This window comes from Campylobacter ureolyticus (genome assembly GCF_013372225.1).
GTDB classification, from domain to species: Bacteria; Campylobacterota; Campylobacteria; order Campylobacterales; family Campylobacteraceae; genus Campylobacter_B; species Campylobacter_B ureolyticus.
Genome location: NZ_CP053832.1, coordinates 1,094,992 through 1,207,609 on the forward strand (window position 1 = coordinate 1,094,992; position 112,618 = coordinate 1,207,609).

The 112,618-nt window shown below is 28.7% G+C and carries 142 protein-coding genes, 1 tRNA gene, 2 other RNA genes and 1 pseudogene (2 of these 146 running past the window's edge); 45 read left to right on the forward strand and 101 right to left on the reverse strand.

The features are described from left to right. The 12 genes from CURT_RS05480 to CURT_RS05535 all read right to left on the reverse strand — a co-directional run. On the reverse strand, positions 1–358 hold the 5' end (the start) of the coding sequence (locus tag CURT_RS05480) for a phage tail sheath protein (protein WP_018713737.1). It extends 722 nt beyond the left edge of the window; 358 of the gene's 1,080 nt are visible here — the first part of the coding sequence; the start codon lies at positions 356–358; its stop codon lies off the left edge, out of view. Positions 359–436: 78 nt separating this feature from the next. Next, positions 437–1,036 carry an RloB domain-containing protein gene (locus tag CURT_RS05485; protein WP_018713738.1) on the reverse strand — a complete coding sequence of 200 codons (600 nt, stop codon included), beginning with the start codon at positions 1,034–1,036 and terminating at the stop codon, positions 437–439. Continuing rightward, a complete protein-coding gene (locus CURT_RS05490) occupies positions 1,029–2,144 on the reverse strand; it encodes an AAA family ATPase (protein ID WP_018713739.1) in 1,116 nt (371 codons plus the stop codon). The genes CURT_RS05485 and CURT_RS05490 overlap by 8 nt, the downstream gene beginning before the upstream one ends. Positions 2,145–2,198: 54 nt before the next feature. Beyond that, the gene (locus CURT_RS05495; protein ID WP_018713740.1) at positions 2,199–2,753 is read right to left on the reverse strand and encodes a putative peptidoglycan-binding domain-containing protein; all 555 of its coding nucleotides are present in this window, start codon (positions 2,751–2,753) and stop codon (positions 2,199–2,201) included. Further along, a complete protein-coding gene (locus CURT_RS05500; protein ID WP_026320356.1) occupies positions 2,750–2,917 on the reverse strand; it encodes an anaerobic ribonucleoside-triphosphate reductase in 168 nt (55 codons plus the stop codon). The genes CURT_RS05495 and CURT_RS05500 overlap by 4 nt, the downstream gene beginning before the upstream one ends. Next, on the reverse strand, positions 2,910–3,266 hold the full coding sequence (locus CURT_RS05505) for a hypothetical protein (protein ID WP_018713742.1): 357 nt from the start codon (positions 3,264–3,266) through the stop codon (positions 2,910–2,912). The genes CURT_RS05500 and CURT_RS05505 overlap by 8 nt, the downstream gene beginning before the upstream one ends. Then, complete coding sequence (locus tag CURT_RS05510; RefSeq protein ID WP_018713743.1) at positions 3,259–3,408, reverse strand: hypothetical protein; 150 nt, start codon at positions 3,406–3,408, stop codon at positions 3,259–3,261. Before CURT_RS05510 ends, CURT_RS05505 begins: the two co-directional genes overlap by 8 nt. A 16-nt stretch (positions 3,409–3,424) precedes the next feature. Continuing rightward, the gene (locus CURT_RS05515) at positions 3,425–3,727 is read right to left on the reverse strand and encodes a hypothetical protein (protein WP_154646922.1); all 303 of its coding nucleotides are present in this window, start codon (positions 3,725–3,727) and stop codon (positions 3,425–3,427) included. A gap of 41 nt (positions 3,728–3,768) precedes the next feature. Continuing rightward, the gene (locus CURT_RS05520; RefSeq protein ID WP_018713745.1) at positions 3,769–4,971 is read right to left on the reverse strand and encodes a hypothetical protein; all 1,203 of its coding nucleotides are present in this window, start codon (positions 4,969–4,971) and stop codon (positions 3,769–3,771) included. Between the two features lie 18 nt (positions 4,972–4,989). Further along, on the reverse strand, positions 4,990–6,258 hold the full coding sequence (locus CURT_RS05525; protein ID WP_143297701.1) for a hypothetical protein: 1,269 nt from the start codon (positions 6,256–6,258) through the stop codon (positions 4,990–4,992). Continuing rightward, a complete protein-coding gene (locus CURT_RS05530) occupies positions 6,255–7,145 on the reverse strand; it encodes a hypothetical protein (RefSeq protein ID WP_018713747.1) in 891 nt (296 codons plus the stop codon). Before CURT_RS05530 ends, CURT_RS05525 begins: the two co-directional genes overlap by 4 nt. After that, complete coding sequence (locus tag CURT_RS05535; protein ID WP_018713748.1) at positions 7,142–11,806, reverse strand: hypothetical protein; 4,665 nt, start codon at positions 11,804–11,806, stop codon at positions 7,142–7,144. Before CURT_RS05535 ends, CURT_RS05530 begins: the two co-directional genes overlap by 4 nt. A 59-nt stretch (positions 11,807–11,865) precedes the next feature. On the opposite strand from CURT_RS05535, the gene CURT_RS05540 reads away from it, so the two are divergent. Together CURT_RS05540 and CURT_RS05545 are read left to right on the forward strand one after the other, a co-directional pair. Beyond that, entirely contained in the window at positions 11,866–12,075 is a 210-nt protein-coding gene (locus CURT_RS05540) for a hypothetical protein (protein ID WP_018713749.1), read from the forward strand. A gap of 12 nt (positions 12,076–12,087) precedes the next feature. Beyond that, on the forward strand, positions 12,088–12,273 hold the full coding sequence (locus CURT_RS05545; RefSeq protein WP_018713750.1) for a hypothetical protein: 186 nt from the start codon (positions 12,088–12,090) through the stop codon (positions 12,271–12,273). Positions 12,274–12,299: 26 nt separating this feature from the next. On the opposite strand, the gene CURT_RS09450 is transcribed toward CURT_RS05545, so the two are convergent. The 3 genes from CURT_RS09450 to CURT_RS05555 all read right to left on the reverse strand — a co-directional run bounded on the left by CURT_RS09450 (position 12,300) and on the right by CURT_RS05555 (position 13,415). Then, positions 12,300–12,434, reverse strand: a complete 135-nt coding sequence (locus CURT_RS09450; protein WP_018713751.1) for a hypothetical protein — start codon at positions 12,432–12,434, stop codon at positions 12,300–12,302. Between the two features lie 164 nt (positions 12,435–12,598). Next, complete coding sequence (locus CURT_RS05550) at positions 12,599–12,928, reverse strand: hypothetical protein (protein WP_018713752.1); 330 nt, start codon at positions 12,926–12,928, stop codon at positions 12,599–12,601. 1 nt (position 12,929) lies between these two features. Next, positions 12,930–13,415 carry a hypothetical protein gene (locus tag CURT_RS05555; RefSeq protein WP_018713753.1) on the reverse strand — a complete coding sequence of 162 codons (486 nt, stop codon included), beginning with the start codon at positions 13,413–13,415 and terminating at the stop codon, positions 12,930–12,932. 87 nt (positions 13,416–13,502) lie between these two features. Between CURT_RS05555 and CURT_RS05560 the strand changes: the two genes are divergently transcribed. The 8 genes from CURT_RS05560 to CURT_RS05595 are packed head-to-tail and all read left to right on the forward strand — an operon-like array spanning position 13,503 to position 18,216. After that, positions 13,503–14,693 (forward strand): phage portal protein, encoded by a 1,191-nt coding sequence (locus tag CURT_RS05560; RefSeq protein WP_018713754.1) that lies wholly within the window; start codon positions 13,503–13,505, stop codon positions 14,691–14,693. Next, positions 14,686–15,240, forward strand: a complete 555-nt coding sequence (locus CURT_RS05565) for an HK97 family phage prohead protease (protein ID WP_018713755.1) — start codon at positions 14,686–14,688, stop codon at positions 15,238–15,240. The genes CURT_RS05560 and CURT_RS05565 overlap by 8 nt, the downstream gene beginning before the upstream one ends. Next, on the forward strand, positions 15,237–16,418 hold the full coding sequence (locus tag CURT_RS05570; RefSeq protein ID WP_018713756.1) for a phage major capsid protein: 1,182 nt from the start codon (positions 15,237–15,239) through the stop codon (positions 16,416–16,418). Before CURT_RS05565 ends, CURT_RS05570 begins: the two co-directional genes overlap by 4 nt. A gap of 39 nt (positions 16,419–16,457) precedes the next feature. Then, a complete protein-coding gene (locus CURT_RS05575) occupies positions 16,458–16,706 on the forward strand; it encodes a hypothetical protein (RefSeq protein ID WP_018713757.1) in 249 nt (82 codons plus the stop codon). After that, positions 16,672–17,109: a head-tail connector protein gene (locus CURT_RS05580; protein ID WP_018713758.1), complete on the forward strand. Its 438-nt coding sequence runs from the start codon at positions 16,672–16,674 to the stop codon at positions 17,107–17,109. Before CURT_RS05575 ends, CURT_RS05580 begins: the two co-directional genes overlap by 35 nt. Continuing rightward, positions 17,109–17,438, forward strand: a complete 330-nt coding sequence (locus tag CURT_RS05585) for a phage head closure protein (RefSeq protein ID WP_018713759.1) — start codon at positions 17,109–17,111, stop codon at positions 17,436–17,438. Before CURT_RS05580 ends, CURT_RS05585 begins: the two co-directional genes overlap by 1 nt. Further along, positions 17,435–17,887 (forward strand): HK97-gp10 family putative phage morphogenesis protein, encoded by a 453-nt coding sequence (locus tag CURT_RS05590; protein WP_018713760.1) that lies wholly within the window; start codon positions 17,435–17,437, stop codon positions 17,885–17,887. Before CURT_RS05585 ends, CURT_RS05590 begins: the two co-directional genes overlap by 4 nt. After that, positions 17,884–18,216 carry a hypothetical protein gene (locus tag CURT_RS05595; RefSeq protein ID WP_018713761.1) on the forward strand — a complete coding sequence of 111 codons (333 nt, stop codon included), beginning with the start codon at positions 17,884–17,886 and terminating at the stop codon, positions 18,214–18,216. The genes CURT_RS05590 and CURT_RS05595 overlap by 4 nt, the downstream gene beginning before the upstream one ends. Before the next feature lie 41 nt (positions 18,217–18,257). On the opposite strand, the gene CURT_RS05600 is transcribed toward CURT_RS05595, so the two are convergent. From CURT_RS05600 to CURT_RS05660, 13 genes are all read right to left on the reverse strand, one after another. Next, a complete protein-coding gene (locus CURT_RS05600; RefSeq protein WP_169478850.1) occupies positions 18,258–18,404 on the reverse strand; it encodes a hypothetical protein in 147 nt (48 codons plus the stop codon). Between the two features lie 40 nt (positions 18,405–18,444). Next, positions 18,445–18,708, reverse strand: a complete 264-nt coding sequence (locus tag CURT_RS05605; RefSeq protein ID WP_143297700.1) for a restriction endonuclease subunit S domain-containing protein — start codon at positions 18,706–18,708, stop codon at positions 18,445–18,447. Beyond that, complete coding sequence (locus CURT_RS05610; protein ID WP_018713763.1) at positions 18,656–18,829, reverse strand: hypothetical protein; 174 nt, start codon at positions 18,827–18,829, stop codon at positions 18,656–18,658. The genes CURT_RS05605 and CURT_RS05610 overlap by 53 nt, the downstream gene beginning before the upstream one ends. Positions 18,830–18,933: 104 nt before the next feature. Then, on the reverse strand, positions 18,934–21,609 hold the full coding sequence (locus CURT_RS05615; protein ID WP_143297699.1) for a terminase TerL endonuclease subunit: 2,676 nt from the start codon (positions 21,607–21,609) through the stop codon (positions 18,934–18,936). An 80-nt stretch (positions 21,610–21,689) separates the two neighbouring features. Then, a complete protein-coding gene (locus tag CURT_RS05620; RefSeq protein WP_018713765.1) occupies positions 21,690–22,325 on the reverse strand; it encodes a hypothetical protein in 636 nt (211 codons plus the stop codon). A 123-nt stretch (positions 22,326–22,448) separates the two neighbouring features. Further along, positions 22,449–22,790 (reverse strand): HNH endonuclease, encoded by a 342-nt coding sequence (locus CURT_RS05625; protein ID WP_237721124.1) that lies wholly within the window; start codon positions 22,788–22,790, stop codon positions 22,449–22,451. A gap of 8 nt (positions 22,791–22,798) precedes the next feature. Continuing rightward, complete coding sequence (locus CURT_RS05630; protein ID WP_018713767.1) at positions 22,799–23,074, reverse strand: hypothetical protein; 276 nt, start codon at positions 23,072–23,074, stop codon at positions 22,799–22,801. A gap of 370 nt (positions 23,075–23,444) precedes the next feature. Further along, positions 23,445–24,311 (reverse strand): DNA adenine methylase, encoded by an 867-nt coding sequence (locus CURT_RS05635; RefSeq protein WP_018713768.1) that lies wholly within the window; start codon positions 24,309–24,311, stop codon positions 23,445–23,447. Positions 24,312–24,327: 16 nt separating this feature from the next. After that, entirely contained in the window at positions 24,328–25,980 is a 1,653-nt protein-coding gene (locus CURT_RS05640) for an AAA family ATPase (RefSeq protein ID WP_018713769.1), read from the reverse strand. A 140-nt stretch (positions 25,981–26,120) separates the two neighbouring features. Further along, positions 26,121–26,408 (reverse strand): winged helix-turn-helix transcriptional regulator, encoded by a 288-nt coding sequence (locus CURT_RS05645; RefSeq protein ID WP_018713770.1) that lies wholly within the window; start codon positions 26,406–26,408, stop codon positions 26,121–26,123. 69 nt (positions 26,409–26,477) lie between these two features. Beyond that, a complete protein-coding gene (locus CURT_RS05650; RefSeq protein WP_018713771.1) occupies positions 26,478–26,783 on the reverse strand; it encodes a hypothetical protein in 306 nt (101 codons plus the stop codon). Further along, positions 26,780–27,403, reverse strand: coding sequence for a helix-turn-helix domain-containing protein (locus tag CURT_RS05655; RefSeq protein WP_018713772.1), 624 nt, complete (start codon positions 27,401–27,403; stop codon positions 26,780–26,782). The genes CURT_RS05650 and CURT_RS05655 overlap by 4 nt, the downstream gene beginning before the upstream one ends. Positions 27,404–27,407: 4 nt before the next feature. Next, positions 27,408–27,812, reverse strand: coding sequence for a helix-turn-helix domain-containing protein (locus tag CURT_RS05660; protein ID WP_018713773.1), 405 nt, complete (start codon positions 27,810–27,812; stop codon positions 27,408–27,410). 411 nt (positions 27,813–28,223) lie between these two features. Here CURT_RS05660 and CURT_RS05665 point away from each other — a divergent pair, with 411 nt between their 5' ends. After that, entirely contained in the window at positions 28,224–28,457 is a 234-nt protein-coding gene (locus CURT_RS05665; RefSeq protein ID WP_018713774.1) for a hypothetical protein, read from the forward strand. Then, entirely contained in the window at positions 28,457–28,696 is a 240-nt protein-coding gene (locus CURT_RS05670; RefSeq protein WP_018713775.1) for a hypothetical protein, read from the forward strand. Before CURT_RS05665 ends, CURT_RS05670 begins: the two co-directional genes overlap by 1 nt. On the opposite strand, the gene CURT_RS05675 is transcribed toward CURT_RS05670, so the two are convergent. Next, positions 28,685–28,873, reverse strand: a complete 189-nt coding sequence (locus CURT_RS05675) for a hypothetical protein (protein ID WP_018713776.1) — start codon at positions 28,871–28,873, stop codon at positions 28,685–28,687. The genes CURT_RS05670 and CURT_RS05675 overlap by 12 nt on opposite strands. 115 nt (positions 28,874–28,988) lie before the next feature. On the opposite strand from CURT_RS05675, the gene CURT_RS05680 reads away from it, so the two are divergent. The 9 genes from CURT_RS05680 to CURT_RS05720 are packed head-to-tail and all read left to right on the forward strand — an operon-like array spanning position 28,989 to position 31,949. Continuing rightward, complete coding sequence (locus CURT_RS05680; RefSeq protein ID WP_018713777.1) at positions 28,989–29,171, forward strand: hypothetical protein; 183 nt, start codon at positions 28,989–28,991, stop codon at positions 29,169–29,171. A gap of 18 nt (positions 29,172–29,189) precedes the next feature. Next, positions 29,190–29,471, forward strand: coding sequence for a hypothetical protein (locus CURT_RS05685; protein ID WP_018713778.1), 282 nt, complete (start codon positions 29,190–29,192; stop codon positions 29,469–29,471). Further along, a complete protein-coding gene (locus CURT_RS05690) occupies positions 29,456–29,641 on the forward strand; it encodes a hypothetical protein (RefSeq protein ID WP_018713779.1) in 186 nt (61 codons plus the stop codon). Before CURT_RS05685 ends, CURT_RS05690 begins: the two co-directional genes overlap by 16 nt. Then, a complete protein-coding gene (locus CURT_RS05695; RefSeq protein WP_018713780.1) occupies positions 29,634–30,566 on the forward strand; it encodes a hypothetical protein in 933 nt (310 codons plus the stop codon). Before CURT_RS05690 ends, CURT_RS05695 begins: the two co-directional genes overlap by 8 nt. Continuing rightward, positions 30,567–30,740, forward strand: coding sequence for a hypothetical protein (locus CURT_RS05700; RefSeq protein WP_018713781.1), 174 nt, complete (start codon positions 30,567–30,569; stop codon positions 30,738–30,740). It begins immediately after the preceding gene. Beyond that, entirely contained in the window at positions 30,724–31,056 is a 333-nt protein-coding gene (locus CURT_RS05705) for a hypothetical protein (RefSeq protein WP_018713782.1), read from the forward strand. Before CURT_RS05700 ends, CURT_RS05705 begins: the two co-directional genes overlap by 17 nt. 12 nt (positions 31,057–31,068) lie before the next feature. Then, positions 31,069–31,305 carry a hypothetical protein gene (locus CURT_RS05710; RefSeq protein WP_018713783.1) on the forward strand — a complete coding sequence of 79 codons (237 nt, stop codon included), beginning with the start codon at positions 31,069–31,071 and terminating at the stop codon, positions 31,303–31,305. Then, positions 31,298–31,759, forward strand: a complete 462-nt coding sequence (locus CURT_RS05715; protein WP_018713784.1) for an HNH endonuclease signature motif containing protein — start codon at positions 31,298–31,300, stop codon at positions 31,757–31,759. Before CURT_RS05710 ends, CURT_RS05715 begins: the two co-directional genes overlap by 8 nt. Further along, positions 31,743–31,949 (forward strand): hypothetical protein, encoded by a 207-nt coding sequence (locus CURT_RS05720; RefSeq protein ID WP_018713785.1) that lies wholly within the window; start codon positions 31,743–31,745, stop codon positions 31,947–31,949. The genes CURT_RS05715 and CURT_RS05720 overlap by 17 nt, the downstream gene beginning before the upstream one ends. A 16-nt stretch (positions 31,950–31,965) precedes the next feature. On the opposite strand, the gene CURT_RS05725 is transcribed toward CURT_RS05720, so the two are convergent. From CURT_RS05725 to CURT_RS05745, 5 genes are all read right to left on the reverse strand, one after another. Continuing rightward, a complete protein-coding gene (locus CURT_RS05725; RefSeq protein WP_018713786.1) occupies positions 31,966–32,505 on the reverse strand; it encodes a tyrosine-type recombinase/integrase in 540 nt (179 codons plus the stop codon). Between the two features lie 17 nt (positions 32,506–32,522). Then, complete coding sequence (locus tag CURT_RS05730) at positions 32,523–33,128, reverse strand: integrase arm-type DNA-binding domain-containing protein (RefSeq protein WP_018713787.1); 606 nt, start codon at positions 33,126–33,128, stop codon at positions 32,523–32,525. 187 nt (positions 33,129–33,315) lie between these two features. Further along, positions 33,316–33,390, reverse strand: a tRNA-Asn gene (locus CURT_RS05735). A 138-nt stretch (positions 33,391–33,528) separates the two neighbouring features. Further along, positions 33,529–34,809, reverse strand: a complete 1,281-nt coding sequence (locus tag CURT_RS05740) for a dihydroorotase (protein ID WP_018713788.1) — start codon at positions 34,807–34,809, stop codon at positions 33,529–33,531. Further along, complete coding sequence (locus CURT_RS05745) at positions 34,806–35,735, reverse strand: aspartate carbamoyltransferase catalytic subunit (RefSeq protein WP_018713789.1); 930 nt, start codon at positions 35,733–35,735, stop codon at positions 34,806–34,808. Before CURT_RS05745 ends, CURT_RS05740 begins: the two co-directional genes overlap by 4 nt. Before the next feature lie 104 nt (positions 35,736–35,839). Between CURT_RS05745 and CURT_RS05750 the strand changes: the two genes are divergently transcribed. After that, the gene (locus CURT_RS05750) at positions 35,840–36,334 is read left to right on the forward strand and encodes a CreA family protein (RefSeq protein ID WP_018713790.1); all 495 of its coding nucleotides are present in this window, start codon (positions 35,840–35,842) and stop codon (positions 36,332–36,334) included. 21 nt (positions 36,335–36,355) lie between these two features. On the opposite strand, the gene CURT_RS05755 is transcribed toward CURT_RS05750, so the two are convergent. From CURT_RS05755 to gyrA, 12 genes are all read right to left on the reverse strand, one after another. After that, positions 36,356–38,050: an FMN-binding glutamate synthase family protein gene (locus CURT_RS05755; protein ID WP_018713791.1), complete on the reverse strand. Its 1,695-nt coding sequence runs from the start codon at positions 38,048–38,050 to the stop codon at positions 36,356–36,358. Between the two features lie 10 nt (positions 38,051–38,060). Continuing rightward, positions 38,061–38,699, reverse strand: a complete 639-nt coding sequence (locus CURT_RS05760) for an HAD family hydrolase (RefSeq protein ID WP_018713792.1) — start codon at positions 38,697–38,699, stop codon at positions 38,061–38,063. Positions 38,700–38,707: 8 nt separating this feature from the next. Continuing rightward, positions 38,708–39,490: a patatin-like phospholipase family protein gene (locus CURT_RS05765; protein ID WP_018713793.1), complete on the reverse strand. Its 783-nt coding sequence runs from the start codon at positions 39,488–39,490 to the stop codon at positions 38,708–38,710. An 85-nt stretch (positions 39,491–39,575) separates the two neighbouring features. Continuing rightward, positions 39,576–39,929 carry a c-type cytochrome gene (locus CURT_RS05770; RefSeq protein WP_018713794.1) on the reverse strand — a complete coding sequence of 118 codons (354 nt, stop codon included), beginning with the start codon at positions 39,927–39,929 and terminating at the stop codon, positions 39,576–39,578. After that, positions 39,913–41,547: an FAD-binding oxidoreductase gene (locus CURT_RS05775; protein WP_018713795.1), complete on the reverse strand. Its 1,635-nt coding sequence runs from the start codon at positions 41,545–41,547 to the stop codon at positions 39,913–39,915. The genes CURT_RS05770 and CURT_RS05775 overlap by 17 nt, the downstream gene beginning before the upstream one ends. After that, positions 41,544–41,945 (reverse strand): hypothetical protein, encoded by a 402-nt coding sequence (locus CURT_RS05780; RefSeq protein WP_018713796.1) that lies wholly within the window; start codon positions 41,943–41,945, stop codon positions 41,544–41,546. The genes CURT_RS05775 and CURT_RS05780 overlap by 4 nt, the downstream gene beginning before the upstream one ends. A 157-nt stretch (positions 41,946–42,102) precedes the next feature. Then, entirely contained in the window at positions 42,103–43,398 is a 1,296-nt protein-coding gene (locus CURT_RS05785) for an SH3 domain-containing C40 family peptidase (RefSeq protein ID WP_169478852.1), read from the reverse strand. An 18-nt stretch (positions 43,399–43,416) separates the two neighbouring features. Next, a complete protein-coding gene (hemE, locus tag CURT_RS05790) occupies positions 43,417–44,439 on the reverse strand; it encodes a uroporphyrinogen decarboxylase (RefSeq protein ID WP_018713798.1) in 1,023 nt (340 codons plus the stop codon). Positions 44,440–44,455: 16 nt separating this feature from the next. After that, positions 44,456–44,965: a YqhA family protein gene (locus tag CURT_RS05795; protein WP_026320359.1), complete on the reverse strand. Its 510-nt coding sequence runs from the start codon at positions 44,963–44,965 to the stop codon at positions 44,456–44,458. A gap of 31 nt (positions 44,966–44,996) precedes the next feature. Then, positions 44,997–45,740: a hypothetical protein gene (locus CURT_RS05800; protein WP_018713800.1), complete on the reverse strand. Its 744-nt coding sequence runs from the start codon at positions 45,738–45,740 to the stop codon at positions 44,997–44,999. Next, complete coding sequence (locus CURT_RS05805) at positions 45,719–46,750, reverse strand: aspartate-semialdehyde dehydrogenase (protein ID WP_018713801.1); 1,032 nt, start codon at positions 46,748–46,750, stop codon at positions 45,719–45,721. Before CURT_RS05805 ends, CURT_RS05800 begins: the two co-directional genes overlap by 22 nt. Further along, positions 46,743–49,328, reverse strand: a complete 2,586-nt coding sequence (gyrA, locus tag CURT_RS05810) for a DNA gyrase subunit A (protein ID WP_018713802.1) — start codon at positions 49,326–49,328, stop codon at positions 46,743–46,745. The genes CURT_RS05805 and gyrA overlap by 8 nt, the downstream gene beginning before the upstream one ends. A 218-nt stretch (positions 49,329–49,546) precedes the next feature. Between gyrA and CURT_RS05815 the strand changes: the two genes are divergently transcribed. Further along, the gene (locus tag CURT_RS05815; protein WP_018713803.1) at positions 49,547–50,341 is read left to right on the forward strand and encodes a hypothetical protein; all 795 of its coding nucleotides are present in this window, start codon (positions 49,547–49,549) and stop codon (positions 50,339–50,341) included. A gap of 18 nt (positions 50,342–50,359) precedes the next feature. On the opposite strand, the gene CURT_RS05820 is transcribed toward CURT_RS05815, so the two are convergent. The 7 genes from CURT_RS05820 to ssrA form a co-directional block, all read right to left on the reverse strand. Beyond that, positions 50,360–50,926, reverse strand: a complete 567-nt coding sequence (locus CURT_RS05820; RefSeq protein ID WP_018713804.1) for a hypothetical protein — start codon at positions 50,924–50,926, stop codon at positions 50,360–50,362. Positions 50,927–50,950: 24 nt separating this feature from the next. Beyond that, positions 50,951–51,250: a hypothetical protein gene (locus CURT_RS05825; RefSeq protein ID WP_018713805.1), complete on the reverse strand. Its 300-nt coding sequence runs from the start codon at positions 51,248–51,250 to the stop codon at positions 50,951–50,953. Between the two features lie 64 nt (positions 51,251–51,314). Further along, positions 51,315–51,806 carry a hypothetical protein gene (locus CURT_RS05830; RefSeq protein ID WP_018713806.1) on the reverse strand — a complete coding sequence of 164 codons (492 nt, stop codon included), beginning with the start codon at positions 51,804–51,806 and terminating at the stop codon, positions 51,315–51,317. Then, positions 51,791–52,174 carry a hypothetical protein gene (locus tag CURT_RS05835; RefSeq protein WP_018713807.1) on the reverse strand — a complete coding sequence of 128 codons (384 nt, stop codon included), beginning with the start codon at positions 52,172–52,174 and terminating at the stop codon, positions 51,791–51,793. Before CURT_RS05835 ends, CURT_RS05830 begins: the two co-directional genes overlap by 16 nt. A 147-nt stretch (positions 52,175–52,321) precedes the next feature. Continuing rightward, positions 52,322–52,462: a hypothetical protein gene (locus CURT_RS05840; protein WP_018713215.1), complete on the reverse strand. Its 141-nt coding sequence runs from the start codon at positions 52,460–52,462 to the stop codon at positions 52,322–52,324. 29 nt (positions 52,463–52,491) lie between these two features. Further along, positions 52,492–53,385, reverse strand: coding sequence for a hypothetical protein (locus CURT_RS09455; RefSeq protein ID WP_018713216.1), 894 nt, complete (start codon positions 53,383–53,385; stop codon positions 52,492–52,494). Positions 53,386–53,611: 226 nt separating this feature from the next. Then, positions 53,612–54,004: a transfer-messenger RNA gene (gene ssrA / locus CURT_RS05850) on the reverse strand. Positions 54,005–54,102: 98 nt separating this feature from the next. Between ssrA and CURT_RS05855 the strand changes: the two genes are divergently transcribed. Genes CURT_RS05855 through CURT_RS05865 form a run of 3 tightly spaced genes read left to right on the forward strand, consistent with a single transcriptional unit; the run spans position 54,103 to position 56,823 of the window. Next, the gene (locus CURT_RS05855) at positions 54,103–54,768 is read left to right on the forward strand and encodes a tetratricopeptide repeat protein (RefSeq protein ID WP_018713892.1); all 666 of its coding nucleotides are present in this window, start codon (positions 54,103–54,105) and stop codon (positions 54,766–54,768) included. A 5-nt stretch (positions 54,769–54,773) separates the two neighbouring features. Beyond that, positions 54,774–55,787: a Holliday junction branch migration DNA helicase RuvB gene (gene ruvB / locus CURT_RS05860; protein ID WP_016647192.1), complete on the forward strand. Its 1,014-nt coding sequence runs from the start codon at positions 54,774–54,776 to the stop codon at positions 55,785–55,787. Further along, positions 55,774–56,823, forward strand: a complete 1,050-nt coding sequence (locus CURT_RS05865; RefSeq protein WP_018713891.1) for an AI-2E family transporter — start codon at positions 55,774–55,776, stop codon at positions 56,821–56,823. The genes ruvB and CURT_RS05865 overlap by 14 nt, the downstream gene beginning before the upstream one ends. A 396-nt stretch (positions 56,824–57,219) precedes the next feature. Here CURT_RS05865 and CURT_RS05870 read toward each other — a convergent pair whose 3' ends face one another. The 14 genes from CURT_RS05870 to rnpB form a co-directional block, all read right to left on the reverse strand. Continuing rightward, positions 57,220–57,939, reverse strand: coding sequence for a fumarate reductase iron-sulfur subunit (locus CURT_RS05870; protein ID WP_018713890.1), 720 nt, complete (start codon positions 57,937–57,939; stop codon positions 57,220–57,222). Further along, entirely contained in the window at positions 57,932–59,938 is a 2,007-nt protein-coding gene (locus CURT_RS05875) for a fumarate reductase flavoprotein subunit (protein WP_018713889.1), read from the reverse strand. Before CURT_RS05875 ends, CURT_RS05870 begins: the two co-directional genes overlap by 8 nt. Positions 59,939–59,951: 13 nt before the next feature. After that, positions 59,952–60,635: a fumarate reductase cytochrome b subunit gene (locus CURT_RS05880; RefSeq protein ID WP_018713888.1), complete on the reverse strand. Its 684-nt coding sequence runs from the start codon at positions 60,633–60,635 to the stop codon at positions 59,952–59,954. 77 nt (positions 60,636–60,712) lie between these two features. Next, on the reverse strand, positions 60,713–61,537 hold the full coding sequence (gene lgt, locus CURT_RS05885; RefSeq protein WP_018713887.1) for a prolipoprotein diacylglyceryl transferase: 825 nt from the start codon (positions 61,535–61,537) through the stop codon (positions 60,713–60,715). A 26-nt stretch (positions 61,538–61,563) separates the two neighbouring features. Then, on the reverse strand, positions 61,564–62,103 hold the full coding sequence (locus tag CURT_RS05890; RefSeq protein ID WP_018713886.1) for a hypothetical protein: 540 nt from the start codon (positions 62,101–62,103) through the stop codon (positions 61,564–61,566). A gap of 10 nt (positions 62,104–62,113) precedes the next feature. Further along, positions 62,114–63,292 carry a Y-family DNA polymerase gene (locus CURT_RS05895; RefSeq protein ID WP_018713885.1) on the reverse strand — a complete coding sequence of 393 codons (1,179 nt, stop codon included), beginning with the start codon at positions 63,290–63,292 and terminating at the stop codon, positions 62,114–62,116. Positions 63,293–63,301: 9 nt separating this feature from the next. Beyond that, a complete protein-coding gene (locus CURT_RS05900; RefSeq protein WP_018713884.1) occupies positions 63,302–64,312 on the reverse strand; it encodes a bifunctional 3,4-dihydroxy-2-butanone 4-phosphate synthase/GTP cyclohydrolase II in 1,011 nt (336 codons plus the stop codon). Between the two features lie 349 nt (positions 64,313–64,661). Beyond that, a complete protein-coding gene (locus CURT_RS05905) occupies positions 64,662–65,165 on the reverse strand; it encodes an HIT family protein (protein ID WP_018713883.1) in 504 nt (167 codons plus the stop codon). Positions 65,166–65,191: 26 nt separating this feature from the next. Beyond that, complete coding sequence (gene trpC, locus CURT_RS05910; protein ID WP_018713882.1) at positions 65,192–65,980, reverse strand: indole-3-glycerol phosphate synthase TrpC; 789 nt, start codon at positions 65,978–65,980, stop codon at positions 65,192–65,194. Continuing rightward, complete coding sequence (locus CURT_RS05915; RefSeq protein ID WP_018713881.1) at positions 65,977–67,239, reverse strand: tetratricopeptide repeat protein; 1,263 nt, start codon at positions 67,237–67,239, stop codon at positions 65,977–65,979. The genes trpC and CURT_RS05915 overlap by 4 nt, the downstream gene beginning before the upstream one ends. Next, positions 67,215–67,586 carry a YkgJ family cysteine cluster protein gene (locus CURT_RS05920; protein ID WP_081617959.1) on the reverse strand — a complete coding sequence of 124 codons (372 nt, stop codon included), beginning with the start codon at positions 67,584–67,586 and terminating at the stop codon, positions 67,215–67,217. The genes CURT_RS05915 and CURT_RS05920 overlap by 25 nt, the downstream gene beginning before the upstream one ends. Continuing rightward, entirely contained in the window at positions 67,579–68,289 is a 711-nt protein-coding gene (locus CURT_RS05925; protein ID WP_018713880.1) for a tRNA1(Val) (adenine(37)-N6)-methyltransferase, read from the reverse strand. The genes CURT_RS05920 and CURT_RS05925 overlap by 8 nt, the downstream gene beginning before the upstream one ends. Continuing rightward, positions 68,286–69,239 (reverse strand): NAD(P)-binding domain-containing protein, encoded by a 954-nt coding sequence (locus CURT_RS05930; protein ID WP_018713879.1) that lies wholly within the window; start codon positions 69,237–69,239, stop codon positions 68,286–68,288. Before CURT_RS05930 ends, CURT_RS05925 begins: the two co-directional genes overlap by 4 nt. Before the next feature lie 137 nt (positions 69,240–69,376). Continuing rightward, positions 69,377–69,705: RNase P RNA component class A (gene rnpB / locus CURT_RS05935), an RNA gene on the reverse strand. An 80-nt stretch (positions 69,706–69,785) separates the two neighbouring features. On the opposite strand from rnpB, the gene CURT_RS05940 reads away from it, so the two are divergent. Beyond that, a complete protein-coding gene (locus CURT_RS05940) occupies positions 69,786–71,489 on the forward strand; it encodes a DUF4209 domain-containing protein (protein ID WP_018713878.1) in 1,704 nt (567 codons plus the stop codon). Between the two features lie 31 nt (positions 71,490–71,520). Here the strand turns inward: CURT_RS05940 and hemG are convergent, their stop codons facing one another. The 3 genes from hemG to CURT_RS05955 are packed head-to-tail and all read right to left on the reverse strand — an operon-like array spanning position 71,521 to position 74,825. Next, positions 71,521–72,858, reverse strand: a complete 1,338-nt coding sequence (hemG, locus tag CURT_RS05945; protein ID WP_018713877.1) for a protoporphyrinogen oxidase — start codon at positions 72,856–72,858, stop codon at positions 71,521–71,523. Positions 72,859–72,913: 55 nt separating this feature from the next. Next, positions 72,914–74,032 carry a tRNA pseudouridine(13) synthase TruD gene (gene truD / locus CURT_RS05950; RefSeq protein ID WP_237721151.1) on the reverse strand — a complete coding sequence of 373 codons (1,119 nt, stop codon included), beginning with the start codon at positions 74,030–74,032 and terminating at the stop codon, positions 72,914–72,916. After that, positions 74,001–74,825: a thiamine-phosphate kinase gene (locus CURT_RS05955; protein ID WP_018713875.1), complete on the reverse strand. Its 825-nt coding sequence runs from the start codon at positions 74,823–74,825 to the stop codon at positions 74,001–74,003. The genes truD and CURT_RS05955 overlap by 32 nt, the downstream gene beginning before the upstream one ends. An 85-nt stretch (positions 74,826–74,910) precedes the next feature. Here CURT_RS05955 and CURT_RS05960 point away from each other — a divergent pair, with 85 nt between their 5' ends. After that, the gene (locus tag CURT_RS05960; protein ID WP_018713874.1) at positions 74,911–75,942 is read left to right on the forward strand and encodes an HdrB C-terminal domain-containing protein; all 1,032 of its coding nucleotides are present in this window, start codon (positions 74,911–74,913) and stop codon (positions 75,940–75,942) included. Further along, positions 75,939–76,685 carry an SDR family NAD(P)-dependent oxidoreductase gene (locus tag CURT_RS05965; RefSeq protein WP_018713873.1) on the forward strand — a complete coding sequence of 249 codons (747 nt, stop codon included), beginning with the start codon at positions 75,939–75,941 and terminating at the stop codon, positions 76,683–76,685. Before CURT_RS05960 ends, CURT_RS05965 begins: the two co-directional genes overlap by 4 nt. Before the next feature lie 76 nt (positions 76,686–76,761). On the opposite strand, the gene CURT_RS05970 is transcribed toward CURT_RS05965, so the two are convergent. Further along, positions 76,762–77,622 carry a hypothetical protein gene (locus CURT_RS05970; protein WP_018713872.1) on the reverse strand — a complete coding sequence of 287 codons (861 nt, stop codon included), beginning with the start codon at positions 77,620–77,622 and terminating at the stop codon, positions 76,762–76,764. A 268-nt stretch (positions 77,623–77,890) separates the two neighbouring features. On the opposite strand from CURT_RS05970, the gene CURT_RS05975 reads away from it, so the two are divergent. From CURT_RS05975 to CURT_RS05985, 3 genes are read left to right on the forward strand one after another with little or no spacing between them, the layout of a single operon-like run. Beyond that, entirely contained in the window at positions 77,891–78,913 is a 1,023-nt protein-coding gene (locus tag CURT_RS05975; protein WP_018713961.1) for an IS1595 family transposase, read from the forward strand. Positions 78,914–78,924: 11 nt separating this feature from the next. Then, positions 78,925–79,749: a hypothetical protein gene (locus tag CURT_RS05980; RefSeq protein WP_018713960.1), complete on the forward strand. Its 825-nt coding sequence runs from the start codon at positions 78,925–78,927 to the stop codon at positions 79,747–79,749. Continuing rightward, complete coding sequence (locus CURT_RS05985) at positions 79,749–80,831, forward strand: site-specific DNA-methyltransferase (protein WP_115651837.1); 1,083 nt, start codon at positions 79,749–79,751, stop codon at positions 80,829–80,831. The genes CURT_RS05980 and CURT_RS05985 overlap by 1 nt, the downstream gene beginning before the upstream one ends. 864 nt (positions 80,832–81,695) lie before the next feature. Here CURT_RS05985 and CURT_RS05990 read toward each other — a convergent pair. Together CURT_RS05990 and CURT_RS05995 are read right to left on the reverse strand one after the other, a co-directional pair. Continuing rightward, positions 81,696–82,220, reverse strand: coding sequence for a hypothetical protein (locus tag CURT_RS05990; RefSeq protein ID WP_018713719.1), 525 nt, complete (start codon positions 82,218–82,220; stop codon positions 81,696–81,698). Between the two features lie 208 nt (positions 82,221–82,428). Beyond that, the gene (locus tag CURT_RS05995) at positions 82,429–82,716 is read right to left on the reverse strand and encodes a hypothetical protein (RefSeq protein WP_169478844.1); all 288 of its coding nucleotides are present in this window, start codon (positions 82,714–82,716) and stop codon (positions 82,429–82,431) included. Between the two features lie 949 nt (positions 82,717–83,665). Between CURT_RS05995 and CURT_RS06000 the strand changes: the two genes are divergently transcribed. The 7 genes from CURT_RS06000 to CURT_RS06025 all read left to right on the forward strand — a co-directional run bounded on the left by CURT_RS06000 (position 83,666) and on the right by CURT_RS06025 (position 87,230). Then, complete coding sequence (locus CURT_RS06000; protein ID WP_018713715.1) at positions 83,666–83,845, forward strand: hypothetical protein; 180 nt, start codon at positions 83,666–83,668, stop codon at positions 83,843–83,845. Continuing rightward, positions 83,829–83,999: a hypothetical protein gene (locus CURT_RS06005; protein WP_018713714.1), complete on the forward strand. Its 171-nt coding sequence runs from the start codon at positions 83,829–83,831 to the stop codon at positions 83,997–83,999. The genes CURT_RS06000 and CURT_RS06005 overlap by 17 nt, the downstream gene beginning before the upstream one ends. Positions 84,000–84,578: 579 nt before the next feature. Continuing rightward, positions 84,579–84,704 carry a hypothetical protein gene (locus CURT_RS09460; protein ID WP_018713712.1) on the forward strand — a complete coding sequence of 42 codons (126 nt, stop codon included), beginning with the start codon at positions 84,579–84,581 and terminating at the stop codon, positions 84,702–84,704. 283 nt (positions 84,705–84,987) lie between these two features. After that, positions 84,988–85,347 (forward strand): hypothetical protein, encoded by a 360-nt coding sequence (locus CURT_RS06010; protein WP_018713711.1) that lies wholly within the window; start codon positions 84,988–84,990, stop codon positions 85,345–85,347. A 124-nt stretch (positions 85,348–85,471) separates the two neighbouring features. Beyond that, complete coding sequence (locus CURT_RS06015; RefSeq protein ID WP_018713710.1) at positions 85,472–85,948, forward strand: phage protein GemA/Gp16 family protein; 477 nt, start codon at positions 85,472–85,474, stop codon at positions 85,946–85,948. Between the two features lie 103 nt (positions 85,949–86,051). Continuing rightward, positions 86,052–86,240 (forward strand): NrdR family transcriptional regulator, encoded by a 189-nt coding sequence (locus CURT_RS06020; RefSeq protein ID WP_018713709.1) that lies wholly within the window; start codon positions 86,052–86,054, stop codon positions 86,238–86,240. 48 nt (positions 86,241–86,288) lie between these two features. Then, positions 86,289–87,230 carry an Abi family protein gene (locus CURT_RS06025; RefSeq protein WP_018713708.1) on the forward strand — a complete coding sequence of 314 codons (942 nt, stop codon included), beginning with the start codon at positions 86,289–86,291 and terminating at the stop codon, positions 87,228–87,230. Between the two features lie 92 nt (positions 87,231–87,322). Here CURT_RS06025 and CURT_RS06030 read toward each other — a convergent pair whose 3' ends face one another. The 3 genes from CURT_RS06030 to CURT_RS06040 form a co-directional block, all read right to left on the reverse strand. Beyond that, positions 87,323–87,856: a phage virion morphogenesis protein gene (locus CURT_RS06030; protein WP_018713707.1), complete on the reverse strand. Its 534-nt coding sequence runs from the start codon at positions 87,854–87,856 to the stop codon at positions 87,323–87,325. Between the two features lie 356 nt (positions 87,857–88,212). Then, the gene (locus CURT_RS06035) at positions 88,213–88,380 is read right to left on the reverse strand and encodes a hypothetical protein (RefSeq protein ID WP_018713706.1); all 168 of its coding nucleotides are present in this window, start codon (positions 88,378–88,380) and stop codon (positions 88,213–88,215) included. A 39-nt stretch (positions 88,381–88,419) separates the two neighbouring features. Then, the gene (locus tag CURT_RS06040) at positions 88,420–88,749 is read right to left on the reverse strand and encodes a hypothetical protein (protein WP_018713705.1); all 330 of its coding nucleotides are present in this window, start codon (positions 88,747–88,749) and stop codon (positions 88,420–88,422) included. A gap of 18 nt (positions 88,750–88,767) precedes the next feature. On the opposite strand from CURT_RS06040, the gene CURT_RS06045 reads away from it, so the two are divergent. The 3 genes from CURT_RS06045 to CURT_RS06055 all read left to right on the forward strand — a co-directional run bounded on the left by CURT_RS06045 (position 88,768) and on the right by CURT_RS06055 (position 90,034). Further along, positions 88,768–88,917 carry a hypothetical protein gene (locus CURT_RS06045; RefSeq protein ID WP_018713704.1) on the forward strand — a complete coding sequence of 50 codons (150 nt, stop codon included), beginning with the start codon at positions 88,768–88,770 and terminating at the stop codon, positions 88,915–88,917. Positions 88,918–88,944: 27 nt separating this feature from the next. Further along, complete coding sequence (locus CURT_RS06050; protein ID WP_018713703.1) at positions 88,945–89,148, forward strand: hypothetical protein; 204 nt, start codon at positions 88,945–88,947, stop codon at positions 89,146–89,148. 226 nt (positions 89,149–89,374) lie between these two features. Beyond that, a complete protein-coding gene (locus CURT_RS06055) occupies positions 89,375–90,034 on the forward strand; it encodes a S24 family peptidase (RefSeq protein WP_018713702.1) in 660 nt (219 codons plus the stop codon). A 614-nt stretch (positions 90,035–90,648) separates the two neighbouring features. Here the strand turns inward: CURT_RS06055 and CURT_RS06060 are convergent. The 15 genes and pseudogenes from CURT_RS06060 to pgp3 form a co-directional block, all read right to left on the reverse strand. Beyond that, complete coding sequence (locus tag CURT_RS06060) at positions 90,649–91,542, reverse strand: NAD(P)H-dependent glycerol-3-phosphate dehydrogenase (RefSeq protein ID WP_018713701.1); 894 nt, start codon at positions 91,540–91,542, stop codon at positions 90,649–90,651. 9 nt (positions 91,543–91,551) lie between these two features. Further along, the gene (gene gatB, locus CURT_RS06065; RefSeq protein WP_018713700.1) at positions 91,552–92,976 is read right to left on the reverse strand and encodes an Asp-tRNA(Asn)/Glu-tRNA(Gln) amidotransferase subunit GatB; all 1,425 of its coding nucleotides are present in this window, start codon (positions 92,974–92,976) and stop codon (positions 91,552–91,554) included. A 135-nt stretch (positions 92,977–93,111) separates the two neighbouring features. Continuing rightward, entirely contained in the window at positions 93,112–93,795 is a 684-nt protein-coding gene (locus tag CURT_RS06070; RefSeq protein ID WP_018713699.1) for a F0F1 ATP synthase subunit A, read from the reverse strand. A gap of 73 nt (positions 93,796–93,868) precedes the next feature. Beyond that, entirely contained in the window at positions 93,869–94,627 is a 759-nt protein-coding gene (locus tag CURT_RS06075) for a TSUP family transporter (RefSeq protein ID WP_018713698.1), read from the reverse strand. A 12-nt stretch (positions 94,628–94,639) separates the two neighbouring features. Further along, entirely contained in the window at positions 94,640–95,401 is a 762-nt protein-coding gene (locus CURT_RS06080) for a TIGR02757 family protein (protein WP_018713697.1), read from the reverse strand. Beyond that, a complete protein-coding gene (gene rsmD / locus CURT_RS06085) occupies positions 95,388–96,005 on the reverse strand; it encodes a 16S rRNA (guanine(966)-N(2))-methyltransferase RsmD (RefSeq protein WP_018713696.1) in 618 nt (205 codons plus the stop codon). The genes CURT_RS06080 and rsmD overlap by 14 nt, the downstream gene beginning before the upstream one ends. Further along, complete coding sequence (locus CURT_RS06090) at positions 96,002–96,325, reverse strand: hypothetical protein (RefSeq protein WP_018713695.1); 324 nt, start codon at positions 96,323–96,325, stop codon at positions 96,002–96,004. The genes rsmD and CURT_RS06090 overlap by 4 nt, the downstream gene beginning before the upstream one ends. A 2-nt stretch (positions 96,326–96,327) precedes the next feature. Continuing rightward, positions 96,328–97,296 (reverse strand): SAM-dependent methyltransferase, encoded by a 969-nt coding sequence (locus CURT_RS06095; protein WP_018713694.1) that lies wholly within the window; start codon positions 97,294–97,296, stop codon positions 96,328–96,330. Positions 97,297–97,301: 5 nt separating this feature from the next. Continuing rightward, a complete protein-coding gene (locus CURT_RS06100) occupies positions 97,302–98,462 on the reverse strand; it encodes an aspartate aminotransferase family protein (RefSeq protein ID WP_018713693.1) in 1,161 nt (386 codons plus the stop codon). After that, complete coding sequence (locus tag CURT_RS06105) at positions 98,459–99,079, reverse strand: trimeric intracellular cation channel family protein (RefSeq protein WP_018713692.1); 621 nt, start codon at positions 99,077–99,079, stop codon at positions 98,459–98,461. The genes CURT_RS06100 and CURT_RS06105 overlap by 4 nt, the downstream gene beginning before the upstream one ends. A gap of 64 nt (positions 99,080–99,143) precedes the next feature. Beyond that, positions 99,144–99,440, reverse strand: a complete 297-nt coding sequence (locus CURT_RS09615) for a sensor histidine kinase (protein WP_081617956.1) — start codon at positions 99,438–99,440, stop codon at positions 99,144–99,146. A gap of 1 nt (position 99,441) precedes the next feature. Next, complete coding sequence (locus tag CURT_RS06115; protein ID WP_169478840.1) at positions 99,442–100,209, reverse strand: sensor histidine kinase; 768 nt, start codon at positions 100,207–100,209, stop codon at positions 99,442–99,444. 61 nt (positions 100,210–100,270) lie between these two features. Beyond that, the gene (locus tag CURT_RS06120; protein WP_018713689.1) at positions 100,271–100,930 is read right to left on the reverse strand and encodes a response regulator transcription factor; all 660 of its coding nucleotides are present in this window, start codon (positions 100,928–100,930) and stop codon (positions 100,271–100,273) included. 3 nt (positions 100,931–100,933) lie between these two features. Further along, positions 100,934–101,482 (reverse strand): hypothetical protein, encoded by a 549-nt coding sequence (locus tag CURT_RS06125; protein WP_018713688.1) that lies wholly within the window; start codon positions 101,480–101,482, stop codon positions 100,934–100,936. 73 nt (positions 101,483–101,555) lie between these two features. Further along, positions 101,556–102,370 (reverse strand): annotated as a pseudogene (pgp3, locus tag CURT_RS09650) (peptidoglycan metallopeptidase Pgp3). A gap of 108 nt (positions 102,371–102,478) precedes the next feature. Between pgp3 and CURT_RS06135 the strand changes: the two are divergent. Next, entirely contained in the window at positions 102,479–103,186 is a 708-nt protein-coding gene (locus CURT_RS06135; RefSeq protein ID WP_018713685.1) for a lipid-binding SYLF domain-containing protein, read from the forward strand. Between the two features lie 95 nt (positions 103,187–103,281). Here CURT_RS06135 and glyS read toward each other — a convergent pair whose 3' ends face one another. The 10 genes from glyS to CURT_RS06180 form a co-directional block, all read right to left on the reverse strand. After that, entirely contained in the window at positions 103,282–105,303 is a 2,022-nt protein-coding gene (gene glyS, locus CURT_RS06140; RefSeq protein WP_018713684.1) for a glycine--tRNA ligase subunit beta, read from the reverse strand. After that, positions 105,287–105,409 carry a hypothetical protein gene (locus CURT_RS09475; RefSeq protein ID WP_016647240.1) on the reverse strand — a complete coding sequence of 41 codons (123 nt, stop codon included), beginning with the start codon at positions 105,407–105,409 and terminating at the stop codon, positions 105,287–105,289. Before CURT_RS09475 ends, glyS begins: the two co-directional genes overlap by 17 nt. Then, the gene (locus CURT_RS06145; protein ID WP_018713683.1) at positions 105,406–106,722 is read right to left on the reverse strand and encodes an endonuclease/exonuclease/phosphatase family protein; all 1,317 of its coding nucleotides are present in this window, start codon (positions 106,720–106,722) and stop codon (positions 105,406–105,408) included. Before CURT_RS06145 ends, CURT_RS09475 begins: the two co-directional genes overlap by 4 nt. Beyond that, on the reverse strand, positions 106,719–107,186 hold the full coding sequence (locus CURT_RS06150) for a tRNA (cytidine(34)-2'-O)-methyltransferase (RefSeq protein WP_018713682.1): 468 nt from the start codon (positions 107,184–107,186) through the stop codon (positions 106,719–106,721). The genes CURT_RS06145 and CURT_RS06150 overlap by 4 nt, the downstream gene beginning before the upstream one ends. Continuing rightward, entirely contained in the window at positions 107,186–108,025 is an 840-nt protein-coding gene (gene purU / locus CURT_RS06155; protein ID WP_018713681.1) for a formyltetrahydrofolate deformylase, read from the reverse strand. Before purU ends, CURT_RS06150 begins: the two co-directional genes overlap by 1 nt. A gap of 69 nt (positions 108,026–108,094) precedes the next feature. Beyond that, positions 108,095–109,225 carry a tRNA nucleotidyltransferase/poly(A) polymerase family protein gene (locus tag CURT_RS06160; RefSeq protein WP_018713680.1) on the reverse strand — a complete coding sequence of 377 codons (1,131 nt, stop codon included), beginning with the start codon at positions 109,223–109,225 and terminating at the stop codon, positions 108,095–108,097. After that, positions 109,182–109,574, reverse strand: coding sequence for a CiaD-like domain-containing protein (locus CURT_RS06165; RefSeq protein WP_018713679.1), 393 nt, complete (start codon positions 109,572–109,574; stop codon positions 109,182–109,184). Before CURT_RS06165 ends, CURT_RS06160 begins: the two co-directional genes overlap by 44 nt. Beyond that, positions 109,571–109,798: a hypothetical protein gene (locus tag CURT_RS06170; RefSeq protein WP_018713678.1), complete on the reverse strand. Its 228-nt coding sequence runs from the start codon at positions 109,796–109,798 to the stop codon at positions 109,571–109,573. Before CURT_RS06170 ends, CURT_RS06165 begins: the two co-directional genes overlap by 4 nt. Beyond that, on the reverse strand, positions 109,785–110,861 hold the full coding sequence (leuB, locus tag CURT_RS06175; protein ID WP_018713677.1) for a 3-isopropylmalate dehydrogenase: 1,077 nt from the start codon (positions 110,859–110,861) through the stop codon (positions 109,785–109,787). The genes CURT_RS06170 and leuB overlap by 14 nt, the downstream gene beginning before the upstream one ends. A 3-nt stretch (positions 110,862–110,864) precedes the next feature. Next, positions 110,865–111,350: a 3-isopropylmalate dehydratase small subunit gene (locus CURT_RS06180; protein ID WP_018713676.1), complete on the reverse strand. Its 486-nt coding sequence runs from the start codon at positions 111,348–111,350 to the stop codon at positions 110,865–110,867. Positions 111,351–111,558: 208 nt separating this feature from the next. Here CURT_RS06180 and CURT_RS06185 point away from each other — a divergent pair, with 208 nt between their 5' ends. Both CURT_RS06185 and CURT_RS06190 read left to right on the forward strand, forming a co-directional pair. Then, complete coding sequence (locus CURT_RS06185; RefSeq protein WP_018713674.1) at positions 111,559–112,059, forward strand: hypothetical protein; 501 nt, start codon at positions 111,559–111,561, stop codon at positions 112,057–112,059. 127 nt (positions 112,060–112,186) lie between these two features. Further along, positions 112,187–112,618, forward strand: partial view of a dicarboxylate/amino acid:cation symporter gene (locus CURT_RS06190; RefSeq protein ID WP_018713673.1) — the beginning only. 867 nt of this gene lie beyond the right edge of the window; 432 of the gene's 1,299 nt are visible here — the first part of the coding sequence; it begins with the start codon at positions 112,187–112,189; its stop codon lies off the right edge, out of view.

Below are 112,618 nucleotides of genomic sequence, written 5' to 3' on the forward strand. Positions count from 1 at the left end.
AAACACCTTTATCGTTATACTCTGGTGCAATTATGAATTTTGGTTTTGCTTGAACAAATGCTTCTGCTTTTTTCAAAAGCTCAATTGCTTCAAGGCATTTTGTGTTATCAGCGCCTTTTTTAAAAACTGAAAGAATTACTTGTGTGTGGATGCCTGCAGCTTTTAAATCCTCTAATGCATTTTTCAAAGTTCCTGTTTTGACTTCTTTAAGTGCATTTTCAACATTTGAATAGATATGAAGTCCATCTGTTAGCGAGTCATCATCACCAACAATTGCAATGGGTCTTTTGTTGTCTATTTCATATGGATTTAGTGAGCCGTTATACATTTCGATATTTACACCATACTTGCTTGCCATTTTCTCTCCTTTTTGGTTTTATGGAAAGATTTTAGCACTTATATGGTTTTAGTTATACAGGGTATTTTTATAATAAATTTAATAACTTGATTTGATAAACTCATAATATGATTTTAAGTTTATAAGGCTAGATTGGGTAAGTGTTATTTTTGTTTTATCTAATTTTGGGAAATTTTTATTTGTTTTTTTATAGCAGATATTATTTTGATTTAAATTTTTAATAGTGTTTTCATAGCAACCATTATTTCTTTTTATGCAATTATAGATATCTTTATCATTTTTAATATCATCAGTGCCATTTTTATGTAAAGCATTAACTAAATTTGTTGATTTTGGTAAAAAATGTGCCAATAAGAAAGTTTCAAAATTTCTATAACTTAAAAAAATATTACAAAAATCATTTACATAGGTTAAGGTTTTTATCATTTTTTCAAATGATTGAAACTCTTTTTTATCATCTAGTCTATCCAAATCAGCCACTACAAATATAATTTGTTCAGTTCCTTGATATTTTTTTATTTTTTTATTAATAGCACTATAATTTCCACTTTTTGAGTTTATAAACTCAAATGAAAAATCACTACTTAAATATTCACTACAAAAGCCTCTTAGATAGTTTTCTTCTGTTTGCCCCTCTGTTATAACAACTATCTTTCTTCTAGGCTTTATCTTACTCATAATCACCCCTTAAGTAGTTTAAATATGCTTTTTTCTTATCGTTTCTTAACTCAAAATCATTAAGGCAAGATACCTTAGTGCCTAAGTCCTCTTTTTTGATAATAAAAATTTGATTAGGGTGTAAGATATTTCTATCAAATATCAAAACATTATGAGAAGTAAAAATAAATTGTGCTTTGTTTTCATCTGTATTTATAAAACCATTTATAAAATATATAAGAGATGACACACTTATGGAGCTATCAAGTTCATCAAAGATACAAACACCGCCATTTTTATAGGCATTTATTATGCTTGATAGTAAAAATATTATTTTTATAACTCCTTTGCTCTCATTTTCAAATGCAAAATCAACCTCATTGCTTTTTTTATCTAATTCCTCACGCCTTTTTAAAGTAAGAGTAAAATTATCACTCCCATTATCTTTAAACTCAAAACCGCTTATACTATCATCTACAAAAGACAAAACTTCTAAAACAATATCCTTATTGTTTTCAAAAGTATCTTTATTAAATTTACTAAAAGGGAATAAGAAGTTTTTTTCTCTTGGAACATTGGTTATTAGATCTGCATATTCTGTATAGTAGAATTCATAAATTAGTTTTAAAAAGTTTAAAATTCTTTTTTCTGAGGTATTTTTTAAAATCTCTAAAAATGTTGTAGATGTTGGCTTAACATCTGCTAATTCATTGTTTTTATAGTCTAATTTGTCTTTTTCAAAGCAATATATAGTGGTGTTGTTTTCCTTAAAGCTCTCTTTTAAGATTTTTTCTTCATTAAAAACAATTTCATAAATATAGCTGTCTTTATCACTGCATAATTCTATCATAAATGATATCTCATCGCTTTTGTAGTTTAAATTCTTAGCTACTTCTTTAAAGTCTGTTCCTTTTTGTATGATTCCACATAAATCCATTAAAGCTTCTATGATATTTGTTTTACCTGTTGCATTTTTACCAAAAAATACGGCTATTTTAGATAAAGAGTTATCAAAATAACTAGATTCATATCTGGTATTTTTAATTTTTTGATATTTTTTTGTTTTTAAATCTATAGAAATTTTATCTCTTATGGATCTATACCCACTAACACAAAAAGACTTTAACATTTTAACTCCAAAACATAAACGATTTTTTCGTTTATATTATAGCAATTATTTTCTTTAACTCCTTTTAATCCTGTTTAGCCACCCTTTTAGAAAAACATTGTATTTATTTGGATTTCTTTTTGCCAATCCTTCATAAAACTTTATAAACTCGGTTTTATATCTTTCTTCAAAGTATTTGCTATCAAGGGTATTTAAAGCACTTATTGTATTATTTCCAATTATGCTATCAAGCTTTACATTTACTATCATTTGAGCGTATCTTACAGCTCTTTTTATGCCAACATTAACTGCAAATTTAAAGATTAAATCAGCAATTCTATCACTTTTAATCTCATCAAGCCTTAATCTATCCCAAAAATTAAGCTTATAAAACTCTTTTACTAAATCCGTTAAAAATACATTTTGATAACACTCATAACTAGCTTTTCTAAGGTCTTTATAAAGCTCTAATGTGCGATAAACTATCTCCCAACCACTCCAACTTGGATGAGCCCCCTCATAAATACCCATAAATGTATATCCACCCTCACCCTTGTTTTTATGCAGGGCATTATACGGCGATCCAAACTCAAGACCTAGCATCTCATCAAAGCTTTTTTTAAAACTCATTTACACCCACCACAAGGCTCAATAAATTTAATTCTTTCGTTATGTTCGCCCTTTTTACCGACATTAAAGCTTTCAACTGGTCTATGGTATCCCATACAACGAGTATAAACTATGCATTTAGTTCTTTTGTCTTTATTTTTTTCTAAAATTTCATCTTTATTCATCATTAAATCTCTTACTTACAATTTTTTTTAAATCGCTTAAACCGTTATGGGTTATCTCGTGCATTTTTAAACTTTCGTTTATACCTTTATCAAGGCGATTTAAAGTCTCTAAATTTGTTCTGTTTTGAAGTTCTATGCTTTTGCTTAACTCTGTGTTGCTTTGTGAGTTTTTGTTTATTACATCAATTAGCTTATCTTGGTTTTTTTCAATGTTTTTTGTAAACACTCTTGTATAAAAAAACACAACTATAATTATAATTACAACACATACAAACATTACAGCTTGAGAGTTCCACTCATCTACACTTAAAACAAATTTAGTAGTGCTATCTATCATTTTTTCATTCATCATTTAGCCTTTTTACCATTTTTAGTCTGTTGTTGCACTGCTCTAAGCCAAATTCTAAATCAATTAAAAAGATTGCAACATCAGTGTTCGTTTTTACTTCTCTTTCTTGCACTAATACAGGCGTTAGAAAGATTTCAGGCACTTTAACTCTTTCATATCTAATTTGTGGTTGCCTCGCTCCACAACCTGCGAGAGACAAACTGCACACTATCATAGATGATAGGATTGATTGTTTTATTATCATCTTTTTTCTTATAAATTTCATCTTTTTGCCTTTTTATTTCACTCTCGTTTGCTGTTTTATTTGCCTCATAAACAGTCAAAATTTCAATAGTTTTTTTAAATTCTTTTGAGATATATTTATAATTGGCATTTGCTTTTATCAAATCATCTTTTAAAATCAAATTTTCATTTTGTAAAATTTTTATTTTCCTGTTTTGATTTAAAATATATCCACTCATAAAGAGAATGTAAAAAATTATTATGGCGTTAAATAAAGCTCTCATGAACCCTCGCTTATAGTATAACTAAAGCTTATTTCACATATGCTTGCATCTATCATATGAAGCACAAAAACAATCTCGTTGCTATATTCTTTATGCTCTAATCTTCTAGAGACATCTTCTATAGCAGATACATTGCCAAACATTTTAAATTTACTTACAATAATTCCGTTTTTATCCAATGCCCCAGAGCCTGTATAACTTGAATAGTCCATAGGAAAAAATACAGATTGCACCTCATCAGCGTAATCATATTCTTCTTGGTAAAAACCGTTACTATCTTTATTTGTGCTTACTTTTAGTGTTTTTTGGGCGTAGTCATTGTATTTTTCAAAACTCATAATTTCAAATTCAATACTATTTTTTAAATACTCTGCCATTGTTTTTGTATATATAAATGGATATAAGCATCCTTTTATAAGTCTATATACGCTAAACCTTTCATCATCTTTTATAAAAACTGTGGCATTACCTTCATTAATTTCAAAAGCACCATATTCAGAATATAAAATATCGCCGTATTTTGGGATATATTTTATAGTTTGAGTTGGAAGCTTAACCCACATTTCTCTATATATTTTTGAATTCCAGTCAATGCCTTGGCGATATTCTTTTATATAGAATTCATAATTTTTTAAAAAGTTGCTTATATTTTTTCTAGCTTCATACTCTTGTTTGCTTATCAAAGCACCGCCTACATCATATAGCCCATCTTCGTTTAGTTTGGCCACTACATTATCTTCCAAAAAGCCCTCTTCTTTTATCTTTTGTAAAGGTTTATAGGTATAAGTTTGAGATTTAAAAATATTTGAAAAAGTGTTTAAATTTGAAATTTGAGTTTTGATGTTTTCCTTTTCGCCATTTAAAAAAGCTTCTAAATCCTCTTTTTTTGTCTTAATCAAAGAAATAGCCTCGTTTCTTTTTTCTGCTATATGCTCAACTGCGATATCTTCTTTTGAGTAAATATTTTCTGTTGCTTCATTTAAGGCAGTGTGAATTTTGTTAATATCAGCAAAATCTATCTCACACATCCAAAACTCACTATCACCCAATGGCTTGTTTTTAGAAGTCGCGATATGGTCTTTTAAGCAGCTAAAAATACCTATGTTTTCAACTTTTACCCTATCAAGTGTTTCATACTCTTTGTTTTCTTGCCAAACTGGGTAATTTACAATCCCAACTCTTCCTATGTTAATTGCCATATTTTCTCCTTTTAAAAATTATTTAAAAAAATAACTCACACCATTAACATCACCACTTTTAACAAAAGAATAGGTTTTATTGTTTTCTTTGGTTAAAGCAAGCACTTTTAATTCAGTTACTGTTATTGGCTCAGAGTCTTTCCTTTCTCCGCCTTGAGTGTAACCAACAGTTTTTTCATTTGTATGCGTTAGGTATGAAAAAACACTTGAGGGTGCAAAACTAAGCTTTATATTTGTCATCGTATAAGTAAACCTTCCAAATTTTTTTGTAGTTTGAGCCACTTCGCAACCGATGTTTTTTACAACCACCCCTGCGTTTACAAGAACTACAGCTTTTGCACCAAATGGCAAGATAGTCGAGTTACTTAAAACATACCTAGAATCAGACTCTTTTTTTGAATAAATTTCACTAGCTCTTGCAAACGCTGAGCTATCTAAGCCATCAAGCTTGTCACTATCTTTTGCTTTAGCATTTATGCCCAAAAACCGTTTATCGCTTTCAGCTTTTTTATAAGCATTAACTTCTTTTATTTTTTCATCTATCTGTTTTTTTGTATATAGCTCATTTATACTATATGTTTCAGCTTTTTTATAAGAATCGCCGCTGTTTGCTTTTTTGCTAAGCTTTTCATCTATTTCTTTTTTTGTGTAAATTTCAGCTTTTTTAAATATCTCATCGGCATTTACTTTGGTTTTTAGCATCTCATCGATTTGGCTTTTAAGATAAAAAAGCTCTTTATTTTTCTCCTCTTTGTCTTTTAAAATCGTATCTATTTCAAATTTAGTGTAATGGTTTAAGACATGGACACATTTGCTAAACATATCATCTAAATACTCTTTTGAGTATGTGTAGTTATCTCCTGCTAAAACAGCTGTGTTTTTCTCATAATCATTTCTTAAAAGCTCAATTTTTATAAGCATATCATTTATATACTCTTTAGCTTTTTCCAAATTTGGCTTAAAGTCTAAATTTATAGCACTTAAATTATTGTTTATGATGATGTTGTCTGCGCTTATTTTATTTAACTCATCTATCATTTCATTTAACTCAATCTGTAAATTTGGTAAAGATGCCAAAAATATATCTGCTCTTTCATCAAAATTTGCAGGGTCTTTTGTAGTTGGAGGTGTTGGTATAGGACTTAGTTTTTTAACCCTTTCAAAAAATACTCTTGCTAAATCCCAATCACTTAGCTTTAAATACAAATTTCCCTTTATCACACTTGCTGTTTTTGCCAAAGTGCTTTCTATGGCATAAACTATACTATCAGGCACTAACTTCATCAAACAACTCCTTCTATTGAAATTTGGCAGATTGAGTATTCATTCATCCCACCACTGTCTATTAAAATATTAAAATCTTTATAAAATCCATAAATATTTAAACTATCAAAACCATAGTCTCTTTCATCACCTATAAATAAAGCCAAAGTTCCAGCTACAACGCTTAGCTTTTTTCTAACCTCATCGACATTAATGTTTTTTATAGCCACGCCTAAATCTGCATATTTGGCATTTTTACCCTTAAAAAGCTCTTTATCACCAAAGTCATTAGCCACCACCTTTGAATAGTCCAAAATACCAATTTTAGGGCTATAAATCGTAGCGCCTAAGTGATATTTGCTTCCAACCAAAAGATGACCTAAAGATGCACCAAATTTATTTTTATAAAGCTTGATTTTGATATTTCCATAAAATGGCTGATCTAAGTTTATAACCCCATCAGCTTTGTAATAAAACTTACCAAAGAAATACTCCCACCAACTTCTACTTTTTTTATAAGTTAGGTTTATTTCTTTTATAAATTTGATATTTTCATCATTATCAAGTCCTATTATTTCGCATCTTGCAGCATTTAGGTTAAATAAGGCAATTGTGTCGATACTCTCATCAACTTTTATTAAAATTTCTACTGTTTCATCACTTTTACTTTGGCTGGTGATGTATTTATCCATAAATTTATACTTGTTTGTAGCACCCATTAAAACCCATTCTTTTGGTGACTTTACAGGGTTTAAATTTGTAACGCCATCCTTAACACATTTATAAATATTATTTTCATAAATAACCTCATCACCTGTGTTGTATGTAGCTTTAAGGCTAAATTTAGGCAAATTCTCATCAATAAAGGTGTTTGATATGTGGGTAAATTTAGTAGGCGTGATAATTGTCATTTGTTATCCTTTATGAGAAGTCCCTCACCACTATCAGCACTTCTTAAAATTCTTAATGAGTTATTTGAGTTCATTAAAAGTGCTATAACAAGCTTTTCTACGGCATCAAATTTATTATATAGTCTTTCAAATGCCCCTGATGTGTCTATTTTTAAGCCTTTACCATCTTTTAGAGGAATTACAGCTTCTGGATATCCAGCTTCGCCAATTAGTGCATTTGTTGGAGCTGTTACAATACCACCGTTTGCAAAAGGTGTTAAGCTTAGTTCATCAAGTTTTTGTTTAGCTTCTTTTGGCTTTAGGCTGATAGTTGCGTTGTAAATAGCCCTTAAGCCTTTAAATAAAGCACTATCTTTGCCTAAAAGATTTTTAAGGGCGCTTAGTTGGTTTGATGCTGTTTCATTTACTCTTAAAAGCTCTTTTTTTGCACTTTCAATGTTTTGATTACCTAGATTTAAAAGCTCTTTTATTTGCGAAATTTTAAGCTCAACACTTTCTTTATCACCCCCACCTACACTCTCAAGCTCACCCGCCATTTTAAGCATCTCATAGCTGTATTTTTCAAATGAAGTTGAGCTATCAAGAAGCCTTTTTGCGTAGTTGTTTGAGCTATTTATTAAAGTGTTAAAAATATCACTATCAAAATTTCCTTTTTTATACTCAGCTTTTGCACTTTCTAAATCAAGATTATAAAAATATTTTTGGCTATTGCTTTGTTTAAAAACATCGCTATTTAGTTTATTGCTTTGATTTTCAAGGTTTTTTATGATATTAAGTTGTTTTTCTAAGATGCTTAAATTTAGTTCAAAACTTCTTTTAACGCTTATAAAAAAACTTTTTTGTAGCTCATCAAGTGCCTTTATGGCATTAAGCGTAGTTTGCTTTAAAAACTCATTATATTCTGTCGCTAAGCCTAAAAGAGTACTTCTAAGCTCATAATCTCCATTTTCCAAAAAGGCTCTTAACCCCTTATCATCAAGTTTTGAAAAAAACTCATTTATACTTTCAAAGCTAAAATCTTTTAAAGCTTTTGTTTCATCAGGCTTTAAGTCGTATTTTAAAGCTGTTTTTATAGCACTTAATTGCTCATCTAAAATCTTAGGTGTAAAATCACTTTTTTTACCAACTGAGCCAAAATACGCACCCATTAAAGAGTAAATGTTTTTTGAATATTCAATTATGGTTTTTGTATAAGCTTTGGCTGCATTTGTTGCGTCTTTAAAAGTCTTGGTTAGTTTTTTCCAAACTTCAAGATTATCAGGAGTGAAATCTTTTTTTAAGCTTTCATTATAAATTTTTAAAAACTCTTTAGCACTAAGTTCGCCAATTTCATCAATAGCACCTTTAAATTTATCTAAATTTGTCTTTGATTTAAGTCCAAAGGTTAAGGCTTTATTTAAAGAATCCATTTGATTTTTAGCTTGCATGACTGGGTTATTAAAGCTTAAGTTTTTAATCTCATTTCTATAAGCTCCAGCTTCGCCAACGCCTTGTATCACGCTTTTTAGGTCTTTCCACTTACTAGCAAAGCTATCAACATTTAAGTCTTGCATCATAGCTCTAACAACAGCAGTTTTTACGCCAACATCAGTAAAGCCCTCACCCTTGCTCCATTTCCCAGCTTTAACTTTCAAAAAGTCTAAATTCCCACCATTTTGAGCTACGATGTCATAAACTGATGAAAAAAGTGCGTTTATCTCATCTCTTTGCTTTTTAGTGATGTTTGAATACGTTGTCCATCTTTTTTTCTTAAACCAGCTTTTCTTTTGCTTATCAACAAAGTTTTTAATCTCGTTACCTTCTAAGCCGTTTTGGGTGATTAAAAAATCATTAAAAGCTTGAATTCCACTATCTTTTATCTTAGTTTTTCCACGAAATCCACCAATTATTGCACCTAAAACTGCACCAACTCCAGCCCCGATAGGTCCTGCAAAACTTCCAAATGCACCTAAACTTGCACCAAGTCCACCGACTGCACCACCTGCAAGACCTGCAATGGAACCGTATTTTCCTGCATATGTTTCAGCTCCAAAAAGCTTATCACCAAGACCGCCTATGAGCTTTCCACCACCATATCCTAAAAGCGAAGCTCCTGCAACCGTTCCAAGCCCGGCACTAAAGCCACTTCCAATATGCCCACCAAGTGTTAAGGCTGAGCTAAAGTTAGTACCAAAATTTGCAATTGCCCCACTTAGTGCAGCATTTCCAAAAAGTTTATAACTATATCCTGCAATATCTCCAAAAACACCACTTATGCTTCCAAACAAATTCCCTTGAAAATTTGAAAAAAGATTTTTATAGGTATTAATATCAAAAATCTTCGTAACTCCACCTTGCAAAGATGAGCCAAGATTTTTAAAAGTTTCTATTATGCCAGTATTTCCACTAAAAAGCTTATTGACTGTGTTTAAATTTGATGCAAGACTTAAGATGTTTTTTGCTCCATCAAATGCAGATGAACCTTGCATGATATTTCCTGCACTATCCATTTTTACACTCACACCATTTACTTCACCTGCATAAACGCCATTTGCTAGTGTAAGACCTAAAGAAGTTGCCATTTTTGAGACACTTGCTTTATTTGTGTTTTGTCCAAAAATACTAGCAAAAAATGAGCCAAGCCCACTACTAACCTCTTTTGCATATGGACTTATAAATGCACTTACAAGATCATTTTTAAGCTTTTTAAACATATCTTTAAAGCTTCTTATTTTGCCTGTAAAAAAGTTAAAAAAGTTATCCTCAACAGCTTTTGCCATAGATAAGATAGTCTCGCTCCAACTGTCTTTTATCTCATTAAAACTCATTTTACTTTCTTTTACAAAGCTGTCTAAATACTCTTTTTTTCTAAATTTAACTATCGCATCAGCTGTTTTTTTATCTAAATTTATGCGTTTAAACTCTTTTAAAAGCTCACGTTCTTTTAAAGCCCACGCCTCTTGATATTTGCCTGATTTTTCGTAGTATTCAATAAGGTATTTTAACCTTTGGCTTGAAAAATCTTTAAAGGTTTTAAGTGATTTTTCGGCTATGAATTTGCTGTTTTCATCGACTAAATTGGCAACTTCTTTGTTGGTTTTTTTACGGTTATCAACTTCTTTATTATGAGCATCAATCAAAGCTTTTGTTTGATTTGTGGCAATGGACTTTAAAAGTTCATCGTTTTGTCTTGTGATTTCTTCTCTTTTTTTTCTATAAAACTCAACCTCATTATCAAAAGAGCCTTTGAAACCATCTCTATTTATTTTAAAGCTTTCAACTGGCTTAAGACCAACTAACCCACTGATAAAGTTTGAAAATCTTGTCATCTCAGCCATAAATGAGTTGAATTTGTTTGTGAAATAACTAAGCAAATTATCTGCTTTTGAGGCTACTAAATTACAAACACCAGCAAAAAACTCACCTAAACTCACAAAATAAAGCTTCCAGCCATTAACTGAAAGCTCTAGTGCAGTTTTTACTTTTTGAACTGCCTCTGTTGTATAAAGTTGCCAATTTGATATCTCAATACGGCTATCTTTAGTTGCATTTTTAATCTCTTTCATGGTTGAATAGTATTCAAACAAGCTTGTTATGACTGCAACTGGTAGAAATGTCTTAAACGCCATTTTTAGAGAAGCTACAGCACTGGTTAGGCGTGATGTTGCTACTGTTGCTACACCGTTTTTGATAGTATAATCAGGCAAAGCAATATTATTTATTAAAACAATAGCCTTGTTTAAAGCATAAGCTCCGATTGTCATAGTCTTAAAAGAAGTATAAGCAACTAAACCTGCTTTTGCTACGCTGGCTAGTTCTTTATAATATACTACTATTAAGTCTTTGTTTTTATCTAAAAGCTTGGAAAAACTATTTAGCCCTTTTATGTAGGCTTCAAAAATAGGCTTTCCAAGCTCTTTATTTAACTCATTTATAGAGTTTTTTAAATTTCCCATTGCAATGTCATAGCCTTTGGCCGCTTCATTGCTTAAATCTTTGTATTTTGCAAGTTTTTCTGATATAAGCGTAAATACTTCACCATTTTGATTAGCTTTTTTAAGCTCTTCGTTGGTTAGTCCTACCATTTTCATAAATGAACCCATTTCAGAACTTGCTATAACAGTTCCAGTTGCTAAGCTATCAAACATTGGCACCAAATCACGCATATTTTTGCCAACTGCTTGAGCTGCCAAAGCTATACTATCAAAAGCTTTTAATGCATCATCCCTACTTCCTTGATTACTTGCAGTTGCATAAAACATAGAAAAAGCAGCAGCCACTTCATTAAGGCTAAATTTGGTTTTTAAATTTGTTTCATTTAATTTTGCTAAAACTCTATCTGCTTCTTTTGTGGATAATGCCCACTTTGTAGAGGCATCTAACATCTTACCCATACTATCAATGTTTTTAGTGTTTGTAGCAATTAATCCAGTTAGTTGAACTTGAAGTCTTTCATAGTTTACATTTGCCTCAATTAGTTGTTTTGAGTGGTCTTTTATCCAATTTGCAGTTTTAATTGCCCCACTTAATGCTTGAGTGCTATGAGCCAATAAGTCAATGCTTTTTCTTGTTTGCTCGCTTACTTTACTGAGGCTAAGCAAACCACCTTTAAAAGCATTTATCCCAGCAACTCCTTGTCTTGCATCAACTTCAATTTTTGATTTTACTACACCTATGCCCATACTAAACCTTTTTTATGTTTAAATGTGATATAATTAATAAAACTAAGAAAGGATAAAAAATGTTTGATTTTTCTCCACTTGCCTTTCCTTGTGCTATAATATTTCTCTATTTTCTTGCAAAAAGAGATGAAAAAAGAGCTAAAAAAATAAAAGAGATGCAAGATCTTATTAAACGTCAAGAAAATGGCGAAACGATTTATACCAATGAGGTTAAATATCTTACTAAAAAAGAGCTTGAAAAATATCTTGGGGCTAAATTCTACGACTAAAAAGGATAAAAGATGCTTTTTTATTACCCACATAGCTCTGAATATGCTATTTTGGCGATGATTAAGCCAAATTTTTTCCTTAGCATTATAGCTTTGGCTATAATTAGTGCAATTGTTCTTTTTACAACCAAAAATGTATTTCTTGCTGTTTGCACCTTTATAATTGTATTTTTTACAATAAGAGCTTTTAAAAAATAAAGCAATGAGCATATCACTGATTTTATTTAAATCCCAAAACATTTTAATATCTCATCTTTCATACTGCTTTTTTCTAATTTACTTTTTCTATCGCTTATAAAAAACTCATCTAGCTTTGCCTTGCTTCCCATAAATGAAGCTATTAAAAAAGAAATTTGCACGAGTAAGCTCTCTATCCTATCAGCTAAAAAAGGCTCTTTTTCATAATAATCAACCCAGCCTTTAAAAACACTTGTTGGAAGTAGTTCATCAAGTATAAAAGGGTTGATTACTCCTAAATGAGAGGCAAGTTTGTATCTAAACCTAACCTCATCATCATCTAAATCTAGTTTTTTTTAGACAACCCTTCAATTGCCTCATTTATCTCTTTAATGCCCTCAAACGCACTCTCACTCAAGCTTTCAATATCTTTTGTGCTTAATGATGGTTCAACCAAGCCATAATGAGCAGTTAGAATTTGTGCTTTTGTTAAATTTGATAATTTTAAAGTGCTTCCTTTTTCATCAATTATGCTATCACCTTGCATAACCTCAACTATTTGGGAGCGTTCTTTTGTTGTTAACTCTCTTATTTTTACTTCGCCATTCCAAGCTTTTATTTTTATAACTTTTTCTTTTACTGCAAAGTTTGTTTGTAAATCTTTTAGTTCAAGCATCTTATGCCCCTGTTGCTTTTGTAATAACAGGCTTGCCTATCTTTTCAGCTCTTATTGTGGCTCTTTGCTTGCCATCTTTTTCACCACCGATACTAAACTCACTAACTTTGATGATTTGTGCGATAGTTGTATCTTTACCACTTTCACTTAGTTTATCTTTTAGCTCTATTACAAGACCAATTTCGGTGTTATCTAAAAATGCCTTATGAAGTTTGTTAGCTCCTTCTTCTGAGTTAAAGTCAAACAAAACAGTTGCGTTAAACTCATTGTATTCAATAGCTCCAGTTGATACGATTTGCTCATAATCCCTATCGTTTATCGGACTATATTTTTTAACAGCTCTTGTTCCTCCAATTATCGCTTCAAAGTCATCCATATGTCCTATTGCTACTGCTCCATCATATGGTGAAGCAGGAAGTTTTCCAGCTGCTAAGTCTATGATTTTTACACTTATGCCAGTATGATCTGGTGCTTTTGTAATTGCCATTGTCTCTCCTTAAATTAAAAACTTTTAAAAAACTATACTAAAAACCATATACACAGCAGTGCTTTAAAATAAAGCTAAACTAAGCTTATGAAAAAGAGCAAAAGATCAAAAAGCATAAAAAAAAGACAGAGTATAAACATAAAATTAAGCGATGTTACCACACTAAGCCAAATAATAACAAATTCTAAAATAGTTGGCAAAAAAGCAACTGCTATAAGTGCCGTTTATGCTTCAATTGCTGCTATAAGCGATACGATATCAACACTGCCTTTAAATTTATATAGACTAAATGACAAAAAAAGAGAGATAGCACACGATCACTATTTGCAAAAAATAATAAAATTTAGACCCAATGATTATCTTACAAGCGTAAGTTTTTTAGAAGCTATTATAAAAAATATGCTTACTTATGGCAATGCTTTTATCTACCCTATCAAAAAAAGAGATGAAAGCATAGTAAGGCTTGAAATAATACCACCTGAAAATATAACAATTTTTAGTTATGAAAAAAAGCCCTTTTATAACTATATATGTGATGGTGCAGCTATAAGGCTTGAAATGGACGAGCTTATAAATATACCTTACTTTTCATACGATGGCATAACTGGTTTAAGCCCTATAAGTGCATGTAAAAATAGTCTAGAAACTGCTAACGAAACAGATGAATATAGCAAAAGGTTTTATAAAAATGGGGCTTTTCCAAGTGGTGTATTAGAATTTCCTGTTGAACTTAGTGATGAGGCATATGAAAGGCTTAAAAATAGTTGGCAAAATGCTTATAGTGGGATAAATTCCTATAAAACAGCAATTCTTGAAGCAGGTGCAAAATATACTCCTATAACAATACCAAACAAAGATGCACAGTTTATAGAGCTTAAACAGTTTCAAATAACAGATATCGCAAGGATATTTAATATCCCTGCTCATAAAATTGGCGATTTAACTCATGCAACTTTTTCAAATATAGAACAACAAGAGTTAAACTATGCCATTCAAACAATACGCCCTATTGTCACAAAAATAGAAAGCTCTTTTAATAGATGGCTTTTAAAAGATGATGAAAAAGAGAGATATTATTTTAAATTTAACCTCAACGCGATGCTTAGAGGTGATGTTAAAAGTAGATTTGAAAGCTATATGCTAGGACGTAATATGGGAGTATATAGCGTAAATGAAATAAGAGAGCTTGAAGAGTTAAACCCAATTGAGGGAGGCGACATATACGATAAGCCGTTAAATTCAAATCTAAAACTTGACGGAGGTAAAAAGGATGAGTAAAAACCTATATAGAGTTGCAAATTTAAGAGGATTTGACAACAAAACAGATGAAAAAAGACTTAAATTTTGCATAATCTCACGCAATAATTCGTGTGAGAGATTTGACTGGGAGATTGGCAGATATATAGAAACGCTTGATGTAAATGGCGCTATTTATGATGGGTTAAAAACTATGTTTAAAGACCACATAATAAGCGTAGATAACGCCATAGCAAGGGTTGAAAATATACGCCTTGAAGATGGTGAGCTTTTATGTGAGTGTGTATTTGATGAGAGCTCAACTACAATTTATGAAAGGTTCAAAAATGGAATTTTAAACGATGTAAGCATAGGATATAGAGTAATAGAGAGCAAAATTAGTAAAAAAGATAACAAAAACTATGTTTTAGTAACGAAATTTGAGATTTTAGAACTTAGTGCAGTTTGGAAAGGAGCAGATAAGGGTGCAAATTTAAGAAATAAAAACGATATAGAAAAAATACAAAGAGCCAAAGAGTATATGGATTTACAAAAAGAGATACTTAATTTAAAGGAGAAAACACTATGAAATTAAAAGAATTAAAAGAAAAAGCAGTAAAAACTCTTAGCGATGCAAGAGCTATTTTAGACAAAGCAGATAAAGAGCAAAGAGGATTAAATACAGATGAAAAAGTAAAATACGAAAACCTTAACTCTGAATTTGACACACTACAAGAGCAAATTAGACAAATTGAAGCTAGTAACGCTTTAAAAGACGAACTTAGAGAAAAAGAAGCTTTTATGGATGAGATAGTCTCAAAAGAGTTACCCAAAAGTAAAAATTCCGCCATAAAAGATGATGAATATACAAAAACTTTTTTTGACTATGTAAGGGGTGATAATAGCGCTTTATACAAGTTAAAAAGGGATTTGAATGAAGGAAGTGGAGCAAATGGTGGATATACAGTGCCAAAAACATTTCAAGCAAGAGTATTAGAAAAATTAAACAATGAAATGTTTCTAAGACAGCTTTGCACTGTAACTCAAACAACCTCAACAAATGTTATACCAGTTGGTGGCGTGGTGCCTGAGTTTGACTGGATAGAGGAAAAAGGTGTTTATAACGAAAAAGACCTAACTTTTTCACAAATTGAGATAAATGCCTATAAAATAGGTGGAATTATTAAAATTAGTGAAGAACTATTAGAAGATAGTGCGATAAATATTGAAAGCTACATTTTAAACAAAATGGTTGAAGGGCTAAAACATACTCAAGAACTAGCTTTTGTAAAAGGTGATGGCAACAAAAAGCCAAAAGGCTTAGCAACTTATAATGTAGGGCTAACCACTGCTAGTGCAAATGCTATCACAGATATTGAGCTAATAGACTTTTTTTATAGCTTAGATAAAAACTACAGAGATGGTGCAGTGTGGGTTGTAAGTGATGAGTTTGAAAAGGCTTTAAGAAAATTAAAAGACGCCACAGGCAATTACTTGTGGCAACCAGCCTTAACAGCAGGAGCGCAAGCTACACTACTTGGAAAACCAATTTATGTAAGTGGGTATATGGATGGATTAGAAAGTGGTAAAGTCCCTGCAGTGTTTGGAAACTTAAGATATTACAACATTGCAGACCGTGGGTCTATGAGCTTGCAAAGACTAAATGAGCTTTATGCTGGAAATGGTCAGGTTGGCTTTAGAGCAAGAGCTAGAGTTGATGGAGTTTTAACCATAAATGATGCAATTAAGTGCTTAAAATGTGCATAAGGTGGTAGTTTTACCACCTTTTTAAAAAAAGGAAAGAAAATGAAAGTAAAACTTTTAACTTGTTTAAGTGGAAATAATACATTTCAAGAAATAGGCGATATCTTAGAAGTAGATGAAGAAACAGCCAATTTGATGATAGAAAGAGGTATTGCTTCTGAAGTAAAAACTACGAAAAAGAAAACCGATGAAACTAACAAAAACACCACTAAAAGAGGTATTGCTTCTGAAGTAAAAACTACGAAAAAGAAAACCGATGAAACTAACAAAAACACCACTAAAAAACGATAAATTAATAAGCGTTGATGAGTTTAAGCTTTGGGCTAGGATAGATAATGATGAAGAAGATGAGCTTTTAGATGAGCTTTTAGAAAGTGCTATAAATTTCTTTGAGTTAAAGACAAATAGGGTTTTAAAAAGAGCAAAATTTAAAGCTGTTTTAGAAAATGAAAAAGTCTTTTTTGGTGAGTGCGATGAGATAAAGATATTAAGTGGTGATATTGAGATAAAAACAGAATATGGGGCAACCTGTTTTAGCCGAAGTGGTGAAGTAAGCTTTGTATGTGGATATGAAAAAGTGCCTTTGATGATAAAACTTTGGATTAAAAACTTTGCTTTAAACCTTTATGAAAACAGGGTAAATGACTACAAAAACGATACTGTTATAAGCTACTTTCGTATAAAGGAGTTTTAGTGAGAGTTGGCAAACTAAGACATAGAATTGAAATTTATAAATTTGATGAAATTTTCAATGAGTATGGTGAAGCTGAACTAAAAGAAGTATTTGTCAAAAAAATATGGGCTTTTATGGATGCCATAAAGGGTGATGAAAAATACATAAATGATAAACAGATGAGCGAGGTTGATTATAAATTTGAGATTAGGTTTTTAAAAAATCTTGATGAAAGCTATTTTATCAAATTTAAAGATAAAATTTTTGATATAAAAAGCGTGATTAATCCTTATGAAAAAAATGAAAGACTTTTACTAAACTGCACCCAAAGAAAAAGAGATTATAAATGATAACTTATGAGATGCAAGGACTTAAAGAACTAACTTTTAAGTTTGAAAAGCTTAAAAAAAACATAGACAAAGAAGTTATAAAGCCTGTGATAAAAGAGGTCTTAAAAGATGCAAGAAAAAAAGCAAAGGCAAATGTTCCTATGGAAACAGGGGAGCTAAAAAGACACATTATAACAAGGATGAATAGAACTAGAAATAATGTCTCAAGTGGAATAATTCTAGTTAAAAAGTTTAGAAACCTAACAAAACGAGAGCTAGAAAGAGCTAATCCACTATCGCTAAAATACAATAAAAAAGGCAAAGCTATAAAAGAGGTATATTATGCCCACTTTGTAGAATATGGCACAAAGCATGCCAAGCCAAGACCTTTTTTAAGAAACTCAATAGATAAAGAAAAAGCCAACGCTAGGCTTCAAAAAGCCATTAATAGGGAGTTAAATAATTTATGATGATAATAAATTTAGTAAAATACTTAAAAGATAATTTAGGCATTGAGTTTTATCCAGAAATTGCACCAAAATCAGCAAAAAGTCCGTGTGGAGTTTATAATATAATAAATGAAAGTGAAAGAATTAGTGTGAATTTGGGCTCATTTCAAACAGATTTTTTTATTCAAATTGATATTTATACAACTTCTTATAAAGAGGCTCAAATATTTAAAGAAAAGCTTAAAAATGCTTTATTTGGTTTTGAAAGACCAATAATAGCATTAAACTTTAAAGAAAGCTTTGAATATGATGAGTATAGGCTGATATGTGAGTTTGAAAGCTTTGAGTAAGGGGTTGTATATAAAAATTATTTGTTTAAATTTTACTAATTTTAATTTTTTTTGTTTGATTTTTTTTGCTCTTTTTTGCCACTTATGTGATAAATCGCCAAAAATCCAGCAATTAAAACACTTGTGATAGATACTTCAGTTTGTCTTGTGTATAAAGCATAAATTAAAGCACATACTAAGGAAAACATAAATATAAATGCAAAAATTTGCCCTAATTTTAAATATTTTCTAATATGAGGAATTTCTTCTTCTCTTATGGCTTGTTCTTTTTTTTTCAAGAGCTAAAATTTCATCATCAATCTTGTGCTTATGCGTTTGTTCTTTTTCCAGTATAGAAATATACCTATTTGCAAGTTCAGGATTGTTTATAGCTAATGCTGAAAGATCTGATAAATTTATATTAATTTGAACATTGTTTTGAGCTAGTTCAGCTTTAATATCAGCTTCTTTGTGAGTTTGGAGTTCTGATATTTTCTTGTCTATCTCTTGCAATATTTAACCTTTTTGAAGTTTTCTTTGCTATTTCACCATAGTCTTTAATATAATCAATTTCTACTTTTGGAGAAAATGCATCTCTAAAACCAACTAAAAAATATTTAAGTTTTTTACTCATAGCTTTATCTCCTTTCAAAGTGTAGTCATTATACAAAAAAATAGCTAATAATTTATTTAAATAATACTTCATTTTTTAAATTGCTGTAATTTATGATTTATTTTTTACAAAACCCTTATTCCCCTATTTTCATACGGGTTTATTGGTGTTTGTATGTTTTTTCTAATGCCATAAGCCATAATTAAAGCGATTAACCCATCTATCTTATCTCTGCTTTTTTCTTTATCCAACTTAATGTTTCCTGCAGGGTCTGTTTTAATAACTGCATTTGTAGCCATCCACCTCATCACAGGGTTATTAAAATGCTCTAACTCTCCTTTCATAATCTTAGTATAAAGTTCTTTGCTAGGGGCTGACATAGAGCCAAAGCCTTGACCAAAACTTAGCATATTTAAGCCCTCATCACCTAAATTTGTAACTATACTTGCTGCATTCCACCTATCAAATGCAACAGCTTCAACGCTTAATTTTCTACAAATTTCTAAAATGTCTCTTTGTATATACGCATAATCAATTACATTTCCAGGAGTTAAACGGATAAAGCCATCTTTTATCCACTGCTCGTAGCTCACATAGTCTTTTTTACTTTTTGAGCGTAAATTTTCAGATGGCAACCAAAAATAAGGAATAATCGCTATTTTAGAACTAAGCTTAGTTATTAAAACAAAAGCCGTAAGGTCATTTACACTTGATAAATCAAGTCCTGCGTAAAATTTAAGCGTTTTATCCGCTAAAACCTCATCTATTTTAAGTTCATAAGAGTTTTTCATCCACTCTTCATCACTTAACCAGCTATCGGCATTACTTGAAACCCAAATGTTAAGGTGCTTGGTCTTAAAACTGTGCATTGCTAAAGCATCGTGTGAGGTCTTTATAAACGCTTCTTTTAGTTTATCAAGCTTTATGCCTCTATTCATTGCAGGGTTTGCCTTTAGCCACTCTTTTTCATCTTGCCAATTGTTTGAGTCAGCTTCAAATATCATAGCATAGAAGCTATCATCTTTTATAGTGCCATTTTTTACCTTTTTGGCATATTCGTAGAGTTTGTGCATTTCACCGTTTAGGTTATACCCAGCAGTTGAAATTACAAAACTTAATGAGTTGTTTCTACTTCTAGCACCTTCTTCAAGCACTTTTAAAAGTTCACCACTTTTTGCAGCGTGAAGCTCGTCATAGACAAAGACATAAGGTCTAAGTCCATCTTTGGTGTCGGCATTAGCGGTTAAAACCTTTATAAAGTCTTTAAATTCATTGTTTCGTTCTATTGTTTTAGTTGATTTAAATATTGTGGCAACTTTTTCTAGGCTTGAGTTTTGACGCAACATAGTAGAGGTTGCATTATAGACTATTTTTGCCTGCTCGGTTTCGTTTGCAGCACAATAGATCTCTTTACCTTTTTCACTATCAACAAAAAGGAAGTAAAGAAGTATTGAAGCTAAAAGCTCGGTGTTGTGGGTTGGTGTAAAAGCTTCTCCTGATAGATAAAGCGATGAAGGGTGTGCTACTTGTATGCACTTCACAGGAACGCTTTTTGTTTTTGCGATAGATATTATGGCTTTTGAAAACGCTCTTTTTGATAGTTTTGATTTAAGTCTATTTTGCTTAAATCCAATATAAGATATTTTTAAACTTTTAGGAGCATAAAAACACACTCTAAACTTATCGCTACAAATCTTACCTTTTAGCATGGCTTTTGTTTTTTTTAAAGCAGCTTTTAATCCAAGTGATCTAACTAAAAGAAGCATATTATTTGCTAGTTTTTCATTTGTAGAACAAAACTCACACTGACCAGCCTTTGAAACAAAGCCATCGCTATCCATAATACCTCTTAAAAGCTCAAGCCTTGTTTCTTCATCATTAAATAAATATTCATTTGGAATATGCTTGTTTTTATATAAATTTAGCTTTCTTAGAGTTGAGCCAAAGCCATTATGAGAGTGTTTTTTGTCTGTGTAGGTATAATATACATTTTTGTTATCACTTGGAACTAAGTTTAGCTTTACGCCTATTTTAGATAATTTTACCATTATCTCATCTTTGTGGCTATCAATTGTTATCCTTGCATCATAGCTGCTTCCATTGCCTAACCAAAGTCCCAAAAGATAAGGATGTATAGTGGTTTTTTGCTTTTTAAAATGAACTGCTTTTGGGATTTGAACTTTAAAAGCATGTTCGGTTTTCTCATCTTTTCTTTTATAAATCACACCCAAATCTAACATTTCTTTGGTGGTTAGATTTAAGTCTTTACGAGAGCTGCCCTTATAGTGGTATGCACTATTTACATGCCAAATATGGTCTTTGTCTGCTGTGATACTACTGCCATCGCTAAATTTTACATCATAACAGTCGTGGTTATGCATAATATCGCTTATTAATGTTATTTTTGTAGGCTTTCCATCAAGACTAAAAACTTCATCACCCACCTTTAAATCAGCCATTTTTATAAAGCCTTTTGGAGTTGGTATAAGAGTGTTTATGCTTAGAGCTTTACCGTTTTTTCTAGGGATAAATAAAAGTGCTGATGAGTAACGGCGTGAGTTGGTATCTTTTTTAAAAGTAGCTATGGTATCGATAATGAACTTAATTTGAAAATCCAAAAGCTGAAAATTAACCCCTGCAAACTCTCCTGCGGTGTGTTTTAAAAGACTTATAAACTTAATAGCCCTAAAAGCTGTTTTTTCATCTATAAAATAAGGTGTATTTTTTAGATTTTCATTTTGAGTTTTGATATACTCATCGGCATTATTTAAAATCTCTTTTCTTAAGATTATTTTATTCATTTTTTCATCCATTTTTTAAAATTTAAAACCTTATTCATCTATTCAAGTATTCATCTTATCTGTTTTGAAATTTAAAAACCTTATTCATCTATCAATCCATCCATTTCATCTGCTTCAATAGGTGGCGTGGCATCTATACCCTTTCTATTTCCTGCGCCTATACCAAGAGCTTTTTCTCTTTTTAATTGTAATTCACTAAGTTTTAAATACCCATCAAATTTAGCACTCAGCCACTCTTTACCCTTTTCATCTTCAGTTGTTATGCCATCACTATCAAAACTTTGTCTTATGCGATCTAAAAAATAAGCATCTTTTATATATGCCTTTAAAACAGGCGTGTCAATATCAAGATAAAGCCCTAATGTCTTAAATATAGTTATGAGCTCTTTAAGTTGCGTGTTTATAGAACCAGACAAAGTGCTAGACGCAAATTTTAGCTTATTATCTTTTATCTCTAAAGACAACACATTTTCATTTTTTAATTTATTATGGGCTATTTCTTTTTCCAAAGCTTGTTTTGAGCTTGATTTTTTATGTGGATTAGTTTCTCTATATTTTTTAAGTTTTATCACCTCATCCTTGTAGTAAAAAACTTCTCTCCATTTTTTTACGCGATTTAAATTCTCTTTTTTAGCGAGCTTGCTCATAGCACTTTTTGTTTGTATAGATAAAAGCCTCATAGCCTCTTCATTTGATATCATCTTTTTATCCTGCATAAAAAACTTCCTTTGTCATTGTCATTTGTCCTATAACTTTTCCAAAAAAAATGGTGCACATAAAATCAAAACTCCCCCACTCGGTGTTTAGGCAACATTAATTAGAGATTAAACCACCCCCCCCTATTTATATAAAATTTCGTCGTTTAAAGTCTTTTGATTATGGCATTTATGGCAAAGTGATTGTAGGTTTTTTCTAGCTAATTTACTTCCACCTGATTTTATAGGAATTATATGATCTATCACATCGGCTTTTTTGCCACACACTCTACAAAACGGCTCTTCTATAATTACTCTTGCTCTTGCCTTTTTCCAAGCAACTGAGCTATAAAATTTAGCACTTAGCTTATCTCTTGAAAAATTATCATAAGTTTTATTGTAAAATTTAGCACTTAGCTTTTTACACTTATTGCACTGATATTTATGTAGGGGGATTTTTTCACCACACTTACAAAGCTTATACATACTGGCCATTATTTCCAAAACCCTATCTTTGTTTTTTTAGAAATTTGATAAATTTTGTTTATACTAAGCTCTTTTAAGTCATCTTTATCTCTTATAACAAAGCCTTGATACCCATCTTCTAAAAGTTCCCTTACCCAATCAGGTAGCTTTACAAAAATCACGCCTGAAACTTTTACAAGCTCGAGATTATAACGTTCTTTGTTTCCAAGTCTTAAGAATCTGTTGTCTAGATTTAGTGCAAAACACAAATCTTTTGCACTGCAATATTCACCTATAAAATTCAATTTTAACTCTTTGAAAAATAAAAAAAGGGTTTCATAAATTTAGATAACTAAATTTAAGGATAAACTAAAAAGACATTTTGATTATATCATAAAGTTTAAAGATTTCTATTTTAAATTTAATTTACTTTTTAAAAAGCAATTATAAAAAGCTAAAGATAAAAGAACCTAAAAAGCAAAAATACAAAGAGCCAAATTGCACACAATTAAGAGATTAAAAATTCAAATTGCATTAAGCTTTATTTTGCTATGATTTGCAAATATAAAAGCCATAGGCGTTTGCAATAGTTTTGTTATGGCACTTGGTATCTGCTACTTTAAGCGGCTATTAAGTTTTGTATCTGGCGTTTATGTCGGAAAATATTAAAAATCTTTACACTTTTTCAAAAGCTACTTTATCAAAAGAATTAACTAATGTTTTATGGCTTTTAAAAAAAAGTTCGAAAGCCTTTATTTTATTTTTGGCCGAATACCTAAGTGAATATTTTTTAGGGCTATAATCTTTATAAATTTGATATATTTCATCTTCATTGTCATATGTCATAATCCAATGAAAGTCATCTAAAAGCTTGATAGACTCAAATAATTTTTTATGATCATCATGAATAAAAAAATTAGTGTATAAATTTTTACCTTGTTTGTAATATGGTGGATCAAAAAATATAAAAGTTTGACTTTTATCCATACGTATTAAAAAGTCTTTTATAAATTTATTAGCCTCTAAGTTAAAGAGCTCTATTTTAGAGCTATATTTGGCTATTGTTGTTATCTTTTCTATTATATTTTCTTTATTAAATCTAGCATCTATTTTATATTGGCCACTTTGTTTTTGCCCACCTATAACACCACCCTTTATTATCCCAGATACACTTGTCCTATTTAAAAATAGTGTTGCAAAAGCTAAATCTATATCGTAATTTCTTATATCTTTTTTTAATTTATATATCTCTTTTTGTTTTTCTCTTTCTGCCATTGTTATTTCTGTATTCAATATTTTTTTAATCAATTTACTTGTATCATCTATAACAGCTTTCCAAAAAGAATAAATAGCTACATCATAATCATTTAGCACAATTTTATCAACTCTGCTAGATAGTAATAAATTCATAGCAACACCAGCTCCACCACAAAATGGCTCACAATATATAGGATTTTTTATATTATTTATTTCTATTGTGTATGATACAAATTCAGTTAGTTTTGATTTACCTCCAGGATAACGAAGAGGAGATGTAAACATGTAAAATCCTTAATAATTAAATCTTATCAATGCCAAATGTCTTAGCGATTTTATTATATTCAAATTTAAAATTATCAACAAATTCATCAACCACTTCTTTATTCTCTTTTATCCAGTAATCCAAAAGAGCTTCTCCAAAAATTTCTTTATACTCATTAAACCACTCTTTATATATTTCTAATTCATTTTTTTCTTTGTGGCCAGATTTTAAATTTTCATAGTTTACATGAACACTCCTATAAACTATATTATCATCTACATTGTCTGAATAAAACTTATGATCCTCTTCTAAAGATAACACATACTTACCCAAGATTTTTTCTACAGGTTCACTTCCTGGTAAAGTTAATATTGTTCTTTTATATTTTTGTTTTTTATCAAATGTAAAAAAGCTATCTTTTTTTAAAATATTATGAAGCTGGTGTTTGCTCTCATCTCTTTTTACATCTGGGTCTAATATTACTAGCGCATCTTTAAATATATTACTTGAAACTGCTAATTTTACAATATCAACAAAGCCAAATTCCCCATCTAAAAAATTTAAATCAGATTTTATTTTTGTATTTTTTAGTATACCTTTTAAAAACCACCTTGAAACATCATCCTCCATAAAAACATTTATTTCCTTATTAATAATTCTGTTTTTGTATTTAACCATTAAATCAGCATATATACCTGACATAGTAGGATTTTTTATTATCTCAATTTTTCCTATTGCATTTCTTAAGTACTGTATAATGCAGTAATTATTTTGTTCATTTAATTCTTTTTTGCATATGTGCTCCATCAAGCTAAGACTATGTGTAGTAAAAACTATTTGTAAATCAAGTTCTTTAGATTTTTTATATAAAAATTCAAAAAGTCTGTTTTGAGCAGCTGGATGAAGAGTTGCATCTATCTCATCTATTAAAAGTATTCCACCATGATAACAATCTTTTTGATTGTCTTTTAGTCTCTGAAATGAAAACACTGCAGCCAAAATTTGACCCAAATTATCCTGTCCAGAAGAGTTGGCCAAAGAGCCATATTGCTCAGTTATAATTCCTACACCCTTTTTTCGTTTTATTGAGTTAGGCTGAATAAATTCAGCCTTACCACTTACACCATCTAAAGTAAAAATATAATTATACTCTTGAATTATCATGTTTTTATAGCTATTTTCTTTTATTGTTTTTTGCTCTACAGCATCAGCCTCTCCAAATGGAAAAAGCCTAGAAAGTCCTAAATAATATACTGGCCAAGATATTTTCTTTTCATCTTTTTTATTTTCATCTTTTATTGGAATTAACCTATATCTAAAATTTGCTTCATCTAGTTTTTGAGTTGTGGCTCTAAAACTCAACTCACTAAGATACCCATCTAATATATTTCCTTTTTCATCTCTTGGCAAATCATCAAAAAATATAGTGCACTTACGCCCTGAGCTATCTGCAATCTTATCATATTTTATAATATCTGAATAATCTCCTCTAAAAGCATCTCCATTAAGCAATTCTCCATCTTTTTTCTTAATTTCAGCACAATTACTAAGCATAGCTAGTATAGTTGATTTGCCTATACCATTGTGCCCAGATATACAAGTTAAATTTGTTCCAAGCTCTATTTCATATACCTCATCTTTTTTAGAAAAAGCTCTAAAATTTTTAATTTTAATCTTTTTTATATACATAACAAACCTTATCAATGCTTTTATTTGTCTTTAACACACTATTTAAAAGTATATTGTCTATAATTCGACCCTTTTACACCATACTTTTATAACTTTTTATTTTTTAAGCTTTTTAACCTCATCCATATAGCTTCTTTGCTTTAATTCTTTAAACTTCTCATATTCGATATCTGCTTTTTTAAATTTTCCCTTTTACCCTCGTTTTGAACTATTAGGAAATTCCTAATAGTTGAATTATCAAGTTCATTGTCATTTAGGATATTTTTTATATGCTCGTTTATAGTCGACACACTCACGCCAAAAATTTCAGCTATTTGCTTTTGACTTAGCCATAAGGTTTCATTGGCTTCATCTAATAAAACTTGGATGTTTGTGTTGTTATTACCATCATTCCAGATAATAAAGTTTTTTTTGGTTGTATCTATCATCTAAACCTCACACTATACTCTTTACAACTTTTCCAACTATGCGAAAAAACTCATTGCTCTCATTAAGCTTTATCTCATAACCGAATTGTTTTTACCTGATATTATTATGTTTTGAGAACCATCTACATTTATATTTATTTGTATCACAGCTCCATCTCTTAAAGACTGCAAGAAATTTTCATTTGAAAATACAGCGAGCATCCCATCTGCTACGCCCTCACTTATTCTACTTATTTCCTCGTTTCTTACCGCCTCATAAATTCTTTGATTTTCTTTTTTAGTTCGCGCTATGCCTATTAGCAATATGACACCAAGCAAAACGACAAACAAAATTAAAGTACTAAATTTATCAAAAAACTCTATAAGCTCACTCATCGTTTATCCTTTAAATGCTCTAATATTGATAAAAATATTTTTAAAGCTTGATTTGCCTCTTCCATACCCATATCCTTTAAGGTTTCTATAATTTGATGAAATTTTTCTCTATTATCATTTTTGATTGTATTATTATCACCTGAAAAGGCGATATTATTATTGCCTTTTACGCTTACATTGCCACTATTCATATTTTCAATTGCTACATATTGTTCTATTTCGCTTTCTTGATTATCTCTTGGATCAAACTCCCCATATGCATAAGGGGATAATATATAATTTTGCTTAATCGGCTTTTTAATATATGGAAATTTTATGATGTCTTTATAATCTTCTAATTCAGCATCTCTCAAAATATCATCAGGCTCAAAGAAAAAGCCAAGTTCTATAAAATCAAAACTGCCATCAAATTTATCTGCTACATTATATATATGCTTAAACGGAACTTTGTTAGTAAGTATCCAATTATCGATAGTTTTTAACTTTATACCCAATTTTTTTGCAAGTCCTTTTTTGTCTTTGACTTTAGCCACAACACACATTCTACAAACGATATTTTTTGCGTCTTGTCTATCTTTTAAATTTCTTAATGACGATGGTTTTCTTCGTGGATTTATCATAGCCTTACTCTTTTGAAATTTTTTCTATTTGTTTGAGTTTTTCGATGATTGGATCAAGCAACTTATCTAAGTTTTTATTGCCATATTTCTTATAAAGTGCTAAAAATTCATTCACTTTTGGGGAATATACATTTGTTATATCAGCATTTTTACCAAATACGGTGTTACCATCCCCGCTAAATGCCAAGTTATTATCACCAGTTACTTTTACAGAACCGTTTAACAATGTATCCATACTCACTCCCAATTTTTCTGAAAATTCATATAATCTACCTTTTGGAATTTCTCCTCTTGTTTGCCAGGTATTAAAAGTTCTATATGGAACTTCCAAAATTTCAGCTAATTCTTTTATAGTATTAGCATTTGTTAAATTCTTTAGAAATGCTATATTCTCGTCAAAACTCGTCATATTTTTACCTTTATTGTAAATTTACTTCAAAATACCCTTGACAAATTACTTCATTTGAAGTATAATACCACCACTTACACCATAGAAAGAATTATAACTATTTATAGCTTAATTTTGTATTGATGGTGCGTTCTTTAAATTTAGTAAAAAATGAGCCCTTAAAGGCTTTATGTTTTTTTAAAATGTCATATAAAACATCTAACACTTAAATGGTGGCAACGCGTTCTTTATTTATAAGCCTTTTATTAGCAAAACACAACTTACATTCGTTGCCACTATCTAAGGGTTAAATTTAATAAAAAGGAAAAGGTATGAGCATAGGGGTTTTTATGTTTTTAGTGTGGTTTGTGGCTGGTGTGTGTATAGCTAGTCTTTATCTTTGGATGATGAGGTAATTAAAGGAGTTTAAAAATGAGTGAAAAAAACAAAATTATAGAGCTTGATTTTGACAAGATAAGAAAGAATTTTGGAAGTGTTGCAAATTTTACAAAATTTCATGACTATGATCAAAATGTTATTTACAAAATACAGTTTAACAAAAGCTTTGTTGTTGGGTCAAAAAATGAAAAGATGTTTGGGTGGTTAAGAGATAACGGATATGTAAAAAACATAAGCTCTTTACCAGCTAGTTTAAGGGGAATATGATGAATAAAAAATTTAAGCAGTTAGAAAAAAGAGTAAAAAAACTAGAAGAAAAAATAGGCAGTAATATTTGGGTTAATTTTGATGAAGTTAGCATAGGCAAAGAGTTATATAGGCTTAATAAAAGGTGTGATGAGCTAGATAAAGACGTAAATGGTTGGCGTGATGGACTAAATGATACTGATAAGGCGGTTATTAAAAAAGCTTTTGCCGCCTTTTTGGATAAGTTTTTAAAAATGTAAAAACATGTTTAGTTCATTTAAAAAAAAGTCAAGTGGTTTATCTTTGTTTTTTAAGATTAAATCTATTGCCTCTTTTGATTTTTCTTTATCTTTTGTGGAAAGATAAAGATTGGTTAAAGCTATTAAATTTGAGAGCTTTAACTCGTTAATTAGTTCTTGTAAAAGTTTAGTTTCCATTTTGATGGCTCCTTTATGTGTATAAATTTTGTTGCAAAGATATTATACCAAAAGGGGCTTTTGGAGTGGAAAGGATAAGTTAAAAGTCCTAACCAAAATAAATAAAGGATAAACAATGATATTAAATGCTTTTGAAGTAGCAAAAACAAAAAATGGTTATGTTGGCAAGAAGTCTTTTTATAAGGGTGTTAGTGGAACACTTTTTAACAAAAACAACTATGTTTTAGTATATAGCGGTGGTGATATTTATATCGCTGAAATTTTAACAAAACGTATAGTTGATACTTTAAAAAAGTAAGCTTTAAAAGGATAAAAGATGAGTGGGTTTTTGGTGTATTTTGAAGATGAAGTAAGCTTTTTAAAAAGGCGTGGGTTAGAGATAGCAGATATTTCAGCTTATAGTTTTTTTAAAGAAGTAAATATAAATTTTGAAGTTTATATCAAGAAAAACGGTGCTGATGATGTTAAAAAAGATATTGAGTTTGTGAAGTGCTTAAATGACTTTGCTTTAAAGTATGAAAACGAAATTGAGTATTTTGCACTCTTAACTGGTGTTGTTAAAACAGCTGGAAGAATAGCACTATGCAAAAAGATATAGACTACTTAAGAGCTTGTTTTTGGGGTTTTGAATATAAGTTTAAAACTGAAAAAGAGGCGATTTTATTTTTTGTAGATGAGAGTATAAAGGATCTAGAAAATAAAAGATATGAAAAAGTTAAAGAGTATTTATACTTAATAAAGTTTGGTGGATATAAGTTAGATGAGTGAGCTTTTAAAAGACAAAATTTCAAGCAATATAAGTGAAGAAGAGCTTTTTTATAAAATAGCTGATAAAGGCATAGATGCCGTGTTTCATGTCATAGAAAAAAGAAGCTTTTTAAACACTATAAAAAAGCTAATGTTAAGCCAAAAACTAAGGCTAACAAACAGAAATCAGTCTATTAAAAAGTGGTGTGAAAAAAAGTTTGGATCTGAAATGGGTATAAGCAACTTTAGTGGAAATGTAAAAAACCCATTTAGGGTTAGATATATAAACTTTGAAAGAGGTAATAAAAGCCTAAGTAACACAATGATAGTCATAGAAAATAGTGTTGAGCTAAACAATCTTTGCAAAGAGAGAAAGAAAAGATATGGAACTTATGTAAAGGTTGTTTTTGCAGGGCTTTATCAACCAACTAGAGCCATAAAGCCCTTAACGATGAAAGTTTTAAAGACTTTTTTATCGAAATATAACATTTGGGATATGGATTTTGCTGTTGATATTTTAAGCAAAGATAAAAGCAGTGATAAAAGCAAATTTAAAAACGCAGTTAAAGGCATAAGCAACAATGATAGCAAGATATACACACACTACTCTACAACTTATGCAAACTCATGCGTTAAAGGGGTAGAAAAAGTCCTTATTTATGATAAATACATAAAAGAAAGCATTTATCATAAACAAAGACTTTGCAAAGCTTTGGAAGATTGGAAACGAATAGAGTTAAGGGTGAGATTTAGAAAAAGGTTTTCAAAAATAACCAATAAAGAGATACTTCACTATAAAGATATGCTTGATGATATAGCAAGGAATTATAGTGATTTTGTCTTATTTGGAGTATATGAAAAAACCTTAAATGCACAAATTGCATATCTCAAGGATGGAAGACGCAAAATTAAAAGCGAGGTTAAATTTAAGGAGTGGATAGCATAAATGAGTAAAAATAGTGAGATATTTAAGTTTAAAATGTTAAAAGCTGCAAATTGTTTTACATTAAAGGAATTAAGCCAGCTAATAAATGAGTTTCCAAATTTAAAGCACTTAAAACGAGCTTTTGAGCTTAGAGAAGAAAAACTAAAAGGGGTTAAAAATGCTTCCAAAAAGTAAAAAGCTAGAGTATATAAACAGTAGCAAAGAGTTTTTAAGGCAAATTAAAGAGCTTGATAACAAAGATAGAACTAAAAAAGATGATAACACTAGCTGTGATGAAAGTTTTTTTAAAAATAGTGAGGAAAAAATTAAGCTTTTTTCAAACTCAGATAGTGTTTTAAAAATGTGGGACATAGGCGAAAGGATAAGAAAGTTTTATGGAGCTTTTAGAGATAAAAAAGCCTTATCATCAAGCCAAATAAATGATCTAAACTATAAAAAAGAGCTGTTTTGCGAGATGATAAATAAAATAGAGTTTTACAAATTTGATTAAAAAGGATAAACAATGGCTAGAACAAAACTAACAGATCTTAATAATATGCTTTTTGAACAGATGGAGCGTTTAAGAGATGATGATATAAAAGGTGATGCACTAAAAGAAGAGTTAGAGCGAAGCAAGGCAGTTGATAGTATAGCTGGCAAGATACTAGATCTAGCAAATTTAAGCCTAAATGCGGCTAAATTTGATGCGCAATATGGCATACAAAAGCCAAATTTCTTTATAGAGAATAAAAATGCATAGAGATAAGCTTGGAAGATTTAAAAAAGGAAACAAGCCGTGGAATAAAGGTGTTAAGGGAGCGATGAAAAACAATAAAACAAGCTTTAAAAAAGGTAATATGCCAGCTACTACAAAACCAGTTGGAACTATAGTTTTAAGAACAAACATAAGAAGAAAAAACGAAAATTATTACTATATTAAAGTGGCTAACCCTAATAAATGGGAGTTGTTGCACCGACACATTTGGGAAAAAGAAAAAGGAGAAATTCCAAAAGGATATCTTGTGATGTTTAAAGACAATGATAGCTTAAATGTGGATATTTCAAACCTATGTTTAATAAAAAGAAGTGAGTTAGTAAAACTCAATAGTAAATTTAGCAATGTTGATAGAAAGCTTATCGACACAACCTTAAATGTAATCAAACTTAAAAATGAAATAAGAAAAAGGGAGATAAAAAATGAAGCTACTAAATGAAAAAGAGGCGCAAGAGTATTTAGGATACTCAGTAAAAGGCAATATCTTAGCTAAAATGAGAATGAAAACAAATCAAGGCAAATGGGAGTTTACACCTAGATTTATCAAATTTAACGACTCTATAAGATATCCAAAAGAGTGGTTAGATGAAGATATCAATGCCTACATTCAAAGACAAGCCCAGCTTTAGGGCTTGTCAAAATATCTCAAAACCCTAAAAACTCACACCACCACTCTAACAATCTTTTATGCTCATCAGAGTTAAAATCTCTAAAATAGGCTTTATCCACTTCACTACCACGAGTATGCAGTAATACCTCATCGATTATTCTTTTTTCAAATTTACCTCTTTTTATGCCATTAATTGTTTCAGTTTCTCTTATAGCAAATGTAGCAAGTGTGCCACGAAAGCCATGAGCGTGTAAGTCAGTAATACCTAGTTTTTTCATATTTGTCATTAAAGTCATATCGCTAACAGCATAACCACTTTTTAAAGAGCGTGTTTTTGACTTAAAAACTATACCCTCATTGCCAGTTAGTTTTTTTTGATATTCTAAAATTTCTTTAGCTTTTTTTGGTAGTGGCAATCTTGCGTTTATCTTTGTTTTGTTATCACTCTCACCAAAATATACAAAATTCTCATCTACCCTATCCCATGTAAGTTCTCTTATTTGGTGTGGTCTTTGAGCCATTATTAAATTAAATAAAAAGATATTTTTAATGGTTTCATCAATGTTTGAGTTCATAACTGTTTTAATTATTTCTAAAAGTCTTTTTTTTTGCTTGTTATGATTTTTCTATGACCGGTTTTAGGCTTTGGAAAAAGTAAGGTTACATCTTCTAATATTTCATAAATAAAACTAATATCATTAATTGCCCCTTTATTTTTGGCAATTTTTAGCATATCTCTATAAATTGCTAATGCTCTTTGAGAAATCTCTAAATTTGCACCATTTAATGCATTTAATAACTCATCTTTATTTACTTCACTTATAAGCTTATTTCCTATTTTATCTAGTATCCACTTACTTACCCTATTTTTATATTTTCTTCTTTTGTTTTGATTTTCTTTTGTATTTGGATACCTTAGATCTAAAAGCTCACTAAATAAATCATTTATTTTCATTTGCCTTGATAGACTGCTTTGTTTTTCATAGTTTGTTGCTAATTCTCTAGCCTCAGCTAAGCTCAGCTCATTGAAGTTTCCTAAGGTTGCATACCCTGTTTTTATTCTCTTTTTGTATAACCTGGTTCCAGTGCTAAAACAGACTAGATATAAACTGCAATTACTATCTATACTAAAAGCTTTGAATTTCTTATCATTAGGGCATTTAAGCTTTTTAACTTGAGTGAATGTTAGAGTTGCCATTTTCTTTACCTTTTTACATTTTTGTAGTTTTAGTTATACACTTAGTTATACAATTTTATCGTAAATAAAAAGCAATTTAAAAGAATGTAAAGCAATGTGTAATTTATGTAAATAGGCTTAAAATACCGATTTTAAGGGCTTAAAAGAATAAAAAACAATGTAAAGCAATTGATTAAAAAATGTATAATGGCTCCGGATGCTGGATTCGAACCAGCGACCAAGCGGTTAACAGCCGCCTACTCTACCGCTGAGCTAATCCGGAATAAAGTAGAAGTTTTAAACTAAAACTCTGTAAAAAAGAAATGTAATTATAATACAAAAAAATTCCTTTGTCAAGTAAATTTGCAAAATTTTATAAAAAATCTGCAAATTTACATAAATTTAGAAAAAATATCTAAATTTAAGCTATGAAATCTGGATATTCCCACACTATTTTTCCACTTTTTATGGTCGTAAAAGCTATGCCTTTTAGTTTTTTTCCAAGAAGTGGGGAATTTAAAGACTTTGATTTATTTAAAAACTCATCATACATATACTCTAAGTTTGGATCTATTATTGCAATATCAGCTAAAAATCCTTCTTTAATCTCGCCTTTATTTTTTAAATTTAAAATCTTAGCAGGATTGAAAGAAGTTAGCCTTACCATATCGTTTAAGTTTATAACATCTTCTTCAACAAGTTTTAAAGTAAGCGGTATGAGTGTTTGAAGTCCTAAAATTCCAAAACTAGCTTTGTCAAATTCTGTAAATTTATCATCTACATTATGCGGTGCATGATCTGTTGCAATTACATCTATAAGCCCATCTTTTAAAGCATTTCTAATAGCAAGTTTATCGCTTTCTTCTCTTAAAGGTGGAGACATTTTATAATTTGTATTATAGTCCATTAAGCACTCATCTGTAAAGCTAAAATGATGTGGTGTGGCCTCACAAGTTACATTTATACCATCTTCTTTTGCTCTTTTTATAAGTTTTAGTGAATACTCTGAGCTAACATGTGCAATATGAATATGCCCACCTGTTAATTTTGCTAAAAGCATATCGCGACTTGCCATAATTTCTTCTTTTTCTCTTGCCATACCTTTTAAGCCTAGAATTGCTGAAACTTTTCCCTCATGCATCACACCACTTCTGCACATTGAACAGTCTTCACAATGACTTATAACAAACGATCCAAAATGCTTTGAATACTCAAGTGCTGCACGCATGACATCACTAGAGCTTACTGGGAGCCCATCATCACTAAACGCCACAGCCCCAGCACTTATCATATCGCCCATCTCAGTTATGCCCTCACCTTTTAGGCTTTTTGAAATAGCGCCAATTGGCAAAAGATCTATAAGTCCTCTTTTTTTAGCTTTTTGTATCATATCTCTTGTGATGGCAGCATTATCATTTACTGGATTTGTATTTGCCATAGGAAGCACGGTTGTCACACCACCCGCAACTGCACACTCGCTTCCTGAATTAATATCATCTTTATACTCATATCCTGGATCACGAAAGTGTACATGCATGTCAATTAAACCTGGCATTACAAGCATATTTTTAGCATCTATTATTTTATCAGCCTCTAAAATTTCATCAGTTATTTTTACGATTTTATCATTTTCTATTAAAATATTTGCTTTTTTTGAACTATCATGATTTATTATAAGACCACTTTTTATTAGAGTTTTCACGCTTTTCTCCTATTCGAGTTTAAAATATCTAAAATAGCCATTCTTACAGCAACTCCATTTTCAACTTGGTTAAATACCATATTAAAATCCCCTTCAAGTACATCTGAATTTACTTCAACGCCTCTATTTATAGGACCTGGATGCATTATTAAAGGGTCATTTGCTAAAAGAACTCTTGCCTTTGTAAGTCCAAAAAATTTACTATATTCACGGTTGCTTGGAAAAGGTGTTGAAGCGTTTTGTCTCTCAAGCTGAACTCTAAGCATTATGATAACATCGGCTCCATCAACTGCTTCTTCCATATCTCTTGCTACTTTGCAGCCAAAAGCCTCTACGCCAAGTGGCATCATCATAGGTGGTCCAAAAAGTGTTAATTTAGCACCAAATTTACTCATTGCCCAAATATCACTTCTTGCAACCCTGCTATGCTCGATATCGCCTATAATAGAAATTTTAAGATTTTTTAAATCACCTTTATGTTCCATTATGGTAAAAATATCTAAAAGTCCTTGCGAAGGATGTTCATTTAACCCATCGCCTGCATTTACAACCGATGAGGTTGTGTGTTTTGCGACAAATGATGCAGCTCCTGAGGAAAAATGTCTAAGGACAAAAATATCAGTTTTCATGGCTTCTAAATTATTAATGGTATCCATTAAAGTTTCACCTTTTTTTGTACTACTGCTTGCGGCTGAAAAATTTATAGCATCAGCACCAAGTCTTTTAGCAGCAGTTTCAAAAGAAATTCTAGTTCTAGTTGAGTTTTCAAAAAAAGCGTTTATCACAGTTTTGCCACGCAAAGCATCACTTTTTTTCATATCACTATTGTTTAGAGCTTTGTATTTTTTAGCTAAGTTTAAAAAACAGCTCATCTCATCGACGCTTAAATCCCTAAGTCCAAGTAAGTCTTTTCGTGTATAATTCATTGTGTTTCTCCATTTTCGGGAATTTATGATAGCAAATTTTTCCTTAAAATTTGAAAATTTAACTTTTTAAGATAAAATTTTAATACTTTTTAAAAAGGAAAAAAATGAAAAACATATTTTTAATACTTTCTATTTTAGCATTAAATCTGTTTGCAAATGATGATGCTATAAACAAAATAGGTTCGGTAAATACGGCTTGGAAACTGCTTGGTAAAAATGACAGAATAGAGATAATATCTGTAAAAGATCCAAAAATAGATGGAATAACTTGTTTTTTATCTTACGCTAAAAAAGGTGGAGCAAGCGAAATAGTAGGACTTGAAGAAGATACTAGCAACGCCTCAGTTTCATGTGTGCAAACTGCAAAAAAGATTATCATAAAAGAAGATATCTCAAAAGACAAAGAAAATATTTTTAAAAAACGAAGCTCAGTTTTATTTAAAAAAACGCAAGTTGTAAGAATGTATGATGAAAAAGATAATGCAATAATTTATCTAGCCTACTCTGATAAGCTAGTTGATGGATCTCCTAATAACTCAATTTCAGTAGTTCCATGCAACCAAGCAGTTGGAAATGTGTGCGAGTTTATAAATGAGTAAGGCTCTAAAAAGCCTTACTCATTATAAGTGAAGCTTTTCCTCAAAATATTTATCTATATCAAAATAACAATTTCCACTTTTTGTTTTAAAACTTATCATTTTACTATTAAATTTATCAACGCTGTCTATGCCTGAAATTGCCATTATGGTTTTTAAACTTTTTAGTAAATTTTTGTGATAATTTGCAATTGTTATAGCTTTTTCGTTAATTAAATATGAAAGGCGTTTTTTCTTATCTTGTGTTGCCATTCCAACTGGACATTGATGCTTTAAAGCACCCGAACAAACTCTTGCTCTAATACAGCCCCCACTCATCATAAATCCTCTTGCAATTCCAACTAAATCAGCTCCTAAGCATAGTGTAATAGCCACATCATCAGGCGTTAAAACTTTGCTACTTCCAATTATTTTAAAATGCTCTCTAATGCCATATTTCTTCAGAGTAAAATCAACAATATATAAAGCATATGGGAGTCTTAATCCAACTGATTCCATTAACTCAAGCGGTGCAGCACCAGTTCCACCATCTCCACCATCAATACTTATAAAATCAGGTAGAGTTTTTTTAGTATCAAATCTATCTTTTAAAATTTTTACCATATTTTCAACTTCATTTATATCTGAGACAATAATCTTAAAGCCAACTGGCTTTTCTGAAAGTTCTTTTAATCTAGAAATAAAATTAAAAAGCTCATTATAGTCGTTTGCATAAGGAAATCGATTTGGACTTATAATATCAACGCCCTCTTTTACACCTCTGTAATAAGCAATTTCAGGTGTAACCTTCTCGCCTAAAAGTCTACCACCAGTTTGTTTTGCACCTTGAGCTATTTTTATCTCAGTAGCCCTACAAAAACGCATAACTTTTTGATATTTTAGCTCGTCAAATTTAGCATTTTCATCTCTTACGCCATAAAGCCCTGAGCCAATTTGAAAAATTAAATCAGCTACATCACTAGGAATTTCATTAGGGAAATTTTCCAAAGGTGCATTCCAGTTGATTCTATAAAAGCTTAAATTTTTCTTATCAACAGCAAAACTATCCTTTGCTTCAATACCTTTTAAAACTAAATTTCTGTATTTTCTAATGGCAACGGTGTGATTAAAAAGCCTTTTATAAATATTGTAAATTTGCTTTTGCGATGGTGTTCCTTCTATAATTTCAAGATATTTTTTATTCTCACTAGCTATTTTGTGTCTAAAAAAATAATTTGTTGTAAGCCCACCCTCTCCAATATTTATAGGAAACCTAGCCTCTATTCCGGCACTTGAAAAAGCACTTGTTGCCTCAGGGCTTAAAGCCCCATCGCTCATAGCCGATCTGACAATTACAGATTTTGTTATAAATGGATTTTTACAGGTAGAATTACCTATTTTTACGCTAAAATTACCATTTATTTCATCTGCATTGAAAACATGACTTGCATGTTTTAGTAAAAATCTACTTCCATCATAACTTTGAGAAACACTAAATGAAATATATAAATTTTTATCTTTTGAGGCCTTATAAACCCAGTCAATTTTATCTCTTGATTCATAAAAATCTTCCTTTGCAAAATACTGTCTAAATGGCTCTCTAAGTAGCTCAAAAAGATATCTAAATCTAGCAATTACTGGATAATTTATAAGAAGTGATGACTTTCTTTGAACATATCTATCATATACAAATAGCGCAAATAAAAACGCTACTAATAAAAAAATAATAAAACTTAGCATAATTTTTTCCTTATTTTGGATTAATTATATTCCAGCCTTTTTCAAGTGCTATTTTTTTTAATTTATCATCAGGGTTTATACAGTTTGTAGAGTGTACGAACTCACACATCGCAAGATCATTTATCGAATCTGTATAAAAAACTATTTTTTGTGGGTTTAAATTTTTGTTTTTTAAATAAATTTTTAAAGCCTCAACTTTACCCTCTTGAAAACTTAAAGGAGGTATAAACTCATCTGTATAATGAGAGTTTTTAACCACTAGATTTACGCCAATTGCTTCTTTTACACCAAGATATTTTGAAACTGGATTTACTATATAAGATGGTGTTGCTGAAATTATCAAATTTGGAGTTAGAGTTTTTATCCAAATTTTAGCTTTATTGTAAATAATAGGCTTAATTTTAGTTTTTAAAAACTCAGGTATTAAGTTTGAAATTTCATTCAAACTAAGGCTTTTTAGTGAAGTTATTGAAAATTTCAAATACTCATTCATATTAAGTTTTCCTTCATCATAAAGCTCTATCATTTTTTGATTATCTTTTATAAAATCATCTTTTAAAATACCTTTTTCAAGTAAAAATTCATGCCATAAATCATAACTATCACCATTAATTAGTGTTTTATCAAGATCAAAAACTGTTAAAGTCATAATTTTCCTTATCTAAATTTTTCTTCATTAACACTATTATAACCAAGTTCAAAAAGCTCATCAAAGTTTTTAAAACTAAAAAGTGAATATTTCTTAATCAAATTTGATGAGATATAAATTGTATCTTTTGATATTTTTGGCTTTTGGGGACTAAGCATAACTCTTAAGGCCCTATTTACGCCAGTTATTAGATTAAAATCATCTTTAAATTTTGGCTTTTTAAAAGGAAGTGAGATATCATATTTATTTATCAAATTTGAAATTGGCTGCAAATCAACAGCTACGGTTTTTTCTTTAAATTTTTCAAAAGGCTTTGTTGGGAGATTGTCTTTAAATCCACCATCTGCTAAAAAATAGTTATCATATTTTACCGCTTCAAAGATAGGTATTAATGCACAACTTCCTAAAACTATTTTTAAAGTATCACCTTTATTAAAGTAAATTATCTCACCACTTTTTAAATCAAGTGCCGATAAATAAACAGGAATTTTAAGCTCTTCTAAGCGCTTAAATTTAAGTAAATCTTGAATAATCTTGTTGTTAAACTCAATTTTTGCAAAGCTTTTAAAGTCCAAATTTAAACTAAATGCGCTTTTAAACTCATCAGTTTTAATAATTTCTAAAATTTCAAGCGGTTTAAATCCACTTGCATACGCCACAGCTACAAATGATCCTATACTTGCCCCACTAATGCGTTTTATATAAACGCCAATTTCATCAAGTTTTTGAAGAACACCTAAATGATATGCCCCTCTTGCAGCTCCACCTGAAAGTGATAAGTTTATATCCAAAAATTAAACCTTTCTTTAAAATGTTTAAATTTTACAAACTATTTTTAAATAAATACCCAAAAAATTGGGTATTTAAATTATTTATTTATTTAGATAGATATTCTCCTAAAGCTTTTAGCTCCTCATCATTTATCTCGACTTTTCTAAAAAAAGGCATACTATGTTTTCCTTCCCTTACAAAATATTCAATTAACTCAGGATTTAAATCATCTCTTTTTGTTAATTCAGCAGGAATTGAGCCTTGATATAAGGCTTGCAAAGCATTTGTTCCTGGCATATTTGCCCCATGACATGGAAGACACCAATAATTATAAATTTCTTCTCCTGTTTTTGGCATTTTTGCCTCAACCCCGCCACTTAAAATATCTTTTTCTTTAGCATTTAAATTTATAAAACAAACAACTCCTATAAAAATCATAATCTTAACTAAGTTTTTCATCTTTTTTTCCTCTTAAATGTTTAGGCCAAATTCCGCCTCTTCCTGGTGCGATTATGCCATTTGGATCTATTGCATCTTTTAACTCTTGTGTAAATCTTTTTAAAATATGGTTATTAAAAGAATACACATTATAAACATCATCTTGAAAAGTTGGAGCAGCTCTATAATCTCCCCAGCCATTTTCCGCAGCAACTTCAATCATTTTTCTATAAGCTTTTCTTAAATTTTTATTATGTTCAATATCTGTTCTTGAGTTTCCAAAATTTAGCATAAAACAAAACGCTCTATACATCCAGCTTCTAGGATGTGAAAATGGTGTAATTGGCGAAGGCATCCCAAGCTCGTGAAAAACATCTATATAAACCTCTTGACATTTTAAAAGCTCTTTTCCATCTCTTGGAATAATTGGCGAAAACCAAACATGCCCATCTTGAGGCTCTAAACTCTCACCTCTTGTGCTAAGCCAAAAAATCTCCATATTTGGAATTCCAAGGGAAATTTTATGTTTCATTTTAGCAATATCATCTTTGCTTAAAGGAAGTGAAAACTCTTGAACGAGCTTGAAATTTGAGCCCTCAACTTCATCAAATCTGCTTTTTATATAGTTCGCATTTGCTTTAACTGATTCTTTGTTTCCATAAATAGGAATGTCAATTTGCCAGTAAGGAATTTTATTTTTTAATGCATAGTTTTGAATTTTTTCAAGGTCTGGTTTGCCATCTTTTGAGGTTAGATATGATTTTAACTCAGGGTTCATTTCTTTTCCATGAGGTGGATTTAAAGGACTTCTATAAAGTGGCCAACCGATAATAAAAGAATCTTCTAAATAATTTAATATTTCAACTATTTTTATTAAATCATCTCTTTTTTTAGCTTCCAATGAATAAAGTGCGTAATATTCAGGTTTAGGCATAAGCCAAAATCCCATTTTTGTTACAATGCCAAAATTTGATTGCGCAAAAAGACCATCTAAGTAAGCACCATATCCGTATTTATTTTCAGCAAAAGTCTTAGCTCCAGGTAAAGCTCCCATGCCGGTTCGCATTATCTCACCATTTGCTAAAACAACTTCCATTCCACAATGTGCTCCAAAATGATCCCTATACATTCCATAAGTATATCCCCAACCATGATCAAGTGCATTTCCAACAGGACTTCCCCAACCAGGATCTGGTATATCCATAAAAACATTTAAGTTATTATCTTCACAATATTTATAAAAGTCAAAATAACTAACACCTGGTTCTAAAATACAGAAATTTCTCTTATCATCAACTTCTATGATTTTATTCATTCTTTTTAAATCAATTACTATATCACCGCGATTATTTGGAGCTGAAGAGCCATAACCTAAATTTTTGCCTGTTGAAATAGGAAAAAGCGGTATTTTAAATTCATTTGCTACTTTAACTATTTTACTTACTTCTTCGGCGGTTTTAGGAGTTATTGCTAATGATGGGATTGGCTCAGTTTCTTCATCCCATTCAGGAGAATAAGCATCCCTATACAAATATATATCTTTTTGATTATCTATAACATTATCTTCGCCCACTATTTCTTTAAATTTTTTTATAGCTTTTTTAAAATTTTCAATACTTACACCATTTGGTAAAATCATGTCAAACTCCTTTTTATATTTAGATTACTACTTGGAAATAAAATCCAAGATACTAAACCATCATCTAAAACTTTTTCTTTACTTTGATAGTAAAAATCTTTTGCTATATTTTTAATAACAAAAAAAGTTTCTTTTGATGTTATGCCAGATGAGATAAAGTCATCTCTAAATTTATCTTTTAAATCAAAATAAATCTCACTTACATCTTTATTTATCCTTAGTTTTTCTTTATTTGCAAAAGTAAATGCATAGTTTTTGCTTATTTTCAAATTTTCATCATAGATTAAAAAATTCTTATCTTCAAATTTAAAAGAATTAGCAAAAGAGTAATTAGAAAGAAAAAAGGTGGATAAAACGCCTGTTTTTAAAAAATTTCTCCTTGAAATTTCGCTCATCATTTAACTCCTTTCGAATTATAATGTAACTTAAAAGTTATTTTATCACATTAAGCAAAATTTTAAGATAGAAATTAAAATTAGATATTTTTTTTAAAGATAGTTTAATATTTTAAAACACATTTATAAAAAAATTATAATTATCTTAAATTTAAAATCTCTAATCAAGTAAAATAAGTTTTGTGATTTTATTTAAAAGCAAGTTATTTTGCATGATGTTTGGATTATTTTGACCTATTTTTAAAGATGTGATTGCAGTTTGGGCTATTAAAGCACGTCCATTATCTACTGTTTTTAGCCCCCAAACATTATGGATAACACTAACTTCACCATTTATAATACCACCATAAAGCATAATGTGCCCTGGCATATAAATAAGAGCTAGATATGGCGTAGCATTTTGCCTTATTGTTTCAAGCTTTTCATCACTGCTTAAAAAACTTAAATCTATACTTTTATGCCCAACAGTTTGAGCTTTTGAGTTTCTTCCAAGCCATACGCCAAAAGATGTCATAACATCTTTTGTAAAAAGCGAACAATCTCTATAATATCCAAACCCACCCCAACCATAAGGCTCACCCAAAATACTATTTATTACTTTTTTAATATTTTCATCATTTAAAACAGCTGGAAATACAGTGGCACTTTTTTTAGAAATTTTATAATTTTCTAGGCCATTTTTTGTGAAAATTTCACCATAATAATATTTATCATCATATCTATGAACCATTAAAAGTGTCCCAACTCTTGCATTTAATAAAAACTTATTATTTAAATTAAAAAGTGGTAATTTATCCTCTAAAATAGTTATAAATTTGGAGTTTTTTATCAAGTTTATTTCATCTTGTGATAAAATTTTTATATCTCTTGCATCTATCCAACCCCAAGCAGAATCAGTTTGCACAAAAACAAAATCTCTGTTTTTGCTAAAATGAGAAATTAAAACTGGATAATTAACTCCTAAAGTAGAATTTGCAAAATAATCAAAAGGATAGCCCTCACCCGCATCTTTAAAGCTTATAAATATTGGCTCATTTGTTGGAGCATTTCTTAAAAAAGTATTTTTTAAAGTAATTGCAGGAAAAAATAACTCACCAAATTTATTAGTGTTTGCATTTTCGTAAATTTTATCAAAGAATTTATCATCATAAACTCTTCTACTTGGTGAATAATATTTTTTATTTTTTGTGTTTTTATATGCATTTAATGCCCAAAAAGCCTCTTTTTTAGAAATTTTGGGTCTATTTTCTTGACTAAAATCCCACACTCTAAAAAAGCGCTCTAAAAACAAGTCTCTATCAAAAAGTTTAGGATTTTTAACTTTTGGTAATATTTTAGAGTTTTGAGGAAATTCAAGCTTTAAAATTTCATATTTTTGATTTTGGTTTATTGTTTCATTTTTAGTGGCACAACCAGCAAAAAATAAAACTAAAACTAAGCTTAAAAACCACCTCAAAACCATCGTAAAATATCTCTATTTAGCTGATAGCTCGTGAACTAAATTTATAAAATATTTAGTATTTTCAACTGGTATATCAGGTAAAATTCCATGTCCTAAGTTGAAAATATGAGACTTTCCTTTCATTGTTTTTACTATCTTTTCAACGCTTTCTTTAATAGCATTTTTGCTATAAAGACGGCAAGGCTCCATATTTCCTTGAAGTGTATATTTATGGCTTAAAACATCTCTTGCAAGAGCTAAAGGAGTACTCCAATCAACTCCAAAAACATCGAAATTTCCATCAATTTTATCTAAATATGCACTAATACCTTTTGGGAAAACAATAATTGGAATTTCAGGATATTTTGCCTTTAAGTAATCAACAATTTCTAAAATATATTTCCAACTAAAATCAAAATAAACATCTTTTTCTAACGCACTTGCCCAGCTATCAAAAATTTGAACGGCATTAACGCCAGCTTTTATTTGATTTTCAAGATAAATTTTAGTTGCTTGTGTAACTTTGCTTAAAATTTTATGTAAAAATTCAGGATTTTGATATAGAAGTTTTTTACATTTTGCATAGTTTTTTGTGCTTCCACCTTCTATCATATATGTTGCAACGGTCCAAGGTGCCCCACAAAAACCAATTAATGCTTTGTCTTTTGCAAGTTTTTCTCTAGTGATTTTAATGGTTTCATAAACATAATCTAGATTTTTAACGGCCTTTTGAGCATCTAATCTTTTTAAATCCTCTTCGCAAGTAATTGGATCATGAAAAACTGGGCCACGACCAACTATAAATTCTAAATCTATTCCCATTTCCATAGGAACAACCAAAATATCACTAAATAAAATAGCCGCATCAACACCAACTATATCAACTGGTTGAAGTGTAACCTCACTTGCTTTTTTTGGATTTTTACATAAACTTATAAAACCACCTGCATCTTTTCTAACTGCTCTATATTCAGGTAGATATCTCCCCGCTTGCCTCATCATCCAAACTGGAGTATAAGGAACTTCTTTTTTTAAACACGCATCTACAAATATCATTTTTTCTCCTTTAAATTTAGTGTTCGCTTCCTTTGTGAAGGAAATAAAGTCCTATACAAAGTGCTAATATGGAAAGTGCCAAATAGCCCATTTCAAGCGGTGTTTCAAACTTTGCGTGAAGCACCCTTTGAAAGAAATTTACGATTAAAACCATTACGATAACTTTGCCAATTTTATCTTTTAGTTGGTCTAAGCTTTTTATTTCTAAAACTTTTGAGTGTTTTGAGTTTTTCATCGGCTCAATTTCAGAGATAAAAAGTTCATAAATTCCAAAACTAAAAATAAACAAAACTAACGCCATCAAATACAAATCAATCGCCCCAACTATCACACCAACAGCGTCTGAGTGAAGATCTATCTCCTTAACGCCATTTACCAAATATCCCCACGCACCAAACATAACATTTAAAATATCATAACTTGCTATCACAAAGCAAATCACAGCTCCGATTAAGCCAAAAATCACAGGTAAAATCGTAACAAATCTCGAACTCCAAAGAACTCTTTCAAAAATTTTTTCAATCATTTTTTCTCTTTTTATTAATTTTATTTTAAATTTAACATTTTTTAATCTCTCCACTTATTTTAAAGCTTTTAAATTTATCACTATCTTTATAAATTTCAACAAAAAGTGGTTTATTGCTTGGCTGAATAAGCTCAAAAGAAGTTTTATTATTAATTAAATTTAAAATAACTGAAGCTGCCAAACTCCCACTTGCACAAGCACTTTCATAAAATAAAGTATTAATATCTCTTACAAAAACAACAGGTTTTAAAACCTCATCTTTTACATTTATAAAGCCACTTGCTTTAAGATTAGTCAAATTTAAGCTTTTTATCTTTTCAAAGCCAAATTTTTTATACTCATCATCACTTTTAAACTCTAAATTTTCTAAATTTACAATATGAGTAATGCCATCTAAATTTACTAAATATTCGAAATCATTTAGCTTTTTTATATCAAATTTATCACTAAAATTTGAAACTGTAAAAACCCCAAACTCATCTTTGCCACATTTAAAAACTTCACCTAAATTTTTAACCTTAACCTCATCTTGGCTAAATTTATCCATATAAAAAAGCCCTGCACATCTTATAGCATTTATGCAGCGCTCACCACCTGCCATAAAAAGGTTAAAATCATCATCAACAAAACCCACTTGTTCAACAAATGGGTGTTTTTGCATAATTAAATCATTTAAGCTTTTATCAAGTTTTTGACTAGATTTAATATAAATTAAAGCCGTGGGATTTCCACTAGGCTTATAAATTTCATAATTTATCTTTGATAATCTATCCATTTAAGTGCAATTCTCACAGCATTTGTAGCAGCGCCAACTCTTACTTGATCAGCTACGCAAAAAAGATGAAGTATTTTTTCATCAAAATTATCTTTTCTAATCCTACCAACATAGGTATAATCGGTATTTGTAGAAATAGTTGGCATTGGATAAGAGTTATTTTTAACATCGTCAATAAGCTTTATGCTTGGAGCATTTCTTAAAATTTCTCTAACTTCTTCAACTTCAAAATTTCTTTCAAATTTAATAGTAATTGCTTCACTATGACTTCTTAAAACTGGCACTCTAACGCAAGTTGCTGAAAGTGGAATATTTTTATGAAGTATTTTACTAGTTTCATTTACCATTTTCATCTCTTCTTTTGTGTAGTCATTTTCCAAAAATACATCAATATGAGGAATTACATTTAAAGCAAGTTGGTGTGGAAAAACTTTATTTTCAAACTCATCAAGCTTAAAGGCAAAAAACGCTTGCATTTCATTAACAAGCTCTTCCATTCCTTCTTTTCCTGCTCCACTTGCTGCTTGATAGGTGCTTACATCAACTCTTAAAATATTAAAAATATCATCAAGTGGTTTTAAAACCTGCACCATTTGTATGGTTGAGCAGTTTGGATTTGCAATAATTCCTGTATTTTGCCATAAATTTATATCTTTTGGATTGCACTCAGGCACAACTAAAGGAACATTTGGCTCCATTCTAAAATGACTTGTGTTATCTATCACCAATGCTCCACTTTGGGTTGCAAATTTAGCAAAATGAGCTGATACCGAACCGCCTGCACAAAAAAATGCAATATCAACATCATGCTCATCAAAAATAGTTTCAGTAAGTTCTTTTACAACATACTCTTTACCGCAAAACTCTAGCCTTTCTCCAGCACTTCTTGAGCTTGCGAGCAAAAGTAATTCATTAATAGGAAAATTCATCTCCTCAAGTATTAGTAAAATTTCTTCTCCAACCGCACCTGTAGCTCCTACAACTGCAACATTAAAACGCTCTTTATTCATCGGATTCTCCTAAATTTAACTGATCTGACTCTTCGCTGGTTTCTTCATCTTCTATTTTTGGACAAATTGCAATATTTACAACCTCTTCTCCATCAACATTTACAACTTTTACGCCACTTGTATTTCGACCTGCTTTTCTAATGCTTTGCATATCTACTCTAATCATCTTACCACTAGTTGTTAAAGCCATTAAATCCATCTCATCATCAACTATTACAATACCAACTAAATCGCCTGTTTTATTTGTAAGTCTCATACAAATAACACCTTTTCCAGCTCTTTTTTGAAGTCTGTACTCTTCAGCTGTGGTTCGCTTACCAATGCCTTTACTTGCAACACTTAATATTTCTTGATCATTTGTTTGTAAAACTGCTGCACCTATTACGCTATCATCTTTTTCTTTAAATTTAATTGCAGTAACGCCTCTTGTAACTCTTCCAGTTTCTCTAACATCAGTTACGTTAAATTTAATACACATTCCCTTTTTAGTAGCAACCAAAAGCATTTGACCATGTGGTGCAACTTCGCTTTCATCTTCAATCTCATCTACTACTTCATCATCTATATTTTCATCATCAATGATTTCATCATCATCTGTATCAAGATCACCTTTTTCTATAATTAAAGATGTTACTACTGTATCATTATCATCTAAATTTATAGCTTTTATTCCAACACTTCTTATGTTTGCATACTCGCTTAGTTTTGTTCTTTTTACAATTCCGTTTTTAGTAAATATTGTTAAAAATTTATTATCAGCAAAATCAGTTGTTGGGATGATAGCCATAATCTGCTCATCAGGTGCAAGATCTATTAAATTTACAACTGCTTTTCCTTTTGCAGTTCTGCTTCCTTCTGGGATTTTATAAACTTTTAACCAATAAAGCTGTCCTTTATCTGTTATAAACATAAGCGTATCGTGAGTATCGCAGACAAAGAAATTCTCTATAAAATCATCATCATAAGTAGTTAATGCAACTCTTCCTTTTCCACCTCGTTTTTGTTTTTCATATGTTTTACTTGGAACTCTTTTTATGTATCCGCGGTGAGTTATGGTTACAACCATATTTTCATTTGGTATTAAGTCTTCTATGTCAATATCATCATAATCATCAACTATTTCAGTAATTCTTGGGCATTTAAATTTATCTTTTATTTCTAATAGCTCATCTTTTATAATGCCTTCAATAAGTTCTTCACTTTTTAATATTTTTTCTAAATTTTCAATAAGTTCTAAAATTTCTTTTAGCTCAGCTTCTAGTTTTTCTCTCTCTAATCCAGTAAGCTTACTAAGTCTCATATCCAAAATGGCATTTGATTGAAGCTCACTTAGTCCAAATTTACTCATTAATCCATCTCTTGCTGAGCTGGTATCTGCACTATTTTTAATAAGTTCAATTACATCATCTATGTTATCAAGGGCTATTTTTAAACCTTCTAAAATATGAGCTCTAGCTCTTGCTTTTTGAAGATCAAATATAGTTCTTCTTATAACAACAGTTTTTCTATGATTTAAGAAAAGTTGTAAAAGCTCTTTTAGTGTGAAAACTTTTGGCTCTTTGTTATCAATGGCAAGCATTATAACACCAAAAGTTGTCTCCATCATAGTTGATTTAAAAAGATGATTTAAGACAATATCACTCATGGCATCGCGTTTTAGCTCAATGACCATACGCATACCTTCTCTATCGCTTTCATCTCTTACTTCGCTAATTCCATCAATTTCTTTATCTTTTACTAAATTTGCTATTTTTTCTATTAAATTTGCTTTATTTACTTGATAAGGAAGTTCATCAACAACGATAATGTCTTTATTATTTTTCTTTTCAATATGAGTTTTTGCTCTTATTTTAATTCGTCCGCGACCTGTCTCATAAGCCTCAATAATACCTTTTTTACCAAATATAACACCACCTGTTGGAAAATCTGGTCCTTTGATGTGATGCATTAACTCTTTTAAAGTTGCATCTTTATTATCAAGTAAAACCAAAAGTCCATCAACAAGCTCATCAAGACTGTGTGGAGGGATGTTTGTAGCCATTCCAACTGCGATTCCACTTGAGCCATTTAATAACAAATTTGGAACGCGTGCTGGTAAAACATCTGGCTCACTCATGCTTCCATCATAATTTGGTGTAAAATCAACAGTTTCTTTATCTAAGTCTTTTAAAAGCTCTTCTGCTAAATTTGTCATTCTAGCTTCTGTATAACGCATAGCAGCAGCAGGATCGCCATCAACAGAACCAAAGTTTCCTTGTCCATCGACAGTTGTTATTCTCATACTAAAAGGCTGAGCCATTCTAACTAATGCATCATAAACTGCAGTATCACCATGTGGGTGGTACTTACCAATAACATCTCCTACGATACGGGCTGATTTTTTATATGGACTTCTACTTCCAACACCCAAGTCATTCATAGCATAAAGTATCCTTCTATGAACAGGTTTAAGCCCATCTCTTGCATCAGGTAAAGCTCTACCTATGATAACACTCATAGAATAATCAAGATAGCTAGTCTTTATCGAATCCTCAACATCTATTATCTCGACATTTTCATCAAAAAGATTATTTTCCATAAAATTCCTTATATTTACACATTTATTTTTCAAAAATACTAAACATTATATCCAAAAATTAGTCATTTTCAAAACTAAGTTATTAATAATTTTATTTAAAAATCCATTAGTATAAAAGTTTTTTAAACATAAAAAATATAGCTTTTTATTAAAGATAAATATAGTTAATTAATGATAAAATCATTAATTTAAATTTTTTTAAAAATGAGGTTTGTAAAATGCTAAAACCAAATCAACAAAAAGATAATAAGTCTTATAAATATAATATTATTGATACATTCTATAGGGCAGACAATTTTACAAAAGGAAGAGCTTTTAAAAAATTTTTTAGCAATTTTTGTCAAAAGGTTTTTGATATAAACTATAAAATGTTAAAAAATAAAGATTTACAATATTTTCCATTAGGATATAGTGAAAATAACGCCTATTCAAGCATTTCTCACGCATTACATTTACTAACACCTTATGTGTGGAGTGAAATGTTCATTAATTATAAAAATAGAAAAAATATTAAAATTTTAAACAGTGCAGATATAAATAGTAAAGATTGTGATGATAAATGGAGGTTTGTGGATTTTTGGTTTATGAGCAAAGACAAAGAATTTGAAGTATGGCTAGAAGTAAAACGATTAAGTTTTAATGTCGGTAAAAATGCTAACTTAGATTTTGATCAAAAAACTATTAAGAGAATAGAAGATGCCTTATATCAAATTTATAATATTAAAAACTCCAATAAAGATAATCCATGTCAAGATTCCAAACAAGCAAATTTAAAAGTTGCTTTTTTTATAACGCCTTTATGGTGTAAAAAAAGTCAAAAACCAACAAATAAAAGCATAAAATATATTCCAAATAAAATAGCAAATCTACTTAATGATTTTATAGATTATAGGCGAAATATGGGGGTATTATGTGCGGTTTTTGAACTAGATTCACAATTTGAAAAAGAAAATTTAATATATGAAGGCGAATATACGCCTTATTTTATGCTTAATGCCATTATACTAGAGTAAGTGTAATTACAAAAACAATTATACGAATTTTCCATCGGTATCTAATTCGTAAGTTTTACCAGAAAAATGAAGCGTATAACTAGTTATATTGACAGTAATGTTACCATATATAGATAATATTTTTTGATTTTTATAATGATCTTTTACTATTTTTGATATAAAATTTAGTTGATAGGTTAAACTTTTAAAAAATAACTCACCCCAATAAGGTTCTAATCCTATATATCTTTGCCTGCTTAAACTCAATGCTGCATATTTTAACTGAGTCATATCTCTTGGCTTAAAATCTGTATTTACATAAACATACGAACCTTTAAATTTTAACCTTTCTTCATAGTATCTTTCAGTTTTTTCAAACTCATCTTTAATGTCTTTTTTAAAATATTTACTTAGTGCTAAAATAAGCGTTCTAGAATTATGAGTCCAATCAAAATGTCCATTTGATAAAAACTCAAAAAGGCTATTTGATTTTTTTAAATTTATAAGTGCTTGTTTAAAATTTTGCTCTTTTGGGTACCCAAGCTCTTTTGAAATAACTTTCATATCGCTTTTCAATGTTAATTCCTTAATTTCATTAAAAATCATTTTTTATCCTTTTTTTTGATAATTTTAAATTCCAACAGCTAACAACCACATTTTAAATTTATTTTTATAAAATTCATTTAATTCATAGTCCCAAATAATTTTTACTTCTTCATTGCAGTTTTTTTCCACTTTATTTATTATTTCACACAAATCAAGCAAAAACATATTTGGATTTACAACAAAATAAATGTAAATATATTTTGCTTGTTTTATTTTTAATTTTTTTATTTTATGCAAAGCTTTACTTTTATTAAGAATTTGATTAAAGCCGATAATTTTACCTTGAAAACAAAATGTATTTTTTAAATCCTCAAAATCCACCATAAAATCTCATTTTATGGTATATACAAATATTTTTAAAAAAATTTTAGTCAATTATTAATTAGTTTTAAGATACTATAAAATTACATTGTGCTTTTTCTATATCTATATTAATTTTATCAAAGAAATATCTTTTTATTTCCATATTATCACTTTCTTTTGGCAAAAAATTTATGATGTTTTTCTCTGTTTTTATTAAATAACTAGTGTAAATTTTAAAACCAATTTTTTTATTTAAAAGAATAAAAACTACAAATTTACCAACTAAAAATACCGCAATAATCCATCCATAAACAAATAAAAATATACTGAAATCAAAAATTATCATTGTAATACCAACTAAAAGTATAGCCACAATTAAAAATTTTTTAGAGACAAGTTTTTGAGTTTGAAAATTTTCATTACAAATAGCAGTTTTATAAACTCCAATTATGTCGCTCAAATTTATTTCAAGTGCTGTATCGCTTCCTTTTCTATAGACAATTTTTGAATCATAAAAAATAATAGTTTTATATGGGTGTTTAAGTAACTCTAAAAAAATTTCTAAAGTAATAAACATAAAAATAATATTTTTTGGTATAAAAAAACACTTATGCCGTTAGAAATAAAATTAACAAACAACAAAACTGGAATTGTTACTGCGAAAAAGGCTGTTTCGTGCATATTGTAATCTCTTATAATTAACGGTTCTTTATCATAATCTCTTTTTTTAGGTTTTGCTTTATTGGATAAATTTTGAGAATTGTCTAAATTTGAGTCATTGTTTAAATTTGAATTATTCAAATTTGAATTATTCAAATTTAAATCATCTTCTAAATTTTTATTAGAATTTTCTTTATTATCAGAGTTATTGCCTAAATTCACTCTATTTTTAGGTCTATTGTTTCTTAAATATTCTCTAAGTTTTTCTCTTTTATCATCACTCAAATTTTAGCCTTTGCTGTTTTTATAAAAACGATGTATTCTAGTCTTTTAAAACTTAAAATATTATTTGAATTTTTTATTAATATAAATTTAGCATAGTGGCTAATTTAGGATTATCTACTATAACTTATTGTAATTAAAAACTTTTATTTATGGTAAAGATTTAATATAAAAAAGAGTGTTTAGTTTATCATTATAAGAGTTTAAAGATGATTTTAAATTTAATTTTATATATTTTTCTGCCTTATCAAGCTTCTCTTTAGCTTTTATTTGCCTATCTAATAAATTCATAATTATCCCCTTTAAATAAAATTTTATTATTAAAATATGTTATAACTTTTTGGTAAATTGTCTATATCAATATTTTTTTGCAAAAAATATTGTTTTACCTCTTTATAAATTTCATAATTATAAAGATAAATTATATAATACCGTTTAGCAAAAGAATTGTTATAGCTTAGCAAAAAAGTTGGTTTATAAATTTGTATAAATGGAAATATTTTAAAGCCATTTACTCTTTTGTTTATAAATAGATAGATAAAAAATTTGATAAATAAATTTGAAAAATAAAAAGATATCACAATAAAAAATACAAAACCTTTACTAATAATTATAAGTACAACTAACGAAGAATATATTATAATATCAGCAATATCAAAATTTGAATTTTTTGAATAATTTGTAGAAAATGGTAAAATCAACTCGCTAGCCACAATCTTGCTTTGCTTTTTTAATTTGCCATAATCATAAAATTCAATATATTTATTGCAAAATTTGATTTTATGATTTGAAAAATATTGTTTTTGACAAATAGTTACGACAAAAATATATCCAACTAACAAAAACAATGCAGCTATATACCCATCAAAATCTATAACCGACCCTTTATATAAATCTTTGCAAAAACAAGAGATAATTAAAGATAAAATCAAAGACGCCATAAACATAATAAGAACAAAAAACTCTTCATAGCTTTGTATTATCAGCGGTTCTTTATCATAATCTCTTTTATTTAAGTTTGTTTTATTATCTGAAATTTGAGAATTGTCCAAATCTGAGTTATTATTTAAATTCAAATTATCTGAGTTTAAATCATCTTCTAAATTTTTATTAGATTTTTCTTTATTATCAGAGTTATTGCCTAAATTTATTCTATTCTTAGGTCGATTATTTCTTAAATATTCTCTAAGTTTTTCTCTTTTATCATCACTCAAATTTTAGCCTTTTTGCAAGTAAAACCTAAATCTTAAATTTTGGGATATTGTATCAAATTTGGATTTAAAATATTGTTTAGATTAAAACATTTTAATTTTTAAATTTAGAATTTTTTTTATAGTTTAAAAACATATTGATAACTTATGTTTTTGTACAATGCTATGCGTGATATGAGGTGCATTTTATAAATTTGACTTAAAAATAGCAAAGCCTTAATATTACACTTGGTGGAGGTGTGCGGTGTCGAACCGCAGTCCAAAAGCAAAAGACCAAAGTCTCTATACATGTTTAGCGAAAGTGAAATTTCGTTTAAGAAGGCCCACTTTCATTTTGCTAGCAGTTAGAACAACTACTAAGCAAAAAACCAAACTCTTAAACTAAGACAAGAATTTCATCTAAATGTTTGTCAAACATCTAAACTACACTATTTAAATGACTTGCTACTTTGCCTAAATAGTATCAACAAATGCAAGGCTCAACTGAACTTACGCTACTTTTGCGTAAGCAGGAGCAAATTTAACGTTATTTGCGTTTAATTTTAATTTGAGCTTTTAACACTTTGCTCAAAGCGACATGCAACCGTGACCGTTTAACTCCTGTCGAAGCCAAGTCACCCCCATTTAAATGTGTGTAATTTTACATAAAATACTACTTTTTGTCAAATTTTTATATTATTTTGGTAGAATATATATTTAATTTTAATAAAAAGGGCAAAAATGAAAAAAACTATTATTTTATCTATTTTATTATCACTTAGTCTAAATGCAAGTGAAAAGGCAAGAGATTATTTTAGTGAAAATTTAAATATTGATGATGGACATCAAGCATTTGTTGAAAATAAATATGAAAAATCAAAAGAAATTTGGACTAAACTTTGTAATGAAAACGATGGCAAAAGCTGTACAAATTTAGCATGGCTTTTAGATAATGGTTTAGGTGTAGAAGTTGATAAGCAAGAAGCTATAAAGTTTTACGAAAAAGGCTGTGAGCTAAATAGTCCAGAAGGTTGCTCAAACATAGCAATGATGTATTTTAGAGGTGAAGTTGTAGAAATGGACTTTGAAAAAGCTTTTAAATACTATGAAAAAGCTTGTGAGTTAAACCACCCTTTATCATGCGCGCAAGTTGGATATATGTATGAATTTGGTGATGGTGTAGAGACAAATATCCATAAAACTTTTGAATACTATGATAAATCATGCCAACTTGGATATGGTGAAGGATGTACAAATTTAGGAGCTCTTTATGCAAATGGAAATGGTATAAAAATAGATATTGAAAAAGCTAGTGAATACTTTGCAAAAGGTTGCGACTTAGGACATGAGCAAGGTTGCAAATATGAAACACAACTAAAAGAGTTAAAGTTAAAGGGTGAAATTTAAAAGTAATGGACAGAATCGTCGAAATAGAAAAAGTAAATTTTGAAAAAGAATATGAAGTAAGCCTAAGACCGCTAAATTTTGATGAATATATAGGCCAGGAAAAAATAAAACAAAATTTAAAAGTTTTTATAGGCGCTGCAAAAAAAAGAGCTGAGGTTTTGGATCATACTCTTTTTTATGGACCTCCAGGGCTTGGAAAAACAACATTGGCTCATATAATTTCAAATGAAATGAATGCAAATATAAAAATAACTGCCGCACCAATGATAGAAAAAGCTGGCGATTTGGCGGCTATTTTAACAAATTTAGAAGAAGGTGATGTTTTATTTATAGATGAAATTCACCGCTTAAGCTCGTCTATTGAAGAGATTTTATATCCTGCCATGGAAGATTTTAGACTTGATATTATAATTGGTTCAGGTCCTGCTGCACAAACTATCAAAATAGATATCCCAAAATTTACACTAATTGGTGCAACTACTAAAGCTGGTATGATTTCAGCTCCACTTAGAGATAGGTTTGGAATTTCTTTTAGGCTTGAGTTTTACTCACCAGATGAACTAGCTAGTATAACTCAAAAAGCTTCTTTAAAATTAAATAAAAGCATTGATAAAGATGCCTCACTTGAAATAGCAAAAAGAAGTCGTGGAACTCCTAGAATAGCATTAAGATTATTAAAAAGAATAAGAGACTTTGCCGATATAAATGATGAAGAAAACATATCATTAAATAGAGCAAAAACATCACTAGATGAACTTGGAGTAAATGAACTTGGTTTCGATGAACTTGATTTAAAATATTTGGGAATTTTATTTGAAGCAAATAAAAAACCACTTGGATTAAATACTATTTCAGCTGCATTAAGCGAAGATGAAGGAACTATTGAAGATGTAATAGAACCATATTTGCTTGCAAATAGCTATATACAAAGAACAGCAAAAGGCAGAATTGCAACTTACAAAAGCTATGAAATGCTTAAAATTCCATACCAAAAAGGACTTTTTGATGAAGACGAGTAAATACTTTTTTGTGGGTTTTATACTTTTTTTATTTTGTTTTGTGATTTATCTTTTTAACGGTTTTTTGCTTACAATTGCCATTGGGATACTTCTAGCTGTTTCAACTGCAAATATTAATAGATTTTTCCTTAAACTAACAAATGATAAAAATCTACTTTCAGCAACTTCTACAACTCTTGTTTTGGCATTATTTTTTTTAGTGCCATTTATGTATGCAGTTATTGAGCTTGCAAAATACGCATCAAGTTTTGATATGAAAAATACATCTATTGTATTAAATTATATACAAAATTTTAATTTTCACTTACCTGAAAAATTTGCATCTTTTGAGCCAAAAATAAAAGAATTTATAGCCTCAATAAACATAAATTCCTTAGTAAAACAAGGTGCAACTTATCTTTCTACTATAGGCAAATCAAGTGCAAAATTTATTGTAGATATGGGTCTTATAATAGCATTTTACTTTTTTGCAAATTTATATGGAAAATCTCTTATGAGTTTTTTAAAAGAAACTTTGCCAGTTGAAGCCTCACATATAGATTCAATCTCTCATGAAGTAGCAAATACAATGAGTGTTGTTTTATACTCAACCATAGCAACTGCTGTTTTACAAGGGTTTTTATTTGGTGTTTTTCTATCATTTTATGGATATGATGGCTTTTTAATGGGAATATTATATGCTTTTGCATCGCTTGTGCCAATAGTTGGTGGGGCTTTGATATTTGTACCAATTAGTATTTATGAATTAGCCAATGGCAATACCTTAAACGCAATTATAATATTTTTATATTCAATAATCATGATAGCAACTATTGCTGATAACTTTATAAAACCATTAATAATTAGATTTATAAACTCAAAACTTGTAAGTAGCCCTGCTAATATAAATGAGCTTTTAATATTTTTTGCCATGCTTGCTGGACTGTCAACATTTGGCTTTTGGGGGATTATTCTAGGGCCTGCAATTGTAACATTATTTATTGCTTCATTAAATTCATATAGAATAATTACAAAGGAATTTGATAATTTAGACTAACTTTAAACTTGTAAAAATTTAATTATCGAAATAGTTAAATTTTTACAGTTGTTAAATTTATTATAAATTCTTTTATTTAATATATCTATAAAAATATAGTTTTAGTCACCAAACAATCTCGATAAAAATTAATCTGTTTTTACAATTTTTTTAATTTAAATATCTAAAAATACTTAAATTTTACATAAATTTTATGATATTAATTGAAATTATTATTTTACATTCAAGAATTTATTTTGATAAATCGTTTTGAGTAATTTAAAATATTATACAAAATTACTGACCAATTTAAAAGTTCTTATTTTTGAAAAATTGATTTAAAAAATTTGAGAGTATATAATAAAAAAGTAAAATTTAGCAAGGAAAAACCTTGCTAAATTTTTGTGTAGTAAATTTCTACTTCGCACTTGCCATTTTGCGGCGTATAAATGCTATTTGATTTTGTAATGGTAAGTGTTTAGGACAAACATCCTCGCATCCTAGAAGCGACATACAGCCAAACACACCACTATCATCTCCAATTAACTCATAAAAGTCCTCGTCGGTTCTTTCATCAAGTGGATCTTGATGGAATCTTGCTATTCTATTTAGTCCTACAGCTCCTAAAAAGTCACTTCTCATGATGGCTGTTCCACAAGCTGCAACACAAAGTCCGCACTCAACACATCTATCAAGTTCAAATGTTTTTTGAGCAAGTTCTGGATCAACTTTTTCTTCAAGTTTTGAGATATCAGTTTGTTTTGTAGTGTGTATCCAGCTCTCAACTCTTTTATCCATATTTGCCATCCATTTTCCAGTATTTACACTTAAATCTTTGATTAAACTAAATACAGGAAGAGGCATAAGCTCGATTACTCCACTCTCATAATCTTTTGTCAAAGTTCTGCAAGCAAGTTTTGGTTTACCATTTACAAGCATGCCACAACTTCCACAAATTCCAGCTCTACAAACAAAGTCAAAGCTTAAATCTGGGTCAAATTTCTCTCTTATTTGAGTTAGTGCCACAAATAAAGTCATACCTGAAGTTTCTTCAAGCTCATATGAAGCAAAATGTGGCTTTGAAATTTTACTTAAAGGATTATATTTTAATGCTTTTATAGTTATTTTTCTACTCATTTTCAACTCCTACTCTTTCATTTGGTGCTTTAAATTTAGGCTGCAACTCATAATGCATTAACGCATCTTGAATTTCATATCTACTTTTTCCTTCTTCTTTCATTTTAGCAACTATTTCATCAACTTCTTTTTGTCTTTTTGCACTATCAGGATGCTCGATGATATTTCCTTTTGCACCATAACCTCTAAATTTAGGAGGAATTTCCATCTTCATTATATCAAGTGGCTCATAAGTGATAGTTGGCATTGTATCGCCATCTTTCCATGAGGCAAGGGTTCTTTTTAGCCAGTTAGCGTCATCTCTTTTTGGATAATCTTCTCTATAGTGAGCTCCTCTACTTTCAGTTCTATCAAGCGCACCTTTTGCAACACAAAGTGAAAGTTTAAGCATCATAGGTGTTCTGTATGCATCTTCAAGTTCAGGATTTCCAAATAAAGCCTTATTTTCAACTTTTAAATCAAGTGATTTTTTATAAAGTTCTTCAAGTTCTTTAACAGCTTTTTCAAGTCCTTCGCCTGTTCTAAAGATAGCAACATTTTCCCACATTACATCTTTCATTCTGTTTTTTATCTCATAAACATTATATTTGCCATCTTTTTCAACAAGACTCTTTAAATAATCTTCTTCTTTTTTTACAAATTTTTCAACATCTTTTGTGTTTATATCAATATCATGCTCTTTACAATAATCAGCAAAATAATCACCAACTATCATACCAGCTACAACTGTCTCAGCAACTGAGTTTCCACCAAGTCTATTAAATCCGTGCATATCCCAACAAGCTGCTTCTCCAGCACTAAATAATCCCTTTAGTGTAGGGCTTTCTCCAGTTGGTTTTGTTTTAATACCGCCCATTGAATAGTGTTGCATTGGTAAAATTGGAGCCCAACCTTTTCCAATACCATTTTCATCTTTTTCTGTATCTGCTGGGTCAATACCATTGAAAGTTTCACAAATTTCTTGAACGTCTCTTAGGTTCTTCTCTATATGCTCTCTTCCTAATATAGAAATATCTAGCCAAACATGATCACCATAAGGACTTTTTACACCTTTTCCTTTTCTAATGTGCTCCATAATTCTTCTTGAAACAACATCACGACTAGCAAGTTCTTTTTTCTCAGGCTCATAATCAGGCATAAAACGGTGTCCATCAACATCTCTTAAAATTCCACCATCACCTCTACAACCTTCAGTTAATAAAATTCCACTTGGAACAATTGGTGTTGGGTGAAATTGAACAGCTTCCATATTTCCAAGTTGTGCAACGCCTGTTTCAAGTGCTATTGCTACACCTATTCCCTCACAAATGGTAGCATTTGTAGTTTGTTTATAAATTCTTCCATAACCACCTGTTGCTATTAAAGTTCCTCTAGCAACATAGGCTTCTATTCTACCATCTATTAAATCTCTTACTATAGCACCATAGCATCTATTATCTTTATGGATAAGTGCAATAGCTTCTTTTCTATCTCTTATATCAACGCCGTGTTTTGTACATTCATTTGCAACGCCAAAAAGCATTGTGTGTCCTGTAGCATCAGCTGTAAAACAGGTTCTCCATTTTTTAGTACCGCCAAAATCTCTTGAGTGAATTAAGCCATGAACTTCATCTTTTTCAGTGATAGTTGTTTTTTGTGCGTTAATAATCGCATCTCTATCGCCTTTTGTTATTCTTGTCCAAGGAACACCCCAACTAGCTAGCTCTCTAATGGCTTTTGGTGCTGTTTGAGTAAACATTCTAGCAACTTGTTGATCACATCCCCAGTCGCTTCCTTTAACTGTATCTTCAAAGTGCACATCTTCGTTATCGCCTTCGCTCATTTTTGAATTTGCTAAGCTTGCTTGCATACCACCTTGTGCAGCAGCTGAGTGAGATCTTTTAACCGGACAAAGACTTAAAACTATTGTGCTATTTCCTTTTGCAGCAGTTGCCGCAGCAGCCCTAAGACCTGCTAAACCACCACCAATTACTAAAGAATCGCAATATATTATTTTCATAAATTTCCCTTTCTTACTTTGCTAACCAAACAAAATCAGCTATTACTGAAAGCACAAATAAACAGCCCCAAACTATAAAAATAATTTTTTTGATTTTTTGTCTATGGGCTATCATTTCCTCTTTTTTAGCACCATCAATACTTATCCATTTTACATAAAGTCTATAAACTCCAATGCCAGCATGAACTACAGTAAATAATAAAAGTGCAAAATAAAATAAATGAAGCTCGTGAAATCTTCCTGCTGATACTTCAGCTGTTATTTGTTCACCAAAAATGATAGTTATAAGATGCGCACTCGCAAAGAAAAATAATAAAAATCCTGTAATGAATTGAAACCACCATAAGGTAGTATCACAGTGATTAAATCTAATTTTGTGAGCTTTAAATGCTCTAAAAGCCGCATAATTTTGCGGAAATTTTCTCATTGCTAAAAATGCATGCAAAACAAAAACACAAAAAATAAAAAAAGCAATTAAATTTGTAATTTGCCAAATTCCAAAAGGCTCAGCAAAACTTACAATGCCTTCAAAAACACCTTTACCGATGATGATAGAACCCGTAAAAAGCATATGACAGATCATAAAAGCTGCCAAAATAAGCCCAGTAATACTTTGTAACTTATCTTGAAGTGCCGGAATACGACTCTTTTTACCATCAACGGATTTACCTAAAAATCCCTCAATCTTATTTACCATAAGAACTCCTTTACTAGTAAAATTTTAACTATGTTTCACTATTGTTTAATTATATCTTAAATTTTCTTTTTAATTGCTTAAATTTTTTTGATTATTTGTTTATATTTTTTTAAATGATAATAATATACAATTACACCAAAAATAAGCATTAAAAAAGATAAAATTTGCCCCATACTAAAACCTAAAAACACACCAAGCTGGATATCTGGCTCTCTAAATATTTCACTTATAAATCTCATTAATGAATACAATATAACATAAATAGATATTAGCTCTCCATCAAATTTCTTATATTTTTTATAAAAAATTAAAATTATAAAAATTAAAATACCTTCTAAAAAAGCTTCATAAAGTTGGCTTGGGTGACGCAAAGCTCCATCTACATAAATTCCCCATGGAACTTCTGTGATTTTGCCAAAAAGCTCTTTGTTTAAAAAATTTCCAATTCTTCCAAAAACATAAGCTAGCGGAACACTTAAAGCCACCAAATCAAGCAAAAGCCATAAATTTTCTTTATATTTTTTACAAAAAATATAAGTGGAAATCACAAAACCAATTAAAGCACCATGGTAACTCATGCCACTAATTCCCACAAATTTACCATTATAAAATGGGTTAAAAATTTCCCAAGGATGAGTTAAATAAAAAATTTGCTCATTTGAATAAATAAAAATATATCCAAGCCTTGCACCCAAAATAACACCTATTTCAACAAAAATGAAATATTTATCAAGCATTTCATCGCTAAAAGGAAAATTACTTCTTTTTGCAAAATATTTGGCTAAAAAAAGCGCTAGTAATAGCGCTATAACATACATAAGCCCATACCAATGCACTTTTAAGCCAAAAATTTCAAATGCTACTGGATCAAAATGGCTATAAATTTCATTCCACCAATTCATATTTTTCCAATTTGTTTTTTAAAAATTTAAATTTTAAGCCCTAAAGTAGTTTTTAACATATTTAAGTAATCTTCCAAAAACCAGCCAAGTGCTTTATAATAATCACTTTTTGATTTTGTTTTTAAAATTTCACTTAAAGCTCTAAAGCTTTCCATAAAATATTTTGTTAAATAAAGACCTAAAAAATTATGTGTTTTTTCACCATCATCGCTTTTTAAAATTACTGCTAAAAATGCAAGCATATTTGCAGCATGACTTTCATCTAGCTCTTTAAAAGGTTTTTGATATCTTAATTTTTCAAAAAACAAACTCATATCTGTTTTACTTATAAGACAGTAATAATCCATTTTAAAAAACTTTTTTAAATTCTCATAATCTTTACAAATTTCACTGTAATCTTCTTTTAAAGCTTTTTGCCAAATTTCATGAGCTGTTTTATTGGATAATGTTTCATTTTGTAAAATCCACTTAGGAGCCATTTTTTTAAAATTGTCTTCACTGATAACACCTTTGAAATTTGTAGCAAATATCACACAAATCATCGCATAAAGATCTCTTACTTTCATATTTTTCCTTTTAATTTTTAGCTTTTATCTCTTTTGCAAAAAGCAGTGAATTTACACCATATTTTTCTCGTATAACTTGCACTGCCTTATCTATCTCAATATCACTTTGTTTTATTTGATTAAAAAGAGTTTTTTCTATATTTTTCTCTTCAACAAAGCCACCAACCCCAACACTTATATAAATAATTGGCTTATTTATAAACTCATCACATCTTTGAAAAAGTTCATTCATAATTTTATGCAAAACATTTTCATAAAATTTAAACTTATAAGTTAGAGATCTAGTGATAGTAATTTTATCTAAATATTTTATCTTGAGTTCAAATTTAGTTGGATTTTGACCAAATTTATAGATATCAAAACACAAATATCTACAAAGAATTAAGATTCGCCTTTTAATTTCATCTCTATTACTTATAGCTTTAAAAGTCCTGCCATGCGAAAAACTCTTTCTTTTTGAGTTTGTTTCGACTATGTTTTTACCACTTCCTGTGATGTTTTCATATAATTTTATACCATTTTTACCAAGTTTTTCAAAAATAAATTTAGATCCTTTTACATCTCCTAGAGTAAAAATACCATATTTATTAAGGCGCTTTAAAGCACTTTTTCCAACACCAGGAAATTTAGAAATATCAATATTTTTTAAAACTGTGTCAAAATCATCTTTTTTAATAATCTTAATACCGAAAGGTTTTGCTAAATCAGTTGCAAGCTTAGCTATAAATTTTGCATCACTTATGCCAATGCTTGATGGAAGTTCAAATTTATTTAAAATTTCATTTTGTAAAAATTTGGCAAATTTCAATGGATCTTTCATAGCATTTGTTCCACTTAGATCCAAAAAAAACTCATCAATACTGAATTGCTCAATATCTGGAGTAAATGTATATAAAAATTTATAAAGCTTTTTTGAAAGTTCTTTGTAAAAATGGTGATCTGATTTTACAACTATTAAATTTTTGCACAATACTTTAGCTTGCTTTAATACCATAGCAGACTTTACTCCATACTTTCTAGCCTCATAGCTAGCACTTAAAACAACTGAATTGTTTATATCACTATTAGTTTCACCAAAGTCTTCATTTAGTCCACCTCCAATAACAGCTAAATTTTTACCAATCAATCTTTTATCTTTTATCCTTGCAGCTGCTACAAAAAAGCAATCTAAATCAATGTGTAAAATCAATACCCAAGCCTATTTATAACCTATAATATCAAGTCCAAAACCACTAAGTCCAGCAAAATCTCTATTGTGACTTTTACTAATAATATTTATTTTTTCTATTTTTAAATGAGCTAATATCTGAGCTCCTATACCGTAATCTTTCATAGAGCCATTTTGAAGTGCGTCAAACATTATTAAAACCCCACCCTCGTTCTCTAAAATATCTAAGCTTCTTTTAAATTCACTAAATTTATCAGTTGTTAAAAACTCATAATCACTTGAAATTTTATGAAATTTAACATTTGAAGTTTTTGAAATATCTCCAAAAATATAAACTCTTTGAATATTATTTTTGTGATCAACTACCTCATAAAATTTAGCCTTAATGCCAGCTAATTCTCCATATTTTAACTCACTAAATTTTATCAAAGTCTCATTTTTTAGACGGTATTTTACTAAATCAGCCACGCTTACCATGTTTAAATCAAATTTTTTACAAAATTTATCTAAATCATCTCTTCTTGCCATAGTTCCATCTTCATTTACTATTTCGCAAATTACACTTACTGGGGCAAGTCCGGCAAGCTTGCAAAGATCAATGCTTGCTTCTGTGTGGCCAATTCTTTCAAGCACTCCGCCATCTTTTGCAATTAATGGAAAAATATGCCCTGGAAAGACAAAATCATCTTTTGTTGAAGTTGAAAAATTTGTAATTAACTTTATAGTCATATCACGCTCAACTGCACTTACTCCAGTTGTTGCTTTTTTGGCATCAACTGTTATAGTAAAAGCGGTTTCGTGATTTGAAGTATTATCTTTTACCATAAGATCAAAACCAAGTTTTTTAGCAATTTCTTTATTAACTGGTGTGCATAAAACTCCTTTTGCGTGAGTTATGGCAAAATTTACCTTCTCAACATCACTAAAAGCTCCAGCAAAAACCAAGTCCCCTTCATTTTCCCTATCCTCATCATCAACAACTACTATCATTTTCCCATTTTTTATATCTTTTATAGCTTCTTCTATACTCACAAAACCCATAATTACCTTTCTAAAACTTCTAAATCTTGGTCATCTTTGTTTAAATCCTAGCAAATTTACTCACTAACATACAAAAAGCATACTCGGTTCGTAAATTCACTACGATCTAAACAAATACCCCTATTTTATCCTAAATTATTTTAAATTTAAAAACCTTATTCATAACTTCGTATTTTTGAAAATTTAGGATTTTAGTGATTTAAATTTTTAAACACATAAAATTTAAATCACGGCAACAAAATAGATTTTCAAAAATAGGCGGTATTATAAAAAACTTTTTAAACTTTCAAGGGAGTTACCTTGTTGGTAACGACCGCAGGAGGTTTTGAAAAGTTTTTTAATAAGATCGTCAATCTTTTAAATCTTCCTTAAACCCTAATTTAATTTTTTCATAAATATCTCCAAAGGGCACACCATTTACCCTAACACAACCTATTGTAGTTATAAAATTTGTATCCCCGCTCCATCTTGGAACTAAATGATAATGCACATGCTGGGCGATACCTGCTCCTGCTGCACTTCCTAAATTCATGCCTATATTTACGCCACTTGCGCCAATATATTTCTTTAAGACCTCAACACCCTTTTTAACAAATTTGCTCATTTCAGTCCAAATTTCATCATCTAAGTTTTCAATGTTGTCAATATGTTTATAAGGAATTACCATAAAAGCTCCAGGACTGTATGGGTATAAATTCATCACACCAAAACAGTGTTTTGCTCTAAAAATAACACCATTTTTTTTATCATTTTCTCTACTATTTACAATATCACAAAATACACATTCACTTTTTTTATGGCTAAAATATTCACTTCTCCAAGGTGCACAAAGATATTCTAACTTATTACCCATTTTACTTCCTTTTTATTTTTAAAATTTTATTCTAAACCTTTCATTTTTAAAATAGCTTTTCTAACATCCTTTTCTCGCATAAAAGTTTCACCAATTAAAAATGCATCAACACCGATTTTATGCAATTGTTTTAATTGTTCACTATCTTTTAGTCCACTTTCAGCAACGATTATTTTATTTTTTGGAATAAGTGGAATTAAATCAGAGCTTAAACCCATGTTCATCTCAAAAGTTTGCAAATCTCTGTGATTTATACCAAATATCTTTGCTCCAGCAAAAATAGCATTTTTAACATCTTCTTTATCATGTGTTTCAACCAAAGCCTCAAGACCTAATCTATGGGCAAATTGAAGTAAATTTTTAAGCTCATTTTTGCTTAATGCCTTAGCAATTAATAAAATAAAATCAGCTCCATAAACTAAACTTTCTAAAATTTGATATTCATCAACAATAAAATCTTTTCTTAAAATTGGTATTTTTGTATATCGTCTAATTTGTGGAATGAACTCTAAATTTCCTTTAAAATAGTGTGGTTCTGTTAAAATTGAAAAGGCGTTTGCTCCACCTTTTTCATACTCTACTGCAATATTTACTGGTTCAAAATCATTTCTTATAACGCCTTTACTAGGACTTGCTTTTTTAACCTCAGCTATTATTTTAAATTTATCTTTTTCATCTGTTTTTAAGGCAGTTATTACATCTCTTGGAATAAAAGGATTAGCCGAAAGACTTCTACCAAGAACATCAAAAGGAATATCTTTTTTTCTTTTTTCTAAGTCAGATTTTGTTTTTTTTAAAATTTCATCAAGTATCATTTTATATCTCCGCTATTTAAACACTTATTTATAGCTTCAAAATGCTCTTTTGCCTCGCTGCTGTTTAAAAAATCACTAAATTTATAGCTGATTTGTTTCATAATTTCATCAGCTTTTTTACACTCTTTTAATTTATAATATCCCCAAGCAAGCGAATCTAAATAATAAGGAGAATCTGGTTCTTTTAAGAGTGCCTTTTTAACAAACTCAATGCCTTTTTTATAGTCAATATCATGATCAATCAATAAATATCCATAATAATTTTCATAAGTTGCATTATTTAAATCTTTAATAGACTTATCAAATTTATCTAAAATCTCTTTTAGTAATTTTTGATTTACATTAGGAGCATTTTTTTCATATAAATTCATCGCTTCTAGCGCTAAAAACTCTGTATCATTTGTCTTTTTAAAAAACTCTTTTGATAGTTTTATGGCCTTATCATTTTGTTTTAAAAAACCATATAATTCAACCAACATTTTATTTTTATAGTCATATTTTTTCAACAAATCTACAGCCTTATCATACTCTTCAAAGGTTATGTAAAAACTAAGAATATAGTCTAAAAATTTGCTATTTTTTGTATCTTCATAAAGCTCTTCGCAAATTTTTACAACCATGTCAAAGTCATTTTGTTGTCTATAAATATCAACTAGCATACTACAAACTGCCAAAGAACAGCCATTTTCTTTCTTATAGCTTTCTAGCTCTTTTAATGCCTCATCTGTTTGTTTCATACTTAATAAAACTTTTACATATCTTAAAAAATTTATCTCGTTTTCATCTAATTCATAGGCTTTTTTATAGCTTTTAAAAGTTTCATTTTGTAAATTTAAAACTTCTTCTATTTTTCCTAAAATAATAAAACTTCTTGCGCTATTATCTATTTTAGTAAGATTTCTTGCTAAATTTAAAGCCTCATAAAGACTATTTTTAGATAAAAGATAAGCTATTTTTATCCTTAAAAACTCATCATCATCTTTTAATAAAACACTTCCTTTTTCAAGATAAAAACCTAAATTTGTAAAATCTTCATAATTATAAAGTATCTTTATGACCTCTTTTAAATACTCAGGTTTTTTTGTCTTATCATATAAATATGTAAAAATTGAAACTGAATCTTTTGGGTCTTTTTCTTCTAGTAAAAGCGCTTTAAATACATTTAAGCTTTCATCGTAAGATTTCGTATCAAAGGCATTTAAATTTAGACAAAAAAGTGATATAAAAAGGCATTTTATAATTGTTTTACACCTATGCATTCTTTCTCCAATTCATTATAATTTTTCTTAAAATATTCCCAAAACGGAAAAGTTCTGCACTGCTTTGGGCGATATTCATAAATAGAACAATTTAGATTTTTTTCATCAAAAAAAGCACATTTATAACCATTTTTATAAACGCTTTCTTTTATACTATACCTGACTCCAAATTTTTCTAAATATTTAAATTTAAACTCATCAAAACTTAAATTTAAATATTTTGCCAAATCTTTAATTTCATTTTCATTTATCCAAATATAACCACTTTCTCCTGTGCAGCACTTTCCTTTGCAAATTTCACATTTTTTTTCATCAAAACAATAATTAAACCCATCTTTTTTAATCATAATTTTTACCTAAAACAATATCTTTACTTTCTAAATTAGCTTTTTTAAAAAGTTTTAAAGCTTCTTTTGTATAGCCATTTTCATCACTTAAATAAAATCCCTCATCAACTAAACATAAAGATTTTGAACTTTTTTTTGCTTCTATTAAAGCAATTTTTGCTTTTTTACCAATTTTTGGATAAATAAATTTTAGTTTTGTCATGCAAAATTTATTTTTTAAAAGCAAATAAGCTACATTCATAAGCTGTTTTGCATCATAACAAAATATAAGAGATCCGTGCGATTTAAGATGAGTGCTTGAGTTTTGGATTAAATCACTTAGACTTAAATTTGATGAATATCTGCTTATATTTAGATGTAAATTTTCACTTTTTATAACTCCATCGTGATAATATGGCGGATTTGAGATAATTGTGTCATATCTTTTATCGCTTTTAAACTCTTTAAAATCAGCAAGAATAGTATTTACATCAAGTCTATTTTCGTTTGAGTTTATTTTACATAATTTTATATTTTCTTTTTGTATGTCCATTAAAGTTAAATTTGCATTTTTTAAATCTCTTTTTAATAAAAGTCCTAAAACTCCACACCCAGCCCCAACTTCTAAAATATCACCTTTTGGACTAATATCAAAAATAAAATTATAAAGCATGATGGTATCACTATTGTAGCGATAGCCATCTTTTAGTTGATAAATTATCATAAAGAGTTTATATGATTTACAATTTTACTTGAGTGATTTAGGGCAAATACTATTGATCCGCCATTTTTTGTTATTAAATCACCACCGATATAAAGACCCTCAATATGTGTTTGGCAATTTTCATCAACTATTGGAATGCCGTTTTCATCTATCTTAACATCTGAGTTTTTTAAAAAATCAACTGGAGTTGTGCCGCCTATTGCATAAATAACTCTATCATAGACAAACTCTTTGCCATCTTTAAATTTAACAACAACTTTTCCCTCTTCATTTTCAAGATTTTCAATATCTGAGCTTAACCTTAAAATAATATTTCCATATCTTTCTTCATGGGCGATATCTTTTAAATTTATCGCATTTAATCTTGTAAAATTACTTTTTCTATAAGCAAGCGTTACGATATTATTACTAGAAAGACTTATAGCGTATTCAACAGCTGAGTTTCCACCACCTACAACCAAAATCTTTTCATGGCTTCCACACTTATCAAGATTAAAATTTACAACGGGATTTAGCGATCTTGGAATTTTATAATCAGGTTTATTAGGTTTTCCCATTCTTCCTATTGCAATTATTACTTTTTTAGCGTAATAATGAGTTTTTGGAGCATAAATTTCAAATAATCCATCTTCATTTTTTTTAACTTTTTCAACTTCTGTATTAAAAAATGCATCAATATCTTCACTATCCAAAAGTGTATCAAAATAGTTTAAAACATCTTCTTTTGTGCCAGTTTCAAACTTTACCATACCTTTTGTTTCACTATCTAAACCCTTATATTCTTTATCAACTCTTTTATTTTCTTTATAAAAAGTTCTGATTGTTTGAGAGTGGTTTGAGCCTTTTTCAAGAAGTAAGACTTTATTAATTCCACTTATTTTGGCCTCCACAACCGAGGCTAACCCACACGGTCCGCCACCTATAATGGCAAGGTCATAAATTGTTTGCATAATATTACCTTTTTGTAAATCATTCTAAAGCTATATTATATTACCATTTTGATAAACAAATGCAAATATCCAAAGTCATTTTTACCAAATTAAATAAAATGTAAAAAATAGTAATAATAGCTTTAATATTTTATTTAAATTTCGGTGCAACTATAAGCCGAGTTCTGTTTTTCAAACGATCATTTATCTAGACTAAATTTTACAATTTAGTTCAAGCGAAGGGTTTTATTCTAAGATTAAACCATCCCTTCTTGCTGCAAGTTGGGTTTGCAAAGCCGTTGATGTTGCCAAAAACGCTGGTAGGCTCTTACCCCACCATTTCACCTTTTCCACATTATTAAAATAAAGTGGTAGTTTACTTTCTGTTGCACTATCCCTTGGGTTACCCCAGCCATTCGTTAAATGGAACTACATCTTAGAGCAGCTCGGACTTTCCTCGTATTAACGCGATCGTTCATTGCACCGAAAAAGGTATTTTAACAAAAAATCAATAAAAATTTTATGAATTTAAGAAGATTAGCTATAATGTAGTAAAAAAGGGAAAGAATGGATGTTTTAACGCTTGAAAATTTTACAAAATTAGACTACATGGGAATTTTACAAAATTTAAAAAATAAAACTTGTTTAAATTATAGTACAATTTTTAATAAATTAACTAAGTCTAACAAATATTCAAAAAATGCAAAAGAAATTTTAAATTTATTATCAAATATTTGTTCTATTGATCTAAAAGCAGATAGCTATAATGAACCATTTATTCCGATGTTTCAAAACTATCAAAAACAAACTTTTCTACCTGATGATTTAACAAAAGATGAATTATATTTTTTAAATCAAATTTTAAATGAATGTAAAGACTTTAGAATTAAAGCTAGAATAGCCGATATTTTATGGATTTACTATAAGCCAAAAAATATAAAATATTTAAAAATAGCTATTCAAGAATATTCTAAATTTCCTATAGATAATTTTGATAATACCCTTGAATTTAGTGAAGCTATCAACTCATATAAAAGAGCTATATTTCTTGCAAATTCCACAAAAAATAAAGAGTTATTAAGCGAAATAGTAAACAGGACTACTAATGCATTTTTAAATTTACAAAACAATAAGTATATACTCAAACTTAATGATATTTTAAAAAAATTACAATTAAAAGATAAATTAAAATATGAAATAATAGAAAATCTCAAAATTAAAACTAACAACGCACAAAAAATAGGCTATCTAGAAGAAATTAGAAACTGGTATATAATTCTTGGCAATACAGACGAAAAAAATAATACAACTATTGAAATAATCAACACTTATATAGAACTTGGAAATAATAAAAACTGTTCATGCTACTACAAAATGGCATTAAAAGAGTATTGTTCCCTTCCCAATAAAATAAAAGAAAATTTAGATATAGAAAAAGATTTTCTTTATGGAAAAATTGAGCGAACTAATAAAATACAACTAAGAAGCATTAAAGGTCCGGAAACTTCACCTATTAATATAAGTAATTTAACAGATAGTAGTATAAATATGGTAAAAAATAAAGATATTTCTACTGCATTGCGATTTTTTACAAATGGCAGACAAAGAGCTGATTTTGCTAATTTAAAAAAACAATCTGAAAATATCTCTCAAAACTCAATAGCATCAATATTTAAATACATACAATTATCACAAGATGGTAAAAAAATATCAGAGGAGCCATATGAAAATATAGTTTTATCTATAAATTACAATATACACTTTAATCTTGCAGTATATAGCTTTATTATTCCAGCATTAAACCAAATTTTAATGGAGCACAGAATTTCCAAAGAGTATATTTATAATATATGTAATAATTCTTTACTTATAGATAAAAACAGGGTTAATCTTTGGACAAAAGGATTACATCTTGGTTTTAAGCATGAATTTTTACTATCAGCACATATACTAATACCCCAAATAGAGTACCTAATTAGATTTATTTTAAAAGCAGATAATGTTACAACTACCATAATTGATAACTGTGGAATAGAAACAGAAAAAAGCCTTAATAAGCTCCTAAAAGAAGAAAAATTACAAGAGATACTAGAAATAGACCTAATAAAAGAATTACAATATTTATTAATACAACCAACACTATATAATTTAAGAAACGAAATAATTCATGCTCTTGTAGATGACAATATTGATAAAGTGGGAATTATATACTTATGGTGGCTATGCTTTAGGTTAGTTTATAAAAGTATTTGCCATATAAATAAAACTTAACAAACCAAAGGAAAACACTTTGGTTTGTATTTTAACCTTGTAAAACATCCCTTGCACATTCGCGTGAATTTTTAATACAATCATTCATAGCAACACCCTTATAGGCGTTTGAATTTAAATAAAGTCCTTTTACTTGCCTTATATCTTTAAAAATTTCAGCCACATTTGATAGGTGACCTAAATTATAATTTGGTATGCCTTTTTCGTGTCTTTTTACATATGTCATTACCGGCTCATCAGAAATTCCCATAGTATTTCTTATGCCAAGTCTTGCAAGCTCAACTAAAGTTTTTTCATCTTTTAAGGCTAAATCTTTATCTCTTTGACCGCCTATCATAACGCGAAGTAGTACCTTACCATCAGGCGCTCTATCAAAAAATATCGAGCTATCCCATAAAATTCCCAGCACTGGTTGCTTTGATGAACTTGTTGTTAAAAGTCCAAAGCCTCTTAAGGCGTGATCAAGGTTTTCATATCCAAGCCCAACTACAGAAATAGGAGTGTATTCAATAGCTTTTAACCTTTTTGATGTATCTGGAAGAAGCTTGTTTAAAAGTTCGCAAGCTCTATAAGCAGGAGTTGAAATAATAACTTTATCAAACTCTAAATTTTTATCGCCATTTAGTATAAATTTATCATCTTTTTTTTCTATTTTTGAAATTTCAAAATTTGCAACAATCTTAGCATTTGATTTTTTGCCAACTTCTTTTATTAAGGTCTCACATCCACCTTTAAAACTCATCAAAACACCACTTGGGGCAGCACTTTTAGCTCTCATAGCAAGCATTGCTTTTATAAGTCCGCCATATTTTTTTTCCATAGCTGTTATTTTCTCAAAACTTGCATTAACTGAAATTTTATCAGGACTTGAGCCATAAACTCCTGCAACCATTGGATCTAAAAAAGTTTCGGTAAGCTCTTTTCCAACTCTTCTATAACCAAACTCTTGCAGTGTTTCTTCCATGTCATCTTTTTTTTGCGGTATAAAATACTCACATGCAACTCTTATTTTTCCAAGTGGCGACATAATCCCACTTAAAAAGAAATCTTTTGCACTCTCTGGCATTTTATAGAGCTTATCTTTATAAATAAATCTAACTCTCGCATTGTCATTACTCTTTAAAAGTAAATTTTCTATGCCTGCATATTTTAAAAGCTCTAAGGTATCAGGTCTATTTGATAAAAAACCATTAGTTCCCTCTTCAATTAAAAATCCTTTTATATTTTTAGTTCTCATTTTTCCACCAAGCTCTTTTTCTTTTTCAAAAACTGTTATATCGTATTTATCACCATCGCTATTACCAAAAAAATTTAGATAAAAAGCTGTTGTTAAGCCACTTATCCCTCCGCCGATGACTGCTATTTTCATACTCTCTCCTTGTAAATTTAAACCTTATATTACAATAAATTTATAAAAACTTGACTTAATCAAAAATTTCTTTATGTAAAATCTCTCTTAAAACCACAGTTGCATAACTTCCTTTTGTAAGTTCAAAACTCATGCTAAATTGAGCTAATTCAGGCGTGTATTTATAATTAACATTTTTTAAAAAACACCATGCAAAACGCCTACTCCCATTCATTTTTTCAATAAATTTAAATGAAGGATGATAAATTTCATCTTCTATATCTTTTGCCAAATCTTCGCTTTCAAAAGCTTTATTTCCAGGAAGCAGACCAAAAGGAGTAATATCACGATTTAAAAATCTTTTAACCTCACTTGCTAAATCTTTGCATAAAAATAGTTTTCCATGTGGATAATGCCCCAAAACATCTCCATTAAAAAGTTTGAAAAAATTAGGTTGAAATTTTAAATCTTTTATAGTTTCTTTATCAAATCCATAAATTTTATTTATTTCATTTTCATTAAAATCTCTTATAAATTTTGAAATTTCAACTCTTTTACTAAGCCATTTATTAAAAAGCTCACTTTGATAAGCTGAAATTAAGAAATTTTTAATTTTTGGATTTTTCATCTTTAAATTTCCACTTAAAATTTCCTCACCCTCTTTTGCGTTATCTTCAAATTTACCAAATCTTTGAAAGCCAAAATAGTTTGCATAGCCATTTTTATCCAAATTTAAAAGAGCATTTTTAAGCTTTAAGGCATCAACCTCGCTAACTTTTTTAAGTCTTATAAAAAAACTATTTCCGCTTAAATGACCAATTCTAAGTTTATTTTTATGTGTAAAAGTATCAGTTATTTTCAAACTCTCGTGAGTAAAATTTGCTAAGTTTTTTTCAAATTTTTTAGGAAGTGAGATAAACTGAGTTGTAAAACCCTCTTTGTCTTTAAGTCCTGCATATCCAAAATCCCTCATTTTAATACCTGAGTAATCACTTAAAATATGAAGTGCCTCAAAAGTTGTAAGTCCTTTTTTAGCGATATTTAGTATCAAGTGCTCACCCTCACCGCTAAATTCATAAAGTGGAATTTCTCTAACTACAAAATCATCTGAATTTTTACTAAAATGTACATTTATGGGCGAATGATCAAGAGTGAAAAGTGGTTTAAAAATGCCAATTTCTTGCTCGTTTTTTATATTTTCCATCTATTGTTTCTCCAAAAATAGTAAGTTTTATCCTAGCTTTTTTAGCCTCGTTTATGATTCTAAATTTGTTTTTTTTACTAAAACTAAAAAGCACCTCATACTCTTCACCGCTTAAAAACTCATATTTTTTAAGCTTTTTTATAAATTTAATATTTTTATTTTTTATAAATTTAGGCAAATCACACGCAAGTCCATCACTTATATCCATAGCTGAGTTTATGAATTTTGATGAGTTGTAAAAAAAATTATCCCTTAAAACAATATTTCTAAATCGTGAGTTTTTGCCAAGAATTTTATAGTTTTTCGCACATCTTTGAAGCGTTTTAAGTCCTTTTAGACTTCCTCCTAAATTCCCTGTAAAAGCTAATAACTCACCATTTTTAAGTTTTTTTCTAAAAATTGGTTTTTTTGCATAAGATATAATGCTTACACTAATTCCCAAAATATCGGATTTTACTGTATCGCCGCCAATTATTTTAACTCCGTATTGTTTTGAAATATCTAAAATTCCATTTTTAAGCTCATCGATCTCTTTAAAAGTTATGTTTTTAGGAAGCATTAAACCAATTAATGTAAATTTAGGCTTTGCATTCATCACAATAGCATCGCTTAAATTTACACTCATTGCCTTTTTTCCTATTTCATAAAAGCTTAACCAGCCCATTTTGAAGTGGGAATTTTCCAAAAACAGATCCTTGCTTAAAACCAATTTTCCAAGCACTGCGCCGTCATCTCCGATAAATTTATTACTGAATTTTGATATTACAAAACTTTCTTTGTCCATAACTTATTATTTTATATTAATTTTGATAAAAAACTCTTTATAAGATTAAATTTGATACAATTTAACGAAATTTTAAAGGAAAAATATGGTTGAAATATCACTTTTTCGTTTTGATAAAAAAATAGATTTGGAAAGTTATTATAAGCCTTATATTTATGAGCATTTTGAGTTTTTAACTTTAAGAGAGCTTTTACTAGATATTAAAAGAAACGATCCATACTTTAAATTTGGAAAAACTGAATTTGTAAAAATAAATGAAAAAATTGTAAATTTGGATGAGAATTTAGATGAAATTTTTAAAAAAACTGGCAATTTTATAAAAATCTCTGCACTTTGCCAAACTCGCTCTACAAAAGATTTGATAATTAACAATGATGATTTTATAAAAACCTATGATAGATTTAGTGAAATTTTAGGTCAAAACAATGAAAAAGAGTTTTTTTTAAAATTAGAGCCTTTGTTTTATTCAAGTAAAATAAGGGAATTTAAAGAGGATTTTTTAGGAAATTCGGCATTTGTTTTTGCAAACTATCTAATAGAAAAATTTCCTTGTAAAAAGGATGAAATTTTAAATTTAATTAAAGATGAAATAATCTATTATATAAAACCACAATTTTTACTAAAGGATCCTTTTAAAACCGATGAAATAGTAAAAAATCTAGCTAAAATGTTAAATTTAAATTTTTCAAAAAAAGAGAATATAATAAGCGATGAAGAGATAAAAAATGCAACAAAAAAAGTTGATTTTTCAAAATTTAATATCGCAGTTTATAGTGATAAAAACTTACAAAATTTGGTTAAAGTTGTAGCAAATTTAGTTAATTTTGAGCTTGAAAATGAAAATATCGGATATGATATTTTAAAATTTGATGAAAAAGTTGCTTTAAATTTGGCAGGTGAAATTTTATTTAACGCCTATGATAGCGGAGCTGATTTTTTGCTAGTAAATGATAAAAGAGCTTTTTATATGTTTGATGCACTTAGTAAAGAACTTCAAAAAGCACAAAATAGAAGTTTAAATAACTTCTATATACTGATGGCAGATGAGTTTTTATCACTTTTAAAAGGTGAAAAGATAGAGTTTAAAAATCATAAATTAGAGGTAAAAATACTATGAAATTAAAAAATAAAGTTGCTATTATAACAGGTGCAACAAGTGGAATTGGTGCAAAAATATCTGAAACCTTTATAGAAAATGGAGCTAAAGTTTTAATCATAGCAAGACATAAAAACGAAGAGTTTATTAAAACTCTTGGGAAAAATGCAAAATTTTTTAGCGCTAATATAACAGATGAAAACAGCGTAAAAGAAATTTATAAATTTGCTATAAAAAGCTTTGGAAAAATTGATATTTTGGTAAACAATGCAGGAATCACAGGTCCAACAAAACCATCATTTGAGCTTAGTTTTGATGAATGGAAAGAGGTAATAAACTTAAATGTAAATGGCACTTTTTTAATGAGCAAATACGCACTTTTAGAAATGATCAAACAAAAAAGTGGCAATATAGTAAATATCGCCTCCGTTCTTGGAATGGTTGCAAGTGAGGCTTTTAGTGTATATAGCACAAGTAAAGGTGCGATAATAGCGATGACAAAACAAGATGCTTTAAGTGTAGCAAAGTTTAATGTAAGAGTTAATTCAATATCTCCTGGAACGATAAAAACTAATGCTGTGGCAAATTTAGAAAAACAAATTGGCAAAGAGGCGTTTGATGAGATGTTTAACAAACCTCATCCACTTGGCGGTGTTGGAAACGTAGAAGATGTGGCAAATATAGCTCTATTTTTGACAAGTGATGAAGCAAAGTGGATAACAGGAGCAAATTTAGTCGTTGATGGTGGATTTACAATAAAATAAATTTATAATTACTATAAAAAAAATTTGTTGTTTTTATAATTAAATTTCAAGCTGTTTTTTGCAACGATTTCTCTACTCATGGTTTACTCTTTAAATTAAGTTTTTTATCCAAGTCAATAAGAATAATGTCTAAAAAATATTTTCTTATTGCTAAATATTCATCAAGACTCATAACCAATATACTAGTTTTGTTTTCTCCATCGTCTACAACAATATTGTCAAAAATCAAATCAGGTATGTCTTTATCTCTTTTTAAATGCATCAATATACTAGGTAGAAAAAATAAAGAGATTATACCAATAAAAATTAAGATAAATAAATATAAATTTTCTATAAAAATTTGGATAAAAATCAAAGAAAAGCAAAACAAAACTATAAAAAAAGGTATATTTTGCTTAAAGTTTCCTAAATTATCGTTGTAAAATCCATAGAACATTTGTACCGTTTTTTTAATTTTAAGTTTGCTTGATATTTTTATCTCTTTTTGAAATGATTCTTTATAACATACTATTTTATCATTTTTAAATTCTGTTATTTTGCCTTTATTTGGGTCTGTTGCAAGTCTACTAGCAAGAATAATGACAGCAAAAAAATTAAATATTTTTCTATCCGTAGGAATATCAACAATAAATAAACTAATAAAAACTAATACTAAAAAACAAAACCCACGAAAACTAGAAACATCTGGATTGTGATTTTTTATAAAAAGCGGTTCTTTATCATAATCTCTTTTATTTGAATTTGTTTTATTGTTTGAAATTTGAAAATTGTCCAAATCTGAGTTATTATTTAAATTCAAATTATCTGAGTTTAAATCATTTTCTAAATTCTTATTAGAATTTTCTTTATTATTAGAGTTATTACCTAAATTTATTTTACTTTTAGGTTTATTATTTCTAAGATACTCTCTAAGTTTTTCTCTTTTATCATCATCCAAATTTCTGCCTTTTTTGTTTTTATAAAAACTATTTTATTTTAATATTTTAAATCTTAAAAATTATTCAAATTTTATTTTAGTTTAAATGTTTTAAAAAATTTGTTGTTTTTTTATTTTTATTTACACTTTAAGTTTGGATTTTTTTAATTTTAGCTTTATCCACTTTTATGTAAATTAAAATTTGGCTCTGTTAAAATATTTTATTGATTTTTAAGCTAATTTATATTATAATTTCCTATATAAAATAGCGATAGTAAGGAGGTTTGCGATGAAAAATAAGACAACAGAGTTAGATATAATTTTACAGCTTTTTAACTCTCTTTCAAATGATGATAAAAAATCATTCATAAAAGAGATAAAAAATAAAGAAACTTCTAACAAAGTATCTATCAAAAAAGAGATTAAATATTGTCCTCATTGTAAATCTACTAAATTTGTTAAAAATGGAAAAAGTAGCAATACTCAAAGATTTTTATGTAGAGATTGTAATAAAACATTTACTACTACAAATAATACGATATTTTTTAGTGTTAAAAAAGATATAAAAACCTGGAAATTATATATTCATTGTATGATAGAAAAATATTCACTTAGAAAAACAGCTAAGATTTGTAATATTTCACTACCTACTGCATTTGCTTGGAGACATAAAATTTTAGATGCTTTGCAAATTATGATGAGTGAAGTTGAATTAAATGGAATAGTTGAAGCTGATGAAACTTTTATACCGCTATCTTTTAAAGGTAATCATAAAAATTTTAAATTGCCACGCTTAGCAAAGAAAAGAGGAACACCTGCTACTAAGCGTGGATTAAGTAGAGAGCAGGTCTGTGTAAGTTGTGGAATAAATTTAAATTGTTTATCTATTGCAAAAGTATCAAATCTTGGCAAACCTAAATTAAAAGATTTAGAAAAGGTTTTAAATGGTAAAATTATAAAAGATAGTATGTTTGTAACTGATAGTTTTAGAGCTTATTTAAAACTTGCAAAAGATATGGAGTTAAGTCATATTAGAATACCAAGAAACAAATATAAAGCTGGAACATTTAATATTCAAACTATAAATAGTTATCATAGTAGATTGAAAGCAATGATAACTTATAATTTTAAAGGTGTTTCAACTAAATATCTTAATAACTATCTTGTTTATCATAATTTTGTAAATTTTGCAAAAGACAATAAAAATGACAAAGAGATAATTCTATTTGATTTTATACAAGAGAATGATTGTATAAGTAAATCTATTAACATCGCTAATAGACCAAATATACCATTGCCAGATGTGGCTTAGAAAGGGAAACAATGACACTATGGACACAAAACAGCTTAGAGCTTGCAAATAATTATGATTATTTAGACAGATTATATTCTGTTTATCCTGTAATATCTAATATAAGAAGAAATTTAGATCAAGAAACTATTAATGAATTATCATCCATGCTTACAAGTCCGCCAAATTTTGAACGAGGTAATTTATTAAGATTATTATTAAATTTAGATATTTTTCCTATTAAAGATTCTTATGTTGCATATCTTAGACGAGATAGAAGTGCAATTGATCGCAATCCAAATACTGTATGTAGAATTGAAAATATAATTGTAAATATGGGGCTTACAAATGTTTTGAATGAGATTACTAGACCTATTGAAGCAAATAGACAAATGGGTCAACATTTTAAAAATTGGGTAAATTCTACTAATTTTAATTTTGATAAAACAGATAATATAGATGTCTTTTTAAATACAGATACGCTAATGGTTTTTATTGGCAATGATAATATTATGTTAAATTTAGCAAAAGATATTTTTGGATACACAGGGAATAAAGGAATTGATTTTATTGCAAAAAGAGGTGAAAATGTAGCAATAGGAGAAGCTAAATTTCTTACAGATTTTGGTGGTCATCAAAATGCACAACTAAACGATGCTAAAAATATTTTACTAGATGGTTCTTTTACGCCTTGCGATTATCAAATTTTTCCTATTGCAATATTAGATGGTGTATTATATATTCAAAATACAGCCACTAGAATGACTAAAAATCATATGTCTGAGTTTGTTAATAATTCAACTAATGAACTTATAATGTCTGCATTATTGCTAAGTAGTTTTGTGGTTACGTTATAATGTCTATATCTTTAAATTATGATATAAAAAAGACTGAAATTGAAATTTTAGAAAAAATAAATAGATGTTCATCAGATAAATTAAATGTTATATATTCAGATCAAAAAACTAAACTTATATATCAAGATAATTTTCAAGCAATGTCTATTTTATTAAAAACATATAATAATAAAATAGATTTAGTTTATATAGATCCCCCTTTTAATACAGGTCAGGATTTTTTTTATTCAAATTCTAGAACATCTTCAATATCTAATTCAGAAACAGATAAATTAGCATATAGTGATATTTTTGAATTAGATGATTATCTAGAATTTATTAGAGAAAGACTTTTTTTGATTCATAAATTATTAAGCGATAAAGGAACTTTATATTTACATATTGATATAAAAATGGGACATTATATTAAAATTATATTAGATGAAATATTTGGAAAAGATAATTTTTTGAATGAAATTACTCGTATAAAATCAAATCCTAAAAACTTTAAAAGAAAAGCATATGGAAATATAAAAGATACAATTTATGTCTATGCTAAAAAAAAATGTATGCAAATTTTTAATGACATATCTATAAAACTTAGCGATGAAGAGCTTTTAAAAAAATTTCCTAAAATAGACAAAAATGGCGAAAGATATACTACTGTTCCTTGCCATGCACCAGGTGAAACACTAAATGGAAACACTGGAAAAAAATGGCGTGGCTTATTACCGCCAAAAGGAAGACACTGGAGAAGCTCTCCTGATGAATTAGAAATGTTAGATAAAACAGGTTTAATAGAATGGTCAAAAACAAACAACCCTCGCATTAAAAAATATGCAAAAGATCACAAAGGAAAAAAAATACAAGATATTTGGGGTAATTTTAAAGATCCACAATATCCAAAATACCCAACTGAAAAAAATTTAGAAATGTTAGAGCTTATTGTAAAGCAATCGTCTAATGAGAATTCTATTATAATGGATTGTTTTTGTGGTAGTGGCTCCTTTTTAATTGCAGGTTTAAAAAATAATCGTAATGTTATCGGAATAGATATAAGTGAGCAAAGTATGAAAATTTCAAAGCAAAATATTATAAAATAAAAATTTAATTTTTTAATAAAATCAATAAAATATTTTAACAGAGCCTAAAATTTTATTATAAATAAAAATAGAATTAAAACATAAAAAATATATTACCAAATATAAAAAAATCATATTCAAAACATATAAAATTTGCATAAAAATAAAAGACCCAAGGTATTATGAATAAAAAATAATTTATACTAGAAATTTTTAAAAATAAAAATATGAAAAAAGCCATCATAGCAACGATGAAAAGCAAAACATTTATATATGAAAAATCAATAAATTTAAGCTTAATAAATACAATAAAACAACCAAATAGCATATAAAATAAATGGTGATTAATTTTTATATTACTTGATAACATTGATATATCAAGTTCGATTTTACTTTTATCAACGAAGGTCCAAAAAATCAAAATTGGGAAAAAAGCATAATAAGTAATAAAATCCAAAGACCAAATAGTAAAAAAGCCTCATTGCTACTAAAAACATAAGGAAATTTAAAAATATCTATATTAAAAAATAAAATAAAATAGGCCAATAATAAAATATAAGTAAATATATTATGCTTTAAAATTTGTGAAAATTTTAAACAAGTAAATTATTTCTTATTAGAATATATTTCGGTAAAAAAGGCATTAAATACTGTTCTTAGCAAAACAAAATCCTTATTTTATACTTTATAAATATCAAAAAGTTGTAAAATTTGGAGCTTTTTATCTCTTTCATTTCTTTTTCAAAAACATTATCAAAAAAAACCCACTTATTTACCTTTTATAAATTTAGCCTTTTTAATAAACTAAAACTAAATATTTATATTAAAAGTATTTTTATCACATAACTTCTTTTATCGTTATTTAATTTTTTACAACCTCAGCCATTACATAACTGCATTATATCCAGTAAATAAATACGCAGTTGTAGTATTGTCATCACAATGAATGACAATATTATATCTTTTGCCATAAATATAATTTTTATAAATATAACTTTTATTATGTTTTTTGAAATTTTCTTTTTCTAAAATATCTAAATTAAGGTTATTTTTCTTTAGATAATCTAAAAAATCCTTTGTAATGTTATTGTCTGTTTTATTTGCATTGCTATATATCAAATAACTTATAAATTTGCTTGGTCTTTTGTAGTAGATATGATAGACACTATAAGAAAAATAAATGAGCAAAAATAAAATTGTAACTGTTAATCCAAAATATGATATTTTATATGATTTTGTTTTTACAGACAGCAATAAATATAAAAATAAAAAAAGTAGTGTATATAAAAAATAATTTAAAAAAGAGTAATCTATAAAAGTGTCAAAAATAGCTAAAAAACCAAATATTATAAATAGAAAGAAAGATATGTTTTTTACAAATTTTTGTAAATTAAATTTCAAAACAACCAATATTCATACTCCTTAAAGTTTTGCAGCTTTTAGCTATTATATTAAATTTTGCCACTGTCTCTCATAAAAATATTCTCTTTAAATTTATTTCTCATCATTTTAACAAATCCAGCTTTAAAATATCATACAATAGTGGTCTAATTCTTGTTATGCCTTAGATAGCTCTTTAAAGCAGTATTAATTCTTTTGTATTTAACCTTGTTTTTTCTTATTTATCATTTAAAACAATATATTTTTTAGTTTTATTTAAATTTATCCCTGTTTTATCTAAAAGGTATGTTTTTAACTCGTTAAACTCATCATTGCTACCTATTGTTACTGAAATTTGAGTATTTTTTGTATATATTATAATGCTATCATACAATATAAATCTAAATTTAAATTTGAAAAATAAAAAAACTATAAATTTGCATATCGGAATAATAAAAATCGCCAATGCTGTTAATAAAAGTTGTTTTATATATTCCTCGTTTGCTATACAGTATAAAAAAAGCATAATCAATAAAACTAAACCGCAAAACAGATAAAATAGCTTGCTATCTAAAAGTTTTTTAGACCAACCTTGATTAATCATAGCTTTATAATCTCTTAAATAAATAGCTCTTTTTATCTCTATAATATCGTCAGTTTTTATGAGTTTTGTTGTTTTTCCATTCTCTTTTATTTCAATTGTGTTTGATTTAAACCATATATATTTTTTGTTGTAAATACATTGCTTGATATAAAATAATAAATATGACGACCCAAGAATTGGAAAAATTAAAAAAAGCTTTTAAAATTATCTTCACTTGGATAAAAAATGCAAATTAATATGAGATAAAAAAATAAAGCTATAAACATAATGAGAAAATACATATCTTTTTTATTTTTTATAATAAGTGGATGGACATTATAGTTTGTATTAGATGGTACTAAATTTAGCATTATATATTTCTTTGATAAATTTTATTGTAATTTAAATTTAGCTTATTATTAGACATAAAAATTATATTTTTAAATATTTCTAAAAAATCTTTTTTATCACTCAAATTCTAGCCTTTGCCGTTTTTATAAAAACTAATATTCATCTTGCTCTTTGAACTCTTTTAGAGCTTGGATGAAAAAATCTTGCGTATCATCTTTAATCATAAAATCTCTTTCAAATTCTATCTGGGTATATGAGTTGTATTTGGCGTGTTTTTTAAAAAGTTTGCCAAGTTCATTTATGATTTTTAGTGCTAATCTTGGGAGTTTGCTAGCATAATAAACTTCTTTACAGTTGGCACAAATAAATTCATCTTGCTTAACCGAAATTATAAGAACTTCGGTTATTTTTTTACATTTTGGGCATACAAAAACAACTTTGGCGTTATTTATAAGAATCCTTAGTTATAAAGTTTGATAAAAATTATAGCTAAGAATTTTATATTTCCAACTTAACAATGAAATTTAAGAAAGGGAACTTGATGAAAAACACTACACTCGCAAGAGCTGTTAAGCGAAAGACAAAGTATGATTTAAGAGCGTGTTGCCAGATAAACAAACTTAGTCTTAGTAGCTTGTATAAGGGTTATGTAAGCAAAAGAGCTATGAAAATACTACAAAGAGATGGGATAAAAGTAGATAATTATGTGGCTAAGCAGTAAAGAAGCAGTTGAAATTTTGGGCGTAAATTTAAGAAAACTACAAAGAGTAATTTCAAAAGCACAAAAACAAAACCAAAAAATTTTGACCATTTATACGAAAATAATTTCGTATAAAATGACTGACGGCGTAGGTCGTGGTGGTAAAACTCTCTGAATTTGGATTGACGATGTTCAATTAGATGGTCGTGATGGATTCTCAAGCGACTATGCATCAAATAACGGTATTGGCGAAAACGATGGTAAGCTGGATAATGTGCATGATAGTGGCTATGGTGTGGTAGATACCAGAAGTTATGAGTTAGTAAATCGTGGCGAACCAGCCCCCTAGTCATTGTGGTCGTGGTAGCGTGAGCGGTAACGAGAACCTAGGTGATGCGGTGCATGATAGCATGATTAGTGATAGCACTCAGCTAAATTTAGAGCCTTTAGACACAAATAAAAAGGCTTTAAATTTAGATGATAAATGCAGTGTGTGGTGGAAGTTATAGCGTAGGCGGTAGTGAGTGCGGTTGCGTGGGTGTCATGGCAAGCGGCGTAAGATCTAACAAAAAACCTTAAATGAAAATCAAAAATTAATAACGAAGTTAAAAACATAACCGCCGAAGAGGTTAAAAAAGCTAAAAAAGAGTATCAAAAAACTCATATAACTCCTACAAAGAACTATATCAAGTCTTTAAGAGATGAAAAAGATGCTTACTATAAAGAAGTTGCTAAACAAAACTTAGATGAGAAAATGAAAGCTAAAAATAGTGTGATTAAGAAAGAAAGTGCGGCGAAAAAAGTAGAGGTTGAAGATAACAGTGGCGGGGAGATTTATCTGCCTGATATAAATGAAGTTTTAAAAGAATTTGTGGGATAAAACCACTTCTTAAAGGTTTTTTAAAAGGCTTTTAAAAAGTGTTTAAATATTTGGGTCACAAATACCAACTCAAAGTTACAACAACAGCCCTCACGAGCAACTTTTCGCTCGTATTTGCTTATGGGGGGGATAATGATGAGTTTGTAAATCCCTTGTTCGCATAAAAATAACAGCCCTCACGATTAATTTATGTGAAAAAGAACAGCCCAAAGGATTACTTTTTGCTGGTATTTGCTTAAGGAACAAAAAATATGAGGATTTATAAAAAATTTAGGAGTTTAAAATGATAGATGAAGCAACCAAACAAGCTTACGCGGAGTATGAAAAAAATGGTGGAAGTTTTAGAAAGTTAGGAGCACTTCTTAAAATGAACCAAGCTTATGTTTCAATGGCGTTTAATGGCTGGGGGGATTATGATTTAAGTAGTGAGAGTAAGGCTGTAGCTGAGAAAAAAATAATAGATTTCTTTAACTCAAAAAGGCTTGATATATCAAACCAGTATGATGAAATTTGTAAAAATGATAAGATTTTACCATTTACAAATACGATCATAATAATGGCAAGTATTATAAAGGCTATAAAACAAAGAGCTTTATTAAAAATCATAGAGGAAAAAGTGGCACTGGTAAAACAACAGCTATAAAGGCTTTTAAAGAGTATTTAAAGGATTTAGATATTAATGCTTGCTCAAATTGCCAAAATAACAGCCCTTGCGAGTGTTTTTTAGTGCGTGATTTGTTATGCAAGTTAAATATTAAGGATCTAAAATGACTGAGAAACAGCGTATTTTAAGAAAAAATTTACTAGCTAGAATCCACACAAATAGCAAATATAAAGAACTTGTTAGAGTTGATGCGTGGGAAAGTTGGCTAGACGTTAGATTTGGTGTAAGTAGTTCGGCTCTTTTATCTATAGATGAGCTTAATAAAACCTTGGATATGTTAATAAATGATAAGTTTAAGGAGTGTGAGCCTGATATTTTAGGTAGAAATTTAGTAAAAAACTCTAAAATTATAAATAATTTGACTAAGAACAAAACTAAAAAAATAACTCAAAAACAATATATCTACATAAAGCACCTTGCAAATAGGCTTAATTTTAGTGATGAAAAATTAATGGTCTTTGTGGCAAGACAGATCAAAGTTTTAATAAGACTTGATAGCCAACTTAAAAGAATAAGCTTAAATGATGCAAGGCGTATCATCACAGGCTTAGAAAAAATGTGCAAATTTTATAAGAAATAAAAATGAAGCCATGTGATAAAAACTTACCAAATAAAGCGTATTGCAAAGACTATAGTGAATGCTTTTTAGAGATAACTTGCTGGCCCAATAAAAGGAGATAAAGATGATCTGTCCATATTGTGCTAATGAAAAAACAAATGTCATCGCTACTGTTAAAGGGCTAGTTAATGAAAGGTTTAGAAAATGCCCAAAATGCGGTAGGACTTTTAGCACAATCGAAAAAATAAAAGTAAAAGATGATGAATTAATCGAGTATGAAAAGGTGGTTAAAGGGAGTTTAAAGGGTAGCTAATCCCTAGTTAAACGCTTTTTAAAAGTTAAGTTTATATAATAGAAAAATATGAGTAAGCTAAAATTAAATATAGACGAACAAATAACTAATATGAAAAGCAAAGGTATTAAATTTAATATAATAACTGAAAATGAAGCCAAACATCTTTTAGAGTATTCAAGTTATTATTTTAAAATAAAGTCTTATTGTAGAAACTATCAAAAAATAAATGATAAATATATAAATTTAGAATTTGCTTATTTGTATGAATTATCAAAAATAGATATGTATCTTAGAAGAATTATTATAGACATATCATTAAATATTGAACACACACTAAAAACAGCTATACTTAGAGACTTTAATATGCTTCCTAGCAATGGAGAAGATATAGTAAATGGGTTTTTAAACTCAAGATATGGGCGAAGTACAAGAGATTATATAAATCGACAAAGGGGCGATGAAAGTGTATCAAACAGGTTAATAACTAATAATACACCACCAAATATGCCTTTTTGGGTTTTAGTAGAAGTTATACAATTTGGTGATTTAAGAAAATTATATAAATATTTTTATCAAAGATTTGCTAGGTTTAAAAGTGTAAGAGATAGGAGAGAACTAGATAAAATGATATTTTCTACAAAAAGTTTAAGAAATTTAGCAGCACATAATAATTGTATAATCACAAATATATTTGATAATAGTGCTAGACTTCCAATTTGTAAAGATGAATTAACACCTTTTAAAATGCAAATAGAAAAAAACTTAAATGATTCAATAGATGAAACTTTAAAAAATAGATATATAGGTGACTTTTTGATGATGATGTGGTTAGCTATGAGAATAATCAAAAGTGATGGTTTAAAAAATCATATAAAAATGAAAATAAGTGAATTTTTCAAAAAAACATGTATGAGTAAAAAACGAAAAAGATATTTTTTTAAAAATCGTAGATTTAGAGATAGGGTTTGTTTAATTTATAGAAGTTATAAAACATTAAGCAATATTTAATGCTTTTATGTATATAATTATACTGATGTTTGTTGGCTAATGATACGTTCAAGGCTAACTATTGGTGCGAGGTATATCTTCGCACCTGAATTTTAATCCCCTTTTAATAAATCATCTTCAATATGCTCTAAAATATCATTTTTTAAATTTCTTTCTAAATTTCCGTTTTTATCAACTGATAAAAAAGGTCTTGCAGGAATGCCCTTTTTAGCTGAGCCAAACTGATGTGTTAAGCCATATGGAAAACCGCGTGATTTTGCATAGCTCTCAACCACAACGCTTTTATTATCAACTCTAACACCCCAGCTATCTTTTAAATTTGAGCTTTCTATTAAAATTCTTTTATCGCCATAAACCCCATAACGCTTTAAAAAGCCACTTTTTAAAGACTTGCCACCTTTTTTAAAAGCTTTAGTTTTTCCACCTGCATAGCTAAATGCGGTATTTGATGATATTGGCTTCCACTTCTGATTAAATGGGCTAATTTCATTTTCAAAACTTTCATCAATGCAAGAGCGCACCATCTCACCGATTGCCCTTAAAGTAGGCTTTAAATTCTTGGTTTTTTTCTCTAAGCTTAAAAGGCTTTTTTGAATATCTTCAATGCCTGTTATTTTAACTCCCATATTTATCCTTTTTTGGTATAATCGTTCGAAATAGCGTGAAGGTGTGAAGCTTAAAAGCAGGTAACCACAGAATGAAAAGTTCGATGTTGTGGGTTCAAATCCCACCCACGCTATTTAGTTTAACTATTAATTCTTTTTTTATTGCCAGTAAATGTCTTCTTTATCCACCTTATCAAGCGTAATTATATAATTATCAGTTTTATTATGGCATAATAATGATTGTAAATCTGCTGATTGATGATCGCAATGAAGTAGCCGATAGGTGCCTTGAAAAAGGATCGGACCTGTATTGTAGGTGCAACTCTCCTACCGTCAGCGGATTTTAATAAAATTAGCGTCATCTTTACTTGTTTTATCTACTTTCTGGCTGTTACCATATAGTTTGTAACTCCAAATTTCTTTAAATTATAATTTAAATCAACTACTATTTTATTTATCTTTTTAGCATCTTTTTCATCATCAAACCAAAATATTATATTTTTCTTATCTATATCAATGCTTACAGGAGTATTTTCATCATCCAAAATTTTAACAATTTTTCTTATTTCATCAATTCTTAAATCTTAATTATAAATACCTTTTCGCTCTGGTCCAATGTGTAAAATGCCCTTTTTATCACCCATTATGTATTTAGTTTTAGTATCTATTTTTAAAATCTTAGCTATTTTATTTATTAAAAAATTGGATAAAACACCTAGCTGAAAACTATCAATAGGCAATTTTAAATTCTTTTTAATCAAAAGCTCATATATGGCATTATCAAGTCCTTTTTGCCAAATATAAAGATCTCTTTTTTTATCAAATTCTTTTATGGCAGTTTCTAAATTAGAGTTTTTAATTAAATTTAAAACTTTTTTAGCTTTTTGTTTAAAAGCACTGTCTAACGCACTCATATCATAACTAAAATCATCATGGCTGACATTTGGCAAAGGCCACTAAATGGCTTTAAACCTTTTTCTAAAAGCATTAAAATAGGACTTGAAAGAAGTATAAATATAGATGATTTCCCGCTTATAAGAGTGGTGCCAAATGATAATGAACTTGACACATTTGATGGGTGAGCTGAGGATATTTATTTTAGCATTTATTTGGGTGATAGTAATGATGAGAATTTAGAACTTTGTCTTAAAAAACTTTATGAGTTAGAAGCAAGTATTAAGTTTAGACTGCATAATTATCAATTTAGTGATGGTGGATTGCTCCGATTTATAAAAACTTCTGGGAGTGATGAATTAAAGCACTATACTTTATTAAGGATTGATTTTAAGCGTGAGAGTATGAGGCTATTTTAGGGGGATTACCCCCTTGTAAAAACCTATGTAAGTGGCATTTTACCACTATTTTAAAACTTATGCTTGAAAAATTACATTTTATCTCCTTGTTTTATAAAAAGAGTATAACTCTACTATACTGTGCTTTGGCTGTTGTTTATAAAAATAAATTATAAAAAATAATATTTTATTGATTTAACACAAAAATATGCTAAATTTATCTTATATTTTATAATAAGGTGTAAAAATGACAATGGAACAAATCAATGAAAGATTAAAAGATATCTTATCAAATAAATTTAAAGATAAACTCATAAAAGATAAAGACGTGGCTGATGCTTTAGGAATAGATCCAAACAACTACGCCCAGCTCAAATTTAGAAACTCAGTACCATATAAACAGATACTAGATTTTTTGTTTAAAGAAGGGATTTCAATTAATCTCTTTTTTTATGGCAAAGACGCTAGTAATAGCGATAATTTAAAAACATTAAGGATGTTTGATGTGGGGGCTTCTTTAGGCGGTGGGGCAAATAATGATGATGAAAGCTTTGAAAATGTGGTTATAAGTGAGCAAATTTTAGAAAAAAGTAATGTTAAGTTTTTAGGAAAGATTGATATAATCAAAGCTATTGGAGAAAGCATGGAGCCTTATATAATGGATGGGGATAGTTGTTTTATAGCAGTAGGAGCTGAGTTTAAAGATGGTGAAATTTATGCTATAAACACACCTGATGGGCTTATGATAAAAGAGTGCTACAAGCAAGGTGATGAGTTTATGCTAATATCTTATAATCCTATCTACTTGCCAGTAAGATACAGTATTTATGAGTGTAAGATAGTGGGAATGTTTATAGGCATTATAAGAGGTAGAGGAAAGCTTAAGATAAATCTAAAAGAAGTTTAGAGCGTTTTTAATACTTAAATATTTAGTTTTCGCATTAAAATGAGAAAAATGTAGCTCTTAATTTTCTCATTTAAGTAAAAACTTTTTTCTCATTTTTTTGGGGATTTAAAGTTTTTCTAAACTATGAAAAATAATAGAAAATTTATCTTAAAACACTCTTTTTATCATAAATTTTATATTTATAGTTTTCTCGCTTATAAAAATATTAAAATATAATGTCTAAAATTTAGCAATTATCTCTAATTTTAGATTTCACAAAATTATTTAATAGCTAGTTTTATATATTTTAATAAATTTCATACACGCTTTATCTAGTAATAAAATAAAACTAATTTTAAAAAGTTAAATTGTAAATAAAAAATATACTCTGATTTTATAAACAGTGTAAAAATCAAAGCCTAGAATTAAGATGAAAGTAGATATTACTATACTGCTTTTATCAAAAATGAACTTAATAAATTTAAAAAAATGAATCTTTCATATACAAAAGTAAATTTACCACTACTAGAAAAAGAATATCTTTTTCCAAAAGCAATATGGAATGATGAGAATATAGAAATAATCTATGAAAATTAGACCTTTAAAAAAATATAGAAATATTTTATAAACTAGATTTATTTATGTCTTAAAAGATCAGCTAGACTTTTTTTAGGATCTTTTCCATCTATTGTTAGTGAAACTTCTCTTGCTATTGGCGTATATATATTATGCAAATTTGCCAGTTTTAAAATAGCTTTTGAGGTTAAAATTCCCTCAGCAACCTCGCCCAATTCTTCCAAAATTTCATCTATTTTTTTACCTTGTGCCAAACCAAAGCCTACTCTATAATTTCTTGATAAATTGCTTGATGCAGTTAAAAATAAATCCCCTGCACCACTAAGCCCTAAAAAAGTTTCATCTTTTGCACCAAAAAATTTACCAAATCTTGCTATTTCTACAAGACCACGAGAAATTAGACTAGCTCTTGCGTTGTTGCCTAAATTTAACCCATCGCATATTCCACTTGCTATTGCAATGACATTTTTATATGCACCGCAAACTTCAGCTCCTATAACATCATCTGATGAATAAGCCTTAATATAGTGTGGAAAAAATGAGCAAAACTCTTTTGCTAGACTATCATTTTTAGAACTAACAACAATAGCGCAAGGTAACTTTTTTAAAACCTCGCTTGAAAATGATGGCCCAGAAAGAGTTGCTAAATTGCCTTCACTAACAAATTTAGCAAAAATTTCATGTAAAAACTCTCCACTTTTGGCATTTATCCCTTTTGAGGCAACTAAAAGTTTTTGGTTATTATAAACAAAATTTTTCTCAAGCCAAGACTTAGTTATTTGAGATGAAAGACTAAATACTAAATACTCACATTTTAAAGCTTCCTCTAGGCTAACAAAGTTAGATATATCTTTTTTAGTTCTTGAAGTTATAATGCATTCATTTTGAAAGCTAAAAGCATCGTAAAGTGCACTTCCCCATTTTCCAGCTCCAATAACTGCTATCTTAGCCATAAACAAACTTTAAAGTTTAGCTTTTAAAAGTTCGTTTACTTTTGCAGGATTAAACGCACCTTTTCCAGCCTTCATAACTTGTCCTACAAAAAACCCAAAAAGTTTATCTTTTCCACTTTTGTATTCAGCAACCTTATCACTATTTTTAGATAATACTTCATCTATAACTGCTAAAATTGAAGCATCATCGCTAATTTGTTTTAAGCCAAGCTTATCGATAATATCATCAACTTTTGCATTGTTCTCCATCATATTATCAAGCACATCTTTTGCTGCTTTTTGAGATATAGTATTATCTTCAATCCTTTTTAAAAGCTCACTCATTCTTAAACTATTAACTGGGCTTGTTTCTATAGTTAAACCATTTTTAAGTCTTCCTAAAAGCTCAACTGTAAGCCAAGTAACACAAAGTTTTGGATCGTGTCCTTTAGAGATTAAATCTTCAAAATAAACAGCCATAGCATAATCATCAATAATAACTTTTGCATCACTTTCTTTTATCTCGAGCTTTTCAACATACCTTTTAAGCTTTGCGCTAGGAAGCTCAGGTATATTAGTAGCTTCTTTCATCATTTCATCACTTATATGGATAGGAAGCAAATCAGGATCTGGGAAATATCGGTATTCTGCACTATCTTCTTTGCTTCTCATTGATTTAGTTGTTAAATTAACTGTATCAAAAAGCCTTGTTTCTTGAACAACTTCAGTTTCATATTTGCCATCTTCATAAGCTGAAATTTGACGATATACCTCATACTCAATTGCTTTTTGTATAAATTTAAATGAGTTTAAATTTTTTATCTCAACTCTTGTGCCGTATTTACTCTCACCTTTTGGACGAATACTAACATTAACATCGCATCTAAAGCTTCCTTCTTGCATATTTGCATCACTTATATTAATAAACCTTAAAATTGAGTGAAGTTTTTTAAGATAAGCAACTGCTTCATCACTACTTCTTAAATCTGGCTCGCTGACAATTTCTAAAAGTGGAGTTCCGGCTCTATTTAAATCAACCAAGCTTCTATCGCTTTCATGATTGTTTTTACCAGCGTCTTCTTCAAGATGAGCTCTTGTAATTCCTATTCTCTTATTGCTTACTTCGTCTGTGTCTATATATAACTCTCCATGCTCAACAATAGGGATAGTAAATTGAGAAATTTGATAAGCTTTTGGAAGATCTGGATAAAAATAGTTTTTTCTATCAAAAACAGAGTTTTGATTAATCTTTGCATTTACAGCCGTTCCAAAGCTAATTGCCTTTTTAACAGCTTCTTTGTTTAAAACCGGCAAAGCTCCAGGAAGTGCTAAGCAAACAGGGCAAACATGAGTATTTTGTTTATCTCCAAAACTTGTAGAGCAAGAACAAAAAATCTTGCTTTTTGTATTTAACTGACAATGAACTTCTAAACCAATAACTGTTTCAAATACCATATGATAATCCTTATAAAATTTCTAATTCATTATTTTACTATAAAAAGTTTTTAAATTTGATAAAGTTTTGTAATAAAAAGAATAAAAAACAAATTTAGCTCAAAATTGAGCTAAATTTTTAATAATTCAAAAATTTTAATGCTCGTCGATTACAACAGCACCTGCTAAATAAACATAACTTAAAACAACAAAAATAAATGTTTGAAGTATAGCCATAAAAGTCAAAAGTGCATAAGGAATCATCGGAACAAACCAAGGTGCGAGTGTTAGCATAACAAGTAAGAACAAATCATCACCTTTTATATTTCCAAACAAACGAAATGATAAAGAAACAATCCTTGAAAGATGTGATACCATCTCAATCACAAACATAAACGGAGCCATAACTTTTATTGGACCACAAAAGCTTTTCATATATTTAAAAAAGCCATTTATCTTAATGCCTTGATAGTGATAATAGATAAAAACACAAGTTGTAAGTGCAAGAGTTAAATTCAAACTAGCCGTTGGCGACTCAAAGCCAGGAACCATACCAACGATATTTGCTGTAAAAATAACAAGACCCAAAGTCCCAACAAGTGGTAAATATCTCCTTGCTAACTCATAGCTTCCCATCGCATCCTTTCCAATGGAAATAATGCCATTTATATAAGCTTCAAAGATATTTTGAGCACCATAAGGCACGAGTTGAAGCGAGTTTGTCGCCATTCTAGCAAGCATGACCACAATAGCAACGATAAGTAAAAAGTGAAATACATAAATAAAAGTGTGATTATAAGTAATCAAACTACCAGCAAATAAAAATATATCTTTTAGCATTCTAACCCCATAAATAAAAATTAATAAGTTATTTTACACTATTTTTGGTTAAACAATATTTAAATTTTACTTTTTATTTTACAATATCATATAAAATTTTTAAAATTGTCGCACAAACCATGATTAAAAACAGAGTTTTTATAAATTTTACATCTTTTTTAATCACCATGTTTGAACCCAAATATCCGCCTATCATCTGACCAATGCCCATCAAAAGCCCAATAAGCCATAAAATATGCCCGCCAAATATAAATACTATTAAAGCTACAATATTTGAAGTAAAGTTTAAAATTTTTGTGTTTGCAACAGCTTGTTTCATCGATAGCCCTAAAACACCAAGAAATGCAAAAGTCCAAAAACTACCAGTTCCAGGTCCTAAAAACCCATCATAAAACCCTATTAAAAGCCCAAAAATAATAAAAAACGCATTTTTACTCATCTTTGCTTTTTTTTGTGTTTCACCTAAATTTGGTGAAAAAATAGTATAAACTACAACAAAGATAAGCAAAATAGGAATTATATAATTTAAAAATTTTGGATCTATAAAAAGCACACTTATAGTTCCTGTGCAAGCACCAATAAGCGTAAAAATAATACCTATAAAAATCTCTTTAAAATTTATGAAACCTTTTCTAGTAAAATTTACAGTTGCTGAAAGTGTCCCAAAACATCCTTGAAGTTTATTCGTAGCAAGTGCTGCGTGAGGTGGTACACCAACTGCCATAAGTGCAGGCAAGCATATCAATCCTCCACCACCAGCAATTGCATCAATAAAACCACCAATAAAAGCAACCCCCACTAAAAGTATGATTTGCCAAATTTCAAACTCCATCTTTTTCTCCCGTTAAATATCTTCTAAAATTTCATCTATTTCGCCACTTTGACCAAGCCTATAAAGTCCAAAATCATACTTTATGGGATCATTTTTATCAAATTCTCTAAGTCTATTAGTTAACTCCAAAACTGCTTCAAAATCATAAGTTTTTCTACTCATTAAACCTAATTTTAAAGAAACTCTGTGTGTATGAACATCAAGTGGCATTAATAAATCTTTTTTATCAATACTTCTAAAAAGCCCCAAATCAATGTCTTTATCTCTTACCATCCATCTTAAAAACATATTGTATCTCTTATAAGGGGATTTTGGTTTTTTATCAAAGTTTTTACCAAAGAAAAACTCATAACCATCGCTTCTATAATCATTTAGTGAATAAATTGTAGAAATTAAATTATTAATACCATAAGCTAAATTTTCGCCTTTTTCAAAGCCTTTTTTTATCAAATTTTCTATATTTTCATCATTTTTAAGGCGTTTTATAGTTATAAATATCTCAGCAACATCGCGTGAGTTTTGAAACCTATATTTTTTATTTTTATAGAAATTTCTTATTTCATTGTCATTTTCATTTAAAAGTTCAAAATTTAAAGAATTTAAAAATTTAACTATCAACCTAGCATTTCCATAAGCAAACAAAGCACTAATTAATGCGATATTTGGCTCTTTAAACTTAGCAGCAACCCAAAGTGGGTCTGGATTTGCATACAAATTTTCTTTGCAATTTTTAATATCAGCGTGATAATCAAGTAAGGTTTTAAGGTTTTGCATTAAATTTCTTTTTTTTAAAATAAGTCATGCTTGTTTTTCCAAATTTTTTTGATTTAAAAAGTTTAAATTTGCCTATTGTTTCATCAAATTTAACATCGCTATTGTGTTCAATCGCTACTAAAAAAGCATTGTAATTAGATAAATTTTTTATTGCCTCACACACTTTTTTATAAATATCATCATAGCCATCTCTTATGTCAAATGGCGGATCAAAATAGATTATAAACTCATCATTATTTTCTTTTAAAAGAGCTTGCAAGCCATTAAAACAATCATTGTTAATTGCGATTAAATCACTGCTTATACCTTTAAAATTTGATTTTAAAATTTCAAATGCAGCCTTATCTTTTTCAAAACCGTAGCATTTTTTCGCACCATTACTTAGTGCTTCAGCCGCCATTACGCCACTTCCAGAAAACATCTCTATAAATATTTTATTTGCAAATTCAAATCTAAAAGTATCAAAAAAAGAGCCTTTTACTAAGCTTTTTGTACTTCTTGTTGTGCTCTTTGGTGGAATTAAAAGCTTTTTGCCTTTTAATTTTCCGCTGTTAATTTGTGTAAAAATTTTATTTAAATTAATAGGTTTATTTACAAAATTCATTGATACTCCCTAATAGTTTTTATCAATTTTAGTTTAAATTCATCACAAAGCAAAGCGATTTTATCTTCTAAATTTTCTTTTAAATTGCTGTCTTTAACAATAAAATCAAACTCTTCAAGCGCATAAAGAAGATCTTTTTTACTAAAAGGAAGCGCAAGATATGGTGAATCATCTCCTATGTAAAAAACTCTTTTATTGCTTTTTTTGTTTATATCACTTACGATAAAATCAGCTTCTTCTTCATCTGCCAAATAGTCTTTTAAAAAAATTTCTAAAGTCTTTTGCATAATCAAACATTCACAATTAATCGCAATTTTCACTTTTAATATCCTTTGCTAAACTCTATCATTTTAAATTTTTCACCCATTTCAATTATTAGTCTTTTAAGCTGCAAAACACCATTTTTATAGGCATTTTCACCAGCATTTTTAAGTAAAGTTTCTAAAATTTCATCTGCTTTAAAATTTATTAATGCCTTGCTTTGAGAGCAAAAATTCTCAAATTGTACATCTTTAAATTTCAAAAACTTATCTTTAATATTTTTAAAAACAACGTTATAAGTAATATCACTTTTTTGATAAAATTCTTTTAAATTTTTAATATCAAAAAAATTATAAACTTGATGTTTTGAAAAAACCCTTAAAGTAAAATCATCTCTTGGTGCAAAATCACCATAATCAAAACTTAAAAATCTAAATTTTTTTGAACTTTGATAAATTTCTAATAAAAATTTATCCAATTCCAAAACAACTTCACCTTTTTTTATACCCTGTTTTTTAGCTAAATCTACAATTTCTTTTGAAGCAGTTTTAAATATAGGTTTAAAATTTTCAATAAACAGCATCTTTTCATTATCCACAACTTCACATTTAAAAGTATCAAAAAGCTCATTTGATATAAAAAAAGCATTTTTAAATTTAGCCTCTTTTAGACTTGGCAAATGATTTAGTTTTACTTCTTTGCCTATTTTATTTTCAAAATTTGTTTTTTGAATTGTTCTTAAATTTTTAAATGGTTCAACTATAAAAAATTCAAAATTTTTAAGTTTTGTTTTATCAAAAGTATAAATTCCTTGGATTATATCACAAATCAAATGCCCTTCGTTTGCGCCTATTTCAACTATTTCAAAGTTTTCATTAAAACTCATTATATATTTTGCAATACAAATTCCAAAAAAAGAACCCACGCTTACTGAGGTATAAAAATCGCCTTCCTTGCCAATTTTTATACCTTTTTGATAATATCCATCTTCGCCAAAAAGCCAGCTGTCGATAAATTCACTAAATTTCATCTAGCCTATAAGCATTTTAAAGATGTTTTAAATCTTTTAAAGCCCTCTTTGATTTCATCTTTATCTATATTTAAAGGTGGTAAAAACCTAAGTATATTTGTGCCTGATTTTAGTATCAAAAGTCCATTTTCAAGGCATTTTTTATAAATAATATCTAAATTTTTACTATCTTTTAAAACAAGTCCTTGCATAAGACCAAGCCCAGTTCTTTTTTCAAATATTAATGGATAGTCTTCAATTATGTCATCTAAATGTTTTTTAAAATTTTTAATATTCTTATCAAGATCGCCACTTTTTTTAAGTTTTACAAGTTCATCAAGCGTTGTAAGTGCGACATTTGTTACTAAATTATTTCCACCAAAAGTACTTCCATGATCTCCAAATGTAAAAATATCTTCTTTGCTTACGCAAGCTCCTATTGGAACACCACCACCAAGTCCTTTGGCAAAGGTTATGATATCTGGTTTGATACCATACTCTTTAGAGGCTACAAACTCACTAGTTCTATATACACCGCACTGAACCTCATCTGTTATTAAAAGTAAATTTCTTTGTTTTAAAACTTCACTTAGCTTTGCAACACTATCTTTATCAAGAGCTCTTACACCACCCTCACCTTGGACAAGCTCTATAATAACAGCCACAGTTTTTTCACTAATGTTTTCTATAATCTCATCAATTGAGTCAAAAAACTTAAACCCATCAGGATATGGTGCAAAATTTTCAGAATGAAATTTATCTTGTCCAGTTAGCTTTAAAGTTGCAATTGTTCGGCCGTGAAATGAGTTTTTTAAAGATAAAATTTCATACTTTTTTTCTTTAAAATTTTTGGTGCCGTATTTTCTAGCAAGTTTTATTGCACACTCATTTGCCTCAGCTCCTGAGTTGCAAAAAAACGCGTATGTTTTATAACCTAGTAATTTTGATATTTTTTTAGCAAGTTTTTCTTGCGTTTCATTTTTATATAAATTTGAAGTATGAAGTATTTTTTTACTTTGCTTATTTATAGTTTTTAAAATTTTATCATTTGCATGACCTAAAGAACAAACTCCAATTCCAGCTGCAAAATCAATATAATCTTTACCATTTTTATCTATTAAAACAGAATTTTTACCTTCTATAAAAACTATATCTTCTTTTTTATAATTACTCATTAAATAGCTCATTTTTCCTCCTCAATTTTTGGTAATCTCCAATTTTTCTTATGTGCAATCATCCTAAAAACCACACCAAAAGCAAAAAGTATCATTATAAAAAACATATTGTTTAATCCAACTAAATCCATAAAATAATAAATTAGCCCCGTTACGATGCAAACTGTTCCATAAAACCCTGTTTTCATAAACCATGGAACTTCATTATACAACATATCTCTAAAAATTCCTCCGCCAACGCCATTTGCAAGAGCTATTAACAAAACTCCAAATATATTGTATCCATACTCTAACGCAACCATTGAACCGACAATTGAAAAGCTAACTATATCTATAGCATCGCTCATAACAAAAAGTGTGCTTTTATCAAGACTTTCTCTTTTTGTATGAATTTTAAAAGCCATGGCAAATAAAATCACCGCCAAAACAATACTTATAGGCATATAGTGAGTAAAAGAATAAACATCTCTACCAACTAAAACATCTCTTAAAATTCCACCACTTAAAGCAGTTAAAAACGCAGCCATAAAAATGCCAAGTAAATCACACTCTTTTTTAACTCCATATAAATAACCACTAAGCGCAGCTGATGCAATGCCAATATATTCAGTTAGAAGTAAAGCGGTCAATGTTTTCCTAGTTTTAAAATTTAAAAGATATTTTACACTAAGCTTATAAAACTTAGTTTAAATTTTAAAATTCAAGTATAAATTTAGTTTTATTGTCATCTGCTTTGCATGAAATTTTATAATTAAGCTCATCGCTGTATTTTTTAACCAAGCTTAGTCCTATTCCAAAACCAGCTTGAGCTTTGCTAAATCTTGCATATTTTTTAAAAATATCATTTAAATTTTTAGCTTCTATTTTTTCTCCAAAATTTAAAATTTCAAATTTATTTTTATCTAAAAAAAGAGAAATTTTACTATTTTCATCGCTATATTTTATAGCATTTGAGATTAAATTATCAAAAATTACATCAAGTTTTTTTATATCAGTTTTTTAAAGCCACGTTATTTAAATTTGAATCAAAACTTAAATTTTTTTCACTCATCATAGGGCTAAAATAACTTATCTTTTCTTTTAAAAAGTCCTTTAAATTTATAAATTCTAAATTGTTTGGTAAATTTTTTAAGGTTAGATTTATTAGCTTATCGTTTAAGCTAGATAAATTATTGGAGGCTTTTTTTATATTTAAAAGATATTTTTTTGGATTTTTGTCAAACATTTCAATACTCATCAAAATCACACTTAATGGTGTATTTATATCATGAGTTGCATTTTCTATAAAAGAATTTAAAGATGAAATTTTATCAAATAAAGGTCTAAGTGAAAGGCGAATTATAAAATATCCAACAAAAGATAAAAATATAAAAGAAAATATAAAAATAATTGAAATTTTAATAAAAAGAAGATTTATTTCTTTTTTATAGGTTTTATCTTTTAAAATTACATTATAGTTTAAAACTCTTTTTTTAGCATGTATATTATCTGATAAATAAAACTCTTTATTTGATATAAAAATATGCTTACTAATTTGTTTTAAGTCTTTTTTATCATTTAAAACAAAGTCTTTTTTTAAAATTTCTCCAGAATTTAAATCTTTTATAAAAAATAAAATATCTCCATTTTGAGTAAAATCATAGTTTAAAATACTATTTTGTGTCTTTACTAAAAAATTTAACTCTTTTAAAATACTTGAAAGCTCAAAACTGTTTTTTTGAATAATTAATTTTAAATTTGAATCGTATAAAGTTTTCATGAAAAAAATCAAACACAAAAAACTACTAACAAAATAAAGCAAAAAAATAGGAAATATAAATTTACGCATAAATATACCCTACTTTTGGTCTTGAGACTATTTTTTTCCCTAAGTATTTACGAAGATTTCTTATATAAACTCTTAGACTTAATTCGCTTGGAATTTCATCATAATCCCAAATTGAACTATAAATTTCTTCTCTAGTTAAAACACAGTTTTTGTTTTGTAAAAAAAGAGCTAAAAGGCGACTTTCTTTATTTGATAAATTAACAGCTTTGCCATTTTTATAAAGTGTTTTTTTATAAATATCAAAACTAAGATTATCTCCAAGATCTTCTATTTGATTAGTTTTGTGTGCATAATTTCGCTTTATTAAGTTATTTACTCTAAGAAGAAGTTCTGCTAGTTCAAATGGCTTTTTTAAATAATCATCACAGCCACTTAAAAAGCCTTTATTTAAATCTTTTATATCATTTAATGAAGTTGTAAATATACAAGGCGTTAGCTTGTTTGCATTTCTAAGCTCTTCTAGTAGCTCAAATCCATTTCCACCAATTACCTTAACATCAAAAATCCAAAGATCAAAGTCATTTTCATAAGCTAAATTTAAAGCTTTTTCATAACTTTTTACTGAAGTTGTTTCGTGATGATTTGCGTTTAAGTATTCGCAAATCATCTCATTTAGCATACTTTCATCTTCTAAAACTAATATTTTAGACAATTTTTAGCACCCACATTTTCTTTGCTTTTTAGGGCAGTTATCAAAGTCTTTTGTGCAGTCATTATGTTTTTTGCAGCTGTAGTTTTGATCCATTTTTTGACATTTTTTGCCTGTTTTTGGGCACTCAAAACCTTTATTGCAACCTTTTAAATTATTTTGACAACCTTCAAAATTTCCCGCTATGTTTTGGCTATGCGCACAAGAGTTTCTTTTAGCATGAAAGTCATTTTTTAGATATTTTGAGCAAATTTTCATATCAAATTTAGCTCTATCATCTTTGCTTAACTTGGCTAATTCATCATAAGTTTTTATATAAATTTCATTTTTAAAAACTCTTGCTTCTTCTTTTGACTTTCCTTTTAAATTTTCTTTCATTTTATTATGAAAACTTAAGCATTCTTTGCTCATATCAAGCCCATCAACACTTGCTTTTTTCTTTATTTCAAACCCTGCTTTTGATAATGAATCTACATCTCCAACTTTAATTTCATCGACGCTGTTTGCAAAGCAAAATCCTAATGTAATAAATAATGTTAAAATTAACTTTTTCATTTTTTTCTCCTTAATTTTTAATTTGAATTATTTTATATAAATTTTGTGAAGTAAATGTTAATTTAAACTTACTCTACTCATCAAATAGTGCATAATTTATAGCCTCTATGAATTTTAAAGGCTCAACGCTATTTGCATTTACCATTATTCCAAAATGAAGATGAGGCCCACTTACTCTTCCTGTTGCGCCACTAAGTCCGATAACTTCACCTTTTTTAACTAAATTTCCAACCTCTACATTAATTTTACTTAAATGATAATATTGTGAGTAAATTCCGCCACCGTGATTAATCACAACTGAATTTCCAGCATAAAATCTCTCTTTTGCTATCATTACAACCCCGTCATTAGCAGCCTTTATAGGAGTTCCAACGCTAGCTCTAAAATCAGTCCCTGAGTGATAACTTTTTAAATTTCCATTAAAAACCCTTGCATTGCCAAAATTTGATGTAATAACTGAATTCATAGGAAGTTCGAATTTGGAATTAAATAAAAGTTTATCTGTTTTTGTTCTATAAATAGAATAAGCCTCTTTGCTTTCTTTTTTAATGCGTTTTAAATTTTCTTTATTTGGATTTGCTTTGCTGCTTGAAACAGTTATATTTTCTTTTTTATAACCACCCTCAATAAGTTTAAATTTTATAATTTGTTCGTCGTTATTAAATATATGCCTAACAATAATATCATTTTTATTTCTATAATTTGAACTAACAAAAGCTATTTTTTCACCTTTTTTAACAGGATTATCAAGCCAAATGCTTTTTTATCATTTATAAAAAGTTCTCCTGCAAACTCTCTATTAACTTTTAGAATTTCAGTCTCTCCATTTATAATCTCGTTTGCATTTAAACTTAGCAAAATAGCTAGTAAAATGATGATTTTCCTCATTTTTGCTCCATTTTTATTAAATTTATGTTAAATTCTCATCTATTTAAAGACAAAATAAAATTTTATTGTTATAATAACATAAAACTTTATTTCAAAAGGATGTAGGATATGAAAAAATTATTAGTTTTTGCTTTTGCATTTTGCTTAAGCCTTAGTGCAGATGTTTTTCAAAACGAGCAAGTTTATGCTGCTGCAAATGTTGTAAAATCTTTTGGTTGTGATAACAACAACACAGTTTCTGAAAAATATCTAGAAAACGTCAAAGCTGTTGCAATTATCCCTGATGTAACTAGAACAGGTGCTATTGCTTCAACTCAAAGAGGAAAAGGTGTATTTTCTATGAGAGATTTAAATGGAAACTGGACACCACCAATCATGATAACATACTCAAGTTTTGGAGCAGGTCCACAAGTAGGAATAGAATCAGCTGATATGATACTACTTTTCCAAACAAGCAAATCTTTTAGAGATATTTTTAAAGGACAAGACTTACTTGGCTTAAATGCAGGTGGAACTATCGGAGAGGGAAGTATGGCAGGAAGAACTACTGATTTACCTGAAGTTTCAGCTTATATAGTAAAAACCGGTAAAACAAGTGGTGTTTATTTTGGAGCAAGTTTAGATTTTGGAAGAATTATTATAGATGATCAAGCTACAAATGATTATTATGAAAGAATCTATGACTACCAAGATATTTTAAATGGCTCTCCAAGAGATTCAAAATATACAAAGATGCTTAAACATGCTCTTAATGTATATTTAGCAAATGATAGAGAAAAATTTAGATGCGATATTGATAAATTTATCGTTAAATAAAACTTAAAAAGGTAGGATTAATTTCTTACTTAATTTTTACAAAACACTTTAGACAAAGAGCCAAGCATGTTTTAAACTGCTTGGCAAAATATATTTTAAAAACTTATCTCTTTTATGTCAGCTACTTTTAAAAATGAATTATAAATTTGGCCTATTATTGCAATTCGATTTGCTTTTAAACTTTCATCATCAACATTTATCATAATTTCATCAAAAAACTTATCTATTTTTTCTTTTAATCCAAAAAGTTCATTTAAGTAACTTTCGCTATCTTTTAAATCAAGTTTTAAAGAGTTAAATGCATTGTTTAATTCCCTTTCGGCGTTTTGTGAAATCAAGCTATCATCAACTTTTTTAATTTTTTCATCTTTTATGATATTTGCAAGTCTTTTAAAAGTAGAAAAATTTTCTTTAAAGCTTTCTTTTTTACTTATTTCATCAAGAGCTAAAATTGAATTATTTAAATTTTTTATATCGCTTTCACCACTTTTTAAACAAGCATTTATGATTGAAATATTTGCATCATAAACAGTATTTAATCTATCAAAAATAAAATCTTGTAAAATTTGAAGGTCAAATTTAGTGTAGTTTGGAGAAATTTCTTCTAAAATTTTATTTAAATTAAAATTTAAATTTTTATTTAGAACTATCTTTATTATACCATTTGCAGCCCTTCTTAAAGCATATGGGTCTTTTGTTCCACTTGGAATTTTTCCCACTGAAAAAAGCCCCATTAATGAATCAAGCTTAAAGCTAAGTGCAACAATACTACTAAAAATAGAGCTTGGCAACTCACTTTTTTCACCATCAGGTAAATATTGCTCTTTTATGGCTTTTACAATATTTTCATTTTCTCCCATTGTTTTTGCATAATAACTTCCCATAATTCCTTGAAGCTCGCCAAACTCATCAACCATCAAAGTTGTAAGATCAGCCTTGCTTAAAATAATTGCTCTTTCTAAAAGTTTTTCATACTCTTTTCCGACCTCTTTTTCAAGCTCGTTTTTATAAAGTTTTGCCAAATTTAGAGCAATTTTTATCTCTCTTAACTCCTTATCATAAATCGATCCTAGTTCTTTTATATATAAAACATTTTTTAAGCTATCTGGATTTAGACCGTTTTTGAGATCGCTTTGCCAAAAAAACATCGCATCACTTAATCTTGCTTTTAAAACTCTTTCATTTCCATTAACAATAAGAGAGTCATCATCACAAACTGCATTACTTACAAACACAAAATTGTTAGTTAGTTTGCCATTATTAAAAACTGGGAAATATCTTTGATTTTCTTTCATTGATGTTATTATAACTTCATCTGGAACATTTAAAAATTCCTTATCAAACTCCCCTTTTAAAGCAGTTGGGTGTTCGGTTATGGCTATTACTTCATTTAATAAATCTTTATCTTTTTCTATCTCAAATGAATTATTTTTTTCTAAATTTTTAAACTCATTTAGTATTTTTTCTTCTCTTTTTTTGGAATTTAAAATAATGCCATTTTTTGCAAGTTTTTCGTAATATTCATCAGCTGATTTAAACTCAACTAAATCATAACCAAAGCTTCTATGTGGATAAAAAGCAAGTTTTGATCTCACACCATAAATTTGCATTTCAACATTTTCATTATCCAGGCAAACTGCTAATGATCTAATAGGTCTTATGAACTCAAATTCTCCATTACCCCATCTCATCTCTTTTCCAAAATGAAGCTCTTTTAAAAAGTCATTTATCATATCAGATAAAATTTCTTTTACATCTTTTCCTTTTTGAGTATACTCATAGTATAAAAACTCATCATTGCCTATTTTTTTAAATCCAAGTTTATCTTCATCTATACCACATTTTTTAGCAAAACTAACTGCGGCCTTACTCCAAATGCCGTCTTTTATAGCTATTCTTTTTGGAGCACCAATTTGTTCTACAACTTTATCATCTTGCTTATTTGGAAAATTACTACTATCTAAAACCATTCTTCTAGGAGTAAAATCAAAACTAAAATCAGCTTTTATTTCAAATTTTTCTAATACTTTTTGCCATTTTGGTAAAATGTTTTTATACTCCTTTAAAAAAGGAATTGCTGGGAGTTCTTCAACTCCAATTTCAATCAATAATCTCATCTTTTTTCCTATCTTTATTATTTTTATCTAAAATTTGTTTATTCATACCAACTATTAAATATACCACAAAAAGTATAAATAATGTAGTTATAATAAAATTTATCATTTTACAATAAGCTCCTTACTGCCTTTAAAATTTGTTACAAAAACATTCTCAAAGGTCTGATTTTTACCATTATTTATTTTTTTATTAAAACTATGAATTTTAAATTTGCCAAATTTTGTGTTTATATAGCCATTGAAAACATCACCGTTTATGCTTTTTAAAACATCCCCATGTCTTGAAATTATTGGATTATCAAGCATAAAATCAGTCAAATTTCTAACTTTTCCTAATTTTTTTATCTCAAATTTATCAACCTGAAAATTACCATTATGATAATTGGTACTGTAAATTTTAACTTCTACTAAATCAGATAGCTCTATAATATTGTTTCTACTAAAAAAATAAACACCTCTTTTATTTTCATCAGCCAAACTAAAGCCAAATTTATCTTTATAAACAACAGCTAAGTTTTTTAGCGTCAAAGGAAATAAAACATCATCTTTTTCATAAAAATCATCAATTTTTTTTACATCACTTATAAAATTTGGAGTTTTGTATTTAGAGTTTGCAACGATAGTAAAAAACAAAGGATAATGGTCTGAAACATTTAAATTTCTATTAAAATATTTTGAATTATTAAAAACATTAAAGCTATTTTTTTTATAAATTAAATTTGAATCTTTAAAAAAACTTTTACTAAGTAAAATATGATCAATCGCTCGCCCACTAATATGCGAGCTCTTTTTAGAAAAAAATGTGCTCCATAAATTTACTAAATCATTATTTTTAGATATTTCTGCAACCAATGAATTTGGTTTAAATTCGGTATTAAAATCTCCTAAAACAATAGCATTTTTAGTATTTTTAGTGAAATTCTCCAAGGCTTTTGCATTTATCTTTCTCTTATAATCACCATTTTTAAATGTTAACAAGTGAGTTGTAAAAACACTAAATTTCTGACCTTCAAATAAAAAATCAGCCTTTAAAATATCCCTTGTTTTAACTTCTGTTATTTTTTTTATAGCTGTACTATAAAAAGGAATTTTTGACATTATTCCGACTCCAACTGGGGCTTTTAAATCTTTTGAAAATAAAATATACTTATAGCCAGATTCTTTAGCAAGTTCGTTTAAAACACCTTTATTTTCAATCTCTTGAAGAGCTATAATATCAGCATTTAAATCCTTTATAATGTTTGAAATATTTTTAAGTTTTGCTCTGAATTTAGCATTATTCCAATTTGTTCTAAAATCATTATATTCAGTTCCTTGAATAGTTGCATCAAATAAATTTTCAACATTAAAAGTAGCGATTTTAAGCTCACCAGCAACCAAAAAATAAAAACTAAAAATTAAAGTCAAAAATAACTTCATAAGTTAATCTCGCTAAAATTTTGTCTAATTGCCTCGTAAGCAATTATTCCAACACTCATTGCTAAATTTAAACTTCTTCCATTTTTTCCCATTGGAATTGTTATTGCATTTTGCCAATTTCTTTCCATAAGCCACATCGGAAGACCTGTACTTTCAGCTCCAAAAAGTATAAAATCCCCATCTTCAAATTTAACGTCAAAATATTTTTTTTTGGCTTTTGTAGTAGCAAAATAAAATTTATTAAATTTATCCTCATAAAATTTTAAAAACTCATCTAAACTATCCCAAATAATTGGATCAAGCTTCTTCCAATAGTCCAACCCAGCTCTTCTTACAGCTTTTTCTTCAAGACTAAAAACTGTTGGTTTTATAATATGTAAATTTAAATTAGCATTTATACAAAGTCTTCCAATTGCGCCTGTATTTTGCGGTATTTGAGGATTGACTAAAACAATATTAAACATTAAAAAATCACTGTTTTATTATTATAAACAAAAACTCTATCATCAAATACAAGCTCTAACGCGCTTGCAAGAACATTTTTTTCTACATTTCTACCAGCAACTCTCATCTCTTTCCAATTCATTTCATGATTTACTCTAATTATATCTTGAGTAATAATTGGCCCTTCATCAAGATCATTATTTACAAAATGAGCTGTTGCTCCAACTATTTTAACTCCTCTTTCAAATGCCTGTTTATAAGGATTTGCACCTATAAATGCAGGTAAAAATGAGTGGTGAATGTTTATGATTTTCTTTTTGTATGCATTTACAAAATTTGGTGATAAAATTCTCATATATTTTGCTAAAACTATATAGTCAATATCATACTCTTTTAGTACCTCTAATATCTTTTTTTCATGCTCTAATCGGTCTAAATCTCCGGCCTCAACACAGTGAAATTTTATACCAAATTTTTCAACCAAATCTCTTAAATCATCATAGTTTGCAATAACAGATAAGATATTTGCATTAATTTCTTTGCTGTAATTTTTTATTAATAAATCACCAAGACAATGGGTTTCTTTCGTAGCCATAATAACAATATTTTTTTTCTTTGCTTCTATTAGCTCTATGTGAGCTTTTGAGCCAAGCATCGCACTTAAAAGCCCAGTTAAAGCACACTTATCAATATCTTCATCAGTGTGAATTTCAGCCCTATAAAAAAACTTATTAACTTCATGATCTACAAATTCGTGGTTTTTAGCTATATTTAAACCAAATTTAAAAATAACATCTGAAATTCTATAAATTAATCCTTTTTCATCTTCACTGTAAATTTTTAAAATATACTTTTTCATATAATTCCTTATAAATAAAGGTATTATTTTACATAAATTTGGATAAATTTATGCTTTGAAACTCTAAAATTAAGCCATTTTAGTTAAGTTAATTAAAAAAATATCTACTTCATCTTCTTGATTTTTTCTAAGTTTTTCACCTATTTCTTCATTTTTAAAACCAGCATTTATTATATCTTGTGCTCTTATTTTTGTTTTAAAAACATTATCGTAAATATCTAATTTTTTAGCTTTTTGTATTAGGTCTAAACTATCAAGTCCTAGCCAATTTTTCAAAGGCATCTTAAGCGATATCATAAGCAAATCTTTTAAGTTTGGATTTTTTACATATGGTTCATTTAAAATTTTTTTAAATTTAGTACTTAAGTTTAATCTTTTTAGAACTTTTTCTTTGTTTAGGTTTAAAAAATTTAAAAGATTATAGAGAAAATACATCTCATTTTTAATAAATTTTGAGCCATTTTCTAGCTTTTTAGACAAAATTTCAAGATCATTTTTTGAAATTTTAGACAAAAATAAAAACTCAAAAATATTAAGCTCATAAATAAGCTCTAGTCCAACGCTTTGATGTTCCGCCTTAAAAAGCTTAATAAGCTCATTTTGAATTCTGTCACTACTAAGATCATTCAAGCTGATTGCTTTCATTAAATTTAAGCTTTTATTTTCAACCTTTAAATCAAATCTAGCAGCAAACTGAACAGCTCTTAACACTCTCAAACTATCTTCACAAAAGGTATTTTTATCAACAACTTTTAAAATTTTGTTTTTTAAATCATTAGCTCCATCATAAAAATCTAATATCTCGCCATTAAAGATATTTATCATAATAGAATTAATAGTAAAATCACGCCTTTTTGCAGCTATTTTTTCATTATTGCAAATTTTAACTTCAAAGCCACAATGTCCGTAGCTTACCTTATTTTCAATTCTTGGCAGTGATAAATCAAAATTTTTATACTTATAAACAAAAAAGCTTTTTCCAACACCGCTTGCACCAAGCTTATTCATTAAAATTTCAAAGTCTTGCTCATTTATATCATAAATTTCTATATCAATGTCAAAAGAATTAATGCCTAAAAAATAATCTCTTACAAAACCACCTACAAAATATGCTCTTTTAGTGTGTTTTGAAAGTAATTCTTTAATTTTTATAAAATCACTGTTTTTGGATATCGCTAATTCGTTTATCGATATTTGCAAGTAAAAACTCCATAAATTTCAAGCTCAACTCAACTCTTGCCTCAATATCTCCTTTATCAAAGCTATTAAGCCCATCAAATAATACTAAAATTCGCTCTTTTATTTTTAGTAAAAATTCTTCTTGGCTTAAAATATTTACTGAATTTATTTCTTCATGCTCTTTTAAATTTTCACTATTTTCTTCTAGTTTTTGCAAGTAATCATATTGTTTTTCTTCGGCATTGTCTATAATATTTTTACTATTGTTATCTTCTTTAAACTCAAGCTCATCGGAATTTTCATCAAAGTTTAGTTGATTTGAATTTTTTAATTCTTCTATTATTTTTTTAGTAATTTCTTCTATCTTCATATATCTACAAGCCACCTTTTAAATTTATTGATATCTTTTTCATCTGTGCTTAAAAAAAGAGCAAGCATTGGATTTTCTAAGTTTTTCTTAACTCTAATAAGACCAAGTTTTGCTTTTTCATCATCTGGGTAAATATCTAAGATATCTTTGTAAATTTTACCAGCATCGTTAAGAAGCCCTTGTGATTCATAAATCAGGGCTTTTGTAAGATTATCTTTCATCATCATTTATATAATTACTTATGATTGAGCCCATATCGCCTGTTGTGCAAACTTCCTTAGCGCCGTAGTTTGCGATATCTTTTGTCCTATAGCCATCTCTTAAAACTTTTTTAACCGCATCTTCTATGGCTTTTGCAGCTTGGTTTTCTTCAAAGGCATATTTTAACATCATTGCCGCACTTAAAATTGTAGCAATTGGATTTGCAATACCTTGTTTTGCGATATCTGGTGCTGAACCATGAATTGGCTCAAAAATACCAACTTTTCCCCCAATGCTTGCACTTGGTAAAAGACCGATTGACCCACAAATCATACTTGCTTCATCGCTTAAAATATCGCCAAATAAATTCTCAGTTAAAAGCACATCAAATTGTTTTGGGTCTTTAACCATTTGCATAGCAGCATTATCAACATACATATAATCAAGCCTAACATCAGCATATTTTTTAGCGACATTTGCCACAACTTCACGCCAAAGTTGGCTAGTTTCAAGCACATTTGCTTTATCTACTAAAGTTACTTTTTTATTTCTTTTTAAAGCTGCTTCAAATGCTATTTGTGTTATTCTTTCAATCTCTTCTTTTGAGTAAATCATAGTATTATAAGCGCTATTTTCTTCTTTTTTTCTTGGCTGTCCAAAATAAAGCCCACCGGTTAATTCTCTAACTACAAGCACATCAACGCCTTTTAAAATATCAGGCTTTATAGTTGATGCTTCAACTAGTTCATCAAACACAATAGCAGGACGAAGATTTGCAAATGCACCAAGATCTTTTCTAAGTTTTAAAAGCCCACTTTCAGGACGAAGTTCTCCTTCTAAGTTGTCCCATTTAGGTCCTCCTATAGCACCAAGCAAGACCGCATCAGAGTTTAGAGCTGTTTCAAGAGTCTCAACTGGGATTGGACTTCCTAAGACATCTATTGCCTCACCACCTAATAAAACATGCTCATAGTTTAACTCAAATTCAAATTTGCTCGAAACTGTATCTAAAACCTTTATAGCCTCATCAACTATTTCAGGCCCGATTCCATCGCCTTTTATAACACAAATATTATATCTTTTCACTTTTTATTTCCTTAAAATGTTTTCTTTTGCATAATTTATTAATCCACCTGATTTTAAAAGTTCTTGCATAAATTCAGGAATTGGTTCAAATTTATACTTTTCGTTTTTAGTCAAATTTGTAATCACACCACTATTTATATCTATTTTAATCTCATCATTTTCATCTATTTTATCACTATCTTTGCATTCAAGTATCAAAAGTCCTGTATTAAAACTATTTCTATAAAAAATTCTCGCAAAAGATTTGGCTATTACAGCGCCTATTCCAGCTGCTTTTAAAGCTATTGGAGCATGCTCTCTACTACTTCCACAGCCAAAGTTTTCTCCAGCAACGATAATATCTCCGTTTTTAACATTTTTAGAAAAATCTTTATCTTTATCTTCCATTATATGTGTTGCTAAAATTTTTGGATCTGATGTGTTTAAATATCTTGCAGCAATAATTATGTCAGTATCGATATTATCTCCAAATTTCCAAACTTTTGCCATTTTTTTCCTTCAAAATAAAATCGTAAGCTATGATTTTACCAAAAAAATATAAACTAAGGCTTTAAAATCATTAAATTCAAAAAAATAAACAAAAAAAATTGATGAAATTATTTTATAAATTATTATATGTATTTTAAAAATTTCACAAAAAATTAACAATTTTTTCTTAAACTTTCGCAAATTTTTAATAATTATAAGGAGATTTAAGATGAAAATAAAGCAAAAATTTGCAACACCGATTGCTTTATGGAGTTTTTTAATAGTTGGATTAAGTGGAATTTTAATGTTCATTGATTTTAAAACAAAAAACTTAACTTTAATACACGAATATGTTGGATTAATACTTATTTTAGGTATTTTTTTACATTCAATAGCAAATTTAAAACCATTTAAAAGCCATTTTACAAAAGAAAAAGGAGTTGTTTTTGGTATTGTTTTTATTGCAATCTGTGTAGTTTTTTATCTGTTTTATCCGCAGCCAAAAAATATGAAAAAAGGAAAAATTTTAAACGATGTATTGCAAACTTCTCTTAATAAAAGCGTTAATGATACACTTTCTTATTTTGATATAAACAAAGATAGTTTTTCTAAATTTTGTTCTAAAAACAGCTTTGATTGTTTAAATTTACAGATAAATTTAAAAGAATTTGCCATTAAAAATTCAAAAAAACCTAATGAATTAGCAGTTGAAATTTTTACTTTAAAATAAAGTTAAGCTTATTTGTAACAAATTTTCCATTTTAATGAGCAAAAACTGGTAAAAATCATTTTTATAGCTGCTTTAAAAACAAAACTTGATAAAATGAAACGATGAATTCATTTTAAAGGAGTGAGTAATGAAAAAAGTTTTTGGCTGGTATTTTAAAGCAAACTTAGCATATAGAATACTAGGAGCTTTAGTAATTGGCTCTATTATCGGAATGATAGTTCCAAAAGGAGTGATTTTATTTGGAAATACAACTTTACTTAGCGTAATAGCACCATTTGGAGATCTTTTTATAAGACTTTTAAAGATGATAATCGTGCCAATTATTGTAGCTTCTCTTATCATGGGAACAAGTTCGATTGAGCCATCAAAACTTGGAAGAGTTGGTGGAAAAGCAGTATTTTTTTACTTTGCAACAACTCTTTTTGCTATTGTCATAGGTTTAGCCTGTGCTTTTGTTTTTCGTCCTGGAAGCGGGCTTGATCTAAGCGATGCATCAGTTGCTGTTTCTAAAACTGCAAATGCACCAAGCATTAGCGAAATATTTTTAAGCATAGTTCCT

Bases quoted from the DNA above. Each gene is read 5' to 3' on its own strand.
- CURT_RS05710 (WP_018713783.1), top strand. From the start codon at position 31,069: ATGGCTAGAACAAAACTAACAGATCTTAATAATATGCTTTTTGAACAG.
- CURT_RS05980 (WP_018713960.1), top strand. From the start codon at position 78,925: ATGACACTATGGACACAAAACAGCTTAGAGCTTGCAAATAATTATGAT.
- CURT_RS06150 (WP_018713682.1), bottom strand. From the start codon at position 107,186: ATGTTTAATATTGTTTTAGTCAATCCTCAAATACCGCAAAATACAGGC.
- CURT_RS05540 (WP_018713749.1), top strand. From the start codon at position 11,866: ATGTTTGATTTTTCTCCACTTGCCTTTCCTTGTGCTATAATATTTCTC.
- CURT_RS05870 (WP_018713890.1), bottom strand. From the start codon at position 57,939: ATGAGTAGAAAAATAACTATAAAAGCATTAAAATATAATCCTTTAAGT.
- gatB (WP_018713700.1), bottom strand. From the start codon at position 92,976: ATGGTATTTGAAACAGTTATTGGTTTAGAAGTTCATTGTCAGTTAAAT.
- CURT_RS05940 (WP_018713878.1), top strand. From the start codon at position 69,786: ATGGATGTTTTAACGCTTGAAAATTTTACAAAATTAGACTACATGGGA.
- CURT_RS06170 (WP_018713678.1), bottom strand. From the start codon at position 109,798: ATGATGAAAGATAATCTTACAAAAGCCCTGATTTATGAATCACAAGGG.
- CURT_RS05635 (WP_018713768.1), bottom strand. From the start codon at position 24,311: ATGTTTACATCTCCTCTTCGTTATCCTGGAGGTAAATCAAAACTAACT.
- hemE (WP_018713798.1), bottom strand. From the start codon at position 44,439: ATGATATTTGTAGATGCGTGTTTAAAAAAAGAAGTTCCTTATACTCCA.
- CURT_RS05975 (WP_018713961.1), top strand. From the start codon at position 77,891: ATGAAAAATAAGACAACAGAGTTAGATATAATTTTACAGCTTTTTAAC.
- purU (WP_018713681.1), bottom strand. From the start codon at position 108,025: ATGAAAAAGTATATTTTAAAAATTTACAGTGAAGATGAAAAAGGATTA.
- CURT_RS05770 (WP_018713794.1), bottom strand. From the start codon at position 39,929: ATGAAAAACTTAGTTAAGATTATGATTTTTATAGGAGTTGTTTGTTTT.
- CURT_RS05600 (WP_169478850.1), bottom strand. From the start codon at position 18,404: ATGTTTTCCTTAGTATGTGCTTTAATTTATGCTTTATACACAAGACAA.
- CURT_RS05840 (WP_018713215.1), bottom strand. From the start codon at position 52,462: ATGAATTTATTAGATAGGCAAATAAAAGCTAAAGAGAAGCTTGATAAG.
- CURT_RS05645 (WP_018713770.1), bottom strand. From the start codon at position 26,408: ATGATAGATACAACCAAAAAAAACTTTATTATCTGGAATGATGGTAAT.
- CURT_RS05800 (WP_018713800.1), bottom strand. From the start codon at position 45,740: ATGGATAGATTATCAAAGATAAATTATGAAATTTATAAGCCTAGTGGA.
- CURT_RS05960 (WP_018713874.1), top strand. From the start codon at position 74,911: ATGGTTGAAATATCACTTTTTCGTTTTGATAAAAAAATAGATTTGGAA.
- CURT_RS05675 (WP_018713776.1), bottom strand. From the start codon at position 28,873: ATGGAAACTAAACTTTTACAAGAACTAATTAACGAGTTAAAGCTCTCA.
- CURT_RS06185 (WP_018713674.1), top strand. From the start codon at position 111,559: ATGAAAATAAAGCAAAAATTTGCAACACCGATTGCTTTATGGAGTTTT.
- CURT_RS06070 (WP_018713699.1), bottom strand. From the start codon at position 93,795: ATGCTAAAAGATATATTTTTATTTGCTGGTAGTTTGATTACTTATAAT.
- CURT_RS05660 (WP_018713773.1), bottom strand. From the start codon at position 27,812: ATGACGAGTTTTGACGAGAATATAGCATTTCTAAAGAATTTAACAAAT.
- CURT_RS05890 (WP_018713886.1), bottom strand. From the start codon at position 62,103: ATGAAAGTAAGAGATCTTTATGCGATGATTTGTGTGATATTTGCTACA.
- CURT_RS05750 (WP_018713790.1), top strand. From the start codon at position 35,840: ATGAAAAACATATTTTTAATACTTTCTATTTTAGCATTAAATCTGTTT.
- CURT_RS05985 (WP_115651837.1), top strand. From the start codon at position 79,749: ATGTCTATATCTTTAAATTATGATATAAAAAAGACTGAAATTGAAATT.
- CURT_RS05905 (WP_018713883.1), bottom strand. From the start codon at position 65,165: ATGGGTAATAAGTTAGAATATCTTTGTGCACCTTGGAGAAGTGAATAT.
- CURT_RS06045 (WP_018713704.1), top strand. From the start codon at position 88,768: ATGGCTGACATTTGGCAAAGGCCACTAAATGGCTTTAAACCTTTTTCT.
- CURT_RS05580 (WP_018713758.1), top strand. From the start codon at position 16,672: ATGAAACTAACAAAAACACCACTAAAAAACGATAAATTAATAAGCGTT.
- CURT_RS05505 (WP_018713742.1), bottom strand. From the start codon at position 3,266: ATGAATGAAAAAATGATAGATAGCACTACTAAATTTGTTTTAAGTGTA.
- CURT_RS05560 (WP_018713754.1), top strand. From the start codon at position 13,503: ATGAAAAAGAGCAAAAGATCAAAAAGCATAAAAAAAAGACAGAGTATA.
- CURT_RS06010 (WP_018713711.1), top strand. From the start codon at position 84,988: ATGATAGATGAAGCAACCAAACAAGCTTACGCGGAGTATGAAAAAAAT.
- CURT_RS05520 (WP_018713745.1), bottom strand. From the start codon at position 4,971: ATGGCAATTAACATAGGAAGAGTTGGGATTGTAAATTACCCAGTTTGG.
- CURT_RS05530 (WP_018713747.1), bottom strand. From the start codon at position 7,145: ATGACAATTATCACGCCTACTAAATTTACCCACATATCAAACACCTTT.
- CURT_RS06055 (WP_018713702.1), top strand. From the start codon at position 89,375: ATGACAATGGAACAAATCAATGAAAGATTAAAAGATATCTTATCAAAT.
- CURT_RS05795 (WP_026320359.1), bottom strand. From the start codon at position 44,965: ATGATTGAAAAAATTTTTGAAAGAGTTCTTTGGAGTTCGAGATTTGTT.
- CURT_RS05705 (WP_018713782.1), top strand. From the start codon at position 30,724: ATGCTTCCAAAAAGTAAAAAGCTAGAGTATATAAACAGTAGCAAAGAG.
- CURT_RS05655 (WP_018713772.1), bottom strand. From the start codon at position 27,403: ATGATAAATCCACGAAGAAAACCATCGTCATTAAGAAATTTAAAAGAT.
- CURT_RS05570 (WP_018713756.1), top strand. From the start codon at position 15,237: ATGAAATTAAAAGAATTAAAAGAAAAAGCAGTAAAAACTCTTAGCGAT.
- CURT_RS06100 (WP_018713693.1), bottom strand. From the start codon at position 98,462: ATGAGCTATTTAATGAGTAATTATAAAAAAGAAGATATAGTTTTTATA.
- CURT_RS06060 (WP_018713701.1), bottom strand. From the start codon at position 91,542: ATGGCTAAGATAGCAGTTATTGGAGCTGGAAAATGGGGAAGTGCACTT.
- CURT_RS05995 (WP_169478844.1), bottom strand. From the start codon at position 82,716: ATGCTTTTTTTATACTGTATAGCAAACGAGGAATATATAAAACAACTT.
- CURT_RS05720 (WP_018713785.1), top strand. From the start codon at position 31,743: ATGAAGCTACTAAATGAAAAAGAGGCGCAAGAGTATTTAGGATACTCA.
- CURT_RS05725 (WP_018713786.1), bottom strand. From the start codon at position 32,505: ATGAACTCAAACATTGATGAAACCATTAAAAATATCTTTTTATTTAAT.
- CURT_RS05930 (WP_018713879.1), bottom strand. From the start codon at position 69,239: ATGCAAACAATTTATGACCTTGCCATTATAGGTGGCGGACCGTGTGGG.
- trpC (WP_018713882.1), bottom strand. From the start codon at position 65,980: ATGATACTTGATGAAATTTTAAAAAAAACAAAATCTGACTTAGAAAAA.
- CURT_RS05865 (WP_018713891.1), top strand. From the start codon at position 55,774: ATGAAGACGAGTAAATACTTTTTTGTGGGTTTTATACTTTTTTTATTT.
- CURT_RS05495 (WP_018713740.1), bottom strand. From the start codon at position 2,753: ATGAGTTTTAAAAAAAGCTTTGATGAGATGCTAGGTCTTGAGTTTGGA.
- CURT_RS05775 (WP_018713795.1), bottom strand. From the start codon at position 41,547: ATGATTTTACCAAATGGTGTAAGTATTGAAAATTTTAAAAAAGCTATA.
- CURT_RS05915 (WP_018713881.1), bottom strand. From the start codon at position 67,239: ATGCATAGGTGTAAAACAATTATAAAATGCCTTTTTATATCACTTTTT.
- CURT_RS05650 (WP_018713771.1), bottom strand. From the start codon at position 26,783: ATGAGTGAGCTTATAGAGTTTTTTGATAAATTTAGTACTTTAATTTTG.
- CURT_RS06005 (WP_018713714.1), top strand. From the start codon at position 83,829: ATGTGGCTAAGCAGTAAAGAAGCAGTTGAAATTTTGGGCGTAAATTTA.
- CURT_RS06180 (WP_018713676.1), bottom strand. From the start codon at position 111,350: ATGGCAAAAGTTTGGAAATTTGGAGATAATATCGATACTGACATAATT.
- hemG (WP_018713877.1), bottom strand. From the start codon at position 72,858: ATGAAAATAGCAGTCATCGGCGGAGGGATAAGTGGCTTAACAACAGCT.
- CURT_RS05550 (WP_018713752.1), bottom strand. From the start codon at position 12,928: ATGCTTGAACTAAAAGATTTACAAACAAACTTTGCAGTAAAAGAAAAA.
- CURT_RS09460 (WP_018713712.1), top strand. From the start codon at position 84,579: ATGAAAGCTAAAAATAGTGTGATTAAGAAAGAAAGTGCGGCGAAAAAA.
- CURT_RS06095 (WP_018713694.1), bottom strand. From the start codon at position 97,296: ATGAAATTTAGTGAATTTATCGACAGCTGGCTTTTTGGCGAAGATGGA.
- CURT_RS05855 (WP_018713892.1), top strand. From the start codon at position 54,103: ATGAAAAAAACTATTATTTTATCTATTTTATTATCACTTAGTCTAAAT.
- CURT_RS06025 (WP_018713708.1), top strand. From the start codon at position 86,289: ATGAGTAAGCTAAAATTAAATATAGACGAACAAATAACTAATATGAAA.
- CURT_RS05880 (WP_018713888.1), bottom strand. From the start codon at position 60,635: ATGGTAAATAAGATTGAGGGATTTTTAGGTAAATCCGTTGATGGTAAA.
- CURT_RS05670 (WP_018713775.1), top strand. From the start codon at position 28,457: ATGAATAAAAAATTTAAGCAGTTAGAAAAAAGAGTAAAAAAACTAGAA.
- CURT_RS05575 (WP_018713757.1), top strand. From the start codon at position 16,458: ATGAAAGTAAAACTTTTAACTTGTTTAAGTGGAAATAATACATTTCAA.
- CURT_RS06145 (WP_018713683.1), bottom strand. From the start codon at position 106,722: ATGAAGTTATTTTTGACTTTAATTTTTAGTTTTTATTTTTTGGTTGCT.
- CURT_RS05690 (WP_018713779.1), top strand. From the start codon at position 29,456: ATGCAAAAAGATATAGACTACTTAAGAGCTTGTTTTTGGGGTTTTGAA.
- CURT_RS05730 (WP_018713787.1), bottom strand. From the start codon at position 33,128: ATGGCAACTCTAACATTCACTCAAGTTAAAAAGCTTAAATGCCCTAAT.
- CURT_RS05695 (WP_018713780.1), top strand. From the start codon at position 29,634: ATGAGTGAGCTTTTAAAAGACAAAATTTCAAGCAATATAAGTGAAGAA.
- gyrA (WP_018713802.1), bottom strand. From the start codon at position 49,328: ATGGAAAATAATCTTTTTGATGAAAATGTCGAGATAATAGATGTTGAG.
- CURT_RS05615 (WP_143297699.1), bottom strand. From the start codon at position 21,609: ATGAATAAAATAATCTTAAGAAAAGAGATTTTAAATAATGCCGATGAG.
- CURT_RS05515 (WP_154646922.1), bottom strand. From the start codon at position 3,727: ATGAGTGGATATATTTTAAATCAAAACAGGAAAATAAAAATTTTACAA.
- CURT_RS06000 (WP_018713715.1), top strand. From the start codon at position 83,666: ATGAAAAACACTACACTCGCAAGAGCTGTTAAGCGAAAGACAAAGTAT.
- CURT_RS05625 (WP_237721124.1), bottom strand. From the start codon at position 22,790: ATGTATAAGCTTTGTAAGTGTGGTGAAAAAATCCCCCTACATAAATAT.
- CURT_RS05745 (WP_018713789.1), bottom strand. From the start codon at position 35,735: ATGAATTATACACGAAAAGACTTACTTGGACTTAGGGATTTAAGCGTC.
- CURT_RS06030 (WP_018713707.1), bottom strand. From the start codon at position 87,856: ATGGGAGTTAAAATAACAGGCATTGAAGATATTCAAAAAAGCCTTTTA.
- CURT_RS05900 (WP_018713884.1), bottom strand. From the start codon at position 64,312: ATGGGTTTTGTGAGTATAGAAGAAGCTATAAAAGATATAAAAAATGGG.
- CURT_RS06135 (WP_018713685.1), top strand. From the start codon at position 102,479: ATGAAAAAATTATTAGTTTTTGCTTTTGCATTTTGCTTAAGCCTTAGT.
- CURT_RS06075 (WP_018713698.1), bottom strand. From the start codon at position 94,627: ATGGAGTTTGAAATTTGGCAAATCATACTTTTAGTGGGGGTTGCTTTT.
- CURT_RS05490 (WP_018713739.1), bottom strand. From the start codon at position 2,144: ATGTTAAAGTCTTTTTGTGTTAGTGGGTATAGATCCATAAGAGATAAA.
- CURT_RS05680 (WP_018713777.1), top strand. From the start codon at position 28,989: ATGATATTAAATGCTTTTGAAGTAGCAAAAACAAAAAATGGTTATGTT.
- ruvB (WP_016647192.1), top strand. From the start codon at position 54,774: ATGGACAGAATCGTCGAAATAGAAAAAGTAAATTTTGAAAAAGAATAT.
- CURT_RS05500 (WP_026320356.1), bottom strand. From the start codon at position 2,917: ATGAATAAAGATGAAATTTTAGAAAAAAATAAAGACAAAAGAACTAAA.
- CURT_RS05485 (WP_018713738.1), bottom strand. From the start codon at position 1,036: ATGAGTAAGATAAAGCCTAGAAGAAAGATAGTTGTTATAACAGAGGGG.
- CURT_RS05545 (WP_018713750.1), top strand. From the start codon at position 12,088: ATGCTTTTTTATTACCCACATAGCTCTGAATATGCTATTTTGGCGATG.
- CURT_RS05535 (WP_018713748.1), bottom strand. From the start codon at position 11,806: ATGGGCATAGGTGTAGTAAAATCAAAAATTGAAGTTGATGCAAGACAA.
- CURT_RS06040 (WP_018713705.1), bottom strand. From the start codon at position 88,749: ATGAGTGCGTTAGACAGTGCTTTTAAACAAAAAGCTAAAAAAGTTTTA.
- CURT_RS05595 (WP_018713761.1), top strand. From the start codon at position 17,884: ATGATGATAATAAATTTAGTAAAATACTTAAAAGATAATTTAGGCATT.
- CURT_RS05755 (WP_018713791.1), bottom strand. From the start codon at position 38,050: ATGCTAAGTTTTATTATTTTTTTATTAGTAGCGTTTTTATTTGCGCTA.
- CURT_RS05805 (WP_018713801.1), bottom strand. From the start codon at position 46,750: ATGAATAAAGAGCGTTTTAATGTTGCAGTTGTAGGAGCTACAGGTGCG.
- CURT_RS05760 (WP_018713792.1), bottom strand. From the start codon at position 38,699: ATGACTTTAACAGTTTTTGATCTTGATAAAACACTAATTAATGGTGAT.
- CURT_RS06125 (WP_018713688.1), bottom strand. From the start codon at position 101,482: ATGAAAAAGTTAATTTTAACATTATTTATTACATTAGGATTTTGCTTT.
- CURT_RS09475 (WP_016647240.1), bottom strand. From the start codon at position 105,409: ATGATAAATTTTATTATAACTACATTATTTATACTTTTTGTGGTATAT.
- rsmD (WP_018713696.1), bottom strand. From the start codon at position 96,005: ATGAATTTTGTAAATAAACCTATTAATTTAAATAAAATTTTTACACAA.
- CURT_RS05610 (WP_018713763.1), bottom strand. From the start codon at position 18,829: ATGAGTAAAAAACTTAAATATTTTTTAGTTGGTTTTAGAGATGCATTT.
- CURT_RS05955 (WP_018713875.1), bottom strand. From the start codon at position 74,825: ATGGACAAAGAAAGTTTTGTAATATCAAAATTCAGTAATAAATTTATC.
- CURT_RS05715 (WP_018713784.1), top strand. From the start codon at position 31,298: ATGCATAGAGATAAGCTTGGAAGATTTAAAAAAGGAAACAAGCCGTGG.
- CURT_RS05830 (WP_018713806.1), bottom strand. From the start codon at position 51,806: ATGTTTATTACTTTAGAAATTTTTTTAGAGTTACTTAAACACCCATAT.
- CURT_RS05665 (WP_018713774.1), top strand. From the start codon at position 28,224: ATGAGTGAAAAAAACAAAATTATAGAGCTTGATTTTGACAAGATAAGA.
- glyS (WP_018713684.1), bottom strand. From the start codon at position 105,303: ATGAGATTATTGATTGAAATTGGAGTTGAAGAACTCCCAGCAATTCCT.
- CURT_RS06080 (WP_018713697.1), bottom strand. From the start codon at position 95,401: ATGCAAAACCTTAAAACCTTACTTGATTATCACGCTGATATTAAAAAT.
- CURT_RS06115 (WP_169478840.1), bottom strand. From the start codon at position 100,209: ATGAAAACTTTATACGATTCAAATTTAAAATTAATTATTCAAAAAAAC.
- CURT_RS05820 (WP_018713804.1), bottom strand. From the start codon at position 50,926: ATGATTTTTAATGAAATTAAGGAATTAACATTGAAAAGCGATATGAAA.
- CURT_RS06015 (WP_018713710.1), top strand. From the start codon at position 85,472: ATGACTGAGAAACAGCGTATTTTAAGAAAAAATTTACTAGCTAGAATC.
- CURT_RS05640 (WP_018713769.1), bottom strand. From the start codon at position 25,980: ATGTATATAAAAAAGATTAAAATTAAAAATTTTAGAGCTTTTTCTAAA.
- CURT_RS05700 (WP_018713781.1), top strand. From the start codon at position 30,567: ATGAGTAAAAATAGTGAGATATTTAAGTTTAAAATGTTAAAAGCTGCA.
- CURT_RS06020 (WP_018713709.1), top strand. From the start codon at position 86,052: ATGATCTGTCCATATTGTGCTAATGAAAAAACAAATGTCATCGCTACT.
- CURT_RS05565 (WP_018713755.1), top strand. From the start codon at position 14,686: ATGAGTAAAAACCTATATAGAGTTGCAAATTTAAGAGGATTTGACAAC.
- CURT_RS05920 (WP_081617959.1), bottom strand. From the start codon at position 67,586: ATGATTAAAAAAGATGGGTTTAATTATTGTTTTGATGAAAAAAAATGT.
- CURT_RS05555 (WP_018713753.1), bottom strand. From the start codon at position 13,415: ATGGCAATTACAAAAGCACCAGATCATACTGGCATAAGTGTAAAAATC.
- CURT_RS05875 (WP_018713889.1), bottom strand. From the start codon at position 59,938: ATGAAAATAATATATTGCGATTCTTTAGTAATTGGTGGTGGTTTAGCA.
- CURT_RS05925 (WP_018713880.1), bottom strand. From the start codon at position 68,289: ATGATAATTTATCAACTAAAAGATGGCTATCGCTACAATAGTGATACC.
- CURT_RS05815 (WP_018713803.1), top strand. From the start codon at position 49,547: ATGCTAAAACCAAATCAACAAAAAGATAATAAGTCTTATAAATATAAT.
- CURT_RS05780 (WP_018713796.1), bottom strand. From the start codon at position 41,945: ATGATGAGCGAAATTTCAAGGAGAAATTTTTTAAAAACAGGCGTTTTA.
- CURT_RS05620 (WP_018713765.1), bottom strand. From the start codon at position 22,325: ATGCAGGATAAAAAGATGATATCAAATGAAGAGGCTATGAGGCTTTTA.
- lgt (WP_018713887.1), bottom strand. From the start codon at position 61,537: ATGAATTGGTGGAATGAAATTTATAGCCATTTTGATCCAGTAGCATTT.
- CURT_RS05965 (WP_018713873.1), top strand. From the start codon at position 75,939: ATGAAATTAAAAAATAAAGTTGCTATTATAACAGGTGCAACAAGTGGA.
- CURT_RS06165 (WP_018713679.1), bottom strand. From the start codon at position 109,574: ATGAAGATAGAAGAAATTACTAAAAAAATAATAGAAGAATTAAAAAAT.
- CURT_RS05685 (WP_018713778.1), top strand. From the start codon at position 29,190: ATGAGTGGGTTTTTGGTGTATTTTGAAGATGAAGTAAGCTTTTTAAAA.
- CURT_RS05590 (WP_018713760.1), top strand. From the start codon at position 17,435: ATGATAACTTATGAGATGCAAGGACTTAAAGAACTAACTTTTAAGTTT.
- CURT_RS05825 (WP_018713805.1), bottom strand. From the start codon at position 51,250: ATGGTGGATTTTGAGGATTTAAAAAATACATTTTGTTTTCAAGGTAAA.